74 protein-coding genes, 1 tRNA gene and 9 pseudogenes are annotated in these 93,710 nt (G+C 71.5%); 37 read left to right on the top strand and 47 right to left on the bottom strand.

Annotation, left to right across the window (positions count from 1 at the left end):
- Nucleotides 1–148 precede the first annotated feature (148 nt).
- Nucleotides 149–1,027, bottom strand: coding sequence for a hypothetical protein (locus ACZ5WC_RS18365; protein ID WP_468541757.1), 879 nt, complete (start codon nucleotides 1,025–1,027; stop codon nucleotides 149–151).
- Between the two features lie 245 nt (nucleotides 1,028–1,272).
- On the opposite strand from ACZ5WC_RS18365, the gene ACZ5WC_RS18360 reads away from it, so the two are divergent.
- On the top strand, nucleotides 1,273–2,181 hold the full coding sequence (locus ACZ5WC_RS18360) for an oxygenase MpaB family protein (RefSeq protein ID WP_468541756.1): 909 nt from the start codon (nucleotides 1,273–1,275) through the stop codon (nucleotides 2,179–2,181).
- Nucleotides 2,182–2,203: 22 nt separating this feature from the next.
- Here the strand turns inward: ACZ5WC_RS18360 and ACZ5WC_RS18355 are convergent, their stop codons facing one another.
- The 5 genes from ACZ5WC_RS18355 to ACZ5WC_RS18335 all read right to left on the bottom strand — a co-directional run bounded on the left by ACZ5WC_RS18355 (nucleotide 2,204) and on the right by ACZ5WC_RS18335 (nucleotide 6,975).
- The gene (locus tag ACZ5WC_RS18355) at nucleotides 2,204–2,806 is read right to left on the bottom strand and encodes a class I SAM-dependent methyltransferase (protein WP_468541755.1); all 603 of its coding nucleotides are present in this window, start codon (nucleotides 2,804–2,806) and stop codon (nucleotides 2,204–2,206) included.
- Between the two features lie 75 nt (nucleotides 2,807–2,881).
- Complete coding sequence (locus tag ACZ5WC_RS18350) at nucleotides 2,882–3,457, bottom strand: TerD family protein (protein WP_096624092.1); 576 nt, start codon at nucleotides 3,455–3,457, stop codon at nucleotides 2,882–2,884.
- Between the two features lie 170 nt (nucleotides 3,458–3,627).
- Nucleotides 3,628–3,792, bottom strand: a complete 165-nt coding sequence (gene tatA, locus ACZ5WC_RS18345; RefSeq protein WP_031186767.1) for a Sec-independent protein translocase subunit TatA — start codon at nucleotides 3,790–3,792, stop codon at nucleotides 3,628–3,630.
- A 92-nt stretch (nucleotides 3,793–3,884) separates the two neighbouring features.
- A complete protein-coding gene (gene mgtA / locus ACZ5WC_RS18340) occupies nucleotides 3,885–6,626 on the bottom strand; it encodes a magnesium-translocating P-type ATPase (RefSeq protein WP_468541754.1) in 2,742 nt (913 codons plus the stop codon).
- Nucleotides 6,610–6,975, bottom strand: a complete 366-nt coding sequence (locus tag ACZ5WC_RS18335) for an ArsR/SmtB family transcription factor (RefSeq protein WP_468541753.1) — start codon at nucleotides 6,973–6,975, stop codon at nucleotides 6,610–6,612. Before ACZ5WC_RS18335 ends, mgtA begins: the two co-directional genes overlap by 17 nt.
- Before the next feature lie 253 nt (nucleotides 6,976–7,228).
- On the opposite strand from ACZ5WC_RS18335, the gene ACZ5WC_RS18330 reads away from it, so the two are divergent.
- The gene (locus ACZ5WC_RS18330; RefSeq protein ID WP_468541752.1) at nucleotides 7,229–7,867 is read left to right on the top strand and encodes a GTP-binding protein; all 639 of its coding nucleotides are present in this window, start codon (nucleotides 7,229–7,231) and stop codon (nucleotides 7,865–7,867) included.
- Nucleotides 7,868–7,892: 25 nt separating this feature from the next.
- Here the strand turns inward: ACZ5WC_RS18330 and ACZ5WC_RS18325 are convergent, their stop codons facing one another.
- Nucleotides 7,893–8,321: a PPOX class F420-dependent oxidoreductase gene (locus tag ACZ5WC_RS18325; RefSeq protein ID WP_468541751.1), complete on the bottom strand. Its 429-nt coding sequence runs from the start codon at nucleotides 8,319–8,321 to the stop codon at nucleotides 7,893–7,895.
- Between the two features lie 139 nt (nucleotides 8,322–8,460).
- On the opposite strand from ACZ5WC_RS18325, the gene ACZ5WC_RS18320 reads away from it, so the two are divergent.
- The 3 genes from ACZ5WC_RS18320 to ACZ5WC_RS18310 all read left to right on the top strand — a co-directional run bounded on the left by ACZ5WC_RS18320 (nucleotide 8,461) and on the right by ACZ5WC_RS18310 (nucleotide 10,640).
- Nucleotides 8,461–8,874: a roadblock/LC7 domain-containing protein gene (locus ACZ5WC_RS18320; RefSeq protein ID WP_096624104.1), complete on the top strand. Its 414-nt coding sequence runs from the start codon at nucleotides 8,461–8,463 to the stop codon at nucleotides 8,872–8,874.
- A gap of 110 nt (nucleotides 8,875–8,984) precedes the next feature.
- The gene (locus ACZ5WC_RS18315) at nucleotides 8,985–10,112 is read left to right on the top strand and encodes a DUF6397 family protein (RefSeq protein WP_468541750.1); all 1,128 of its coding nucleotides are present in this window, start codon (nucleotides 8,985–8,987) and stop codon (nucleotides 10,110–10,112) included.
- Nucleotides 10,113–10,151: 39 nt separating this feature from the next.
- Entirely contained in the window at nucleotides 10,152–10,640 is a 489-nt protein-coding gene (locus tag ACZ5WC_RS18310) for a GNAT family N-acetyltransferase (protein WP_468541749.1), read from the top strand.
- A 3-nt stretch (nucleotides 10,641–10,643) separates the two neighbouring features.
- Here ACZ5WC_RS18310 and ACZ5WC_RS18305 read toward each other — a convergent pair whose 3' ends face one another.
- Entirely contained in the window at nucleotides 10,644–11,336 is a 693-nt protein-coding gene (locus tag ACZ5WC_RS18305; protein ID WP_468541748.1) for a histidine phosphatase family protein, read from the bottom strand.
- Nucleotides 11,337–11,583: 247 nt separating this feature from the next.
- On the opposite strand from ACZ5WC_RS18305, the gene ACZ5WC_RS18300 reads away from it, so the two are divergent.
- Nucleotides 11,584–12,207, top strand: a complete 624-nt coding sequence (locus ACZ5WC_RS18300) for an LAETG motif-containing sortase-dependent surface protein (protein ID WP_468541747.1) — start codon at nucleotides 11,584–11,586, stop codon at nucleotides 12,205–12,207.
- A gap of 69 nt (nucleotides 12,208–12,276) precedes the next feature.
- Here the strand turns inward: ACZ5WC_RS18300 and ACZ5WC_RS18295 are convergent, their stop codons facing one another.
- The gene (locus ACZ5WC_RS18295) at nucleotides 12,277–14,412 is read right to left on the bottom strand and encodes a SpoIIE family protein phosphatase (protein ID WP_468541746.1); all 2,136 of its coding nucleotides are present in this window, start codon (nucleotides 14,410–14,412) and stop codon (nucleotides 12,277–12,279) included.
- A 293-nt stretch (nucleotides 14,413–14,705) separates the two neighbouring features.
- Between ACZ5WC_RS18295 and ACZ5WC_RS18290 the strand changes: the two genes are divergently transcribed.
- The gene (locus ACZ5WC_RS18290) at nucleotides 14,706–15,788 is read left to right on the top strand and encodes an enoyl-CoA hydratase/isomerase family protein (protein WP_468541745.1); all 1,083 of its coding nucleotides are present in this window, start codon (nucleotides 14,706–14,708) and stop codon (nucleotides 15,786–15,788) included.
- Nucleotides 15,789–15,791: 3 nt separating this feature from the next.
- On the opposite strand, the gene ACZ5WC_RS18285 is transcribed toward ACZ5WC_RS18290, so the two are convergent.
- Both ACZ5WC_RS18285 and ACZ5WC_RS18280 read right to left on the bottom strand, forming a co-directional pair.
- Complete coding sequence (locus ACZ5WC_RS18285; protein WP_468541744.1) at nucleotides 15,792–16,019, bottom strand: hypothetical protein; 228 nt, start codon at nucleotides 16,017–16,019, stop codon at nucleotides 15,792–15,794.
- Between the two features lie 65 nt (nucleotides 16,020–16,084).
- Nucleotides 16,085–16,579, bottom strand: a complete 495-nt coding sequence (locus tag ACZ5WC_RS18280) for a hypothetical protein (RefSeq protein ID WP_468541743.1) — start codon at nucleotides 16,577–16,579, stop codon at nucleotides 16,085–16,087.
- Between the two features lie 225 nt (nucleotides 16,580–16,804).
- On the opposite strand from ACZ5WC_RS18280, the gene ACZ5WC_RS18275 reads away from it, so the two are divergent.
- A complete protein-coding gene (locus ACZ5WC_RS18275) occupies nucleotides 16,805–17,668 on the top strand; it encodes a pentapeptide repeat-containing protein (RefSeq protein WP_468541742.1) in 864 nt (287 codons plus the stop codon).
- A gap of 21 nt (nucleotides 17,669–17,689) precedes the next feature.
- On the opposite strand, the gene ACZ5WC_RS18270 is transcribed toward ACZ5WC_RS18275, so the two are convergent.
- Complete coding sequence (locus ACZ5WC_RS18270; protein ID WP_468541741.1) at nucleotides 17,690–18,211, bottom strand: SRPBCC family protein; 522 nt, start codon at nucleotides 18,209–18,211, stop codon at nucleotides 17,690–17,692.
- A 979-nt stretch (nucleotides 18,212–19,190) separates the two neighbouring features.
- On the bottom strand, nucleotides 19,191–19,475 hold the full coding sequence (locus ACZ5WC_RS18265; protein ID WP_468541740.1) for a DUF6286 domain-containing protein: 285 nt from the start codon (nucleotides 19,473–19,475) through the stop codon (nucleotides 19,191–19,193).
- A gap of 323 nt (nucleotides 19,476–19,798) precedes the next feature.
- Here ACZ5WC_RS18265 and ACZ5WC_RS18260 point away from each other — a divergent pair, with 323 nt between their 5' ends.
- The 3 genes from ACZ5WC_RS18260 (at nucleotide 19,799) to ACZ5WC_RS18250 (ending at nucleotide 21,395) form a co-directional block, all read left to right on the top strand.
- Entirely contained in the window at nucleotides 19,799–20,386 is a 588-nt protein-coding gene (locus ACZ5WC_RS18260; protein ID WP_468541739.1) for an RNA polymerase sigma factor, read from the top strand.
- Nucleotides 20,383–21,057, top strand: coding sequence for a hypothetical protein (locus ACZ5WC_RS18255; RefSeq protein ID WP_468541738.1), 675 nt, complete (start codon nucleotides 20,383–20,385; stop codon nucleotides 21,055–21,057). The genes ACZ5WC_RS18260 and ACZ5WC_RS18255 overlap by 4 nt, the downstream gene beginning before the upstream one ends.
- A 65-nt stretch (nucleotides 21,058–21,122) precedes the next feature.
- Nucleotides 21,123–21,395, top strand: coding sequence for an Asp23/Gls24 family envelope stress response protein (locus ACZ5WC_RS18250; protein ID WP_468541737.1), 273 nt, complete (start codon nucleotides 21,123–21,125; stop codon nucleotides 21,393–21,395).
- 252 nt (nucleotides 21,396–21,647) lie between these two features.
- Here ACZ5WC_RS18250 and ACZ5WC_RS18245 read toward each other — a convergent pair whose 3' ends face one another.
- Nucleotides 21,648–22,436, bottom strand: a complete 789-nt coding sequence (locus ACZ5WC_RS18245) for an NADPH-dependent F420 reductase (protein ID WP_468542022.1) — start codon at nucleotides 22,434–22,436, stop codon at nucleotides 21,648–21,650.
- Nucleotides 22,437–22,599: 163 nt separating this feature from the next.
- Between ACZ5WC_RS18245 and ctaD the strand changes: the two genes are divergently transcribed.
- Complete coding sequence (gene ctaD / locus ACZ5WC_RS18240; protein ID WP_468541736.1) at nucleotides 22,600–24,330, top strand: aa3-type cytochrome oxidase subunit I; 1,731 nt, start codon at nucleotides 22,600–22,602, stop codon at nucleotides 24,328–24,330.
- A gap of 43 nt (nucleotides 24,331–24,373) precedes the next feature.
- Nucleotides 24,374–24,715: a hypothetical protein gene (locus tag ACZ5WC_RS18235; protein WP_468541735.1), complete on the top strand. Its 342-nt coding sequence runs from the start codon at nucleotides 24,374–24,376 to the stop codon at nucleotides 24,713–24,715.
- Between the two features lie 101 nt (nucleotides 24,716–24,816).
- Here ACZ5WC_RS18235 and ACZ5WC_RS18230 read toward each other — a convergent pair whose 3' ends face one another.
- The 7 genes from ACZ5WC_RS18230 to ACZ5WC_RS18200 all read right to left on the bottom strand — a co-directional run bounded on the left by ACZ5WC_RS18230 (nucleotide 24,817) and on the right by ACZ5WC_RS18200 (nucleotide 31,825).
- On the bottom strand, nucleotides 24,817–25,194 hold the full coding sequence (locus ACZ5WC_RS18230) for a VOC family protein (protein WP_468541734.1): 378 nt from the start codon (nucleotides 25,192–25,194) through the stop codon (nucleotides 24,817–24,819).
- Between the two features lie 280 nt (nucleotides 25,195–25,474).
- Nucleotides 25,475–25,678 (bottom strand): hypothetical protein, encoded by a 204-nt coding sequence (locus ACZ5WC_RS18225; protein WP_468542021.1) that lies wholly within the window; start codon nucleotides 25,676–25,678, stop codon nucleotides 25,475–25,477.
- Between the two features lie 1,036 nt (nucleotides 25,679–26,714).
- Nucleotides 26,715–28,433 carry a sigma-70 family RNA polymerase sigma factor gene (locus tag ACZ5WC_RS18220; protein WP_468541733.1) on the bottom strand — a complete coding sequence of 573 codons (1,719 nt, stop codon included), beginning with the start codon at nucleotides 28,431–28,433 and terminating at the stop codon, nucleotides 26,715–26,717.
- Nucleotides 28,434–28,688: 255 nt separating this feature from the next.
- Nucleotides 28,689–28,883, bottom strand: coding sequence for an antitoxin (locus ACZ5WC_RS18215; RefSeq protein WP_468541732.1), 195 nt, complete (start codon nucleotides 28,881–28,883; stop codon nucleotides 28,689–28,691).
- A 295-nt stretch (nucleotides 28,884–29,178) separates the two neighbouring features.
- The gene (locus ACZ5WC_RS18210) at nucleotides 29,179–30,198 is read right to left on the bottom strand and encodes an MASE1 domain-containing protein (RefSeq protein ID WP_468542020.1); all 1,020 of its coding nucleotides are present in this window, start codon (nucleotides 30,196–30,198) and stop codon (nucleotides 29,179–29,181) included.
- A gap of 63 nt (nucleotides 30,199–30,261) precedes the next feature.
- Nucleotides 30,262–31,095, bottom strand: a complete 834-nt coding sequence (locus ACZ5WC_RS18205) for a PP2C family protein-serine/threonine phosphatase (protein WP_468541731.1) — start codon at nucleotides 31,093–31,095, stop codon at nucleotides 30,262–30,264.
- Nucleotides 31,096–31,204: 109 nt separating this feature from the next.
- A complete protein-coding gene (locus tag ACZ5WC_RS18200) occupies nucleotides 31,205–31,825 on the bottom strand; it encodes a DinB family protein (protein WP_468541730.1) in 621 nt (206 codons plus the stop codon).
- Between the two features lie 129 nt (nucleotides 31,826–31,954).
- On the opposite strand from ACZ5WC_RS18200, the gene ACZ5WC_RS18195 reads away from it, so the two are divergent.
- Nucleotides 31,955–32,224 (top strand): hypothetical protein, encoded by a 270-nt coding sequence (locus tag ACZ5WC_RS18195; RefSeq protein ID WP_096624138.1) that lies wholly within the window; start codon nucleotides 31,955–31,957, stop codon nucleotides 32,222–32,224.
- An 18-nt stretch (nucleotides 32,225–32,242) separates the two neighbouring features.
- Here ACZ5WC_RS18195 and ACZ5WC_RS18190 read toward each other — a convergent pair.
- Nucleotides 32,243–32,315 (bottom strand) — tRNA-Trp (locus ACZ5WC_RS18190).
- Nucleotides 32,316–32,631: 316 nt separating this feature from the next.
- Here ACZ5WC_RS18190 and mptB point away from each other — a divergent pair.
- Both mptB and ACZ5WC_RS18180 read left to right on the top strand, forming a co-directional pair.
- Nucleotides 32,632–34,110, top strand: coding sequence for a polyprenol phosphomannose-dependent alpha 1,6 mannosyltransferase MptB (mptB, locus tag ACZ5WC_RS18185; protein ID WP_468542019.1), 1,479 nt, complete (start codon nucleotides 32,632–32,634; stop codon nucleotides 34,108–34,110).
- A 310-nt stretch (nucleotides 34,111–34,420) separates the two neighbouring features.
- A pseudogene (locus tag ACZ5WC_RS18180) lies at nucleotides 34,421–36,093 on the top strand (ATP-binding cassette domain-containing protein).
- Here ACZ5WC_RS18180 and ACZ5WC_RS18175 read toward each other — a convergent pair.
- From ACZ5WC_RS18175 to ACZ5WC_RS18160, 4 genes are all read right to left on the bottom strand, one after another.
- Nucleotides 36,078–36,302 (bottom strand): hypothetical protein, encoded by a 225-nt coding sequence (locus ACZ5WC_RS18175; protein ID WP_468541729.1) that lies wholly within the window; start codon nucleotides 36,300–36,302, stop codon nucleotides 36,078–36,080. The pseudogene ACZ5WC_RS18180 and the gene ACZ5WC_RS18175 sit on opposite strands and share 16 nt — an antisense overlap.
- A 208-nt stretch (nucleotides 36,303–36,510) precedes the next feature.
- Nucleotides 36,511–37,131 (bottom strand): L-threonylcarbamoyladenylate synthase, encoded by a 621-nt coding sequence (locus tag ACZ5WC_RS18170; RefSeq protein ID WP_096624146.1) that lies wholly within the window; start codon nucleotides 37,129–37,131, stop codon nucleotides 36,511–36,513.
- 216 nt (nucleotides 37,132–37,347) lie between these two features.
- Nucleotides 37,348–38,364, bottom strand: coding sequence for a hemolysin family protein (locus ACZ5WC_RS18165; RefSeq protein WP_311122655.1), 1,017 nt, complete (start codon nucleotides 38,362–38,364; stop codon nucleotides 37,348–37,350).
- Nucleotides 38,361–39,698 (bottom strand): hemolysin family protein, encoded by a 1,338-nt coding sequence (locus ACZ5WC_RS18160; protein WP_468541728.1) that lies wholly within the window; start codon nucleotides 39,696–39,698, stop codon nucleotides 38,361–38,363. The genes ACZ5WC_RS18165 and ACZ5WC_RS18160 overlap by 4 nt, the downstream gene beginning before the upstream one ends.
- A gap of 439 nt (nucleotides 39,699–40,137) precedes the next feature.
- On the opposite strand from ACZ5WC_RS18160, the gene ACZ5WC_RS18155 reads away from it, so the two are divergent.
- Entirely contained in the window at nucleotides 40,138–41,130 is a 993-nt protein-coding gene (locus tag ACZ5WC_RS18155; RefSeq protein WP_468541727.1) for a sporulation protein, read from the top strand.
- A gap of 39 nt (nucleotides 41,131–41,169) precedes the next feature.
- On the opposite strand, the gene ACZ5WC_RS18150 is transcribed toward ACZ5WC_RS18155, so the two are convergent.
- Nucleotides 41,170–41,532: a DUF4180 domain-containing protein gene (locus ACZ5WC_RS18150; protein ID WP_468541726.1), complete on the bottom strand. Its 363-nt coding sequence runs from the start codon at nucleotides 41,530–41,532 to the stop codon at nucleotides 41,170–41,172.
- Complete coding sequence (locus ACZ5WC_RS18145) at nucleotides 41,525–42,019, bottom strand: helix-turn-helix domain-containing protein (protein WP_468541725.1); 495 nt, start codon at nucleotides 42,017–42,019, stop codon at nucleotides 41,525–41,527. Before ACZ5WC_RS18145 ends, ACZ5WC_RS18150 begins: the two co-directional genes overlap by 8 nt.
- A 183-nt stretch (nucleotides 42,020–42,202) precedes the next feature.
- Between ACZ5WC_RS18145 and ACZ5WC_RS18140 the strand changes: the two genes are divergently transcribed.
- The 3 genes and pseudogenes from ACZ5WC_RS18140 to ACZ5WC_RS18130 all read left to right on the top strand — a co-directional run bounded on the left by ACZ5WC_RS18140 (nucleotide 42,203) and on the right by ACZ5WC_RS18130 (nucleotide 43,595).
- On the top strand, nucleotides 42,203–42,637 hold the full coding sequence (locus ACZ5WC_RS18140; RefSeq protein ID WP_468541724.1) for a hypothetical protein: 435 nt from the start codon (nucleotides 42,203–42,205) through the stop codon (nucleotides 42,635–42,637).
- Nucleotides 42,638–42,846: 209 nt separating this feature from the next.
- Nucleotides 42,847–43,005: pseudogene (locus ACZ5WC_RS18135) on the top strand (DUF6381 family protein); the annotation flags it as partial.
- Nucleotides 43,006–43,088: 83 nt separating this feature from the next.
- The gene (locus tag ACZ5WC_RS18130) at nucleotides 43,089–43,595 is read left to right on the top strand and encodes a GNAT family N-acetyltransferase (protein WP_468541723.1); all 507 of its coding nucleotides are present in this window, start codon (nucleotides 43,089–43,091) and stop codon (nucleotides 43,593–43,595) included.
- A 585-nt stretch (nucleotides 43,596–44,180) separates the two neighbouring features.
- Here the strand turns inward: ACZ5WC_RS18130 and ACZ5WC_RS18125 are convergent.
- Both ACZ5WC_RS18125 and ACZ5WC_RS18120 read right to left on the bottom strand, forming a co-directional pair.
- A complete protein-coding gene (locus tag ACZ5WC_RS18125) occupies nucleotides 44,181–44,924 on the bottom strand; it encodes an ABC transporter substrate-binding protein (protein WP_468541722.1) in 744 nt (247 codons plus the stop codon).
- A gap of 100 nt (nucleotides 44,925–45,024) precedes the next feature.
- The gene (locus ACZ5WC_RS18120) at nucleotides 45,025–45,537 is read right to left on the bottom strand and encodes a DinB family protein (RefSeq protein ID WP_468541721.1); all 513 of its coding nucleotides are present in this window, start codon (nucleotides 45,535–45,537) and stop codon (nucleotides 45,025–45,027) included.
- Nucleotides 45,538–45,637: 100 nt separating this feature from the next.
- Between ACZ5WC_RS18120 and aac(3) the strand changes: the two genes are divergently transcribed.
- Nucleotides 45,638–46,492 (top strand): aminoglycoside 3-N-acetyltransferase, encoded by an 855-nt coding sequence (gene aac(3) / locus ACZ5WC_RS18115; RefSeq protein ID WP_468541720.1) that lies wholly within the window; start codon nucleotides 45,638–45,640, stop codon nucleotides 46,490–46,492.
- Nucleotides 46,493–46,500: 8 nt separating this feature from the next.
- On the opposite strand, the gene ACZ5WC_RS18110 is transcribed toward aac(3), so the two are convergent.
- Nucleotides 46,501–48,906: a polysaccharide lyase 8 family protein gene (locus ACZ5WC_RS18110; RefSeq protein WP_468541719.1), complete on the bottom strand. Its 2,406-nt coding sequence runs from the start codon at nucleotides 48,904–48,906 to the stop codon at nucleotides 46,501–46,503.
- Between the two features lie 316 nt (nucleotides 48,907–49,222).
- Between ACZ5WC_RS18110 and ACZ5WC_RS18105 the strand changes: the two genes are divergently transcribed.
- The 6 genes from ACZ5WC_RS18105 (at nucleotide 49,223) to ACZ5WC_RS18080 (ending at nucleotide 56,495) form a co-directional block, all read left to right on the top strand.
- The gene (locus tag ACZ5WC_RS18105; RefSeq protein WP_468541718.1) at nucleotides 49,223–50,338 is read left to right on the top strand and encodes a substrate-binding domain-containing protein; all 1,116 of its coding nucleotides are present in this window, start codon (nucleotides 49,223–49,225) and stop codon (nucleotides 50,336–50,338) included.
- A 216-nt stretch (nucleotides 50,339–50,554) separates the two neighbouring features.
- Nucleotides 50,555–51,859 (top strand): ABC transporter substrate-binding protein, encoded by a 1,305-nt coding sequence (locus ACZ5WC_RS18100; protein WP_468541717.1) that lies wholly within the window; start codon nucleotides 50,555–50,557, stop codon nucleotides 51,857–51,859.
- A gap of 120 nt (nucleotides 51,860–51,979) precedes the next feature.
- Nucleotides 51,980–52,972 (top strand): carbohydrate ABC transporter permease, encoded by a 993-nt coding sequence (locus ACZ5WC_RS18095; RefSeq protein WP_468541716.1) that lies wholly within the window; start codon nucleotides 51,980–51,982, stop codon nucleotides 52,970–52,972.
- Nucleotides 52,969–53,916, top strand: a complete 948-nt coding sequence (locus ACZ5WC_RS18090) for a carbohydrate ABC transporter permease (protein ID WP_468541715.1) — start codon at nucleotides 52,969–52,971, stop codon at nucleotides 53,914–53,916. Before ACZ5WC_RS18095 ends, ACZ5WC_RS18090 begins: the two co-directional genes overlap by 4 nt.
- Nucleotides 53,917–53,963: 47 nt before the next feature.
- Nucleotides 53,964–54,950: a hydroxyacid dehydrogenase gene (locus ACZ5WC_RS18085; protein ID WP_468542018.1), complete on the top strand. Its 987-nt coding sequence runs from the start codon at nucleotides 53,964–53,966 to the stop codon at nucleotides 54,948–54,950.
- 36 nt (nucleotides 54,951–54,986) lie between these two features.
- Entirely contained in the window at nucleotides 54,987–56,495 is a 1,509-nt protein-coding gene (locus ACZ5WC_RS18080; RefSeq protein WP_468541714.1) for an HAD-IA family hydrolase, read from the top strand.
- 248 nt (nucleotides 56,496–56,743) lie between these two features.
- Here ACZ5WC_RS18080 and ACZ5WC_RS18075 read toward each other — a convergent pair.
- Nucleotides 56,744–57,254 (bottom strand): annotated as a pseudogene (locus tag ACZ5WC_RS18075) (transposase); the annotation flags it as partial.
- A gap of 145 nt (nucleotides 57,255–57,399) precedes the next feature.
- Between ACZ5WC_RS18075 and ACZ5WC_RS18070 the strand changes: the two are divergent.
- Entirely contained in the window at nucleotides 57,400–57,837 is a 438-nt protein-coding gene (locus ACZ5WC_RS18070) for a glutaredoxin domain-containing protein (RefSeq protein ID WP_468541713.1), read from the top strand.
- 103 nt (nucleotides 57,838–57,940) lie between these two features.
- Here the strand turns inward: ACZ5WC_RS18070 and ACZ5WC_RS18065 are convergent, their stop codons facing one another.
- From ACZ5WC_RS18065 to ACZ5WC_RS18055, 3 genes are all read right to left on the bottom strand, one after another.
- Nucleotides 57,941–58,666: a dienelactone hydrolase family protein gene (locus ACZ5WC_RS18065; RefSeq protein WP_468541712.1), complete on the bottom strand. Its 726-nt coding sequence runs from the start codon at nucleotides 58,664–58,666 to the stop codon at nucleotides 57,941–57,943.
- A 179-nt stretch (nucleotides 58,667–58,845) separates the two neighbouring features.
- Nucleotides 58,846–59,703 carry a class II fructose-bisphosphate aldolase gene (locus tag ACZ5WC_RS18060; protein WP_468541711.1) on the bottom strand — a complete coding sequence of 286 codons (858 nt, stop codon included), beginning with the start codon at nucleotides 59,701–59,703 and terminating at the stop codon, nucleotides 58,846–58,848.
- A 46-nt stretch (nucleotides 59,704–59,749) separates the two neighbouring features.
- Nucleotides 59,750–60,637, bottom strand: a complete 888-nt coding sequence (locus ACZ5WC_RS18055; protein WP_468541710.1) for an SIS domain-containing protein — start codon at nucleotides 60,635–60,637, stop codon at nucleotides 59,750–59,752.
- 295 nt (nucleotides 60,638–60,932) lie between these two features.
- On the opposite strand from ACZ5WC_RS18055, the gene ACZ5WC_RS18050 reads away from it, so the two are divergent.
- Complete coding sequence (locus ACZ5WC_RS18050; protein ID WP_468541709.1) at nucleotides 60,933–61,697, top strand: SDR family oxidoreductase; 765 nt, start codon at nucleotides 60,933–60,935, stop codon at nucleotides 61,695–61,697.
- A gap of 168 nt (nucleotides 61,698–61,865) precedes the next feature.
- Here ACZ5WC_RS18050 and ACZ5WC_RS18045 read toward each other — a convergent pair whose 3' ends face one another.
- Entirely contained in the window at nucleotides 61,866–74,642 is a 12,777-nt protein-coding gene (locus ACZ5WC_RS18045; protein WP_468541708.1) for an amino acid adenylation domain-containing protein, read from the bottom strand.
- A gap of 303 nt (nucleotides 74,643–74,945) precedes the next feature.
- Nucleotides 74,946–75,275 (bottom strand): antibiotic biosynthesis monooxygenase family protein, encoded by a 330-nt coding sequence (locus tag ACZ5WC_RS18040; protein WP_096624240.1) that lies wholly within the window; start codon nucleotides 75,273–75,275, stop codon nucleotides 74,946–74,948.
- 125 nt (nucleotides 75,276–75,400) lie between these two features.
- Here ACZ5WC_RS18040 and ACZ5WC_RS18035 point away from each other — a divergent pair.
- Nucleotides 75,401–76,427 (top strand): annotated as a pseudogene (locus ACZ5WC_RS18035) (hypothetical protein); the annotation flags it as partial.
- Between the two features lie 453 nt (nucleotides 76,428–76,880).
- Here ACZ5WC_RS18035 and ACZ5WC_RS18030 read toward each other — a convergent pair.
- Entirely contained in the window at nucleotides 76,881–77,405 is a 525-nt protein-coding gene (locus tag ACZ5WC_RS18030) for a hypothetical protein (RefSeq protein WP_468541707.1), read from the bottom strand.
- A 466-nt stretch (nucleotides 77,406–77,871) separates the two neighbouring features.
- On the opposite strand from ACZ5WC_RS18030, the gene ACZ5WC_RS18025 reads away from it, so the two are divergent.
- Nucleotides 77,872–78,381: a transposase family protein gene (locus tag ACZ5WC_RS18025; RefSeq protein ID WP_468541706.1), complete on the top strand. Its 510-nt coding sequence runs from the start codon at nucleotides 77,872–77,874 to the stop codon at nucleotides 78,379–78,381.
- A 248-nt stretch (nucleotides 78,382–78,629) separates the two neighbouring features.
- Here the strand turns inward: ACZ5WC_RS18025 and ACZ5WC_RS18020 are convergent, their stop codons facing one another.
- Nucleotides 78,630–78,812, bottom strand: coding sequence for a hypothetical protein (locus ACZ5WC_RS18020; protein WP_468541705.1), 183 nt, complete (start codon nucleotides 78,810–78,812; stop codon nucleotides 78,630–78,632).
- A gap of 18 nt (nucleotides 78,813–78,830) precedes the next feature.
- Complete coding sequence (locus tag ACZ5WC_RS18015) at nucleotides 78,831–80,438, bottom strand: alpha/beta hydrolase (RefSeq protein WP_468541704.1); 1,608 nt, start codon at nucleotides 80,436–80,438, stop codon at nucleotides 78,831–78,833.
- Between the two features lie 606 nt (nucleotides 80,439–81,044).
- Between ACZ5WC_RS18015 and ACZ5WC_RS18010 the strand changes: the two genes are divergently transcribed.
- The gene (locus ACZ5WC_RS18010; protein ID WP_468541703.1) at nucleotides 81,045–81,362 is read left to right on the top strand and encodes a hypothetical protein; all 318 of its coding nucleotides are present in this window, start codon (nucleotides 81,045–81,047) and stop codon (nucleotides 81,360–81,362) included.
- A gap of 112 nt (nucleotides 81,363–81,474) precedes the next feature.
- Here the strand turns inward: ACZ5WC_RS18010 and ACZ5WC_RS18005 are convergent, their stop codons facing one another.
- The 4 genes and pseudogenes from ACZ5WC_RS18005 to ACZ5WC_RS17990 form a co-directional block, all read right to left on the bottom strand.
- Entirely contained in the window at nucleotides 81,475–82,029 is a 555-nt protein-coding gene (locus tag ACZ5WC_RS18005; RefSeq protein WP_468542017.1) for an IS5 family transposase, read from the bottom strand.
- Between the two features lie 170 nt (nucleotides 82,030–82,199).
- The gene (locus tag ACZ5WC_RS18000; RefSeq protein ID WP_468542016.1) at nucleotides 82,200–83,378 is read right to left on the bottom strand and encodes an RNA polymerase sigma factor; all 1,179 of its coding nucleotides are present in this window, start codon (nucleotides 83,376–83,378) and stop codon (nucleotides 82,200–82,202) included.
- Nucleotides 83,379–83,386: 8 nt separating this feature from the next.
- Nucleotides 83,387–83,794: a YciI family protein gene (locus tag ACZ5WC_RS17995; protein WP_096624190.1), complete on the bottom strand. Its 408-nt coding sequence runs from the start codon at nucleotides 83,792–83,794 to the stop codon at nucleotides 83,387–83,389.
- Nucleotides 83,795–83,923: 129 nt separating this feature from the next.
- Nucleotides 83,924–85,133 (bottom strand): annotated as a pseudogene (locus ACZ5WC_RS17990) (saccharopine dehydrogenase family protein).
- Nucleotides 85,134–85,364: 231 nt separating this feature from the next.
- On the opposite strand from ACZ5WC_RS17990, the pseudogene ACZ5WC_RS17985 reads away from it, so the two are divergent.
- A pseudogene (locus ACZ5WC_RS17985) lies at nucleotides 85,365–85,943 on the top strand (alpha/beta fold hydrolase); the annotation flags it as partial.
- A gap of 94 nt (nucleotides 85,944–86,037) precedes the next feature.
- Nucleotides 86,038–86,625, top strand: coding sequence for a DUF998 domain-containing protein (locus ACZ5WC_RS17980; RefSeq protein WP_468541702.1), 588 nt, complete (start codon nucleotides 86,038–86,040; stop codon nucleotides 86,623–86,625).
- A gap of 111 nt (nucleotides 86,626–86,736) precedes the next feature.
- On the opposite strand, the pseudogene ACZ5WC_RS17975 reads toward ACZ5WC_RS17980, so the two are convergent.
- A pseudogene (locus ACZ5WC_RS17975) lies at nucleotides 86,737–87,309 on the bottom strand (family 16 glycoside hydrolase); the annotation flags it as partial.
- Between the two features lie 130 nt (nucleotides 87,310–87,439).
- Between ACZ5WC_RS17975 and ACZ5WC_RS17970 the strand changes: the two are divergent.
- Nucleotides 87,440–88,279 carry an aminoglycoside phosphotransferase family protein gene (locus ACZ5WC_RS17970; RefSeq protein ID WP_468542015.1) on the top strand — a complete coding sequence of 280 codons (840 nt, stop codon included), beginning with the start codon at nucleotides 87,440–87,442 and terminating at the stop codon, nucleotides 88,277–88,279.
- A gap of 71 nt (nucleotides 88,280–88,350) precedes the next feature.
- Here ACZ5WC_RS17970 and ACZ5WC_RS17965 read toward each other — a convergent pair.
- Nucleotides 88,351–88,957, bottom strand: a pseudogene (locus tag ACZ5WC_RS17965) (helix-turn-helix transcriptional regulator).
- Between the two features lie 54 nt (nucleotides 88,958–89,011).
- Between ACZ5WC_RS17965 and ACZ5WC_RS17960 the strand changes: the two are divergent.
- Nucleotides 89,012–90,245: pseudogene (locus tag ACZ5WC_RS17960) on the top strand (MFS transporter).
- Here ACZ5WC_RS17960 and ACZ5WC_RS17955 read toward each other — a convergent pair.
- Entirely contained in the window at nucleotides 90,205–91,773 is a 1,569-nt protein-coding gene (locus ACZ5WC_RS17955) for a hypothetical protein (protein WP_468541701.1), read from the bottom strand. The pseudogene ACZ5WC_RS17960 and the gene ACZ5WC_RS17955 overlap by 41 nt on opposite strands.
- Before the next feature lie 592 nt (nucleotides 91,774–92,365).
- On the opposite strand from ACZ5WC_RS17955, the gene ACZ5WC_RS17950 reads away from it, so the two are divergent.
- A complete protein-coding gene (locus ACZ5WC_RS17950) occupies nucleotides 92,366–92,638 on the top strand; it encodes a hypothetical protein (protein ID WP_468541700.1) in 273 nt (90 codons plus the stop codon).
- Nucleotides 92,639–93,710 lie beyond the last annotated feature (1,072 nt).

The raw sequence follows: 93,710 nt of genomic DNA, 5'->3' as shown, positions 1-93,710 counted from the left end.
AAAAAACACACAGACGTGCTACTTCTCTTTTTTCTCCTCCCCTCTTCCTCCCCCTCCCCCCCCCCCCCCCCCCCCCCCCCCCCCCCCCCCCCCCCCCGCGACCGGTCCTCATCGTGGCGTCCGGGTGCCACGATGAGGCACTGCGGCGTCACGCCGGGTGCAGGGCCAGTTCCTCCAGGGCTTTGAGCAGACCGGGCAGCGCGGGCCCACGCCGGACGGTGAGGACCGTGCCGGGCTCCTCGTCCAGCAGGATCAACGCGATGTCGTCGGTCCTTGCCACCATCGACCACCCCGGGCCGTCGACGCGCAGGGTGCGTGCGTCCGCCGAGGCGAACGACGAGCGGATACGTCCGGGCGGCGGCGGAGCCTTCGTATAGGCGAGGGCCTCTGACAGCGCCCTGCGTACCCCTGGGTGCTGAACGGACCGTGAGGGGCTGCCACCGGACTCCCCTGCGTCGGCCGCATCCACCGCAACCGCATCCACTGCCGTCGCATTCACTGGCGCCGCATGAGGGCGCCCTTGATCGGCCGCCGCGTTCTCGTCGATCTGCTCGCGCCAGAGGGGCCACTGGGCGGCCACTTCGTCCGCGCCGAGTCGCCGGTGCGCGGGGCCCCAGGCGTCCGCTGCGGGAGGGGTGAGCGGTGCGGGGCCCTCCCCGTCCGTCTCCGGGTCGTGCGGTTCGGGGACGCCGGGTGCGGCGACGGCCAGGTCCAGCGGCCAGCCCGGCAGCGCGCACACCACGGAGCGGCCGTCGGGGGAGAGGTCGTGCTCCATCCCGCAGTCCCACGCGGCGACGGCGACCGCCACCTGCGAGACGTCCTCCACGACCACCGTCCACTGGGCCCCGGCGCTGTCCTGCCCGAGGACCAGGCCGTAGCCCTCCTCGTACGGTTCGAGGGCGAGCGCGTCGCACGCGGCCACGTAGTCGTCCCCGAGCACACTCGGGAAGCGCGCGGGCGTCAGCAGCAGCGCGGTCAGCACCAGCAGCGCGTCGTCGTCGGCGGCAGCATCGTCCGTACCCGCCACGGTGTCCTCCCCGTCCTCATCGATCGGCCGCCCATCACGCGGTCCTGCGTTGCCTCGGGTGCTCCTGGTGTCCCTCGGTCCGTCGGCGCACCCTAACCAGTCGGTAACCCCCTCGTCGAGGCCTCGGCGAGAAGGGGGGATCCGGACGCGCCCGACTCGTCCGGGTGCCTCGGCACCGGCAGAGAGGGAGCGTGCGGGACGTTCCGCGTAAGGTTGGACCCATCCGGCCGAACGAGGGGGACAGCGTGGCGAAGCGGTACGACCGGCTGAAGGAGATTCAGCGACTCGACCCGGAGCGGGACTTCCTGGAGATCTACCGCCTCACCGTCACCTACGAGTTCCCCTGGGACGTCACCCGCGCCCTCGAACTGGCCCTGTACCGCACGTATGCCGTGCCCAGCATCGGCCGACTCCTGGATGAGACAGCGGAGTTGACGGAGCGTACGCAGAAGCGGTACGACGACACCGCCCTGCTCCTCGACGCGGTGGTGGAGCACGGATTCGACACCGAGGAGGGCCGCACCGCGGTCCGCCGGATCAACCAGATGCACCGCAGCTACGACATCAGCAACGACGACATGCGCTACGTCCTGTGCACCTTCGTCGTCACCCCGAAGCGCTGGCTGGACAGCTTCGGCTGGCGTCGCCTCTGCGACCACGAGTTGCGGGCCTTCGCCGCCTACTACCGCACACTCGGCGCCCGGATGGGAATCAAGGACGTCCCGCAGACCTACGAGGACTTCGAGCGCGTGCTCGACGCCTACGAACACGAGCACTTCGGCTGGGACGAGGGGGGCCGACGGGTCTCGGACGCCACGCTGGCGCTGATGGGGTCCTGGTACCCGGCGCCGCTCGCCCCGCTGGTCCGGGGCGCCAGCCTGGCACTGCTGGACGACTCGTTGCTCAGGGCGTTCCGCTACCGCCGCCCCGGGCCGGTGGCCCGGGGGCTGACCCGGGGGGCGCTGCGAATCCGGTCCAGGGCCGTCCGGCTCCTGCCGCCCCGCCGCAAGCCGCACTACGCCCGCCAGAACCCGGAGATCAAGGGATATCCGGACGGGTACAAGATCGCCGCACTCGGTACGTTCCCCACTCCGGGCGTCCGCGGCTGCCCGATCCCCGGCCATCGGGGGCCGTCGCAGGCGCCCGTGGAATGATCCCCGCCTCGCACCGCCGGGCTCAGACCCGGCGGACGGCGAGAGCCAGGAAGCGGTCGTCCTCGTCGGTGTACGAGTCCAGCCACCAGCCGGCGTCGGCCAGCACGACCCGCAGTCGGGGCTCGGCCCGCAGATCGTCATCGGTGACGGGGCGCCCGTGCCGCGCGGCGAGGGCGGCCCGGCCGATCGGGTGGAACAGGGCCAGCACCCCGCCCGGGCGTACCACCCGGGCCAGCTCCGCGAGATCGGCCTCCGGGCGGGCCAGATGCGAGATCAGCCCGGCCCCGAACACCGCGTCCAGCACCCCGCCGCGCAGCGGCAGCCGGGCGACGTCGGCACGGAGCAGCGTCCCGCTGTCCGCCCGGCCCGCCCTGACCGCCGCATCCAGCATGGCGGGGGTGAGGTCGGCGCCCAGCACCGTGCCGCCGGGCCCGACCGCGGCCCGCAGCGCGGGCAGTGCGCGCCCCGTGCCGCAGCCCGCGTCGAGCACGGCGTCACCGCGACGCAGCCCGAGCATGCCGGCCGCCGCGGCATAGGCGGGCCCGTCGTCGGGGAACCGGCTGTCCCAGTCGGCCGCACGCGGCGTGAAGAAGTCCAGGACATGGGCGGTGTGTTCGTCGGTCATACGAACATGATCGCGCAGTGGAGGCGGAACCGGCGGATGCCGGTTCCGTGAGAGCCCTCCATCCGCTCGGACGTCTCAGACGTTGACGCCGTAGTCCGTGGCGATGCCCGCCAGCCCCGATGCGTAGCCCTGGCCCACGGCCCGGAACTTCCACTCCGCGCCGTGCCGGTACAGCTCGCCGAAGACCATCGCGGTCTCGGTCGAGGCGTCCTCACTCAGGTCGTAGCGCGCCAGCTCGACGCCGTTGGCGCGATTCACCACGCGGATGAACGCGTTGCGCACCTGACCGAAGCTCTGGCCCCGGCTCTGGGCGTCATGGATCGAGACAGGGAAGACGATCTTCGCGACCTGGGCGGGGACCGATGCCAGATCGACCTCGACCGACTCGTCGTCACCCTCGCCCTCCCCCGTCAGGTTGTCGCCGGTGTGACGGACGGAACCGTCAGGGCTGTTGAGATTGTTGTAGAAGACGAAGTGGGCGTCGGAGAGGACCTTGCCCGCCTCGGAGCACAGCAGCGCACTGGCATCCAGGTCGTGATCGGCGCCGGTCGTGGTCCGTACGTCCCAGCCGAGACCGACCGTCACGGCGGTCAGACCGGGAGCCTCCTTCGACAGGGAGACGTTGCCGCCCTTTGCCAGGGTCACACCCATGAACTTCCTCCAGTGCTTCGGTGCTGTTCTGCTGTCACTCAGCCGCTATGTGCCAGAACGCCCGGCGCGGCCCCCGGGGTTCCCGGATTGCGCAACCCATGAAATGAACGGCTGCGGGGAGGCTCCGGAACGGCCCTCCCCGCCGCGTCAGTGGTCGTCAGTGGGCGTTCTCAGTGAGCGCTCTCGTCCCTCATCGCCTTGGCTTCGCTCTTGAGGATGCGCAGGGACTTCCCCACGGAGCGGGCGGTGTCGGGCAGCTTCTTCGAGCCGAAGAGGACGACCACGACGACAGCCAGGATCAACAGGTGCCAGGGCTCCAGGCCATTGCGCAACATTGTGGTCCCGCCCTTCTTCTCCGTCGACACGGCGACACTTGCCGCATTGCGCAACTGTACAACCGTCGCCGTCCTGGGAAGCGGGTGACCCCTCAGCGCCCGCCGACCGCCTTGTCGTAGCGCCTGCGCGCGGCTGTGAGCCCGATCGCGTACAGCCCCAGGACGGAACCGAGCAGCAGGTAGTAGAGCGGCGGCAGCGCGCTCATGCCCAGCAAAGGACCCAGCGCGGTGAGCGGGAGGAGCACCCCGACCGTCGCGAGACCCGCGGCGGCAGCCCGCAGCGGGCCGCCCGCCCGCCGTTCCGCGGCGCTGCGACCGGTACGCAGCAGGACCATGACCAGAGCCTGGGTCAGCAGGTTCTCCGTGAACCAACCGGCGTGGAACGCCGCCTCCCCGCCGTCCCCGGACGCCTGGTGGAGGGCGAGCGCGAGCACGCCGAAGGTGGCGAGGTCGGCGGCCGCGTTGAGCAGACCGAACCCCGTGATGAAGCGCAGGAAGTCTCGCGGCCGCAACACGGTGGGACGCTCCAGCACCGACGCCGCCGGGCGGTCGAAGGCGAAGGCCAGCTGAGCGGCGTCGAAGCACAGGTTCTGCACCAGCACCTGCGCCGGAAGCATGGGAAGGAAGGGCAGCAGCAGCCCGGCCGTCAGCATGGCGATGACATTGCCGAGGTTCGACGAGAGCGTGATCCGCAGATACGTGGCGATGTTCCCGCTGCTGCCCCGGCCCGCCAGTACCGCCCGGTCGATCGCGGTGAGGTCCTTGTCCGCCAGCACGACGTCGGCGGCCTCCCGGGCCACATCGACGGCGTTGCGGGGACAGATGCCGACATCGGCGGCGTGCAGGGCGGGAAGGTCGTTGACGCCGTCGCCGAGGAACCCGGTCGTCCGGCCGCCGTCGCGCAGGGCGGAGACGATCCGCGCCTTGTGCTGGGGTGTGCAACGGGCGAACACGGTTGCCCGGTCGGCGACCCGGGCCAGCTCGGCGTCCGACAGTGTGTCCACGACGTCGGCCGTCACCACATCGCAACCGTCGGCCGAGCCCGCCCGGCCCAGTCCGAGGTCCGCACACACCCGGGCGGCCGTGCCCGGGTGGTCGCCGGTCAGCACCTTGACGGCCACGCCCCGCCGGGCCAGCACCGCGAGCGCGTCGGCGGCGCTCGGAGCCGGGACGTCCCGCAGCGCGATCAGACCCAGAAACGTCAGACCCCGTTCGTCCGCAGGGGTGTACGCACCCGGCCGGGACGCCCGGTCGGTGCGGGCCACGGCCAGCAGGCGCAGCCCGGACTCGGCCTTGCGGTTCGCCAGCCCGAGCAGCCGGTCCCGTTCCTCCTCGTCCATCGCGCACCGCTGGAGCACGGCCTCGACGGCCCCCTTGGTGACCAGGGTGTGCACGCCGAGCCGGCCGGGCCGCCGGACCACGGCGGTCGCGACGCGGCGCACCGGATCGAAGGGCACCACCGCCACGCCCTCGTACGCCTCGGCCACCACACCCCCCGCGGACGGCGGACCGCACTCCTCGGCCGCGTCCAGGACCGCCTCGTCGAGTGCGTCGGGCGCGGGCAGCTCGGCCAGCTGAAGCGTCCACAGGGCACCGATCGCCGCCCACCGCAGCACGTCGGGGTCGGGCCGGTCCGCACCGTTCGTCGCCCCCGCGACGACGGGCCGGTCCTCGGTCAGCGTGCCCGTCTTGTCCAGGCACAGCACATCGACCGCCCCGAGGTCGTGCAGTGCGGGGAGCCGCTTGACGATGACCCCGCTGGTGCGCGCCAGCCGGGCCGCGCCGCGCGCGAGCGTGGTAGTGACGATGACGGGGAGCATCTCCGGGGTCAGCCCCACGGCGACGGCCACGGCGAACGGCAGCGTTTCCAGGCCGCGGCCGCGCAGCGCCGCGTTGGCCATCAGCACCAGGGGCGGGGTCAGCAGCATGAACCGGATCAGGGTCCAGGAGATCCCCTGCACCGAACGGTCGAAGGCGCTCGCGCGCCGTTGCCGGGCCCGGCCGTCATGCGCGGCCGCGAACCGGGTTTCCACGCCGGTGGCCACGATCACCGCCGTACCGCTGCCGGACGTGACGCTGCTGCCCTGGAAGCACCACTGCGGCTGCGCGAACGGCCCGGCCACCGACAGCGCCGGGTCCGGGATGTCGACGGCGTGCTTGGGCACCGGAGCCGATTCCCCGGTGAGGGCCGACTGGTGCACGGTGAGGCCGTCGGCGCGCAGCAACCGCACATCGGCGGGGACGAGGTCGCCCGGCCCCAGGCGGATCACATCCCCCGGTACGAGGTCGGCCACCGGAACCTCCCGCTCCAGGGGCGGTGAGTCGGGGGAGGCGCGGCGCACCACGGTCGCGGTCGTCGCCACCAGTTCCCGCAGCGCCGCGCTGGACCGGTCGGCGCGGTGCTCCTCGGCCGAGCGCAGCAGACAGCTGACGCCGACGAGCGCCAGGGTGACACAGGCGGTGCCCCAGGCGGAGACGAGAGCGGAGACGAGGCCGAGGCAGAGCAGTACGGCGGTGAAGGGATCGCGGACGCTGTGCACAAAACGCCGGGGCCAGGGGACGGGTCGCCAGGCGGGCAGTATGTTCTCCCCGGTCCGGCCGAGCCGGTCCTCGGCCTCGGTCTCCAGGAGCCCGCGCGGCCCGCTGTCCAGCGCACGCAGTATCTGCAGGGAGGTCGGACCGGTGCCGGAGACAGAGGCCGGTCCGTCGGGGTGGCCGCCTGACTCCGTTCCGGCGCCCGCGACGGGGCGCGGAAACGGCGTGACGGAGGCCGGTGTGCCAGGGGTGGGGTGCCCGGGGCCCGCGGCTGCGCTGCCCTCAGGCACCGAGTTCACGCAGGCGGACGGGTTCCCGTGCAGGGTGCCCGGCGCGTTCGGCGAGCTGGCCGACCATCAGCCGGACGACCGTCACCACATCGGGATCGTCGACCAGATAGACCTGCCGCCGGCCCTCGCGGCGCGAGCGCACGAGTCCGGCGAGCTTCAGCTTGGTCAGGTGCTGGCTGACCGAGGGAAGCGTGCCGCCCACCCGCTCGGCGAGCCCCGTCACATCGCTCTCTCCCTGGGCCAGCGCCCACACGATGTGCAGCCGTGCCGGTGTCGCCAGGAGCCCGAACGCCGCTGCGGCCTCCGCCAGCACCTCCGCGGGCGGATCCTGGAAGCCGCCGCCGGAACCTGTCGACACGCTTGTCTCTCCTGTCACCGGCGGCCGAAAAGGTCAGTCTAGGGGCCACGCTGGACTGACCTGGGGCCGGTGAGGAGCACAGGGCCTGCCCATAGGCGGCAGGAAGGGGACGGAAAGAGGGTGGAACAAGGCAAGGGGTGACCATGATCAAGCCGCATCGGTCAAGAGCGATCAACCCGCTCAGGCGGGGGCGGCCGGTTGTCATGCTGTCGCACCGTAGCGATTTCCGAACGACTCGTGAGAGAAGTGACGTATGCCCTCCGAGCAATTCGACAGCGCCGAGAGCCCCCACACCGACCGAACCGGTACCGGGAGCAGCCGGGACATCGCACTGACCCTGAAGATCGTGGTGGCGGGCGGCTTCGGAGCCGGGAAGACGACGCTGGTCGGGGCGCTCAGCGAAATCCGCCCGCTGCGCACGGAGGAACTGCTCAGCGAGAGCGGGCGCGACCAGGACGACACCGACGGCGTGGAGCGGAAGGCCGCCACGACGGTGGCGATGGATTTCGGCCGTATCACCATCCACTCGGGCCTGTCCCTCTACCTGTTCGGCACGCCGGGCCAGGACCGCTTCTGGTTTCTCTGGGACGAGCTGTGCGAGGGAGCCCTCGCCGCCGTCGTACTCGCCGACACCCGTCGGCTTGCTGACTGCTTCGCGGCCGTCGACTACTTCGAGCACCGGCGCATACCGTTCGTCGTCGCCGTCAACCGCTTCGCGGATGCCCCCGCCCACACGGAACACGACGTCGCACACGCCCTGGACCTGGACCGGGGCACCCCCGTCGTGCTGTGCGACGCCCGCGACCGGGACTCCGGCAAAGACGTCCTGGTCCGCACGGTCGAGTACGCCGGACGGATGCACACCGCCCGGCTCCTCGACTCCGTCGGCTGACGGGCCCCGGGCAGGCTCGCGCCGCTCAGTCGGCCATGTCGGCCATCGCGACGACCTTGTCGATGCGCACCCGCACGACCAGTTCACCGGGCACCCCGTTGCGCCTGCCGAACTCCTCGGCGGCGTCGGCCCCCACGTAGCGGCCTGCGATCAGCGTCGCCCACCGCAGCAGTTCCGCCGGATCCTCGCTCAGCTCGGCGCGGCCCTGTACCACGGCGAACGCGTACGGAGGCCGATCGTCGTCGACGCACAGGGCCACCCGTCCGTCGCGCGCGAGATTGCGGCCCTTCACGCTCCCCTTGCCGGTGTTGAAGACTACTGTGTCGCCGTCGAGGAGAAACCAGACGGGCGCGATATGCGGACTGCCGTCGGCCCGCACCGTCGAGATCTTCGCGGTGCGGGTGCCCTCCGAGAGGAAGGCCCGCCATTCTTCATCGGTCATGTGGTGTGCCATGCGCCCATCCTGAGCCCGCTGTCCGCTTGGCGCGAAGCGGCACCCCGGGCGATGGGGGGCGCTTGCCCCTGCGGGACCCGTGCGCAAGGCTTACGCGCGTAGCGGGGCACGGGGAACGAAGGTACGGGGAGGACGAGCAGTGGCGCTTGACCGAGGACTTGACTGGCTCCTTGACGATCTGACCGGCAGGGTGCAACACATACGGCACGCCTTGGTGCTGTCGAACGACGGACTGGTCACCGGCGCCAGTACCGGGCTCGCCCGCGAGGACGCGGAACACCTGGCGGCGGTCTCCTCCGGCCTCCACAGTCTGGCGCGCGGATCGGGACGCCACTTCCGGGCGGGCAGGGCCCGCCAGACGATGATCGAGTTCGACGAGGCACTGCTCTTCGTGACGGCCGCGGGGGACGGCAGCTGCCTGAGCGTGCTGACCGCGGCCGAGGCCGATGTCGGCCAGGTCGCCTACGAGATGACCCTCCTCGTCAACCGGGTCGGCGAACACCTCGGCGTCTCCGTGCGCCAGGGCGGACCGGAGGGCATCAGCCCCTTCTGAGCTGCGCGCATCGCCGTCGGCGAGAAGTTATCCACAGGGTCGACGCGAGATGACTCCCTCGGGCTACCGTGATCACGGAGAGTATTCGAGCCGCACGGGGGAGGACAGTCATGACGATCAAGGAAGCGACCCGCGGGTATGGCGGGGTCGGCGGTGAGCTGAGCGAGGACGCGATCCGGCAGGACACCGAGCAGACCACCGAACGGGCGGTGGAAGCAGGCGCGTTGCCGCCGTGCGACATCCCGGCGGCGACGGTCGCCGCCGGGCGCGCGGCCCAGGAGTTGGGCCTCCGGCGGGCCGAGTTCGAGCTGGCGGTGCACCTGGGGCTGGTCACTGTCGGCAGTGGGCCGGGAGGCGGGCGGCCCCGGGTGCACGAGAAGGAGATCGCGCGCCTGCGCGAGCACCCGGGGTTCCCCGACGACCTGGCCGAACGGGTCCGGACGGTCGGCACCGCCGAAGGAGCCGACCTGCTCGGCATCGCTCCGGCCCGGTTCACCCGGCTGGCACGCGCGGGCTGCGTCTCGCCGGTCACGTTCTATCTGAACCGGTATCGCGCGGTGGTCTGGCTCTACCTCGCCGACGAACTCGCCGCCCTGGCGGTCCGGGAGCCCGAGCTGCTCGCCGGGCGGACGCCGCTGGGGATGCGCACGATGCTGGAGTCGGGTGCCGACTGGCGGGCGCGCAACTGGCGCTCGCAGCGCATCGACCGGCTGCTGTGCCGTACGGATGACGCGTGGGCGCGAGCGGCGGTCCAGGCATCGGCGCTTGACGCCGTGCAACTGGCGGAGGTGGTGGAGGACCCCTATGAACGGGCCTATCTCGTACGGGTTCGACCGGAGCCGGTCTTCGGGCGCCCGGCGTCCGCGGCGGCCAGGGAGGCCATGGGGGAGCTGCTGCTGGCGGACGACCCCGACGAGCTCCTCTGGCGGCGGGTCAACCTGACCCTGGAGCTGGACCGCGCCCGCGAGGACCGGCCCGCACCACGTCCCGGAGACGGCGCAAGGCCTCGGACGACACCAGTACCGGCGCGGACGCGGGCAGAGGCAGAGGCGCAGACGAAGACGCAGGCACCGGTACGGGTGGTGGCACCGTCTCCCGCCCCGGCACGAGCAGTGGCACAGACACCCACGCCCACGCCCGCATCACCACCCGCACCCGCACGGGCGGTGGTAAGGCGAAGGCCATGCGGGAGGGGGCTGCTGGCCAGGCTGGGGTGGCGCGGCCGGGGTGCCGGATAAGTCCTCGCGAACGGCCCTCGGATCGGCCATGCTGTGCCGATGCTGATCAGGGAAGCAACCCGCGAGGACTGGCCCGCCATCTGGCCGTTCTTTCATTCGATCATTGCCGCGGGCGAGACACTCACCTACCCGCTCGATCTCAGCAGGGAGGACGCCGAAGGCTGGTGGTATGTCGCGGCGCCGAGCCGCGTGGTCGTCGCCGTCGACGAGGCCGGGACAGTGCTCGGCACGGCGAAGATGAACCGGAATCACCTGGGCAACGGTTCGCACATCGCCAGTGGCACCTATCTCGTCGATCCCGCGCACTCCGGCCGGGGCGTGGGGCGGGCTCTGTGTGAATACTCGGTGGCATGGGCTCGCGCCGAGGGCTACCGCGCGATGCAGTTCAACGCGGTGGTCGAGACCAACACCCACGCGGTCAAGCTGTACCGATCCATCGGCTTCGATGTGATCGGCACCCTTCCGGAGGGCTTCAACCATCCGACCGTGGGCTATGTGGGACTGCACATCATGCACAAGGCCCTGTGACAGTCAGCTGCCGGAAGTCGGGAACGCCCGGCCCGCCGGACCGGCGCCCTCCGGGCCGCTCGCGGTGATCGGAGGGACGACCGTCCCGGCCCACGACAGGGCCGTCCAGCCGGTGCCGGGCGACCCTTCGACGACGACCACGCCCGTGTTGTCCAGGCGGTGTTCGGCGGCGAACGCGGCCGTCACGTTCCGGGTGCGGGCGGCGGTCCATACGCGGATCGCGGCGCCGTGACTGACGAGAGCCACGGTCCGGGGAGCGCCGGGTGCGCCGACGGCCAGGGAGCTTGCTGCCTCGGCCACCACCGCGTCGAAGCGCGACAGGGCCTCGACGCCGTTCTCACCGCCGGGCATCCGGCGTGCGGTGTCCCCGGCGGACCAGGCGAAGGCGGTCGTCAGGTATTCCCGGGCCGCCGCCTCGTCGGCCCGCATCTCCAGATCACCGGCCGAAAGTTCGCGGATGCCGTCCCGGATCAGTACGTCGAGGCCCCGCTCGTCGGCCAGGGGAGCGGCGGTGAGCTGCGTACGCGTCAAGGTGGAGGCGTACAGGGCGGCGATGTCCTCCCCGGCGAGAGCCCCAGGCAGGGCCGCGGCCTGACGCAGACCCAGATCGGTGAGACCGGGCCCGGGCCGCGCAGTGTCCAGAAAGTGGCCGAGGTTCGACGGTGTCTGGCCGTGGCGGATCAGCAGCAAGCGCATAGAAAGGGTCAGACTCCAGGTCAGGGCGCGCAGGCGGAACAGAGGGCGTGTGTGAGCCACCCTCTCATTCGGCCACCGCCTGAGGGCAGCACGACGGGACGGCCGTCCGCCTTGTCAGAAGTAGCGGGCCTATGGCTGGAGTTGGTCCGGCGGGGAGATGCGCGGGGTGGCCGCGGTCACCCGGGGCGGGGGCAGTACTGTGCGCCCCACCGCCATTCGGGCGGAGATTCATCTGGAGGAAGAACCCATGACCATACCCAGGAGATCGTGGCGTGGCGCGGGAGCTCTCGTGGCCGCTGCGGTCGTCGGTCTGACCGGAGGCGTCCTCTCCGCCGGTCCGGCCACGGCTCATACCCCCGCCTGGGCCGTGACCTGCTCCGAGGTGAGCGTCGACCTCACCAACTACACGAGCGACGTCCCCAACACGGTGACGGTTTCGGTGGACGGCAAGGACCTGCTCCCCACGGAGACGTTCGGCAGTGAGTTCCACCGGAAGCTGACGCTTCCCGAGCACGACAAGCCGGTGACGGTCCGACTCGTCGTCAAGGACGCCGACGGCGACGGCAAGCACTCGATCGACAGGACGAAGACGGCCGGGGTGTGCGAGGAGAGTCCCGTGCCCACGCCGAGCGAGTCGACCCCGAGCGAGCCGGTGCCATCGGAGACGGCGGTCACCAAGCCGCCCGCGCCCAGCGCGGAGCCTTCGGAGTCCGCGCCCGCCGTGCCCGCCCCGAGCCCCAGCTCGCCGGACCTGGCCGAGACCGGTTCGTCGTCGGCGACGCCGGTCATCGGCGGCGCCGCTGTCGCGGTGCTGCTGGCCGGTGGCGGCATCCTCTGGGCCGTCCGCAAGCGGCGCAGCGACCAGAACTGACGCTCCGGCGTCCGAGGGGTGTGCCGCACAGCGGAAGCGATACGGCACACCCCTCGTCCCGGCACGCTTTCATCCCTGGCCGTTGGCCGTCGACGGGGGTGTGGTGGCCGCCGGAGGCGCGGGACCGATCTCGCACCAGACGGCCTTGCCCTCCCCGCGCGGCTCGATCCCCCAGCGGGTGGCGACCGCGTCGAGCAGGAGCAGCCCCCGGCCCGAGGTCGAGGTCTCACCCGGTGTCCGCCGCCGGGGCCAGGCACTCGACCGGTCCTGGACCGACAACCGGATCCGCCGCACCGGTTCGGGCAGCACCTCCAGCGTCAGGACGGCCCCGCCCTCGGTGTGCAGCAGCACGTTCACCAGCAGCTCACCCGTGACCAGCTCCGCGTCGTCGGCGAACTCGGCCAGATGCCAGTCGGCGAGGGCCTGCCGCACGATCGCCCGGGCGTCCGAGAGGCCTTCGGGGTCCGCCTGATGGATGTACTGGTGGAGCCGGGGTGCGTGGGTCGATCCCACATCAGGACTCCGGCGCAGGACCAGGAGCGCCACGTCGTCCCCCGAGCCCCACCGTTCCCACAACCGCTCCGACAGATGATCGGCCAGGGCCTCCGCCCCCGCAGGCCCCGCGCTCACCTCGTTGCGCAGGGCGTCCACCCCGGTGTCGAGGTCGGCGCCGGGCTCCTCGACCAGACCGTCGGTGTACAGCACGAAGGTCTCACCGGGCACCAGATCGAGCCGGGTCTCCGGATACTCCTCGTCGTGGAGGTCCGTCGAGATGCCCAGCGGCAGACCGCCGCGGACCTGCGGGCTGCCGACCCGGCCGTCCGTGTGCCGGATCAACGGGCCGAGGTGTCCGGCCCGGACCACCCGCACCGCCCCGGAAGCCAGGTCGACCTGGGCGTAGGTGCAGGTCGCGAAGCGGTCGGTGTCCAGCTCGGCGAGAAATCGGGAGGCCCGCGCCAGGACCGTGGCCGGCGGGTGCCCCTCGGCGGCGTACGCGCGCAGGGCGATGCGCAACTGGCCCATGATCGCGGCGGCGTGGGTGTCGTGCCCCTGCACGTCCCCCACGACCAGGCCGTAGCGGTTCTTGGGGAGGGTGATCACGTCGTACCAGTCCCCGCCGACCTGCCGACCGCTCCAAGCGGCGTGATAGCGCACCGCGATCTCGCCGCCCTCGACGTCCTGTATCCGGGGCGGGAGCATCGCGGACTGAAGCTGGGTGGCGAACTCCCGCTCCTCGTCGAAGAGCATCGCCCGTTGCAGTGACTGGGCCACGATGGCGGCCAGGCCCAGGCACAGTATGCGCTCGTCCGCGTTGAAGACCGTGCGCTCCCGATAGAAGAGGGCCAGTCCCCCCAGCGACCGGGCCTGTGCCACCAGCGGAAGATACGCGGCAGCCCGGAACCTGAGCTTCCCCAGATGCGGCTCCAGTTCCGGATACCGGCGGGCCAGTGCGGAGAGGGAGGTGATGAACCGGGGGCGGCCGCTGCGGATCGTGTCCGCGAGGGGCAGGTCGCGGTCCAGATCGCCGGAGCCCAACCCGTCCAGCACCTCCAGCGACTCGCCGCTCAGCGCCACGATGTTCAGCGCGGAGTTCTCCACGAGCCCGAGCGCGAGTCCGTCCGCGCCGAGCCTGGCCAGCCCACCGGGGCCGGTGAGCGCGGCCGTCACGTCGTCCACGGTCACGGCACGTGACATCGCGCTCGTTGTGCGTTCAACGATGTTGGTCTGGCGCTGCCGCCGCTTTTCCAGATCGAGCACGAAGGCCGAATGGGTGACTTCCGCCGTCGCGTCCCGGACGACCCCCACGATCCGATGGGCTCTGCCGTCCTTCGAACGCAGGATTCGGGCCTGGACATGAGTCCACTGGACGGTCCCGTCGTCCAGCGGCACGCGGAAGTGGACGCTGTAGGAATTGCTGCCGCCGGTGATGGCCTCGTCGATCGTGACGTCGAGCCGGGCCCGTTCCGCAGGCTCCAAGTGCTCCAGCAGGGTGCCTGGACGCGTGTCGAACGTTGCTGGATCCACACCGAACACCATCAGCCCGGCCTCGTCGATGTCCAGGGTCCGGGCGTCCAGATCCCAGTCGAAGCTGCCGGTCCGATTCATGGCGAGGCGTTCCGTCGGCCGGATCTCACCGTTGGTCTTCCGGTCGATCCGGCGGAGCGGAGAGGCTTCGGCGTCCTGCCGCCGTTCGTCGTCGGTCATTCCTGCTCCGGAGGTCGTCCGGCGGGGCCGTGCGTCGGTCCGCCCCGTAGGCCTCAATTGTCGAGCCGCTTCCACCGGAGTGCCACAGCGGCTCACGTATTTGTTGCGCACTGCGCATCTACGAGGTTCCCAGGGCGGCCCCCGGGTCCCCCGGCCCGGCGGGGCGTCGCAGAATGGCGGGCGAGGCCGTCCGGAACCGGACACAGGACGGCCGCCCCAGTCCGTGTGACCGGCGAGATGCCCAGATGACCAGGCGACCAGCTGGCCTGGCGACCAGTGAGCGGAGCGCATGCATGAACGATGAACGGCCCGTCCTGCTGGAGATGCACGGCCACTGCCTGCGCATCACCCTCAACCGCCCCCGCGCCCTCAACGCACTCAGCCACACCATGGTGGGGCTGCTCGACGATGCCCTGGACCGCGCTGAGCGGGACGACTCGGTCGTCTCGGTGGTACTGGCCGGGGCGGGGGACCGGGGCCTGTGCGCGGGCGGCGACATCCGCGCTCTCCACGACGACGCCCGGGCCTCGGGCCGCGCGTCCCTGGCGTTCTGGCGTGACGAGTACCGCCTCAACGCCCGCATCGCCCGGTTTCCCAAGCCGTACGTTGCCCTGATGGACGGCATCGTGATGGGCGGCGGAGTCGGCGTGTCGGCCCATGGCGGAATCCGCGTCGTCACCGAACGCTCACGCGTCGCCATGCCCGAGACCGCCATCGGCTTCGTCCCTGATGTCGGCGGCACCCGGCTGCTGGCCGCCGCACCCGGTGAACTCGGCACCCACCTCGCCCTCACCGGCCGGTCCGTCGGAGCGGACGACGCCCTCCTGTGCGGCCTCGCCGACCACCACGTCCCGACCCGGAACCTGCCGGCGCTGACCGAAGCCCTCGCCGCGAAGGACACCGCCGCCGAGGTCGCCCGGGCCGTGGGCCAGTTCGCCACGGAGGCGCCCGCCGGTGAACTCGCCGCGCAGCGCGCCTGGATCGACGCCTGCTATGCCGCGGACACCGTCGAGGAGATCATCCGGCGGCTGCGGGACAGCGGTGTCCCTGAGGCGGCGGACACGGCGGCCGAACTCCTGACCAAGTCGCCCCTCGCGCTCAAGGTCACCATCGAGGCCGTCCGCCGGGCGGCCCGGCTGGACAGCCTGGAGGCCGTCCTCGACCAGGAGTTCCGCGTGTCCAGCCGGGTCTTCGAACAGCCCGACTTCGTCGAGGGCATCCGGGCCCGGATCATCGACAAGGACAGCAGCCCGCAGTGGAAGCCCGCGACCCTGGCCGAGGTCGGCGAACAGCAGGTCGCCCGCTTCTTCACCCCCCTCGGCCCCGGCGAACAGGAACTCGGCCTGGCTTCCGGATCCGCTGCCCCCACCCCGTAGTGCCTATCTGCCGCTGCCGGACAGGCTCGGCTGCAACGCCCGCACGAGGGCGAACAGCTTGTCCTCATTCCCCGTCAGCCCCGCGCTGCGCAGCGCCTGGTCGGCCTCCCGCATCGGTGAGGTGAGCAAGGGCAGATACACCGGCGCCGCGTCCGGGTCCGCGAGCGCTGCCCGGGTGGCCTCCAGCAGGCGTACGTACGCCTGCGCCGCGGCAAGCTCGTCTTTGTCCATCTCAGCATCCCCTCGTCAGAGCTGTCGGACCGTCAAGCATCTCCTATGGGTCTGACAACGCCCCCTCAAGCCTCGCCGTGCCCACCGGACAACCCGCCCGGGGGCTCGACCTCCAGGTACCGCCGCCTGCGGGGCCCTCGATACAGCAGCACCGTCCAGCCGAGCCGCCGCAACGCGGCCGCGCAGCCGCCCAGTGCCTCCTCCTCGTCGTGCACGGCACCGCTTCCCGGCGGACCGGCCCACTCGACCCGTACCGACCCCGCCGACTCGCCCTCCAGCACCCGGTACCCGGCTGCCACCCGGCGCCCTGACGCGTCGACCCCCGACGGAGCGGCCCCCGAACTCTCCAGGGCCAGGGCGACGGCCCGCACCGGACGTTTCCGTTCCCACAGCGCCGGAACGGCCTCAGGGTCGGCCTCTCCGGTACCGGTGAGGCGACGGATCTGCAGCAGCCCCTGGAGCGCGGTCCGCACTGAAGCAGCCCGCCGCTCGGCGGACTCGCCCGACGGCGGGCCATCACCGGTCGCGGGCTCAAAACCGGTGCTGTCCTCGCTGTCCATGCGTCCCTCCAGGCGCGTGATGTGTACGCGCCAAGTGTGCCCGGGGTCGGGCAGGTGGCCCGAGCCGATCGGTCTCCGGGAGGGCGTATGACCATGCACCGGGTTCGCCCCGGCCCCACCCCCTCATTAGAATCCTGTGTCCGACCACCACAGCAACCGCAACAACCACTGACCCAGTCTCACTGCCGCACCTCCCGCAGTACCACCCAGCGAGGACCCGCAACCGTGCCCGACTACGTCCCCGACAACGATCCGACCGCTCTGCCCGAGACCGGACGGCAGGCGCAGGAGGATCTGCGCGCGGACTGCACGAACTGTTTCGCCCTCTGCTGTGTCGCTCTGACGCTGACGGCCTCCTCTGACTTCGCCATCGACAAGCCCGCCGGCCGGCCCTGCCCCAACCTCCAGGACGATTTCCGCTGCGGGATCCACACCCGGCTACGGCCCAAGGGTTTCTCCGGCTGCACCGTGTACGACTGCTTCGGCGCCGGGCAGAAGGTCTCCCAGGTGACCTACGGCGGCCGCGACTGGCGTTCGTCCCCCGACATCGCCGCGCAGATGTTCCAGGTGTTCCCGGTGATGCGTCAGCTCCACGAACTCCTCTGGTATCTCACCGAGGCGCTCTCCCTGCCCGCCGCCCGCCCGCTGCACGGCGAGATCCGCCGAGCTCTGGAGGCGACGGAACGGCACACCGCGCGCCCCGCCGTCGACTTCGCGGAACTCGACGTCGCCACCCACCGGGACCGGGTCGCCGGCCTTCTCCTGCGCACCAGCGAACTGGTCCGGGCCACCGCGCCGCGCCGCAGAAAGCGCAACCACCGGGGCGCCGACCTCATCGGAGCCCGGCTGCGCGGCGCGGACCTGCGCGGAGCGGACCTCCGCGGGGCCTACCTCATCGCCGCCGACCTCGCCGGTGCTGACCTGCGCCTGGCCGACCTCATCGGGGCGGACTTCCGCGACGCGGACCTCTCCGGCGCCGATCTCACCGGGAGCCTGTTCCTCACCCAGTCCCAGGTCAACGCGGCCAAGGGCAATGCGAAAACAGCCCTCCCCGCAGCCCTGAGCCGCCCGACGCACTGGGCCGGTTAGACTCCGCCGCCACCCGTCACATCACGGGGCGATGGTCCCCCTGGCATCTTCCTCCAGAGCCGCCTTGAGGCGCTTGAGTGTCGTTCGGATGTTGCCGCGCTGGAACTGGGCGAACGTCTTCCCGCCCGTGGCCACGCGGTCGAAGGCATGGGCCAGGAAGTCCGGCCAGGAGCGCCGGTCATCGGTCCAGATCTCGGTGACCCGGGTCGCCCCGCCCACTACCTCGAAGCGGTACTCCCAGGTGGCGATCGGCCCCCGGAGCCGCGGCCGCCGCAGACCGATCGCGTGGACCCGGAAGGCGAAGCGCTCGCCCGGATCTGCCGCCGTCACCGTGCAGCGTGTGGTCCAGCGCGCCACCCCCCGCTTGTTGCGGCCTTCGAAGACCATGCCGACGTACGCACTTCGCCGCTCTCCCCGCACGGTCGCCCCTCGGTTCTCCGGGCTCCAGCGGCCCATCGCCGTGGGGTCGCTGAGTTGTTCGTACACCTGGGCGGGGCTGGCGTGGATGACGATGCTGTCCGCTACGGACGTGGTGCGAGGCATGAGGCGACTCCATTTGTCCACGGCCGTAATCAGACCAGCGCCGGGACCCGGACGGGCCGTGGAGCCGACATCCGATGTCCCGAGCCCACACCTTACTCGCGAGTAGTCACCGTGGAGGAGGGGTGGCAGGGGGACGGGCGGCGGTGCCAGGAGCCGGGGGCCGGGCTCCGGTACCGGGCGCCGGCCAACGCGTCCGCTGCTCTCGTCGCCTTGCGATCCGTACCCGTACGTCGGCCGACAGGCCGGGTATGCCACCGCAGGCCCGGGGACTCGCGACGACCCGGCCACGTCCCGCAGCAGCTCTGCTGGTAGAGCCTCCGGTTCGACGACTACGGTCACCACCGCCCGCAGCTGTCGGCCCACCAGGCGTACCAGGGCCCGCGCCACCGCATCGAGCCCTGGCACCTGCGTCGCCATCGCCCGCTCCCATCTACGCCTGCGCAGCGCCGGCCTGGTCTGCCGCAGCGCCACCCACCGGGGCCCGCCCGTCACCAACTGGCGGGCTGACCACCACATCAGCAGCGCCAGCCTGAGGGTGAGCGCCCTGATCACCGCTGCGTTCCACCAGCCGTTCTCCCGCAGCTGTGCCAATAGCTGGCGGTCCAGCAGCACCCCGTCGGTTGCGGGCCGCGGCCACCAGTCCGGCACGGCGCCGCGCCCCGGGCCCCATGCCGAACCGATACTCGCAGCCAGCCAGGCGCTACCGGGGAGCAGTACCAGCCCCGCCGTGCCGGGCAGCGTCCGGTTGATCACGCCACGGCTGCTTACCGGCACCCGCACCACACTCCTCTCCACGCCGCTGTAATCCTCACGTCGTTCGTCACGTCCGCATCGCGACATCCTGTGGCAGCCAGTGCGGTTCCCCGCGGCCCCGGCCCCGGCCCTGAGCGCGGGCGCCCACGTCAGCCCCCAGTTCCGGCAGGCTCGCGCCCACGACCCGGACGACCTTCAGCGCTTACCTCCTCCGGGACACCGAACCTCACACGGCCAGCACCCTCACACGCTGCCGCTGCACTCGCACCCGGGCCCGCGCCACCTCGGGCACCGCAACGACCCGGCCCTGGACGGACTGCGTGCCGGCCTCACGGTCGAGCGTGGCTCGGAGCCGAGGCGCCGGGGACGTCATCCGCAGCCTCCGCCGCAGCCCCGGGAACAGCGCGCACTCCATCAGCCCGACGCCGACCGCAGCGGCGTACACCCCGCCGACCCGCACCGCCGTGTGCGCCGGGGTGTGCGTCGCCCGCCCAGTCGACCAGCGTCGCACGCCAGGGCGCGGGCCCACCGTTGAGCCGGACCGCGATCACGTCCACCAGGAGGAGTGTCAGGTGGTGGTCATGGAAGCCCCTCGCATCTCGCTCGGCTCGTTCCGCCTGACATCTCGTTGGACACGCTGTCCGCCGAATCGTCACGCGGGTTCCCGGGAATTTCCTGGGAAGCGTGACCGGGTGCGTGAGGGGGGAGGCGAGGTGGGGCGTGGATGGCTGCGTGACGTTTCGTCCTTCGCGGTGTCCAACCTGTGTCGGACGACGAGAAGCGGCCGTGAGAGCGCAACGAGCGAGGGAATCGAGCGAGGGAGGGGGCTGGTACGTGCCGGGCGACGGGAATCAGAAGACGGATCGCGTGCCGGAGGACGCACGGTACGACGAGGCGCTGCTCGCCGTGCGGGCGGGTGAGGGAGACGAGGAGGCCTTCGAGGTGCTGGTGCGGCGGCACGGCCCGGCCATGCTGCAATTGGCCACGCGGCTCCTCGGGGACCGGACGGATGCGGAGGACGCAGTGCAGGACGCTTTCGTGAACGCCTGGCGCAAGCTTCCGGAGTTCCGTCGGGATGCTTCGTTCCCCACATGGCTCTACCGCATCGTCACCAACCGCTGTCTCAACCGGCTCAGAGCCCGCAGACCGGCGGCGGACCTCGACTCGGTGCCCGAACAGGCCGCCCCCGACCACCAGGCGTCTCCGTCCCGCGCGGTCGAGTCGCGTGCCGCGGCCGACGCGCTGGCCGAGGCGATGGCGGGCCTGTCACCCGAACAACGAGTCTGCTGGGTGTTGCGGGAGATGCAGGGGCTGTCGTACGAGAGCATCGCGGCGACGGTTGGAATCAGTCCGCAAGCGGTCCGCGGCAGGGTCTTCCGGGCCCGCCGCTACCTGACGGAGGCGATGAGCGCATGGCGATGAGCGCCAATCCGGGCCGGCCGGAGGACCGCCGGTACGAGGAGGAGGACGAGCGGGTTGCCTGCGGGCGGCTGCTCACCGACGTCTGGGACGCCTGGGACACCGGCCGAGTCGAGGACGACCCGCATTTCGCCGACTGCCCCCCCTGCTCGGCCGCTCTGGCCGACCTCACCGGTCTCGGCGAGGCCGTACGCCGTACCTGCGCCGAGGAGCCCGGCCCACCGGACGCCACAGTCGTGACGGCCAGAGTGATGGACCTCGTCCGGCTCGAACTGCGTCCGGGGCGACCACTGCCGCTCGGCGATCCGGGGGAGGACGACTGGATCGTCGAGGCGGCAGCCGCACGGTTGCTGAGGGCGGCCGTCGACGCACTGCCCGGGATACGGGCCGGAAGCTGCCGCATCATTCCCCTCGACCCGGCGGACCCGGCCGGACCGGTGCACACACGGATAGAGGTGGTGGTGAGCATGCTCCTGCCCATAAAGGACCTCGCTGACGCCGTACGCGAACGGATCGTCGAGGTCGCCGACCGGGACATCGGCATCCGGATCGCATACACCGACGTGCTCGTTGTCGACATCCTCGAAGAGGAGATCAGCGACCTCACCGAGGCCGACGGGGCCGGTGACCCGAGCGGCAGCGCCGACGGCTACGGAACGGGAGCAGCACGATGACGGCGGATACACCCCGGAAACGGATCGCCAGAGCGGCGGCCGATGCAGCACGCGAGGTGCCCGGCGTGGCCTTCCTGCGCCCCGGCGTCGCGGATCTGCTGCGGACACGGACCACCCACGGCGCCCCGCTCCGCACTGCGGAGACCGGGGCCGGGGCGTCGGGAGTGAGAGTGAGCAGGGACGAGGCCACGGGCGGCTGGCACATCGACGTCCGGCTCGTCCTGCACCGAGGCCACCGGGCGCTGGACGTGACCCGAGCCGTCCGGGCGGCGCTCCTGACCGCGGCACCGGAGGGCCCGCAGGCCTCGGTGCGGGTCACCGTGACGGGGGTGGTCTGAGTCCGATGAGGGAGGGCAGAGCGACGCGGGCGGCCGGAGGGAGGGGCACTCCGGGACCCCTCTCCGCAGGGCCCCGGCCACAGGGGACCCTCGCCACCCACAGGGGGCCTGCCCGCCCCGCAGCGGACCCCCGGCCCACAGCCGCCCCCCGGCGACGAGAGCGGCCGGGGGATTCTCCGGGAGCCCCGACCACCGGGAACCTCCCGTCCCACAGCGGCCCCCCGCCCTCGCCCCCGGCCCGTGCCGTCTTTCTCAGGCGCGCCACTCCGCCGTACGCTCCGGCGACGCCTCCGCGAGGGCCTTCGTGATCGCGTCTGCATCGCCCCGGTTCCCGTACACCGGCGTGCCGGGCTGCTGGCGCCACGAGTCGTCCAGGCCTCCGGCATCCACGGTGTCAAAGCCGAGCTCGTCGACCAGGTCACGCACAGTCTGTTTGGCCGCCGCGTCGTCACCGGCCACCGGGAGCGCCTGCCGGCCCGGGGTGCCCTTCGGCTTGCCCTGGTCCAGGATGTCCTGGGCGTACGTTCCGTTGAACGCCTTGATCACCGGGTGGCTGATCCGCTGCTCGGTCCACCGGCTCTCGGGCAGCCCGTCCTCGATGGCGGCGATGCGGCCGTCGCGCTGCTGCGGGTAGTAGTTGCCGGTGTCGATGACCGCGACGTCCTCCGATGCGCCGGCCAGGAAGCCGTCGGGCAGATCGGGAACGGCCTTCAGGGGGACCGTCACGACGACGATGCGGGCGCCTTTCGCCGCCTCCGATGCGGCCACCGGCGTTGCACCGGTCTCCTCGGCGAGGGCTGTCAGTGTATGGGGGCCACGGGAATTGGCGACCGAAACCTCGTGGCCGAGGGCGGTCAGACGCCGAGTCAGGTTTCCGCCGATGTTGCCCGCGCCGATAATACCGATCTTCATGGGTCCGACCTTCCGAAGCTTGCCGAGTGGTGAAGAGGTGGTCTGTCGTTTCACCAACTCCGCGACCAGGGGAGCTATTCCGGCACCGGGGAAGGAATATCCGGTCGCATCCCGGACGTTGACATGCATTTGGCCCGGCTGCGCAGCGCGAGGCGATGCGCGGGTGTAGGCCATTTGAGTGTCCTTGTCGGCCGCTCGCGCCGGGCGGGGAGGGATGTCCCACCGCACCGATCACCGCGGGTCCATTCTGGTCGCCGAGTCCGCACGGGCCGTCGATCGAAGGAGCGTCGTAGTGACGACGAGGGGCATCTCGCAACCGGTGGAGACCGATGCTGCCGACCAGGAAGAATTGCTGGTACGGCGCAAGGAGCCGGGCAATGTCGTCATCAAGTGGATGACCACCACGGACCACAAGACGATCGGCACGCTCTACCTCGTCACCTCCTTCGTGTTCTTCTGCGTCGGAGGGCTGCTGGCCCTGGTGATGCGCGCTGAACTGGCTCGTCCCGGAACCCAGTTGATTTCGAACGAACAATTCAACCAAGCGTTCACGATGCACGGCACAATCATGCTGCTGATGTTCGCGACGCCGCTGTTCGCCGGGTTCGCGAACTGGATCATGCCGCTGCAGATCGGGGCGCCGGATGTGGCATTCCCGCGGCTGAATATGTTCGCATACTGGCTTTACCTCTTCGGCTCGCTCATCGTGGTCGCGGGTTTCCTGACTCCGCAGGGTGCGGCCGACTTCGGCTGGTTCGCCTACGCGCCGCTGAACGACGCGGTCCGCTCGCCGGGCATCGGCGCCGATATGTGGATCATGGGCCTGGCCTTTTCCGGTTTCGGTACGATCCTCGGCTCGGTCAACTTCATCACCACGATCATCTGCATGCGCGCACCCGGTATGACGATGTTCCGCATGCCGATCTTCGTCTGGAACGTTCTGCTGACCGGTGTGCTGGTTCTGCTGGCGTTCCCGGTTCTGGCCGCAGCCTTGTTGGCGCTGGAGGCGGACCGTAAGTTCGGTGCCCACATCTTCGACCCGGCCAACGGGGGCGCACTGCTGTGGCAGCACCTCTTCTGGTTCTTCGGCCACCCCGAGGTGTACATCATCGCCCTGCCGTTCTTCGGCATCGTCACCGAGATCTTCCCGGTCTTCAGCCGCAAGCCGGTCTTCGGCTACATCGGCCTGGTCGCGGCCACGATCGCCATCGCGGGCCTGTCCGCGACCGTATGGGCGCACCACATGTTCGTCAGCGGTGCCGTACTCCTGCCGTTCTTCTCCTTCATGACGTTCCTGATCGCCGTACCAACCGGTGTGAAGTTCTTCAACTGGATCGGCACGATGTGGAAGGGGTCCATTTCGATGGAGACCCCGATGCTGTGGTCGGTCGGTTTTCTCGTCACCTTCCTCTTCGGCGGACTGACCGGCATCATCCTCGCCTCGCCGCCGATGGACTTCCATGTCTCCGACTCGTACTTCGTGGTTGCCCACTTCCACTACGTGGTCTTCGGCACCGTGGTCTTCGCGATGTTCGCCGGATTCCATTTCTGGTGGCCGAAATTCACTGGGAAGATGCTCGATGAGCGGCTCGGAAAGGTGACTTTCTGGACGCTCTTCGTTGGATTTCATGGAACGTTTCTCGTTCAGCACTGGCTTGGTGCCGAGGGAATGCCTCGGCGTTACGCCGACTATCTCGCGGCGGACGGGTTCACCGCGCTGAACACGATCTCCAGCATTTCGTCCTTCGTGCTCGGGCTGTCGCTCCTGCCGTTCTTCTACAACATCTGGAAGACCGCCAAGTACGGTAAGAAGATCGAGGTCGACGACCCCTGGGGATACGGTCGTTCGCTTGAATGGGCGACCTCCTGCCCACCGCCGCGCCACAACTTCGTCACCCTGCCGCGAATTCGGTCCGAATCCCCGGCGTTCGACCTGCACCACCCCGCGTTCCGTGCCCTGGACGAGGCGTCCAACCGTCCTCACAGCTCCACGGTCATCGCACCGGGCGACAAGCAGAATTGAGGGCGGCCACCGGGAAGGACGGGCCGACGGACAAGGAGGACGGGTGAAACCCGACAAGGAGAGTGCCCGGGGCCTGGCGCAGCTCGAAGGCTTTCTGCTGTGGAACGCCGAGGTCGAAGGGGCACGGCGGGAGGCACGCCGCTTCACCGATCAACTGCCCTGGCTGACCACGGCACAGCGCGAGGACGTGGAGCGCGTGTACGCCACCGAACGGGTGGACGCTTCCCGGGAGTCGCTCATTCGCATCCGCGACCGAGCTGACGAACTGCGCGAGGAGTACTCCGAACGCTACGCACGGCTGCGGACCCGCTGCGTCGCATTGGCTACCGTGACGGTGGGTGCGGCCACCAGCCTCTGCACGGTGCTGACGCTGCTCCTGAGGTGACGCTGTTCGTGGGGCGATGCCGTTCCTCGGGTGACGCAGTACCGGTACTGACCCTGTTTCTGCGATGACCCGGGCCCGGGCGGGCTCCACGGGTCCGCCCCTCAGTGGCGTACCAGACAGAAGGGGTGACCGGCGGGATCGGCGTACACGCGCCAGCCTCGCCGGTCGTCCCCCGCGTCGAGCAACGACGCCCCGGAGGCCAATACCTGTTCGTGGGCCTCGTCCAGGTCGGCGACGCCGAAGTCCAGATGGAGCTGCTGGGGTGGATCCTGATCGGGCCAGCGGGGCGGCCGGTGGTCCGCCACCCGTTGAAAGGCCAGGACGAGCCCACCGGGCGTGTGCAGCGTGGACCAGTCCGCATCGCAGTCCCACCGCCGGTCGGGCCGGTCGACTTCCCCTCCGAGCAACGAGGTGTAGAAGTCGGCCAGTTCCCTCGGGGCGCGGCAGTCGAGGACCACGCACTGCAGTTCAGTGATCATCGCCGCATCCTAGGGGGCACAGGGAGTCGCAGCGCGCGGACGACCGGTGTGCCGGTCGAGCGCCGCGAGCCGTCGGCGTGGGGACGGGGGGTGTCGCCGTCCGGTCGTCGAGCTGCACCGCACAGGCTGTCGTCGTGTCCACGAGCTGCTCCAGCGCACCAGTCACCCCTCCGGAGCGGCCGTACGGCGGGCGAGCGGTGGATGTCACGCCGCGGCGCACCCCGCTGCACACCGTCACCGGGTCGGGCCGGCACATGCCGCAGATTGCGGTGCGCTGGGGTCACGGCCGTATCAGCGGCAACCGCCCTATCACGCGCGCGCCGCACGGGGCGACGGCAGCGACCGCGGCCCACGGACCGCCCACTGCCGTGGAGTACCCGGTGAACGCAGCCGCTCCCAGCAGGGTCCCCGCGGCCAGGCACAGTCCCCGGGGTACGAGCGGCCCGAAATCCGGCCTCACCAGGAGCACCGCGGTGGCGGGCATCCCGTACCAGTGCCCGTGGTCCAGGCCGAGGGCCACCACCGTACTCACCGCGCAGCAGAGCGAGACCCGGGCCCCGTACTCGTGCGTGGCCGGGCCGTAGGCCCTCCGCAGTGCCGGGACGAGGCCGGGCGCCCCCGCTGGTACGCAACGGCTGACCGTTCCGGCTGACGAAGGCGCCCGGCGCCGCTAGCAGGGCGTCGTCCAAGGCGCGGAGCTCCGCCCCCGAGCGTTCCGGCCCTGGCAGCGGGACGCAGGGCACCCCTCCGTACGGAAACGCCGCCGCGTAGACAGCCACCGCCTCGCTCTCCCGTCGTAGGGGAGCTCCCGTCGTAGAGGTACGGATCGGAGCGGGGCAGTCCGGACCCGCCGAGGCGCGATGAGGGCAGGCCAGACACGGGAGCAGGGACCAGACCGATGCGGGCGGAGCAGACCGACGGCGCCGGGCCCGTACCGATGCGGGCAGGGCAAGGCGCAGGAACAGGTCCCAGCACGCCCCCGCCAGGAACCGCAGGCAACGTCGCCATCCCGGTTCCGGCAACGGCATCCCCGCCCCCCCCACCCCGGCTCCGCAACGGCATCCCGGCCCCCCACCACTACGCCCCCGACCGCGACCAGCAGCCCCGACGCCCCCGTCAGCGCGGGGCTGCCGATCCGTGAGACAGACGACCTGCGGCCGCCCGGCCGGTCGTTGATCCCGGCGAACATCGCGCCCAGCGCGGCAGACGACGGTCGGCGACGCAAAGGGCGGGTGGCGCAGGCTCCAGTCCACGGGGGCGGGAGGGGAATCTGCCGGGGGAGTTCGTCGGGCTGCGCGTGGAGTCCGGTTCGGCACCGAGGTGGAGCAGGTGATTCCAACGCATCTCCACCGGATGGCACCTTGATCAGCCAGCTCGGCCAGCTCAGCCAGCTCAGCCAGCTCACCCGGATCACCCGGATCAGCCAGCTCACCCGGATCAGCGGGTGAGTCCCGCGCGATCGCGGGGCCAGGGCCAGGGCCAGGGCCAGGCCCAGGTGCAGGGCGGCCCGGCCCCGGGGCTCAGCGCGCTCCGAACTTCTGGGTCCACACCGGACCGTCGCCCGATTCCTGCTTGCCCACACCGATCTCCTTGAAGGAGCAGTTGAGGATGTTCGCCCGGTGTCCCGGACTGTTCATCCACGCCTTCATCACATCGGCCGGCGTCCGCTGCCCCTTGGCGATGTTCTCGCCGTAGGTGGACCAGCGGTATCCGACGGCGGTGATCCGGTCGCCCGGGTCCGTGCCGTCCGGCGACGTGTGCGAGAAGTAGGCGCGGGCCGCCATGTCCGCGGAGTGCCGTTGGGCCGCGGTGTTGAGCAGGTCGTTGACGCTCACCGGCCCGCAGCCCGCCTTCGCCCGTTCCGCGTTGACCAGCTCGGTGACCTGCGCGGCGGTTCCAGCGGGGGCGGGCGGCGCGGGCGCGGGCTGTGTGGGCTTGGGCGCCCGGGGAGCGGAGCTGGGCGCGGGCGGCGGCGGGGTGCTCTTCTTCGGCTTCGCCTTGGGCGTAGGCGAAGGGCTCGGCGACGCGGAGGCGCTGGGGGACGCGGACGCCGACGGGGAGGCCGGCACGGACGGGGACGCCGCGGCCGGCGTGGGGTCCTCCGTACGGGGGGCCGGAGCGTCGGCGGTGACGGTCGTCGCGTCCCGGTCCTCGCCGTCGGTGTACAGGTGCACCGCCGCACCGCCGGTGCCCAGGGCCGCCACCGCGACCACCGCCGCGATGGCGGAGTTCCGGCGGCGGCGCCGGGCCTGCACCCGTCTGCGCTCGGCGCGCCCCGTCCCCAGCGCATCGGCGCGAGCATCGGCGCCCGCGCCACCCGGAACCCGCAGATGCGCGGTCGTCGTGACCAGCTCGGGTGCCGTGGCACCGGTTGTGACGTACTGGTCCAGCGGTGGGACACCATCCGCGGGGAGCTGTCCCAGCGGCGCGAGACCGGCCGCGGCGAGCAGTTCCGGCGCCGCGCCCGCCCCGGCGGCCGCCGCCACCGGGACCAGAGCCAGCCCCACGAGCAGCCCCTCGGCGGGCACCAGCCCCGAACCGTGCCCCGAGCACACCGTGCACTCACGGGCGTGCCGGGCCAGCCGCTTGCGCCACAGAGCGGACGGGACCCCGTCCCATCCGGCGACCAGGTCCTCCAGGAGAACGCACGGCGGATCGGCCGCCAGCGCGCCCACTACGACCCTCGCCGCCTCCAGCTGGGCCTTCATCCGCTGCACCCGTACGGCGGTGTGCTGCGGGGTGAGCTCCAGGGCGGCGGCGACCTCGGCGCGGGACAGATGCCCGGCGGTCTCCAGCCACCACAGGGACAACAGAGCGCGGTCGTCCTCGTCCAGCCACCGTGTCGCCTCCGCCACCTGGCGTCGCTGGCCCGTCAGCCCCAGCTCCAGGATGGTCAGCTCCACGAAGTCCGCACGCGGGTCCGGGAGGTCGTACGCGTCGTCAAGCCGGTCGGCGGGCATCGCCCCCGACTGCCGCTCGCGCCAGTTCTGGCGTATCTCGTTCATGGCTATCGCCACCAGCCAGGAACGGAACCGCTCCGGTTCACGGAGTTCGGGCAGGCCCCGGAGCATCCGCAGCACTGTCTCCTGCACCACGTCGTCGACATCCGCATGACCGTCCAGCGCACGTCCGACGACGTTGTACAGCAAGGGCAGGTACGCCGCGACGAGCCGGTCCTTGGCCTGCTGATCGCCGCTCCGCGCCGCGGAGATCAAAGCCGTCGGGAGATCCTTGCCCATGCTGTGCTCACTCTTCCGGGGTCCGGTGCTGTCACTTCCCACACTCGGGAGATGCGGTGCGGGCGGGACGATAACAAGAATCCGGCGGACGGCCCCGAAAACCTTCGCCACACGCACCGGTCCGTGCCACAGATCACTCTCCGTGGCACGGACCGGTGCGCGGGGCAGGTACGAGAGACAGGTGTATGGAACGGGTGTACGGGACAGGAGCCGGTCTACGGTGCGGTGCGGCCGACCGGTGAACCGCGGAGCGGCTCAGGTGCGCGGCGGTCCGTCCTCGTCGCGGTCCGCCCCGAACTGCTGCTTCAGCTTGTCCTGGGCGGTGTCGACCTGGCTCCTGTACTTGCCCTGGGTCCGGTCGTCCACCATGTCTCCGGCCTTGTCGACACCCTTGCCGACCTGGTCCTCGTGGCCCTTGAACATCTTCTTGATCTTGTCCAGTGCGGACATGCGTCCTCCTCCTCGGCTCACCCCCACTCATCAAGGGTCACCGCACCGGGCTCGCCCCGCATCCGCGCGCCACCGGCGGCAGGAGCGCCCCTGAGCCGTCGGGGACGACAGGAAGTGTGAAGCCGCGCCGACTGGGCACATACCGGTTGACCAGGAGGAGGTGGTGGCTATGGGCCGCATCCGAGTCGTCGTCCGTCGTCCCCCGCCCCCCTCGGGGCCGCCCCCGCTCGATCTGCGCACCCCGTCCGGCCGCCCCCTGCCGTACTGACCGGGGACGCGCGTCCCCGGTGGGCTCTCAGCGCCCCGGGTGCGAACCACCGCCGAGCGGGCGCTCCCGACCGTCCCCGTACGGCCGCCCCGCGCCCGGTCCGGACAGCGGGGCGAGCTGATCGACCAGGGCCTCCAGCTCCTCGACCGCGTGCTCCGTCTCCCGGCGGATGTTCTTGTGCTCCGCGACGGTCGCCCCGAGCAGCAGCGCGGTCAGCGCCACGCATGCGTTGAGCACCGTCAGATTGGCCATGATCTCCATCAGGGTGTGGCCCGCGAACGGCCCCAGCGAGTCCGTACCGGCGATGATCGCGAACACCGACACGACCAGGGCGCACGGGGCGCTGCCGGGCAGCTGGAAGCGGAGCGCCGCCCAGATGATCACCGGGAACACCAGGTAGATCATGGACAGCGAGCTGCGAGTCGAGATCAGTGCGGCCACCACCACGACCACCGCCAGAACGGCGGCCTCCAGCCACCGGTCGTCCAGCCGGGGCCGCCGCACCCGGCGCAGGACCAGCAGAACGGGGGTGACCACCAGGACCCCCATCGCGTCCCCCGCCCACCAGGACGACCAGACCAGCCAGAACCGGCCCGGCGGAACCTTGCCGTCGGCCAGCAGCGTGATGCTGCCGACGGTGGCGCTGATCAGCATCCCGGCGAACGCCCCCAGGAAGACCAGACAGATACCGTCCCGCAGCCGGACCAGCTCACTGCGGAACCCCACCTTCCGGAGCAGGGCGTAGGCGGCCAGGGGAGCCAGGGTGTTGCCGAGCATGATCGCCAGACGGCTCATGGTGAAGGCGTCCCCGATGTCGGCGACGGTGATCAGCGTGCCGAGCGCGATGCCCGGCCAGACCCGCACCCCCAGGCACAGCAGCGCGGCCAGGGCGATACCGGTGGGCGGCCAGAGGGGCGTGACCACCGCGCCGTCGATCACCACCTGGCGCATCAGCCCGAGCCGCCCCGACAGGTAGTAGGCCCCGGTCACACCCAGGACCTGCGCGACGTACACGGCCCGACGTCTGGCTTTCTTGCTGCGGATCACAGCACTCATCAGACACCGACCTCGGCGGGAGGCGGCAGCTGACACGCGCGGCACGCTCCGGCGTCACCGCGGTCCGCGGCGGGCGGCGGCGTGCCGCAGGACCAGTACGGCGGCGTCGTCCTCGTGGCCCGTCAGCTCCGCCGCGCCCAGAACCTCGTCGGCCAGCAGCTCCGCGCTGGCCCCCGCGTGCGCCGCGACCAGCCGGCGCACCCGGTCCAGACCGTCCTCGATCAGCAGCGACGGGCCTTCGACGACCCCGTCGGTGAGCAGTACGATCGCACCGTCCGAGTCGAGGGTTCGGCGGGTGACGGGGTACTCCTCCCGGGGCTGGATGCCCAGCGGTATACCGCCCGGGTCCTCCGTGACGCCGGACCGCCCGTCCACGGTGGCCCACACGCAGGCCACGTGCCCGGCCCGGGCGCTGTGCAACTCCCAGGTCGCGGGGTCCAGCCGCAGGAACGTGCAGGTCGCGAAGAGCCCGGAGCCCACGGACAGCAGCAGATCGTTGGTCCGGCCCATGACCTCGCCGGGATCGGACGCCGTGCCCGCGATGGCACGCATCGCGATCCGGACCTGCCCCATGAAGGCGGCCGCTTCGACGTCATGGCCCTGGACGTCGCCGACGGCGAACCCGAGGGCACCGTCCGCGAGGGCGAATCCGTCGTACCAGTCGCCGCCGATGTCCAGGCCGTGCCGGGCGGGCGCGTAGCGGGCCGCCGACTGGAGGCCGGGGAGCGCGGGCAGCGTCGCCGGAAGCATGTCTCGCTGAAGGGCCTGTGCGAGTTCCACTCTGGCCTGGTGGAATTCCACCTCCCGCCGAGCGCGGGCAGTGAGGTTCTGCAAGGTGTTGAGCAGGTCCTCGGCGCTGACTGAGCGGGGAGTCCGACGCCGGTTCATGGGCTGCTCCGCGGTGCGTTGGTCCCTGAATCATATGGCGGGGGTCCGGGGGCGGCGACTGCGGCGACCGACGGACCTCGACGGGAACCGGGGCCGCCCGGCCCGCCGCTCAGGAGTGCTGCGCGCGGTACAGGTCGCGGATCAGGGCGATCTCCGCGCCGTGGTGCAGCACTTCCTGGTTGACCCACCAGACGATGTCGAGGAACGGATCCTCGGCGTCGCTGCCGTTGGGGTAGGTGCTGTGTCCGACGGTGTCGAGCGCCGTGTCGTCGGCGGCGAGCAGGGCTTCGCGCCAGGCGGCGGCCCCGGCCTCGAAGACGGCCAGGCCCCCGGCGGCGTCCCCCGGGGTGCGGTAGCCCGCACGCGTCAGGGAACGGCTGCCGTTCGTGTGGTCGGCCCGCAGTGTCAGCATCTCGCTGAGATGACTCAGCCGCCAGGCGATGGTCGTGAACGGCGGCGGGAAGGGATGCGGCGAGTCCGCCGAGTCCCGGCCCCAGTCCCCGGCTCCCGTCAGGCTGGTCGCCCGGGCCCCGGGCCCGTCGCGGCGGCGACGGACAGACCAGCAGTCGGGCACGGGTTCCCAGAGATACTCGTCGTCGCCGAGCGCGGTGACGCCGATCTCGACACCGTTGCCGCTGTCCATGAAAGGGCCGGCCAGCCGGCCGAGGAGCCGCTCGCAGGCGAAGTCGAACTGTTCCAGCAGAGGGTACAGACGCGGTGGAAGGCTCATTCGACGGAGCGTGCCACACCGCGCGGGCGCGTGCTCACCCAATTTCCCGGGGCCGTGCGGGGGCCCGGGAAAGGGCCGGATGGACGCTGGTGCCGAGCCGTTGTCAGTGCCCGGTGGGATGCTGCCCGCATGGACGAGCTGATGAGGCAGCGACGGGTGTACGGCACCGATCACGACGATCCCCATCCCGGGCCGAGGCCGGGCCACGACTACCGCGAGCTGGTCGGCGGCCCGCTCGACGGGCTGCTGCTGGACGTCACCGACTGGAGCGAGGCCGACCTGCGCGAGGGCGTCGGCCTGGTCACCGAGATCGGTGCGTACGGACCGGGCGGGCGCGCCGAGTACGGCCCGCGCGCACCGGACAGCCACCAGTGGGACTGGCGCGGCGACGTGCGGTGACGGACGGCACGCGATGGGCAGGGGCGACAGGGATCGAACCTGCGACGCGCGGTTTTGGAGACCGGTGCTCTGGCCACTGAGCTACGCCCCTTCGTTACGGGTGCAGCTTGGCACGCCCGGTTTCGCGCGCCAACAGGTTTACGCGGGCGCCGCGTTGGCCACCGTGGCGCGGAGCGCCCGGACGGCCGGCCGAAGACCGGTGCGGTGGCAGGCCGCCCGCGGCCGTGCGGACCCGCACTGTCAGACCGGTCGCGCACGTCCTGGTCGAGCCGTTCGAGAAGAGCGAGCCGCTCGGACCCGTCCTGGACCCCGCCCTGGACCCCGACCCCGACCTCGACGAGCCCCGCCCCGGCGCGTTCCCGACCTCCCCCGGGTGCCCGGCGAGTCGTCCGATAGGTTGGCCGGTCATGTGGGCTATGAGTGCGGTCGGACACCGGCGGCTGGGTGCGGCAGGATCTCTGGCGGTCGCCGTCGGTGGCTGGTTCTCCGGAAAGCTGCCGGCCCACGACCCCTGGGGCCTGTGGACCGACCACGGCTCCGCCACGAAGGCGGCCGCGGCCGTCCTCGCCTACCTCGGACTGACCGCGCTCGTCGTCGCCTGGTGGCAGTACGGCAGGACCGCCTCCACCGTCCGCGACACCCTCGTCACCCTCGCCTGGTGGACGGCCCCGTTCCTGCTCGCGCCCCCGCTCTACAGCGCCGACGTCTACAGCTACATCGCCCAGGGCGCGATGGTCGTCGAAGGGCACGACGTCTACACGGTGGGCCCCTCGGCCCTGGACCCCGGAGGCATCGGCGGCGACGCGGCCGCGAGCGTCGGCAACCACTGGCGCGACACCCCCGCCCCCTACGGCCCCCTCTTCCTGCTGCTGTCCGCCGCCGTCGCCTGGACCACCGGCGGAACGATCGTCCCCGCCGTCCTGGCCATGCGCCTCATCGCGCTCGCCTCGCTGATCCTGATCGTCTGGGCGCTGCGCCGCCTGGCGCGCGAGCACGGCCACAGCGAGAGCCGCGCCCTGTGGCTTGGCGCCCTCAACCCGCTCCTGCTGATGCATGTGATCGGCGGCCTGCACAACGACGGGCTGATGATCGGCCTCATGCTCGCCGGACTGGTGCCGGCCCTGCGCGGCCGGTGGATCACCGGCAGCGCACTCGTCGGACTCGCCATGATGGTGAAGTCCCCAGCGGCCGTGGCGCTCCTGTTCATCGGCGTCCTCGTGCACGCCTCCGCCACCGGACCCCAGCCGCGCCGCTGGGCCAAGGGGCTCCTCGCGCCCGGCCTGGTCGCGTGCGCGGTCGCGGGAGCGGCGACGCTCATCGGCGGCACCGGCTTCGGCTGGCTCCACACCCAGGGCGTCGCCGCGAACATCCACACCGCGCTCTCCGTCCCCAGCGACCTCGGCCTCGGCCTCGGAGAGCTGCTGCACATGCTCGCGGGCACCGACCCGGCACCGGTCAAGTCCGCCGTGCAGACCCTGGGCCTGGCCGCCGCGCTCGTCGTGATCGTCCTGCTGGCCCGGCGCGCGATGCGGGGCAGCATGACGCCCGCCCACGCCCTGGGCCTCTCGCTGCTCGTCCTGGTCGCTCTCTCGCCCATGGTCCAGCCCTGGTACCTGCTGTGGGGCATGGCGGTGATCGCCGCCGCCGCACCCTACGGCAGGGTCTCCGCGATCCTGATCGTGCTGTCGGCCGCCCTGGTGTACGAGACCCACCCCATGGGCGCCACCCCGCCCTACGGGTTCGCCCTGGCGGGCCTCGCCGCCGTCCTCGGCACCCTCGCCATCCGCAGGACCCCCGTCGTACCGCCCGGCGCCCACCTGCCCGCACCGCGCACACCCGCCGCCGCGGAGCCGGCCCCCGCACCGGCCCCGCAGAGCACCCCGTAGGAAACGTCCTCGACGCCCGGGCAGAGCCTCCGCTACCCTGACCGGGTCCTGTTGTCTCCGATAGAGGTGGACATTGCGCATCTGAGGTCCGCGATCATCGCGCGGTACGGCCCAGGCCCGTACCTGGTCACGACGTTGTCGGCAGATCTGCCGCCCGTGACTTCCGCGTGGATGCGACCTCGGTGCCGAGCCGTTCCTTGCCTCCGCAGGACTGCTCCTCCCACCTTTTCCTCCGGTCTCCGGCCCGGTCGCCGCGTGCTGTTCGCATACGAAGCCCTGTTTCTTCCGCTTCTGCGACTGCGAGAACCCCATGAGCCATCCCACCGCACCCGGCGCCTCCGTGGCCGCCTCCCAGCTCACCTTCCGGTGGCCCGACGGCACGAACGCCTTCGACGGTCTCTCCCTCACCGTCCCCCGCGGCCGCACCGGCCTGGTCGGTGCCAACGGCACCGGCAAGTCGACCCTGCTGCGCCTGCTCGCCGGACGGCTGCGGCCCACCGCGGGGTCCGTCGCCGCCGGCGGCCGCCTCGCCCATCTGCCCCAGAACATCACCCTGGACACCGACCTGCGCGTCGACGGGGCGCTCGGCATCGCGGCGCGGCGAGCAGCCCTGCGCGCCATCGAGTCCGGAGACGTACGGGAGGAGCACTTCGAGACGGTCGGCGACGACTGGGACGTCGAGGAACGCGCCCTGGCCACTCTCGGCTCCCTCGGGCTCGGCGGTGTCGGACTGGACCGCACCGTCGGACAGCTCTCCGGCGGGGAGACCGTCCTGCTGCGCCTGGCCGCGCTGCTGCTGGAACGCCCGGACGTCCTCCTCCTCGACGAACCCACCAACAACCTGGACCTGTTCGCCCGTCGCCGCCTGTACGACGCCGTCGACTCCTGGCACACCGGCATCCTGATCGTCGTCAGCCACGACCGGGACCTTCTGGAGCGCGTGGACCGCATCGCCGAACTGCGCTCCGGTTCGGTGAGCTGGTACGGGGGCGGCTGGTCCGCCTACCAGGAGGCCCTCGCCACCCAGCAGGAGGCCGCCGGGCGCACGCTGCGCGCCGCGGAGGCCGACGTACGGCGTCAGCGGCGCGAACTGGAGGAGACCCGAGTCAAGGTGGCCCGCCGTCGACGCCACGACAAGAAGCTGGACGCCCAGAGGCGCGCCCCGCGCATCGTCGCCGGTGAGCGCAAGCGCTCCGCCCAGGAGTCCGCGGGCCGGCTGCGCGGGCTGCACGAGGACCGCCTCGACGAGGCCCGGGAGCGACGGGAGGAAGCCGCCGAGGACGTCCGCTAGGACGCCGAGATCCGGATCAGCCTGCCGCACACCGCGGTACCCGCGGGCCGTACGGTCCTGACCGTACGGGACCTGAGCCTCCCCTACGGCCGGCTGCGTGAGGCCGGCCTCCAGGTGACGGGACCCGAACGCATCGCCCTCGTCGGCCGCAACGGAGCGGGCAAGACGACCCTGCTGCGCACGCTCTCCGGGGAGCTCGCACCGAGCTCCGGCGAGGCGACGGCGTTCGTGCCGCTGAAGTTCCTGCCGCAGCGGCTGGACGTCCTCGACGACACGTCGAGCGTGGCCGCGAACGTCGCCCGCACGGCTCCCGGCACCACCGACAACCAGATCCGCTCCCAGCTGGCCCGGTTCCTCTTCAAGGGTGCCCGCGCGGAGCAGCTCGCGGGCACCCTCTCGGGCGGCGAACGCTTCCGGCCGCACTCGCGGCGACGATGCGCGCTGCCCCCGCCCCGCAGCTGCTTCTGCTGGACGAGCCGACGAACAACCTCGACCTGGCCAGTGTGCGGCAGCTGACGAGCGCTCTGGAGTCCTACGAGGGCGCCCTCGTCATCGCCGGGCACGACCTGGCGTTCCTCCAATGCGTGGGTATCACCCGCTGGATTCTGCTCGCGGAGGAGTTCCGGGAGATCAGCGCCGAGGAGGTCCACGACCTGCTCGGCGGCGCTGCGGCGGCTCAGGCCGCCTCGTAGCGGTGGGCCCTGCCGCCCCGCCACTCCACCCAGACCGGGTTGTCGAGGATCCGGTCCGGTTCCTCCAGGCCTGCCTCGGTCAGGAACACGGTGACGTCGTGGTCGCTGTGGGCCAGCCCGAGTATCTCGTCCCGGCCTTCGTAGTGCACGGTCACCCGGCGGCCGCCCGAAGGGGTCGGCCGGTGGATGACGATCGGGGGATTTGCCATGGGTCCACCCTGCGACGCGCCTCGCGGCCGCGCATCCCCGGCCCGGACGGTCCGGCGGCGAACGGGCTCGCGTCCCGCTCGGCGCGGGCGCTCGGCCGCCCGCCGGTGCGAGTTCCACCGTTGTGGTGACACGCACGGGGGAGGAGGTGCGCGGGGGCGGTCCGCAGCAGCGCACCCGCCGCACCCACCGCCGGGCCGTTCACTCGAATCACTCGAAGCGGGACGGGTCCCCGGCGCCCCGGCGTACGATCTCGGGCTCGTCGCCGGAGAAGTCGATGACCGTGGTCGGCTCGGTGCCGCAGTCGCCGGAGTCGACCACGGCGTCCACCTCGTGGTCGAGCCGCTCCTTGATCTCCCAGCCCTGCGTCAGCGGCTCCTCCTCGTCCGGCAGAAGCAGCGTGCTGGAGAGCAGCGGCTCGCCGAGCTCGGCGAGCAGGGCCTGCGTCACGACGTGGTCGGGGATGCGCACGCCGACCGTCTTCTTCTTCGGGTGCATCAGCTGGCGGGGCACCTCCTTCGTCGCCGGGAGGATGAAGGTGTAACTGCCGGGCGTCGCCGCCTTGATGGCACGGAACACGTCGTTGTCCACACGGACGAACTGCGCCAGCTGCGCGAAGTCGTGGCACACCAGCGTGAAGTGGTGGCGGTCGTCGAGATTCCGGATCGACCGGATCCGGCCGATGCCGTCGCGGTTGCCCAACTGGCAGCCCAGCGCGTAGCACGAGTCGGTCGGGTACGCGACGAGCGCACCGGAGCGGATGCTGTCGACCACCGTGGCGATGGTGCGCGGCTGGGGATTTTCGGGGTGTACGTCAAGGTACTTGGCCATTCGCCGAGCTTACGCGTTCGGGGCGGGCCCGTACGGCGGTCGGGCCCGACGGCCGGAAAGCGGCCCGCCGGGCATGCACGGACGAAGGCGGCCCGTCGCGCACGTGAGGACGAAGGCGGCCCGCCGCGCGGAGGCACACGGAAAGCGGCCCGCCGCGCAGGTGCGCGCGACGGGCCGCCTCGGCTTCCGCTTCGTTGCCGGGTGGTCCCGGGGCCGTCAGACCGCGGCGGCTCCCACCAGCTCCTCCAGCACGTCCTCCATCGCCACGAAGCCGATGACCGTGCCCTTGTCCCCGGCGACCGCCGCGAGATGCGTACCGGCGGCGCGCATCGCTGTGAGGGCGTCGTCCAGCGGGGTGTCGATCTCGACCCGGATGACGGGGTGGATCGCGCTCGTGGGCAGCGGCTTGGTGCGCTCCGCGACACCGAGGGCGTCCTTGATATGGAGGTAGCCGAGGATCCCGTCGTCCGGTCCGGTGACCGGCAGCCGGGAGAAGCCGGACGCGACGGCGGCCCGCTCCAGACCCTGCGGGGTGATGCCGAGGTCGACGGTGACCGTCCGGCCGAGCGGGACCATCACCTCTCCGACCGGCCGGGTGCCCAGCTCCAGGGCGTCGCGCAGGCGTTCGCCGTCGGCCGGGGCGAGCAGACCCGCGTCGCTGGAGTCCTTCACCAGCCGGACGAGCTCGTCGTCGGTGAACACCGAGGCGACCTCGTCCTTGGGCTCGACCTTGAGGAGCCGCAGCAGCGTGTTGGCGAAGGCGTTGATGCCGAAGATCACCGGGCGCAGCGCCCGGGTCAGGGCCACCAGCGAGGGCCCGAGCGCCAGGGCCGTGGCGACGGGGGCGGCCAGCGCGATGTTCTTCGGGATCATCTCGCCGATGAGCATGTGCAGGTACGTCGCCAGGGTCAGCGCGATCACGAACGCGATCGGGTGGACCAGCGCGTCCGGCACGCCGACCGCGTCGAACGGCGGCTCCAGCAGATGGGCGATGGCCGGTTCGGCGACGGCGCCCAGCACCAGCGAGGAGATGGTGATGCCGAGCTGCGCGGTCGCCATGGCGGCCGACAGGTGTTCGAGGCCCCACAGGGCGCTCTTGGCGCGTCGGCTGCCGCGTATGGCCTGGGGCTCGATCTGGCTGCGGCGCACCGAGATCAGCGCGAACTCCGCACCGACGAAGAACGCGTTGGTCAGGAGGGTGAGCGCGCCTATGGCGAGCTGGATGGCGGTCATCGGGCGTCCTCCTCCACGAGGGCCAGCGCCGGGGCGGGCGCGGTGATCCGGACCCGGTCGGCCCGGTGGTGCTCGATGTCGAGGACGTCGAACTGCCAGCCGTTGAGCTCCAGCCGGTCCGTGCGGACGGGGATGCGGGCGAGCTGCGTCGCGACGAGACCGGCGAGCGTCTCGTAGGGGCCCTCCGGCGCACTGAAACCGATCCGGTCGAGCTGGTCGAGGCGGATGCTGCCCTCGGCCTCCCAGACGGGGCGGCCGTCGCCGAGGGGTTCGGCGGGCGCCAGGTCGGGGCGCTCGTGGGGGTCGTGCTCGTCGCGGACCTCGCCGACGACCTCCTCCACGATGTCCTCGACGGTGGCGACACCCGCGGTGCCGCCGTACTCGTCGATCACCACGGCCATGGTGCGGTGCTTGCGCAGCTGGGCGAGCAGCCGGTCCACGGGCAGCGAATCGGGGACGAGCAGGGGTTCGGTGGCCAGCGCGGTGACCGGGGTCCGGGCCCGCTCGGACTCGTCCAGGGCGAGGACGTCGCGGATGTGGACCGTACCGATGACCTCGTCCAGGCTGTGGCGGTAGACGGGGAACCGGGACAGGCCGGTGGCCAGCGTGAGGTTTGCGGCGTCGGCGGCGGTGGCGTGGGCCTCCAGCGCCCGCACGTCGACGCGCGGCGTCATCACGTTCTCGGCGGACAGCTCCGCCAGGTTCAGGGTGCGGACGAAGAGTTCGGCCGAGTCCTCCTCGATGGCGCCCTCGCGGGCGGAGTGCTCGGCGAGCGCGATCAGCTCCTGGGGCGTACGGGCGGAGGCCAGCTCCTCGGCGGGCTCCAGGCCCATCCGCCGTACGGCACGGTTCGCGGTGTTGTTGAGGTGCCGGATCAGCGGGGCGAAGGCGGCCGTGAAGGCCCGCTGCGGGGTCGAGACGACCTTGGCGACCGCCAGCGGGCTGGAGATCGCCCAGTTCTTCGGGACCAGTTCACCGATCACCATGAGGACGACGGTGGACAGGGCCACACCGAGGAGGGTGGCGACTGTGGACACGGCGCCGGTGGGAAGCCCGACAGCCTCCAGCGGGCCGCGGAGCAGCACGGCGATGGACGGCTCGGCCAGCATGCCGATGACCAGAGAGGTCACGGTGATGCCGAGCTGTGCGCCGGAGAGCTGGAAAGTGAGCCGCTTGGCGGCCTTGAGCGCACTTTCGGCACCGCGCTCACCGGCTTGCGTGGCTCGTTCGAGTTCGCCGCGCTCGACGGTGGTCAGCGAGAACTCAGCCGCTACGAACACCGCGCAGGCCAGGGTCAGCCCGAGGGCGAGGAGGAGCAATATCACTTCGCTCACCGTGTCACCTCCATCCCCTGGTGTGCCGGGGCGGTGATGACACGGTTCGTACTGGGAGGTTCACCCATTGCGGTACCGCAGCTCCTTCTCTGTTCGGGTCGTCCGGTCGACGACGGGGTGGGCTCTGAAACCCACCCCGTCGATATTAAAGGGACCGCAAAGCAAACGGGAGTGGCAGGTATCACACGGGGTGTCACCTGGGGAAGAGCCGCGGCGGAGGGGGAGGTGGCGTGAGTGCTCGACGGGTGGGCGGCGCCCGGTGATCTTGATGGCCGGAACTGCGCGTAACGGTCGTGCGGTTGGGAAACCCCAATACCTTCGCGGGCGGTTTCGCCCGGCGGGGTGGCACAGGCCTCCTCGGTCACAGCCGTCACCGGCCACACGGTCACGGACCACACCGTCACTGATCACATCGTCACAGAAGGAGCGGGCGCCGCCCATGGTGCTCAAGAAGTTGCTCGGAGCCCTCGGCGTCGGCGGCCCCTCGGTCGACACCGTCCTGGAACCCGGCCCGGCCCTGCCCGGCGGGCCGCTGTCCGGAGAGGTCCGCCTGCGCGGCGGCGGGAGCGACGCGACCATCGACCGGATCACTCTGCTCCTCCTCGCCCGGGTGGAAATGGAGGGCCAGGAGGAGGAGCAGGAGGGCACGGTCGTCCTCGACAGCTTCACCGTCGGCGGCGGCTTCCGGCTCGCCGCGGAGGCCGAGCACACCGTGCCGTTCACCGTCACCCTGCCCTGGGAGACGCCGATCACCGAACTCCACGGCCAGCACCTCGGCCCCGTCCTCGGCATCCGGACGGAGCTGGAGATCGCGGGGGCACGGGACAAGGGCGACCTCGACGCGCTCGCCGTGGGCCCGCTGCCCGCCCAGGAAGCGATCCTGGAGGCCTTCGGGCAGCTCGGCTACGGGTTCGGATCGGCCGATCTGGAGCTCGGCCACATCCGGGGGACCGGCCGGCAGCTCCCCTGCTACCAGGAGATCGAGATCCTTCCGCCCGCCGGTCACGCCCACGCCGTGAACGAGATCGAGGTGACCTTCCTCGCCGCCCAGGGCGGCCTGGAGGTGGTGATCGAGGCGGACAAGCGCGCCGGACTCCTCTCCGGGGGACACGACACGGTCCACCGCTTCGCCGCCTCCCACCACACCGCCCCGCAGACCGACTGGAACGACCGGGTCGAGGGCTGGCTGAAGCAGGTCATCGCCGGACACGAGGCGTACGCCGCCCCGCCCCCGTACGGAGAACACCACGGCAGTCACCGCGGCGGTCACTACGACCACGACGCCCACCGCCGCTCGGGCCCCGGCACCGGTGCGGTGGTGGCCGGAGTCGCGGCGGGTGTGGCCGTCGGCGTGGTCGGGGGCATGGTCGCTGCCGAAGTGGTCGACGAGATCGGTGACGCGTTCGAGGGCGATGGGGACGAGGAGGGCTGAGCCGGGGGCTGCGGCCGGGGGTGCGCCGCCGGACAAGTCCTAGGCCAGCCGGGCGGCGAGGGCGTCCAGGTCCGGTAGGAACCAGACGTCCCCGCCCCGGTTGGCCTCGCGCACGAGGTCGGGCAGGGCGGCGCTGGCCGAGAGGTGGCGGCCGATGTCCCCGAGGACGACCAGGCGCAGCCGGTAGGCCGAGAACTTCTGGAGCACGTCCCCGGCGAAACCGGTGCTGAGGTCGAAGAAGCGGTCGTCCAGGCGCGCGGCCGGCACGGCCACCACCTCCGCGCCCTGGAAGGCCATGCCGATCAGCTGGTCGAGGGCGTCCTGGACGGTGGCGATCTGCACACCGTCGGCGTCGCACACCAGGACCGGTACGCCGTGGTGCTCCTCGATGGCGTCAGCCATGGTCTGCCCCCTGTCCGTTCTCCGTGGAGGGGAACAGGCCGCTGTCCGGGCCCGTCACGCTGTCGATCAGGTGCAGCAGCTCCGCAGTGGTGGCGGCGCCACCGAGGACGACGATCTTCATTCGGGCTCGTTCCTGGTCGTAGACGGTCTGGATGCGCAGGGAGTCCGACGGGCTCCGGGCGGACTGGGCGCTCGCCGTGACCAAGGTGCCCAAGCGGCGTGCTGCGTCCGGGGCGAGCCCGTCGATCTGGACGATGCTGGACACCTCCAGGTGGCCGCGTGCCGGCGCGGAGGCCGGACCCGGGGCGGCGTCGGCGGTCCGGCCGGTCAGGGCTTCGAAGTCCTCCCGGCTGATCCGGTACTGCTTGCCGATCCGGACGGCCTTGAGCTTTCCGTCGCGGACGTAGTTCCGGACGGTCCGCACATGCAGGCCCAGCCGTTCGGCCACCTCGCCGATCGAGTACAGCTCGCGTTCATCGCTCTCCATGCTGCTGAATCATAACGTAAAAGACTCTATGGATGGTTTCTTAGGGAGTGATAGAGAACATTAGGGATGTGGGCGGTTGCCGTCGGCCTCCTCCGTCCGGGCGGCCCACCGGCGGGAGTGACGCCGCTCGGGGTAGGAAGGTGGGCAGGTGATCCAACGCCTCCATGCCGAGAAGGAGCCCCGATGAACGCCCAAGCGCGGCCGCCCGCCCCGCGGCACCGGCGCCCGGAAGGCGTCAGCGACACCACCGTCGAAGCCCTCGGGGCCCTCTCGAAAGCGCTGGAGACCGCCGAGCGGGCCCGAGGTGCCCTCTACGATTTTCATCAGCTCACCGGGAGTGCCGACCTCTGCCTCGACGATGCGGTGCGCCTGCTGCGCGAGGCCGGGCACGGGCCGCAGGCCGAGCAGGTCGAACGGGAGATCCTCGGCCGCAACGTCATTCCCGGGCACTGGACGTTCCAGATCGTCGAGGAGTACAACGCGACCTACTACGACGTGTTCCGGGCGATCGAACGGCAGATCAGACAGGAACTCGCCGAAGGCCGCGACCACCTCTACGAGGCCGAGATGAAGGGGGCCCGCCGGACCGAGGGCCACCCCGCCCACACCGTCGACTGACCGTCCGGTCCACGCACGGTCGTTCGCCCCTGAGTGTCGGTTCCCGCCAGGAGCCCCGTCGGCAGCCCCGCCAGGAGTCACTGAGCGTAGCCGCACGAGATGCGGACCGGACCGGCTCCGGTGACGCTGGTGCTCCGGTCGCGCACCCGACGCCGGTCGCACGCACCGCGCGGGCCGCCGACGGAGGACCCACGACGGAGGACACCCGTATGAACCTGCCCGACACCCCGGTGGAACGAGCCCGCCGCACCCGTGAACGCGCCGAGGAACTGGACCGCGCCGCCGACCGGGCCACCGACCCCGAACACCGCAGGCGGCTGCGGGAGAAGGCCCTGCGGCTGCTGAGGGAGGACTCGGCGGCAGGCCCCCGCCCCTCAGGGGAACCGGCCCCCCGACCCGCGGGCGAAAGGCGTTCGCCGAGGGGGGTACGGCCCCGGTAGCGTCACCGCCTGTGACCCCGACTCTGCGCACCCGCAGGCTCCTGCTGGAGCCGTACGCCCCTGAGGACGAACAGGCCTTCGTCGCCCTGTTCCAGGACACCAGCGTGTCGTGCTGGATGGGCGACGGCCCCGCCTCCGAGGCGGAGGACCGTGCCCTGTTCGGACGGGTTTTCAGCAAGGTCTACGCCCAGGACCTGTTCGCCGTCTGGGCCGTTCGACGTGAAGGTCTCCTGGTCGGGCACGCGGAGATCAAGCCGACCGAGGCCGTCGGCGGCGGCCACGAGATCATCTACGCCCTCGCGCCGACGGCCTGGGGGTACGGCCTGGGGACCGAGCTGGCACAGGCCCTCGTCGCCCACGGCTTCGAGACCCTCGGGCTCACCGAGGTGCACGCCACCGTCGCCGCGGCGAACCAGGCCTCGCTGACACTGCTGGCCCGCATCGGCTTCGAGCACGTACGGGACATTGAGGAGGACGACGGCAGCACCACTCGCGTGCTGACCCGCCGCCGCTCCTGAACGGGCGAGGCGATCCGTACCCCGCCCGTCACCCTTCGGCCCGTCCCCGCGGTGACCGGGTCCGCGAGGCGCGTGCCCGGTCCCGCTGCATCGACGAGGCCATCGTGCTGTACACGTACGAGGCCGATGCCGTCTTCACCTCGCGCCCCTGGCCGGTCCGGGGCGGGGACCGGACCGTCAACTTCCTTCCCCCGCAGCACGACATGTACGGCTGTCAGCGCGACCAGACGCTGCGCATGATGAAAACCGGCCTCACCGGCAATCGAGATCCCGCCCCGCTCTCGAAGCCGCACGGCACGTGCACGGCTGCTACGGCTCCGGCTCCTCCAACGTGCAGGCGGGCCACCGGCGCTGCACGGGCTCGTCCGACGGCAACCCCGCCCGCCTGCGGCAGCATCCGGCGCAGGCCCAGGACGCACGCTGAGTCCGGACCCCCGGCAGCGCCGACCGGGCCCTCGAACAGGTCCGGGCCTGCGCCGCCAGGGGCGACCCGCGCTGGGCCGCCGAACTCGCCTCCACGTCGCCTTCGCCGACGCCGAACGGCCCCCCCGTCTCGCCCTGGACCACCGGGCGCCGTGAGGAGATTCAGCCGACGGGCGCGACCGTCGCGCCCTCGACGCCATGACGCTTGAGAGCGCCGGCGACGAAGCCGCCCGCCTTCATCTCCTCCACGAACGCCGCCAGCAGCTCCTGCGCCGCCGCGCCCCGCCCCTCGGGGGTGCCCATGGCCTGCTGGATCACCATGAACCGCCCCGGCAGGACCCGTACGCCGGCAGCCCGCGCGGCCTCGCCCTCCAGCAGCTGCCGGATACCGGCCGCCACCTCCACCTCGCCCGCCCGCAGGGCGGCGAGCGCGGGACCGGCCCCCTGGAACCGGACGATCTCCGCGCGCCGGATCTCGCGCGTGAGGAAAAGGTCGTACGCGGACCCCGAACCGACCGAGATCCGGGTTCCCTCGCGGTCCACCTGGCCGTTCTCGGTGACCGGGGACGCGTTGGGCACCAGATAGCTGCCCTCGATGAGCACGTACGGCGCGGTGAACCGGAGCCCCTCGCCGCGCGCGGGGTCGACCGCGAAGAAGCCGAGGTCCGCCCGGCACGCCTTCACCGCGTCCACCGACAGCGCGGCCCGCTCGAAGACCACGAGCTCGACCGGCACCCCGAGCCGGCGCCCGAACTCCCGCGCCAGGTCGACGGAGACGCCGGCCGGCTCACCGGTCTCGGCGTCCCGGCCCGCCAGGATCGGGTTGCCCAGATTGATCGAGGCCCGCAGGGTGCCTCCGGGCGCGAACGTGGAGACGAGGTCGGGGGAGACCGGCTGCTGAGTCATACGGCCGAGTCTACGAGGCGGCCCGTCGGCGCTCCGCGGACTACGCCCGCACCACCGGCGCTCCGTGAAACCACGGCCTGCCCACGGGAGGTGCGCGCGTTCAGGCGCCCACCGTCCCGTCCACCCCTTCGCGCAGCAGGTCCGCGTGCCCGTTGTGGCGGCCGTACTCCAGCAGGACGTGAACCATGACCATCCGCAACGAGACGTCCTTGCCCCACCGGGGCTGACGGCCCGGCAGGTCCAGCGACGCCGCCTCCCGCTCGATGCGGCGCGAGGTCGCCACCTCGGCCTCCCAGGCCGCGAACGCCTCGGCGCGGTTCGAGGCGCTCGCGTCGTACGCGGCCTGGAAGTCGAAAGGCTCCTGCGACCACACCATCGGCGCATCGCCGTCCTCGAACACCCGCCGGAACCAGGCGCGTTCCACTTCGGTGAGGTGCCGCACCAGAGCCAGCAGCGACAGCGTGGACGGCGGCATCGACCGCTCGCGCAACTGCTCGTCGCTCAGCCCGGCGCACTTCATGGCCAGAGTCTCGCGGTGGTAGTCGAGAAAGGCCCGCAGAGTCTCGCGCTCGCTCCCGGACAGGGGAGGCCCGACCCGGTCGTCACTCGTCATGATCATGTTCCTCGGTCCGTGGTGCCGGCCGACAGTATGACCGTCCCGCGCCTGCGGGGCAGCCGGTTTCCCCGTACGTAGCGTCCTAGGCTGTGGGGGCATGGACGTACATGAGCTGCTGCGGCGCTCCGGGGGACCGGTGACGCGGGACCGGATCAGGGACGATCTGGCCGCGCTGGGCCTCGGCCGGGGTGACACCGTGATGTTCCATACGCGGCTGTCCGCGATCGGCTACGTCCCGGGCGGCCCCCAGACCGTCATCGACGCCCTCCTCGACGTGGTGGGCACGACCGGCACACTGATGGTCTCCTGCGGCTGGAACGACGCCCCGCCGTACGACTTCACCACCTGGCCCCGCGCCTGGCAGGACGCCCTGCGCGCCCACCACCCCGCGTACGACCCGGAGCTCAGCGAGGCCGAGCACGGCAACGGCCGTCTCCCGGAGGCCCTGCGCCGCAGGCCCGGGGCGGTGCGCAGCCGTCACCCCGACGCGAGCCTCGCGGCGCTCGGCCCGTCGGCGGCCGCGCTGATGGCCGACCACCCCTGGGACGACCCGCACGGCCCGGACAGCCCGCTGGCGCGCCTCGTCGCGCTCGGCGGACGGGTGCTGCTGCTCGGGGCGCCCTGGGAGACGATGACGCTGCTGCACCTCGCGGAGTCGCTGGCCCGGGCGCCCGGCAAACGGTTCGTGACGTACGAGCAGCCCGTCCAGGTGAACGGCGAGCGGGTCTGGCGCACCTTCCATGACATCGACTCGACGGACGGCGCGTTCGACTACTCCTCCGTCGTGCCCGCGGGACAGGACCCCTTCGCGGTCATCGTCCGGAGCATGCTCGATGCCGGCATCGGCCGGGACGGCACGGTCGGCGCCGCCAGGAGCTGTCTGTTCGAGGCCGGCCCCGCCGTCGGCTTCGGCGTCCGCTGGATCGAGGAACACCTGAACACCTCCGTGTGACAGGCCGCTCAGGAGAGCCGCACCTTCACCGTCTGCGTCGCCCCGCGCGTACCGGAGAGGTCGCCGAAGACCAGCCGCAGCGACGCCCCGGTGGCCGCCGATGTCACGGTCGACGGCTTCGAGACGACCGAGGCGACCACCCGGTCCCACGTGAGGGTCAGGCTCGTCCGCATGCGCATGGGGTCGCTGACGCACACGGTGGCCGTCCCGTCGGCGTGTTCGGTGACCATCACCGAACAGGGGGCGTCCGCCACCAGCGGACCGACGCTCCCGCCGAACCAGAAGTTGACGGCGGTCAGCCCGATCGAGGGGACCGCGACGCCCTGCTGGTCGTCGGTGTTGGCGAGCACCCGCAGCCAGTTGCTGTCCGCCGCCCGCGCCGCGGTCCGCTGTTCGGTCGCGCCCGGCAGCACCTGGTACGCGTAGGTGGCGTCCGTCGGGTTCTGGCCGTGGTCGAACCAGAGGGTGAGGTATTTGCGCGAGACCGGGTCCGTGGAACCCGCAGTGTTGATGTCGCTCCAGCGCCCGGTCCGCTTCTCCCGCAGAGCCTGCACGGTGGCCCCGCCGGGGAAGACGTAACCGCCGTGTCCGGCGAGATGCGCCCAGGAGGTGTCGGCCAGCGTCGCCGACCAGGGAAGGGTGATCGGTGTGGCCGAACCGCCCACGGTGAAGGGGGCGTTGCCCACCGGCCCCAGGTTGCGGTTGTCGACCGTGCTCTCCACGGCCGCGCCGTCCCGGCCGTGGATGCCCGCGCCCAGGCACACCACGGTGTCGTCGAGGAAGAACCACGACTTCTTCGCCATCAGCGTGCTCGACAGCCCCTTCAGGTACTGCCCCACCGCCGCGCGCTTCTTGTCGGTGACCCCGCCGACCCAGTTCACATCGGGCAGGGACGCGCCCCAGTCACCGCCCGCCCCGTCGGCCAGCGGCTTGCGTGAGGCCGTGGTGCCGGGCAGCCGGTAGGGGTCCACAGTGGGCCAGAAGGCGTCGCTGTACTGGCCGTTGGCGAACGTGTCGCCCCACCAGTAGAGCATCCCCGCCCCGGTGTGCCAGCCGCGTAGATTCTCGCCGTTGCCGGTCTCGTAGTAGGTGATCCGCCTATCGGCCATGCTCAGCGCGGCGGCCCAGCCGGGGCGGCGGTGGGTGGCCCGGGCCATGTCGGGGAAGAGCCGGTGGCCGTCCGGCTCGGGCACCGCCGTGAGCGAGGCGTCGTCCAGGACGCTCTTGATCCGGGCCAGCGAGGTCAGCCCGAGGGAGGGGTTGCTCAGCGGCGGGCTGTAGTAGTCGCGTTGCGCCCAGCCCTTGACCAGCCCCCGCCAGCGGGCGTTCTCGGCGGCCGACGCGCCCCGGCCGAGCAGCACGATCGACGCGAGGACCGGATGTCCGCGCCGGTGGTCGTCGCCCTCGCCGCGGCTGATGGCCCGGCCCGCGACGGAGTCCATGACAAGACCGTTGTAGAGGAAGGGGGCCCAGGCGTTCTCCACCGCGTCGAACACCACCTGCCGCTGCGGGTCCGTGACCTCCCACGCAGTCCCCTTGAGCAGCGCGAACAGCAGCCCGAGCCCGCCCAGCATCACCGATCCGTAGCTGCCGGTGTAGGGCACGGTGGTGTGCTGGATGAACGAGCCGTCGGCGTAGAGCCCGTCGCCCTTGGTCACCAGCGGGAAGACGGGGGAGAGGGCGTCCCGGGCCAAGGCGATCTTCGCCGAGGTCCCGCCGACGACCCCCCGCAGGGCCAGCACCCGGCACAGATCGACCCGGTTGGCCCCGGTGCTCGTCCCGGTGTACGAGGCGACGGCGGAGTCCGGTACGAAGTGGTCGACCGCGGCGCAGTAGCGCGCGAGCCGCTCCGGGGTGAGGGCGTCGTACAGCAGCACACACACGTCCAGCAGGGCCTGGGGCGCGCCGATCTGCCAGCTGTACCAGTTCCCGTACCGGGTCTGCTGGTCGTTGTACACCTGGCTGTGGAGGTGGTCGAGGCCCCTGATCACGGCTTCGCGCAGTCCGGCGTCCCCGGTCAGCCCGGTGCCCTGCTGGCGGTAGGCCTGCGCCATGGTGCTGAGGCGACGGAAGCTGTCGGCCATCCGCCCGGAGAGGACGTACGACTCGGGGTCGGTGTCCGGGTCCGGGTCGGCGAACACGGCGTCGGGCCACAGCGATCCGTCCGCCGGGGCCATGGTCTCCAGCAACTGCCGGGCCTGCGTGCCGAGGTCGGCCAGCCGGCTCCTGAACGGTTCGGCGGTCGGGCTGAATCCCTCGCCGAGGATCAGCGCGCTCCACGTGGTGCGCAGGGCGGTGTACGGATCGTCGGCGGCGGCGGCGTGGGGCGCGGGGAGCACCAGCGCGCCGCCGCCCGCGGCCGTGAGTGCCGCGGAGGTGGCCAGAAAGGTACGGCGGGACCAGGCAGAAGTCATGGGAGGGCTCCGGGTCGGTGACGTGTGTCCGGGGGGAACCGGTGCGCCGAGTGCGGACCTGATCCCGGTATCCGACTGTTCTGAGCGGGCGGCCACTTTCTAGCAGTCGCCGGACGACTCGCTCAATGACTTTGGCTGAATTGATCGTATCGATCGCTTGCGGGGGCGTGTAAAAGCGCGCGGAGCGCGATCGGGTGGCCACCGGTCCCGAACTCGCCGCATCGAGGCAAATCCGTGCTCGGATCGTTTCGAGCGGATGTGATCGATATGGTTGTCACAGGTCAGAGCCCAGCCGTCTCCGAGCCCAGGGGGATCCATGCGACTGCACGTCGACCAGCGCCACGAACGAGTACTGGAGCTCGTCCGCGAGCGGGGCAGCCTGCGCGTCGCCGAACTCGCCGCGGAACTCGGCATGTCCGCGGTCACCCTGCGCCGGGACGTCGAGGCACTGGCGGCCCAGGGGCTGGTGGAGCGGCTGCACGGTGCCGTGGTGTGGCCCTCGGGACAGCCCCGGCCCGCACCCGCCGCGCCCTCCGCCGAAGGGCTGGTGGTGGGCATGGTGGTGCCGACCACCGAGTACTACTACGCGGATGTGGTGCGCGGCGCCCGGGAGGCCGTCGAGGCCGCGGGTGCCCGGTTGACCATCGGGCTCTCCCGCTACCTCCCGGACGAGGACGCGGCCCAGACCCGCCGCCTGCTGTCCACAGGAGCCGACGGGCTGCTGCTCACGCCGAGCTGGGAGCACGGCTGCCCGGAGCAGGGCGAAGGACTGTGGACGGTGGAGCAGGAGACACCGGTGGTGCTGGTCGAGCGCTGGGCCCCGCTCGGCCATCCGGCGGCGGGCCTGGACCGGGTGCGCTCGGACCACGCCCACGGGGCCGCCGAGGCGGTGGCGCACCTGGCCGGGCTCGGCCACCGGGCGATCGCGCTCGCCGTGCAGGACAGCCCCACCGCCCCCCGTCTCAAGGTCGGCTACCGGGCCGCGGTCGAAGCGCTGGGACTGAGCCCGGTCCCGGCCTCACCGCTGGAGAACACCCCCTCGCGAACGGAACAGGACCGGTTCGAACGGACGCTGGAGTACCTCTGTGAGGGCGTGGCGAACGGCCATGTGACCGCCGCGATCGTGCACAGCGACGCCGACGCGATCGTCCTCATCCCCCGGCTCCAGGCCCGGGGCGTACGGGTGCCCGAGGACCTCGCGGTGATCGCGTACGACGACGAGGTCGCCTCGCTCGCCGACCTGCCGCTCACCGCCGTGGCCCCGGACAAGCGCGCCGTGGGCGCCGCCGCCGCACGGCTCCTGCTGTCCCGCCTCGGCGCGTCGGACCCGGATGCGCCGGCCGCCCGCACAGCGGGCCCCGGAGCCCGCCGCCACCTCGACATCCTGCCGGCCCTGCGCATCCGGGTCTCGTGCGGAGCCGCCGCTTCCTGACCGGGCGTCAGTCCAGGATGCCGAGAGGGATGCCGGTGCGGGACGCGGGGCCCTGCGGTGAGGTGATGTCGACGGGCAGCGGGGCCGCACCCCACTGCCTTCGTGATCGATTCGATTGAATTGGTCATTTGCTCTTGACGGTGATCGGTTCTGCGCAAAATGATGTGTGGCGTTCGCCTCATCTCCCGCAGTCCGAGGTCTCGTAGGAGTCGGCCCATGCCCCGTAACGCCCGTACGTCCCGCATCGCCCTCGCGGCGTCCGCCGCTTCCCTGACCCTGCTCGTCACCGCCTGCGGCGGCTCGGGATCGGACTCCTCGGCCCCCGGCGACGGCGAACCCGTCACCCTCACCTTCTGGTCGGCCACCGCGGGCGCCAAGGAGACGGCCGACGCGTTCAACAAGGCGCACACCGGCATCAAGGTGACGTTCTCACTGGTCCCGGCGGGACCTGAGGGCGTCACCAAGCTGTCCAACGCGGTCAAGGGCGGCAACGCCCCCGACGTGGCCACCATGGACTACTCCGCCCTGCCCGAGTACGCCAGCGAGGGCAACCTGGAAGACCTCACCTCCGGCTCCGGCGACCTGGTGAGGGAGGAGTTCCCCGAGGCGGTCCAGTCCCTGGTCAACCTCGGCGGCTCCACCTGGGCAGTGCCCTTCGACGTCACGCCCATTCAGCTCTTCTACCGCAAGGACCTGTTCAAGAAGCACGGGGTCGACGTGCCGAAGACCTGGGCGGAATACCGTACGGCCGCCGAGAAGATCCACCGAGGCGACCCGGACATCACCATCACCAACTTCGGCGGCGGCGACCCCGCCCTGCTCTCCGGCCTGGCCTGGCAGGCGGGTGCCCAGTGGTACGGCACCGAGGGCGACGCCTGGAAGGTCAACATCGACGACCCGGCCTCCCGGAAGGTCGCCGCCTACTGGGACGGCCTCCTCGCGGACGGCCTGGCGTCCAGGACCCCGCTGTGGGGCGAAGGTGAGACCAAGGAGCGTGCCACCGGGAGGGTCGCCACCATCATCGGCGCCGCCTGGAGCGCGGGGAACTTCCCCGTCAGCTACCCCGACGCCAAGGGCAAGTGGGGCATAGCCCCGCTGCCGACCTGGGACGGAAAGCCGAGCACCGGCATGTACGGCGGAACCTCCTACGTCGTGCCCAAGGGCAGCAAGCACACCGAAGCCGCCGCCGAGTTCATCAAGTGGGTCACGACCGAACCCGAGGCGATGACGGCCCGCCTCAGCTCGCTGAAGACCCCCAGCAGCGCCCTGCCCGCCAACGAGGGCATGCGAGCCGCGGCGGCGAAGGAGTTCGACAACTCCTACTTCGGCGACCAGGACGTCTACGCCCTGGCGGGTGAGGCCGCCGACACCATCGTGCCCGGCTGGACCTGGGGCCCGGTGCAGCAGCAGGTCACCTCGGCGCAGCTCGCCGCGGGCGGCGACCACACCAAGATGCTGAACACCGGACAGGCGAAGGGCGAGAAGGCGGTCACCGACCGCGGCCTGAAGCTGGCCCGGTAGCCGCGCGCCCGGCCCGGGACGCACCGTCCCGGGCCCGCCGACGCCCGCAGGACGGCCACCGCACCGAGGCCCGACCTCCGGCCGTCCCCTCTCCCTCCCGACCAGCCGAAGGAGCATCAGGTGGCAGCCCCACTCGCCCGGCCGGCCAAGACCCCGCCGCCCCGGCCCGCACCGCCGGCGGCCGGCACTGCCGGACCGGGAAGGCCCGGCGCCCCGGGCGGCCCCGGCACCCGCAGCGGACAGCGCCGGGCCGTGGCGCTCTTCACCGTGCCGTTCTTCGCCCTCTTCATCGCCGTCACCGTCCTGCCGTTGCTCTACGCGGGGTGGATGAGCCTCTTCCGCGAGGAGTCCTCCGGCCTCGGATTCGGCGGAACCGAGCGCGTTTTCGCCGGGTTCGGCAACTTCACCGAAGCCCTCGGCGACGAGGCGTTCCTCCGCTCGTTCGGGAACATCGCGCTCTACTGCGCGCTGTACATCCCCGCCATGGTCGGCGGTGCGCTCATCCTCGCCCTGCTCGTCGACTCGACCATGGCCCGCGCCCGGCGCTTCTTCCAGATCGCCTACTTCCTGCCGCACGCCGTGCCCGGCCTGATCGCCTCGCTGATCTGGCTCTACCTCTACACCCCGGGCCTCAGCCCGGTCACCGACGCCCTCGATGCGTTCGGCGCGAGCTGGAACTTCTTCGGCGAGGACGAGGCGATCCTCTCGGTCGTCAACATCTCCGCCTGGCAGTGGACCGGCTACAACATGATCATCTTCTACGCGGGTCTCCAGGCCGTTCCCCGCGAAGTGCTGGAAGCCGCCACCGTCGACGGAGCCGGAGCCCTGCGCACCGCCCTCCAGGTCAAGATCCCGATGATCCGGCCGACCGTCGTCCTGACCCTGCTCTTCACCTGCGTCGGCGCCATCCAGCTCTTCGACGCCCCCAAACTCGTACAACTGCGGGCCAACACCATGGGCGAGGACTGGTCACCGACCATGTTCATCTACACCGCCGCCTTCAAGGGCCATGACTACGGCCTGGCCGCCGCGAGCTCGCTGCTGCTCGCCCTCGTCGCGGGCCTGCTGTCCTTCGTCGTCACCAAGCTCGGCAACCGGTGGAAGGCCTCATGAGCACCCAGACAGCCACCCCCGACGCCCCGTCCGACCCCACCCGGAGCACCCGGAGCACCCGGACCGCCCGCCGCACCGCGCCACGGCCCCCCGTCCGCGGAGGCCGCACCGGGAGCCTCACCTCACGGGTCGTGGTCAACACGGTGCTCGCCGTCGTCGCCGTCTACACCCTGATGCCGTTGACCTGGCTGCTCATCGCCTCCACCAAGAGCTACCGGGACCTGTTCGCGACCAACCCGTTCAGCCTGGGCGACTTCGCCCTGCTGTCCAACCTGGAGGCCCTCTTCGCCCACAACGACGGGGTGTTCGTCCGCTGGCTGCTCAACAGCCTCCTCTACACCGTCGTCGCCTCCGGACTCTCCACCCTGATCTCGGTCGCCTGCGGCTATGCCTTCGACAAGTACGCCTTCCGGGGCCGGGAGAAGCTCTTCGGGGTCGTCCTCGTCGGCGTTCTCATCCCCTCGACCGTCGTCCAGCTCCCGCTGTACCTGATGGCCTCCGAACTCGGCCTCGTCAACACCTACTGGGCCGTCCTGATCCCCAGCCTCGTCAACCCGTTCGGCGTCTACCTGGCCCGCGTCTTCTCCGAGGGGTACGTCCCCGACGAGGTCCTGGAAGCGGCCCGGGTCGACGGGGCGGGGGAGGTGCGGACCTTCGTGAAGGTCTCCCTGCCGATGCTGGCGCCCGGCTTCGTGACCATCTTCCTGTTCTCGTTCACCGCCGGCTGGAACAACTTCTACGGCGCGCTCATGATGCTCAACGACGACCGGCTCTACCCCGTCAACCTGGGCCTGTTCATGTGGAACCAGAACGTCTACCAGCAGCCCGAGCTGTACCCGCTGGTGATCATCGGGTCGCTCGTCGCCGTCGTCCCCCTGATCGTCGCCTTCCTCTGCCTCCAGCGCTTCTGGCGCTCGGGCCTCACCGCAGGAGCCGTCAAGTGAGCCACCCCGCCCCGTCCCGGCGACCCCGCCCGCGCACCGTCCTGGCGATGAGCGGCGAGACCCGTGCGGCGGTCCTGGGCCCCGGGGCGCTGGACCGGATCGCCCGGATCGCCGACCTCGACCCCGGACTCCTCGTCACCGACTTCGACGCCGACGACCCGGCCCAGCGCGCCGGACTGCGCGACGCGGAGGTCCTGTTCACCGGGTGGGGCTGCCCGCCCCTGGACCCCGCAGCCCTGAGCGCCATGCCCCGCCTGCGGGCCGTGATCCACGCCGCGGGCTCCGTCAAGCACCACATCACCCAGGACGTCTGGGACCGCGGCATCACCGTCAGCACCGCCGCCACCGCCAACGCCCTCCCCGTCGCCGAATACACCGTCGCGGCGATCCTCCTGTCCAACAAGCACGTCCTGCACAGCGCCCGCCTCTACCGCGAGGAACGCTCCCACGTGAACCCCCTCACCCGGTTCCCGGCCATCGGCAACTACCGTCGCACTGTCGGCATCGTCGGCGCCTCCCGCATCGGCCGCCGCGTCGTCGAACTGCTCCGCCCCCACGACCTGCGCGTCCTGGTCCACGACCCCTACCTCGACCAGGACGACGCCCGCGCCCTCGGCGTCGAACGGACCGGCCTGGACGCCCTGGTCTCCCGCAGTGACGTCGTCAGCATCCACGCCCCCGAACTCCCGGCGACCCGGCACCTGTTCGACGCCCCGCGCCTCGCGCTGATGCGGGACGGGGCGACGCTCGTCAACACCGCACGCGGCTCGCTGGTCGACACGGAAGCGCTGGTGAAGGAGCTGGCCGCCGGACGCCTCAACGCGGTGCTCGACCACACGGAACCGGAGGTCCTGCCCCCGGACTCGCCCCTCTACGACCTGCCGAACGTGCTGCTCACCCCGCACATCGCGGGCTCCCAGGGCGGCGAACTCCACCGGCTCGCCGACTCCGCGGTCGACGAGCTCGAACGGTACGCCCACGGCCTGCCGTTCGCCCACGGGGTGGACCCGAGCACCCTGCACCAGCAGGCCTGACCCGTATCCGTACACCTGGAGCCGTGGGAGACCGCCATGTCCCGTACCCGCCGGGTGCTCGTCGTCGGCATCGACGGGGTGCGCCTCGACACCCTGAACCGCGTGAGCACCCCGCACCTCGACACGGTGGCCGGCGCGGGCTTCCTGGCCCCCGTGACCGTGGCGGAGGGCACGCCCACCATGTCGGGGCCGTGCTGGGCGACGACCGTCACCGGTGTGAGCGTCACCAAGCACGCCGTGTGGAGCAACGACCTCAGCGGCCACCGCCTCGGCGTCTTCCCTGACTTCGCCACCCGCCTGTCCCGCCAGGACGGCCGCCGCACCTACGTCGCGGCCGCCTGGGAACCCCTGGTCACCGTCGCCGACGGCGGCCCGATGTTCCGGCACCCCACCCGGCTCACCCACCACGCTCCGGCCGCCGACACCCCCGAGGCCTGGGAGCGGGCCGACGAGTCCACTGTGCGCGACGCGGTGAACATCCTGGCCCACGAGGACCCCGAGGCGTCCTTCGTCTACCTCGGCGCCCCCGACGAGACGGCCCATCACCTGGGCTGCGGGGCGGCCTACGAGGCGTCGATCGCGTCGGCGGACCGCCGCCTGGGCGACCTCCTCGCCGCCCTGCGCGCCCGTCCCTCCTGCGAACGGGAGGCCTGGACCGTCCTCGTCGTCACCGACCACGGGCACCGGGACGAGGGCGGCCACGGCGGCGGTAGCGCGGCGGAGCGCACCGCGTGGCTGGCCTGCGCCGGCCCGGACATCACGGCCGGGGCCCGCCCCGCCCGCCCGGTCCGGCACGAGGACGTCGCCGCCCAGGTGTACGCGGCCCTGGACCGTACGCCGGACGCCCACTGGACGCTCGACGGCGGCGCGGTGCCCACCGTGCCGCGCGCGGTGCTCCTCGGAATGGACGGCACGCTCGTCGACACCGAACCCCTCTGGCTGGAGGCCGCCCGGGAGGTGGCATCGGCGCACGGCCACGCCCTCACGGACGAGGAGGGCGCGGGGGTGCTCGGCCGCAACCGCGCCGACACGGCGACCCTCCTCGTACAGCTGTGTCCGGAGCCCACCACCCTCGCCGGACTGGAATCGGAACTGGAGGACACCTTCCTCGCCGCTGTGGAAGCGGGCGTACGACTCCGGCCGGGAGCCCGCGCGCTGCTGGACCGGCTGGTGCGGGACGACGTGCCCGCCGCCCTGGTGTCGGCCTTCCCGCGCAGGGTCGTGGACACGGTCCTGCGGGCGCTGGGTGGTGAGGTGTTCCGTACGACGGTGGCGGACGGCGAGAGCGACCGTTCGAAGCCCTTCCCGGACCCCTACCTGAAGGCGGCCGCCCGCTTGGGCCTCCCGAGCGAGGCCTGCCTGGCGGTGGAGGACAGCCCCGACGCTGTGGCCGCGGCCGAGGCGGCGGGCTGCCGGGTGCTGGCGGTCCCTTCGGCCGCGCCGATCACACCGGCCCCGGGCCGACGGGTAGAGCGCGACCTCGGGGTACTGCCGCGGGAGTGGGGAACGGCCCGGAGGAGGCGGGAACCGGGCACGCCTGCCTGACCTGAGCACGGCAAACGACGGGGGTCGTCAAGCGGTGTGCACCCGCTGAGCTTGCTGGCGCCTGGTCTATCTGCCCACGTCGCAACGGTTGGCGGGTTGCTGGTCTTTCGAGCCAAGTGGGCTTCACGGGAGGGTAGTTGAGGGTTTGGGGGAATGGCCCGGACTGTGCAGGTGAGGGCGGATGTTCCTGAATCCCCGGCGGACGCGGGCCGGGGTGAGCAGGGCGGGCTCGGCCCGCTTCTCCCAGGGGCGGCGGAGATCTCGGCGACATCATCTTCGGGGCCCAGGCGGACCGCGTGCAGCAGCTGGCCACGAGGTGCGGCCCTTCTCCAGCGCGGCGAGGAACGAGTAGGGCCAGCCGGGAATGAACTGGTCACTGGACCGTCCTGAGCGTCCGTAGACGTGGCAGAACAGCCGGTCGGGGCTCGTCGGCGCGTCCGGACGCAGTCACGGCGAGACACCGGCGGCCAGGACCAGGCGCCCGTCGGCGGCCTTGGGCCGCGGCAGCACGGCCAGTGCCCTGCGCAGCCTGTCCGCGTCGATGCGGCCCTGGTTGAGCGCGTCGTGCAACGCGCCGCGCCCACGCCGGTGTTCAGCCAGCAGCGTCAGGTCGACCGGCGAGGTCACCGGCCCGTTCCCGCAGAGCATCGCGTCCGTGACTTCGAACAACGTGTCACCGCGCCGGGTCAGGCATCCGGAGAAGTCCTCCCGAAGGTGGGACGTGAAGTCGAATGCCTCGTGCCGGGCATCGTGGTGCAGCGGACTCACCCCTGCGGCCTTCGCATGAGTACGGTTCTGTGACGGAACGCATGCTTATGCGGGGGCCGTCCCGCCTGTCCGGCGAATGCCCAGGTGAGCGGCCTGGTTCGAGGAGCATTTCGACTCATCGGTAGCCTGTGTCACCATGATGCGCGCTTGGACCTTGCCGATGCTGCTCGTACTCAGCGGCTCAGCCGTCGCGGCTGCGCAGATCTTCAAGGGGAGCCCCGGCACAGCCGCAGCACTCCTGCTGGCGTTTCTGGTGCTCGCCAGCGTGAACTCACCCCTGATCTTCCCGAGGTCGATCGGTGCGCAGGAGGCACAACGCCGCAGCGCGGTCGACGGCCGACCGGTCGTCTTCTGGCGGCCGGGCTGCAAGTACTGCATACGGCTGCGCATCCGACTGGGCCGCAGCGCCCGCCAGTTGCACTGGGTCAATATCTGGCGCGACCCGGCAGGAGCCGCAGCGGTGAGAGCAGCCAACGACGGCGACGAGACCGTGCCGACCGTCGTCGTGACGGGCCAGCCACACACCAACCCCGATCCCAGATGGGTGCGCGAACAGCTCTCCCCTCCCGAGTGATCAGAAACCCCGCCCTGCGGAGAGGCACCCGCAGACCCAACTGAAGCGCACAGAGGTCGAACGACGAGCTGAGAGCCTGTGAATAGACCGCAGTCTGCCCAGATCACTCGGTGATGGGCAGGCACTCGGCGAGCAGGTCGACGACGTCCCGCCAAGCTCGCTGCGCGTGCTGAGGGTGATGACCGACCCCCGGAAGCACGATGTGGTCGACCGGTGGGTGATGGAAGGCGTGCAAGGCGCCGCCGTAGACCACGAGGCGCCAGTCGACGCCCGCAGCCTGCATCTCGGCGGTGAAAGAGTCCCGTTGCGCGGGCGGCATGATCGGATCTTCCGACCCGACCCCGGCCCACACCGGGCAGCGAATGCGCGCCGTCTCGCCTGGTCGGCCCGTGGTCAGTCCGTTGACTGTCGCGATCGCGCGCAGGTCAACGCCGCCGCGCCCGAGTTCCAGCGCGATTGCGCCCCCGGTGCCGTAGCCGACGGCGGCGATCCGGTCCCGGTCGGTCCGCGGCTCGGCGCGGAGCACGTCGAGCGCCGCGTGGCCGATGCCTCGCATCCGGTCGGGGTCGGCGAGCAGCGGCATACAACGGGCCAACATCTCCTCAGGGTCGCCCAGATAGCGCCCGCCGTGGAGGTCGAAGGCCAGCGCCACGTATCCCAGCTCGGCGAGCGCATCGGCCCGGCGGCGCTCGACGTCGCTGAGCCCCACCCCCTCGGGCCCGAGCAGGACCGCGGGCCGTCGGTCGACACCGGCCGGGAGCGCGAGGTGCCCGATCATCGTCAGTCCGTCGGCCGCGTAGTCGATCGTGCGCGTTGTCACTGTCGTCATGAGCCTGGACTGTAGTGATCGTCGAGCCCGGGCGGGCCGGTGTTCTGCCGTGGGCAGAAGGCAGATCTCCGGCGTATTGCGGAACTCCCGTCAGCGGTTCGGATCAGAGCCTGTGAACAAACCGCCGTCCGCCCGAAGGGCGGGCGCACCGGACGCCGCTGCGCGCAGACGGGGTCTGTTCACAGGCTCTGAGGCAGCACGGCCATCAGCCGGGCCACCGTCCGGGCCATCGCGTCCCGGCCCTCCGCCAGATAGCGGCGCGGGTCCACGCCCTGATCATCCCGGGCGAGCCGGTCCCGTATCGCGCCGGTCATCGCGATGTTCAGCGCGGTACCGATGTTGACCTTGGCGATTCCGCCCGCCACGGCGCGGGCCAGCTCCTCGTCGGAGGCCCCGGACGACCCGTGCAGCACCAGTGGAACAGGCACGGCCGTACGCAGCCGGGCCAGCAGGCCGTGGTCGATGCGGGCGTCCCGCGAGGTCATGGCGTGCGAGGTACCGACCGCCACGGCCAGCGCGTCGACCCCGGTGGCCTCGACGAAGGCCCGCGCCTCCTCGGGGGCCGTACGGGCCCCGGGCGCATGGGCGTCGAGCGGAGCCTGCCCGTTCTTCCCGCCGACCTCCCCGAGCTCGGCCTCCAGCCAGAGACCCCGCTCGTGGGCCCAGACGACGGCGGCGCGGGTGGCCGTCAGGTTCTCCGCGTACGGCAGCCGGGCGGCATCGAACATCGCCGAGCTGAAACCGCAGTCCGCCGCCTGGTGCAGCAGCTCGACGGACTGCACATGGTCCAGGTGGAGGGAGACGGGGACGGCGGCCTGGTCCGCCACCTCCGCCGCGGCGAGGGCCAGCGGGCGCGCCCGCCCCCGGTGGTAGGCGACCGCGTTCTCGCTGATCTGGAGGATCACCGGCGCCCCCGCGGCCTCCGCGCCCTCGGCGATCGCTTCGGCGTGCTCCAGCGTGATGACGTTGAACGCGGCGACCGCACGCTGCTGTGCGGCGGCCTCGGCGACCAGTTCGCCGGTGGCGGCGGTGGGCATGGCAACTCCGGGTGAGGGTCCGTCAGAGGGTCCGTCAGGGGGGCGGTCAGGCCGTACTGCTGAGAATGACGGAACGGGTCAGATGGCGCGGCCGGTCCGGGTCGAGACCGCGAGCCTGTGCGATGGCGAGGGCGAGGCGCTGGACCCGGACGAGCTCGGCCAGCGGGTCGAGGCCGCCGGCCACCCATCGGGCACCGGTCGCGTGCACCTCGTCCATCAGCCCGGCCGGGGCCTCGCCGAGCATCCAGGTCGCGGTGGAGCGGGTGGAGATGCTGATGGGGCCGTGCCGGTACTCCATCGCCGGGTACGCCTCGGTCCAGGCCAAGGCGGCCTCACGCATCTTCAGCGCGGCCTCGTTGGCGAGGCCCACGCTCCAGCCCTGTCCGAGGAAGGTGAACTGACTGCACTCCACCAGCCCGACGGGCAGCGGCTCGGCGAGCGCCACCTGGGCGTCCTCGACGACGGCGTCGGTGTGCAGGCCGAGATGGGCGCGGAGCAGGGTCAGCGCCGAGGTCGCGAAGCGGGTCTGCACGACAGACTTCTCATCGGCGAACTCCAGTACGACCGTGTCATCGGCCATCGCGGCCATCGGGGTGTCGGGATCGCCGATCACCACCGTCCTGCGGGTCGTTCCGCCGAGCCGCCCGAGCAGACCGAGCACCTCGGTCGTGGTCCCGGAACGGCTCAGTGCCACGACCCGGTCGTAGGGCCGCCCGGCAGGGAACTCCGACGCCGCGAAGGCGTCGGTCTCGCCCTGGCCGCTGCCCTCGCGGAGGGCCGCGTAGGCCTGGGCCATGAAGTACGACGTACCGCACCCCACGACGGCGATGCGCTCGCCGGCCGCCGGAAGCCGGTGGGCGAGCCCGTCCGCCATGCCTGCGGCCACCTGCCAGCAGTCGGGCTGACTGGCCAGCTCCTGAGCCACGTACGTCATCTCGTCTCCCTGTCCCCGCGCTCCACCGACAGCATCGATGCTCGAAGCTGCATATTAGGCCAGTGTTTCAATCAGTATCAAGCAGCTGTGTGCAAGGGGCCGCACGGTCGGCGCGCACCGTCCGGCCCCGCACCCGCCCGGCCGACGCGCCCCGGGCCCAGGGGTGTTCGCACCCGCGTGCGCTCGCCCCGCTTCCGGCCGGCGCATCGCGGGAGCACATTTCGCCCCGGGGTGATGGGTAGGGTGGCTGCGCTTCGCGAAAACGGCGGAATGTTCGACGTAGGGGGATGGATTCATGGGTGCGTTGGCGGGAAAGGTCGCGTTGGTCACGGGTGCGAGCCGCGGAATCGGCCGGGCGATCGCCCGGCGGCTCGCACGTGACGGGGCCTTGGTCGCCGTCCATTACGGCGCGCGGAAGGAAGCCGCGCAGGAGGTCGTCGAGGAGATCGGGAAAGCCGGTGGTCAGGCTTTCGCGGTGGGCTCCCTGCTGGGAGTGGCGGGCGACGCCGAGGCGCTGTACGAGGCGTTCGGCGAGGGAATGGCGGACCGGGGCGAGGAACCGGTACTGGACATTCTGGTCAACAATGCCGGTGTCAGCGGATCCGGACGAATAGGAGACGCCTCACCGGAGAATTTCGACCGGCTCTTCGCGGTGAACGTGAAAGCACCGATGTTCCTTATCCAGCACGGTTTGACGCTGATGCGCGATGAGGGACGGATCGTCAACATCTCGTCGGCCGCAGCCCACCGGTCCTTTCCCGAGTCGGTGACCTACGCCATGACCAAGGGAGCGGTGGAGACCTTGACGCTTGCTGTGGCAAAGGAAGTGGCAGGGCGGGGCATCACGGCGAACGCGGTGGTGCCGGGCTTCGTGGAGACTGACATGAACGCCAGACGACGCGAGACCCCCGAGGCCACGGCGGCCCTGGCGGCGCACTCCGTGTTCGGACGCATGGGCCAGCCGGCGGACATCGCCGACGTCGTGGCCTTCCTCGCCTCCCAGGACGCACGCTGGGTCACCGGCCAGTGCATCGACGCCACAGGAGGCACCGCACTCTGAACCGCTGCCCGGCAGCCGGAGGGACTTCGTACTCAGCGTTCCACCATCTCCCTGGTCTGGTCGAACTGTTCGAGCAGCAAGCCCGATCGGTCGGTCCGTACGCCGCGGATCTCCATGCCTGGCTCCCATCCCCGCCGTGTCCCGCGCCCCGCGGCGCTCCCGCGGAAGCTAACGGCTCCCTCCACCGGGCGCGACCGCTTTACCCGCCCACGGAACCAGGGAGTCCATGTCGATCGCGTGGGTGAGCAGGTGAAGGGGTGCCGCACGTGTCCCGGTCGCCTCCGCCGCCTCCCAGTAGGCCAGGGCGGTGGTGCTGTCGACCGGGCCGCGGACGAGTGGAACGCCCGCCCCGGAGGCGTGGAGCAGGGACTCCAGGCGGCACGACGCGATCGTGCCGGGCAGCCACGGCTGTGCCGCGTACCCGTTCGCCGCGGCGGCGGGCAGCCCGTCGGCCACCTGCCGTTCGGTGGCGCCGACGGTCAACAGTCCGCCGCCCGCGATCAGGACATCCCTCGACCGCCCCATCCGGCCGATGGCGCGATGCGTGTCGAAGCAGTGCGGGAAGGAGTCGTCGATCACCGTCGTACCGGGTTCGAGGCGGTCGACGTCGAGGAGCGTGCCGCCCCCGCTGACCGCCGCCACGATCAGGCGCGCCCCGTACACCTTCCCCGGAAGCCCCCGATCCGATTCGATCACGTCCACCGCGCCGGCGAGCCCGCGCTCGCGGAGGCCCCCGGCGAGTTCCTTCAGGCGCGGTCCGGTGCCCCGTACGTCGCAGAGCAGCAGCCGGGCGGGCGGGCGGCCCGCCAGGCCGAGCAGGAGCTCCAGCGAGGACGAGCCGATCGAACCGAGGCCCACGAACGCCACGGTCAGGCCGGACAGTTCCTGCTGTCGCGCATCGAGTGCGGCGTGCACGGTCTTCACGACGGAGACGACGGTCGCCGCGTGCCCGGTGGTGACGGCGGCACCGGTCGTACCGGTGGCGCGCAGGACGTCGAACCCGTAACCGGTGAGCGACGGGATCATCCCGGCGAGAGACACGGACCGCGCGCCGAGCGACGAGGCGAGGTCCACACCGCGGGCGGTGTGCCCGAGCAGCGAGTCGCCGGGAGCGAGTTCGTCCGCGAACAGCGGGACGCACACGAAGCCCGACCGGCCCAACGGCGTACTCAGCGTTTCCAGGAGCCGCGGGCGGCCACCGGGGAAGAGCAGCGTCCGCAACTCCTCACGCGGCAGCGCCTCTTCCGGCAGCCCAGCCAGCCGCGCCAGCTGGACCGGGGACGGGAGGTAGCCGACGAGCGCGGCATCCATGCGCTGTTGGCCCGGGCCGGTGCCGGTGCCGGGGCGCGGGCCTGGGACCGGGCCGGGGCCGGGGCCGCTCGGGCGTCCGAGGGCACGGCCCTGGACACCTGCCGATGCATGAACCGACGCGGAGGAAGCCGCCGCGCGTGTCAGGTTCTCGCGCACCCTCTCCGCGAACGCCGCCAGCCCCTCCGGGGTGAACGCCGTTGCGGCCGCGCGGACGGTCAACCGCAGTCGCCCGGCGTCGAGGCGGGCCGACAGGAACACGTCCGTACCGACCGGAGGCGGTGTGTACGCGCTGTCCCCGTCCTCCTGGGCGACGCGCAACGTCCGTCCGCTCTCCGGCCCCAGGGCGGAGAAGTCCAGATAGGTGAAGAAGAACTGCGAGGCCAGGGGCAGCCCGTTGGGCAGGGACGGCACAGGCCCCTCGTGGGTCCGTGCCGCCGTGGCCTCGGCGGCGATCCGCCGCAGATCGTCCTCGAACGCCGCCTCGGCGGGCCGCCCGGACTCCGCCTCCGTACCGGCGGCCGGCCGCAGCGGCACAGCCGTGGCGTAGGGCCCGAACACCCGGTGGACATCGGGCAGAGCGGAATGATCCCTGCCGCTCACGGCCAGACCGAGCACCAGGTCCGCCCGGCCGGTCGCCGCCACGAGGGCACGGTAGTAGGCGGTCAGGACCGGGGCGTGGAGGGTGGTGCCGAAGCGGGAGGCGAGTCCGCGCAACTCCGTCACGTGACCGGCATCGACCACGAAGCTGTGGGCGTGGAACACCGGACGAAGGCCGCCCGGCACGACGCCTTCGGCCTCCCCCTCCTCTCCTGTCGCCCCGTTCCCGGAGCCGAGGACGGAGCCGAGGGCGGGGCGGGGGTAGGGAGCGCTGAGCCGCGCCCACCGGCCCCCGCCATCGCCCGCACGGTCGCTGGTGGCATCGGCCGCGTCCGTCCCGCCCGGCGTACCGGTCGTGTCCGCCGGTACGGCGGCACGCACGGCGTAGTCACGGAAGGTGCCGCGCAGCGGAGCCAGCACCGGCTGTCCGCCCTCGGCCGGCGCGTCGTACACGGCCATCAGCTCCCGTACGAGCAGGGCGGCGCTGTAACCGTCACCGATGATGTGGTGGGCGTGCACCGCGAGGACGTGCTCGTCGGGGGCGAGGGTGAACACCCGTAGACGCAGCAGGGGCCACGCCCAGAGTTCGAAGCGGCGTGCCCGCTCGGAGTCGATCCTCTCGTCCAGGTGGTGTGGTTCGGTGAGCGTCTCGAATTCGACCGGCAGGCGTAGTGAGGGCGGGAGTTCCTGCTGGACGACCGGGCGCGCCCCGGCGGGGAAGACGGTGCGCAGCATCGGATGACGGGCGACGAGGACGTCCACCGCGCTCTGGAAACGAGCGGTGTCCAGGGGGCCGAGCAGCCGCAGCCGGGTGAGCCAGGACGAGGTCGATCCGGGGGCGATGGCTTCGGCCAGCAGGAACCCCCGCTGGGTGGGCGTCAGAGGGAAGGGGCTGGGGCCGGGCCCGGGGCCTGGCCCTGCGTAGGAGAGCTCCCCAACGGCCGCCATGCCCGTATCGGCATCCGTTTCCGTGCCGGGCGTCGCGGAGGCCCCGTTGTCCACGGCGGTGGCGAGGGCCGAGAGGGTGCGGTGGCGGTAGATGACAGTCGGCCGGGGGAGCGGCCCGCCCGCCGCCCCCTCCAGCCGGGCGAACACCTCCAGGACGAGCAGGGAGTCGCCGCCCAGGGCGAAGAAGTCGTCCTCGCGGCACACGTCGTCGGTCCCGAGCAGCTCGGACCAGATACGTGCCAGCCGGATCTCCGTCGGCGTCCGTGGTGGCGTCCGCCGGGGCGTCTCCGCAGGCCCGGCCGACCCCGACGCCGCCGCGGGCCGGAGTGCGAGGAGCTGTCGGCGGTCGATCTTGCCCGTGCCCGTGAGCGGCAGGCTGTCGACCGAGGTGATCCGGGACGGAACCATGTACGGCGGCAGGGTCTTCCCGAGATGCAGCCGCAGCTCGACCGCGTCCGCGCCGGACGTCCCGGGCCTGGGCGTCACGAACGCGGTGAGGCGGCCGTCCTGGAGCAGGACGACGGCGTGCGTGACGTCCTCGTGCGTCTGGAGCACCGCCTCGATCTCACCCGGCTCGATGCGGTGACCGCGCACCTTCACCTGGTCGTCGAGCCGCCCGAGGAATTCCAGGTCGCCGTCCGCCGACCACCGCACACGGTCCCCGCTGCGGTACCAGCGCCGCCCCCGCCGCGTCGTGAACGCGGCCTCGGTCAGGTCCGGTTCGCCGAGGTAACCGGAGGTCAGGCCGATCCCGGCGATGAGCAGCTCACCGGCCTCACCGGCCTCACCGGGCCCGAGGGGCCGACCGTCGGGGCCGACGACCTCCACCTCCGTACCGGCCACCGGGCGGCCGATGGGCAGCCGCCGTACGTCGTCGCCGGGCCGGGCGCTGATGATGTGGCAGGTCGTGTTGATGGTCGCTTCGGTCGGCCCGTACAGGTTGGCGATGCGCTGACCGTCGCCCAGGAGGTCGAACCAGCGGCGCACATGAGCGGGCGGCAGAGCCTCGCCGCCGACATGAACCCACCGGAGCGCGCCCAGGTCCGGCCGCGGGCCGCCGCTGTGTATCCGCTCCTCGGCGGCGGTCAGCAACTGTTCCCACAGCGTCGGCACCGAGCTCCACACAGTGATCCGGGTGCGTTCGACGTGCCTCAGCAGAAGGCCGGGGTCGCGCAGCAGATTCCACGGCACCGCCACCACGGTCGCTCCGACGAGGAGGGGGGCCAGGAGCTGGCGGACGGAGGCGTCGAAGCAGATCGACGCCGTCTGGGCGAGCCGGTCGCGGGCGTCGTATCCGAAGGTGCCGATCGCCCAGTCGAGGTAGTTCTCCATCGACCGGTACGTGATGGGTACGGCCTTGGGGCGGCCCGTGGAGCCGGAGGTGAAGATGACGTACGCGATCGACTCCGCGTCGACGGCCCCCTCGGGCAGCTCCCGTACGTGGTCCTGCCCCTGTTCGGACCCTTGTGCGCACTCGGGGGCCGGTACGTCCACGGGCACCTGGGTGACGTCGGGCAGTGCGTCATTCGCCGCCCGGGTGGGGGCGTGGCAGAGCACCGTGCGCACACCCGTGCGGGCGATCTGGTCCGCGAGGCGCGCGGTCGGGTGCCCGGCGTCCAGCGGCACCCAGCCCGCCCCGGCCCGCAGGATCGCGACGACCGAGACGACGGTGTCCGCGCCGGGTTCGGTGAGCAGCCCGACGAGGCTTCCCGGGGTGACGCCGTGGGCTACGAGCCGGGCGGCGACCGAGCGGGAGGCCTGGTCGAGTTCCGCGTACGTCAGGGTGCCGGTCCCGGTCCCGGTCCCGGTGCCGGTCCCGGTCCCGGTGTCGACGGCGACCGCGTCCGGGGTGGCCCGGAACCGGTCGAGCAGCCGCCGCACGAGGGTCGCCGAGGAGCCGGAGCCGGAATCGGACGGTGTCCCGGCGGCAGCCGTCAGCTCGTCGTGGAAGTCACGGTCGAGCCGCGCCACCGTCGCCGGATCGAAGAGGCGGACGGGGAAGTTCCACGAGAAGCGCAGGATCGGCCCGTCCTGCCAGCACAGCAGGCTCAGCCGGGTCGCGGGGGTGCCGGTTCCGGCCGCGGTCGGCCGTACGGTCACGGGGCACCGCTCGTCGAGGGCGGCCGGAAAGCGCGCGAAGCTGAAACCCGCAGGGCTCACGGTCCGGAGCCCGTCTCCGGTGAGTCCGGCCGGCACCAGCCGGGCCAGATCGAGGCTGGTCGGCGCGGCGTGCTGTTCGCTCTCCAGCCATACCCGCCCGAGCCGCTCGGCCAGCGCCCACACCGACTCGTCCGGGTCCGTTTCGCACAGCAGCGGGAGGGTGTCGGCCAGTGGCCCGACCAGCCGGTCCACACCGGCCAGTCGGACGTCCCGCCGCGCGCGGGCGACGTTCACCGCGATCTCTCGCTGCCCGCTCCACCGGGCCAGACACCGCACATGGACGGCGAGCAGCAGGTGGAACAGGCTCACACCGTGCGCGGCGGCCCGCTCCTCCAATGCGCCGGTCAGCACCGCGTCGAGGGCGCTCTGGTGGGTGGTCAGGGGAGGTGCCGGAAGAGCGGACGGATCACCGTCGTACGGCAACGGCAGCCGCGGTGCTTCACTCCGGGAGGCCAGCCGGTGCGCCCAGTAACGCCGATCGGCGTCGAGGGCCGCCGCACCGGCCGAGGAGGCACGCTCCTCGGCGGCAGCGAAGGCGTACCCGGCGAAATCCGTTCCGGGAGCGGGCAACGCGGGCTCGTCCCCGTGGGCGAGGGAGGTGTAGAGCGACCAGAGCTCCTCGCCGAGGATGTTGAGGCTGTAACCGTCCCCGACAGCGTGATGGATGACCAGCAGCAGATGGGCCAGCTCGGAGTTCTCCCGTACGAGGACGGCACGTACGGGAGGCTCGGAGGAAAGGTCGAACGGCCGGTTGCACAGGGCGGTCTCCAGCTCCTCGACGCGGCCGCCGCCCCCGTCACGTACCGCGTACCAGGCAGTGACGTCGACGGCGGGCGCGACGTACTGCTGCGGCCGCGTCGTACCGCTTCCTTCCGTACCGCTCCCGTCCGTACCGCTCTCGTCCGTACCGCTCTCGATGCGGATGCGCAGCATGGAGTGCCGGTCGGCGAGCAGGGCGAGGGCCCGGCCGAGGAGCCCGGTGTCCAGAGGGCCGCAGACGGTCTGGCGGACGTAACCGTGGGCGGGGACGTCCGGATGGAGCCGACTGCTGGTGTGGAGGGCCAGTTGGACGGGGGTGAGCGGGAACGGTACGCCCTCGGGGGCGGGTTCCCGGCCGGGAGGCAGCCCGCGCCCCGATGCGCAGGGGGATTCCGGTGACGGGGCGTCGAGGTGCGCGGCCAGCTCGCGCACGGTCCGGTACTCGAAGAAGAGGGTGGCGGGCAGCGCGGTGCCCCGCTCCCGTTCGAGCTGCCTGACCAGGTCGACGGCGGCGAGTGAGTCGAGGCCGAGGGTGAGGAACGGTTCGTCGTCCGGAATCTCGGCGGGAGAGAGCCGCAGCGCCGCGGCCAGGAGCCTGCGCAGCAGGGCAGCGGTGTCCGTGCCGGAGCCGGTCGTTCCCTCCCCGGCCATGGGCGACGGCCGGGGCTGTGCGTCCGGTACGAACCCGGGTGTCGTGCCGCGCACCGGAACCGTCCCGGCCGGTCGCTCCGGGCGCCCGGCGGGCGGGGGAGAGTACGCGGAGGAGGACGCGAGGTCGGCGAGGACGAGCTGCGCCGCATCGACTCCCCATGCCGTACGGAGAGCGGCCAGCGCGGGCGCGGTGGCCACGGGCCGCCCGCCGGGCCGCGACACGACGGAGGCGCGCGCCCCCGGACTCGTACCGGGCACAGCCCCCGCCCCTGCCCCTGCCCCCGTACTGAGGCCTGCGGCCATGCCGGTCTCGGCGAACGCGGCGAGGTTCACGGACTGCCAAGGGCGGCCGGACGCCCGCTCCGCGGCGGCGAACGCGTCGAGGAAGGCGTTGGCCCCGGCGTAGTCCCCCAGAGCGCCCGCCAGACCGGGCAGGACGGCGGAGACGGAGGAGAACGCCACACAGACCGCAGGGCGCAGCCCGTGCCGCCGCAGAGCCAGTGAGAGCAGCAGACTGCCACGCGTCTTGGCGGCCAGAGCCGCCGCCGCCTCCTCGCGGGTCCTGCTGCGCAGGGTGCCGGGCCGCATGACTCCCGCCGCGTGGAAGACGGCGTCCAGGCGGGGCAGTGCGGCGATCAGGGCGTCGACGTCCGGCTCCCGCGACACGTCGGCCATGTGGTAGCGGACGGTGGCCCCGAGTGCGCGGAGTTCCTCGGCCAGACCGGTGGGCAGACCGGGGGAGCGCCCGGCGAGCACGAGTGTCGGCCGCCCCTTCGAGGCCAGGTCGCGGGCGAGTGCGGCTCCGATTCCGCCGCCGCCCCCGGTGATGAGGAAGGTGCCGTCCGGCGGGAGCGTGGCGCTCCCCGGCGTGAGTGAGGACGGTGGGGAACCTGTCGATGTCGAGGAGCCGCCGGGAGGAGGTACGTCGGCACGGGCCAGCGGCGGGACGGCGCGGGTGAGCCTGCGCCCCGCACGCCACGCGATGGTCCCGGCCTCCCCGGGAGTGCCGTCCGCCCTCAGCTCGGCGAGCACGGCCTCCAGCCGCAGGGCCGGGGTGTCCAGCGAGCAGAGGTCGACGCCGATGGCCGAACTGCCCGGCGTCTCCTGGGGAACAGCCAGCAGAAGCCCGGTGAGGAGGGCATGGGCGGGTCGCGGCCTCTCGGGTGTGGCCCCCGTGGTGTGAACGTCCTCGGTGAGGACGAGCAGCCGGCTCGCGCCGGTCTCGTCGAGGTGAGCGAGCGCCGTGTCGAAGGCCGCCAGCGCGGCGTCCTGGGCGCGGTTGAGGGTCTCGCCGTCGTGCTGCTCCGGAGCGGGACCGGCCACCAGGACCACGGCGTCCGGTTGCCCGTCCGCGCTGCCGTACACCTGGATGTCCTCGGCGGCGAGCTGCGCGGAGAGGGCGTTGACAGACGCGGTGTCAGGACCCGTCAGGAGCACCGATCGTACGGCTGCCGGGGGCCCGGTCAGCGGAGCGTCCTGCCACTGGACCCGGTGCAGCAGCGGGCTGGTGGGCGGGTCCGCCCAGTACCGGGTGCGCTGGAAGGGGTAGGTGGGCAGGGGGACCATGCGGCGGTCGGCGTCGAGCGCGGTACGGTCCAGGGGCACACCGCTCGACCACAGTCGTCCGACGGTCTCCAGAAGCGCCCCGCGCCCGAGATGCCCGTCACCGGGAGCCGAAGCGGAGGACGAGCGGCTGTCGGAATCCGCAGACAGGGCGGACATCACGACGACTCGGCCACTGCGGCCAGAGCCATCACTAACATCACCGCTGGCGGCTCTGGCGGCTCTGGCGGCTCTGGCGGCTCTGGCGGCTCCGGAGTCACCGGTAGCACCGGCGGCTCCGGAGCGCCCACCGTCACCACCACGGCTCGCGGCACGGACCGCACCCAAGAGCGTCCCGCCCCGCCCCAGCTCCACGAACGTGTCGTAACCCTCGCTGGCCATGCGCTGCACGGCGTCCCCGAGCCGCACCGGCCGCAGGGCGTGGTCGCGCAGGTAGTCCGGGTCGAGGACCGGCTGCCAGGCGCCGGTGACCGTGCTCATCAGCGGGGTGGACGGGGTATGAGGGGTGAGCTTCCGCGCCGCGTCGGCGAGCCGTTCCGCGATGGGCCGCATAAGCGGTGAGTGGAAGGCCCGGGAGACGCTCAGGCGGCGTACGGGAACGCCCTGAGCGTCGAGGTCGCGGGCGGCGCGTTCCACAGCCGGAACGCCGCCGGAGAGGACCAGCAGCCCAGGACCGTTGTACGCGGCCACGACGAGGGCCCCGCCGGACTCAGCGACCACCGAGGCAACAGCCTCCTCGCCCCCACGGACGGCGAGCATCGCACCGTGCTCGGTGAACTCGTCCATGAGGCGGCCGCGTTCGGCCGCGAACCGTACGGCGTCCGCCAGACTCAGCGCCCCGCTCACACAGGCCGCGGCGATCTCCCCGACGCTGTGCCCGGCGACCGCGTCGGGCTCCACGCCCCAGCTCCGCAGCTGACGGGCGAGCGCCACCCCGGAAGCGACCAGCAACGGCTGCGCCACATCGGTCATGGCGGCGAGGGCCTCCGCCTCCCCGTCCGGATCCAGGCCCCAGGCCAGCAGAGGCCGCCCCCGCACCGGACCGAGGAGCGCGGACGCCTCGTCGAGCGTGTCCCGGAACACCGGTGCCGTCCGGTACAGGGCGCCGCCCCGGTCGGGGAAGTGCGCCCCCTGCCCGGGAAAGAGGAAGACCACGCGCGGCTGGGACAGGGCGGGACGCCCCGCAACAGACGCAGCAGACGCAGCGGGTGAAACAGGTGAAGCAGATGTAATGGACGAAGTGGGCACAACGGGTGCAGTAGGTGCAACAGACGCAGCAGACGCGTCGGCGAGCCGGCCCCGCAGGTCTCCGTCCGCGACGAGAGCGAGGCGATACGGACCGTCGTCCCGGGAGGTGCTCGCCGTCCGGCAGACGTCCCCTTCGCCCAACTGCGGGTGACGGTCCAGGTGGTCGGCGAGCTGCGAAGCCGCCGCCCGCAGCCCGGCCGCGCTGCGGGCCGAGAGGGTCAGCAGGTGGGGCCCGTCGTTCGTACGGTCGAGCCCGGTGCGGGTCGGTGGGGGCGGGGCCTGTTCGAGGACGGCATGGGCGTTGGTGCCGCCGAAGCCGAAGGCATTGATCCCCGCGACGAGCGGCCCGGCCGACGTCCAGTCGTGGGCCTCGGTCACCACGGAGAAACCGGCGGCCGCGAGGCCGGGGGAGGGCGGCGTGTGATGGAGCGAAGGGGGCAGCTTGCGATGGCCCAGAGCCAGCACCACCTTCACCAGGGCGGGCAGAGCGGACGCGTTCAGCAGATGACCGATGTTCGTCTTCACCGAACCGAGCAGCCGCGGTTCGCCGCCGGGTCGTACCGGAAACGCGTGGGCGAGCGACCGCAGCTCGATCGGATCGCCCACGGCTGTGCCCGTTCCGTGAGCCTCCACGTAGGTCACCGATGCCGGGTCGACGCCTGCCTCCTCGTACGCCCGGGTGATGACCTCGCGCTGGCGCAGGGGGTTGGGGGCCATGAGGCTCAAGGACCGGCCGTCGTTGTTGACGGCCGTCGCGCCGACGACCGCGAGCACGGGGTCGTCGCCGAGCAGGGCCGCGTCCAGGCGGGTCAGGACGAGGGCTGCGCCGCCCTCACCGGGCACGAAGCCGTCGGCATCGGCACTGAAGGCCCGGCAGCGCCCGGTGGGGGAGAGGGACTGCGCCTCCTCCAGCAGGTGGTGACCGGTGGACGTGAGGTGCAGGTTGACCCCGCCGACGACGGCGAGGTCGCACTCCCCGTCCAGCAGGCTGCGCCGGGCCAGATGCAGGGCCACCAGCCCCGAGGAACAGGCGGTGTCCACGGCGAGCGCGGGACCGTCGAGGTCGAGGCTCTGGGAGACGCGGGCGGCGATGAGGTTGGGCAGGTTGCCCGTGAGCGAGGCGGGCAGCGGAGACCCGTCGGCCGAGGCGCGGTCCAGGACCGCCCGGTAGCCGCTGTCGCCGACGGCCGCGAAGACCCCGATCCTGCGGCCGCGCCGACGGGGCCCCGCGTAACCGGCACGTTCGAGGGCCTCATGGGCGAGTTCGAGGAAGAGCCGGGCCTGCGGGTCGAGCGCGCGGGCCTCGTCGTCACCGATGCCGAAGTACGCGGCGTCGAAACCGGCGGTGTCGTCGAGGAACGCGCCCCAGCGTTGTCGCTGTCGCTGTCCGTCAGGGCCGTCCGGAGTCGCCTCGCTCTGCCCGGCAGCGCCCCAGCGCCCTTCCGGTACGGGGGTTACGGCGTCGTGCCCGTCGGTGAGCAGGTCCCAGAAGGCGTCGAGGGTGTCGGCGCCGGGGAAACGGCAGGCCATTCCGATGACGGCGGTCGCAGGGGCGGGGGAGCCATGCGGACCGGCCCCGTCGTTGTCACCTTCCATGGCACGCGGCGGTACGGCGTTTCCCTCGGCCCGGGACTCACGCTCCCCGGCCCGGGACCTCGGTGCGACCGTCAGGAGGTGGGCGGCGAGTTCCGCGACCGTTCCGTGGTCGCGGATCACCGCGGGTGGGAGCGTCACGCCGAACGCCTCCTCCAGCGCGACCAGGACCTCCATCGCCTTGAGGGACGTCCCGCCGAGGCTCCCGAACCGCTCGTCGCGGCCGACCGCCGGTGCAGGCAGCCCCAGCACCCGCGCCCACACGTCCCGCACGACGGCTTCGGCCTGGGCCCGAGGGAGAGGTGCCTCGGCCCTCGAAGTGGGCGTTTCCGTACGTGCTCGGGGGGACGCAGTCGCCCGCGAAGAGCCCGCTTCCACGCAAACGGAAGCCACGGAAGCCGCAGAAGATACGGAAGCCGCAGAAGAAGTGGAAGCTACAGAAGGTACGGAAGCCGCAGAAGGTATGGAAGAGACTGCCGCCGCTCCCAGACCCCCCGCCCCCCAGGCCCCCGCCTCGAACCGCTCACGCAACCGCTGCCGTTGCAGCTTCCCGCTCGTCGTCCGGGGGAACGCCCCCGGGGGCAGCGTCAGCACCCGCACATCGTCGTGCAGCAGCGCCTCACGCACACGGGCGGCGACCCGTTCCAGAACGTCCGGCGCGTCGTGCGGCGGCCGGGCCCAGGGAACGAACACCACGACCCGTTCCCCGCCGCTCACCGGATCGGTCGAACCGATCACCGCGGGAGCACCGGCAGGCAGCCCGGGTGTCGCCGCCGCGATCTCTTCCATGTCCGGGGCATGGAAGGTACGGCCGTTGAGGAACAGTACGTCCTTGTGGCGTCCCGTCACGCACAGCCGCCCGCCCCGCAGGAACCCGAGATCACCGGTGCGCAGCCACCCGTCGGCGAAGGCCCCGGCGCTGACCTCGGGGAGGCCGTGGTAGCCACGGGCCAGCTGCGGACCGCTCACCATGATGTGCCCGACCCGCCGGTCCCCCAGAACGGAGTCCGCGTCGTCGACGATCCGCACGGTGCACCCCGCCACCGGCACGCCGACGTCCATCAACTCGACGGCTCCTGGGCCGGGTTCGGCGTCGACGGCCTCCCCGACGCTCAGCGCCTCACGGTCCAGGACCAGCGGCTCGGCGACCTCCCCCGGCGGCGGGAACGTCACCGCCAATGTGGCCTCCGCGAGCCCGTAGACCGGCTGGGCAGCCGCCGGGGCCAGCCCCGTCGGACGCATCTTGCGGGCGAAGTCGCGCCACACCGCGGGCGCGATCGGCTCCGCCCCCACCAGGATCAGCCGGACGCCCGACAGGTCCAGCCCTTCGACGACCTCGTCGGGAACGCGTCGTACGGCCAGAGCCAAGGCGAAGTTGGCCGCGGAGAGCACGGTGGCCCGGTGCCGGTCGGCCACCTCGAACCACATCCGGGGCCGCTTGGCGAACGACAGCGGCCCGATCTTCACCTGCTTGGCGCGGGCGGCCAGGGGCGCGAGGTGCGTACCGATGAGCCCCATGTCATGGAAGTACGGCATCCAGCTGACCACCACGTCCTCGGCGCCGAGTGCGGAGGCGCCGCGTATCTGCTCCAGGTTGGCCAGCACCGCGCCGTGCGTCACCTCCACCCCCTTGGGCCTACCGGTGCTCCCCGAGGAGAACTGCACGAACGCGACCTCGTCCTGCCCGGCGTTCCCGGTCGCAGGCTCAGGTAGCTCCGGCCCTTCCCGCAGCGCATCGAGGCTCAAAGCACTTACACCGCCGGGTAGTTCACCGGCAAGCGGCGCGTTGGCCGCATCCACGACGACGGGAGGCCGGCCCAGGTGCTCCCAGACCGGCAGGACTCGCCGGGCATCCGGGGCCAGCGGTACCGGAACGAGACCGGCCGCTAGCGCACCCCAGAACATCGGCTGGAAGTCCTCGCTGCGATCGGCGAGCAACGGCACACAGGTACCCGGCGCGACCCCCGCTTCCCGCAACCCGCCCGCCACCCGCAACGCATCGTCCAGAAGCTCGCGCAGAGTGACGGTCAGCTCGCTGCCGTCACCGCGGACATGGACGACGACCTGCCCGGGAGCCTCACGGACCGCGCCCAGCAGTACATCCAGCAGTGTCATGTCGTGGTCCACCGGTCCGTCGGTCCGTTCTTCACGCACGCGCGGCAACGCACGCACTGATCGAATTCCCCGGAATGATCATAAAAACGTGCTGATCGCGAGGAGTCCACCGACGGGAGGAGAGGACCTGCTCCTTGAGACTGACGTCCGCACAAGGGTGCGGCGAGGAGTGGAGAGGGGTGGTGAGGAGCGGCAAGAGGAGTGGCGATGGGCGAAAGAGGCGGCAGCAGGGGCCCGCCCTTACCGGGCGAGCCCCGTACTCACAACTCACACCACCGGACCGACTACGCGCCGGTCGACCGACTACGCGCCGGTCGGCGCGGCCTGCTGCACGACCTCGAAGGACCATACGGTGGAGCCGCTCGCCGCGGGCTTCGGCCGTTCGCCGCTCCCGGCGTCGCCGCCCTGATGGGCCGCCTTCATGGGGCCCTCCATCCATGCCTGGAAGGATGCCTCGTCGCGCCAGCGCGTGTAGACGAGGTAGTCGTCCGTTCCTTCGACGGGCCGGAGAAGCTCGAACCACTCGAACCCGTCGGAGTTCTCCACCGCGTGGGCCCGCGAAGCGAAGCGCTTCTCCAGCGTCTCGCGTTGTTCCTGGGGGACGGTCAGCACATTGATCTTGACTACGCTCATGGCCTCATCCTGCCGTACGAGGCCCGGCGGGCGGAGCAGCGGCCCCCGGCCGACGCGGCGGACGAAATCCCGTTGGCCCGCCGTGGACGAGCTGCGACGATACGCCCTTCCCCAACGGAGGACATTTGTTCGTTTTCGTGTGTGCGGGGTGCGGTGCCGATCTCACCGCCCCACTGTCCCAAGTCGTCCTGCCGGTCCACGCTCATCAGACGTACGGGAACGGGATTCAGCTTCAGGCACTCATGGAGCCGGGCACGTCCGCCGTGGACCCGGAGCCCTGGGGGACCGGCCCGACAGCGCGCCCGGCGCGATCGTCATCGCTCCCGGAGACACCCGGGGCACCCTGCTGATCCCGGAGAAGGGCGGCGGCTGCTGTTGCGGCCTCGTCGGGACCGACGGCCCCAACGTGGTCTGCGAGGCGTGCGGCCTGCCTGTGGCGAGCAGGATCGACGACTGCTCGCTCTGGCAGTCGGCGCGGCTCGCCCCGCACGCCGTGCACCGCACCCGAGTGGACGACATCGACGACGTACCGCTCTCGTGGGCGGAGTCGAGGGCGGAAACGAAGGGCACACCTCCGTTCCAGCCGATCACCACCTGGGGGACGCGCCCGGAGTCCCGCTGGTGGTCATGGAGCCCGCAGTGGGAGGCAGCGGCAGACCGGGCTCTCGCCCACCTGCTGGCGGCCTCGCAAGGCCGACCGGTCACCGTCCCGGACGGCCTGACCGGGAAAGTGTTCCAACGGGCTCTCGACGCCCTGCTGCCCGCAGGCCCGCCGCCGATCCAAGCCGCCCTGGCCGGACCCGGACCGCCCGCCCCCGACGCGGGCACCGACATCCTCCTGGCCCCGGTCCAACCGCAGACGGGGGAGCCCGGACAGCGTCCGGCCCGCAGGCGTCGGGATACCCGGTGCCGCTCCCGTACGGAGTGTGGCGGTGGCTGGCGTTCCCCGAGCCGGACCTCTCCCTCCCCGCATCCGGCAGCATGCCCGACGGCGTCCTCCGCGACGACCCACCCCTTCTACGCCCTCCTTCCCTCTTCCGGACCGATGCCGAGACGTTCCGCCACACCATGGCGCGGCTACCGGCCATCCACAGCCCGTGGCTGCGCGAGATCCTCGATGACGTCCCCCGTCACCTGGGCGCCCGCATCTTCCAGTTCTCCGAGTCAGGAATTCTGTCCAGATGTGAGGCGAGGCGTTCGAGCATCTCGTCTGCGGTCTTGGTCCAGATGCAGGGCAGGCCTGGGGCCGGTGTTCCAGGCCGTGATCCAGGTGCGGATGTCCAGCACGAGGTGGACGTCGAGACCGGCCCGGACCTCCCGGTAGAGCTTGATGAGGAACTTGTTGAACTCCGCAGCCCTGTGGCGGCGGTGCAGGGAACGGGTGACCCTTGCCGGTGGCGACCTCCAAGGCGGCGGAGAGCGTCCTGGTCACCAGCGCGGCCACCTGCTCGTCGGTCATTGCCCGGGGACCGCCCGAGCGGGGCATGTCTCCCAGGCCGGCGATCCGATGCCCGACGAAACGCGCCCGCCAACGGCCCACCGCCTGCGGCGTCGAGCCGAGCCGGGCAGCGACGTCCTGAACAGAATCCTGACTGACTCAGATGACTAGCCGACCTGCTGCAATTCCCAGTAGTGCGGTTCGATGGGTACCCGCCTCACCTCGACACGACCGGTTACCTCAGGAATGTCGACCACCTTCCCCCACGATTCGGATCGATCGCCGGGGGTGTGCTCGATGTCGGCCCACACCACGCTGCCGGGCCCGGCGGAGCCGAAGGACACGGTCCACTCGGCGTACTTGTCGGCGCAGGAGCCGGTGACCCTCACCTTGTAGGCCGTGTTCACGCCCAGGCAGGTGAGCGGGTTCGAGCCCGGCGTCGAGACTTCCATCGTCCCGTTGGGGCGCTTGCGCACCTGCCAGTTCGCCGAGGTCGACGCGGTCTCCGTGCAGGCGCCCAACTCGACCGAGCCGATGCTCGCGTGCGATTTGGGCCAGACCAGGCACTTGCCGTCCTGCAGAGCAGCGAACCGGTAGACCCCGTCGACAACCGGGGCGGCGTAGGCTGGTTGAACAAGGGTCGCCGTGGCTGCAGCCACGGCGGCCAGGACTGCGATGACGCGTGAACGCATGGGAAAGGGGCTCCTCTGAACAGCGGTGGTCGCGCCGATCACCGGCGCGGACGCGGTCGATGCACGCTCCGCCGGGGTGGCGGCGGCACCAAATCCTGGACCACCGGCCCGCCCGGCAGCAGTCCGTGCCGGGAGCTGTCACCCGCCTGGTTGAGCCGCGACACCCGATGGTGTGGCGGCCTGTCGTCGTCGGCTTCGGCCCGACCGCGCAGCCGGGGGGCGTCTTTCAGCAGCCTGAGCTGCGGTGCCACTCCAGCCGCTGGCCCAGGCCCACTTGACGCCTGCGAAGGTCCGGTGCGTGGTGCGATCCCGGTAGGAGTACTGGTTGCCGGTCTCGTGGGCAACGAGCTTGGAGCTTGTGCACGGTAGGCAGCGAGGCGTCGAGCCTGGATGGTTGATCACGGTCAGGTGACGGGGAATCCCCACGTGCGGTGTCATCAGCAATCGGCGGGTCAAAGGCCTGACCGTGCTGGCCTGCTGGTTCGGCGTCGACCGCTCCACGGTCCCCCGCGCCGTCGGCGAGGTGCCGCCCCTACTCGCCGAGCGAGGCTGCACCGTCAGCCCCGACGTGCGGCTGCGTACTCTGGCCGACCTCGTCGACCACTTCGGCGTCGGCGGGGCGACCGGAATCGTCGACGGCACCGAGATCCGGGTCCATCGGCCCGCCGCCGGACGCAAGGACCGCGACAAGTGCATCTCCGGCAAGAACAAGCAGAACGCTGTCAAGTCCATGTTGGTCACGGACGGCGAAGGCCGCATGCTGTGGTGCAGCCCGACAGGTCACGCAAGCTGCGTGGACATCATCCATGCCCGCCAATCGGGGCTGGCCAAGCTCTTGGCCGACGGGCCTGCAATGGAGATTTCTCGCCGATGCCGGCTACCAGGACCTGGGCGTGCAGACCGCCGACCGGGTGGTGACACCACCGCTCCGCAAGTTCAAGAAGAATGCCCTGGACTGGTACGAGGAGATGCATAAACGCCAGCGCATGGAACACTCCTCACGTCGTATCCGGGACGTCGTATCCGGGTCGGGCACGGCATCGCCCATTTGAAGAGTCGGCGGGCTCTGGCCCGCCACCTCAGCCGCCGCGAGCAGTGAGCGACACCGTCCAAGCCGTCGCCGGCCTGCTGTCCCATCCGCGGACCGCGGACCTGACGTCGACACGTCAGAGGTGAACACTCAGTCCCGCCGCCGTCCTCGACGCCTCGCTGCCTACCGTGTACCTACTCGCCAGTCGGCCGCCTTCCTTGGAGCTGGGTGCTGCGGGTGTCGGGCATCGCCACATGACCGACGCAACAGCCCTGGCCCCATTCCACCTGGACGAAGGCGGCGACTTCGACCCGCTCCACCGCCATTGTCTCTTCGATGGCGACATCGACCGAGTCGCCGACGCCTTCGAGGAACACAACGCCGACGAGCCACGCTCACGGCTGGGAAAGGCTGGCCGAGTCACTGGTCCGCTCCCGCCTGCCGTCCTGTTGGGAGCAGGTCTTGTCGGTGGCAGGCAGCTTGCCGGTGGCCAGGTACCGGTTGACCTGGTTGTCGACGCAGGCGTTCTCGTAGAGGCCGTAGACCGCGTGCCGGTTGGCGCCCTTGAGGGTGAGCAGCTTGGAGCTGGGCAGCAGGCCGTGCAGGGCGACGGCCCCGGTGTGCGTGGTGCGCGGGTCTCCGGTGGCGGACACGATCAGCACCTTGGCGTCGCGCTTCACCGTGGTGGGCTTCTCGCGGGGCCGGTCCCAGAAGGCGCACGGACTGATGTTGTTCACCAGAGGACCGAGGCGTGGGTGCGCGGCTCGGCTCCTCTCGATGTCGCGCCAGTAGACCTCGGGGTCGCGCGGGGCAGCTACGTCCCCGCAGATGACCGCGGACTGCACGCTGCCGTGGTGCGACTGCTCGCCGGTCGTCACGAGGCGGAGGATCCCCGCGAACTGCGGCGACAGTCGGGTCGGCTGCCCTGCCGCCGCCCGGTTCAGTACGGACACCTGCTCACCGAGGGTCGCCCGGGATGCGTCGGTGTCGCTGTCGATCCCGGCGACGAGCACGAACGGGACCAGGGTGTCGTCGAGGTGGAAGGTGTCCGGGCCCGTGCCAACGGTGATCGGGCGGCTCGCGGACTGCTCGATGAGGCGGTCGATCGTGGCAAGGACCTGGCCGCGGGTACGGCCGAGGCCATAGGTGTCATGGCGGACAGCGGCCCATGCGGCCCAGTCGGCAAGCGCCTGCTCGTTCTCGTCGACGGCCTCCCGCAACAGCCGGGGGCCGAACTTGCGCGGATCGATGGCGCCGTCCAGGACCATGCGGTCGGTGCGGCCCGGGAACATCTGGGTGTAGACGGTGCCCAGGTAGGTGCCGTACGAGTAGCCGAAGTATGAGATCTTCCGCTCGCCGAGCGCCCCGCGGATGACGTCCATGTCGCGGGCCGTGTTGCGGGTGCTGACGTGCGGCAGCACAGCGGCGTCGGTGGCACGGCACTTGGCGGCCAGGTCCTTCTGGAGGACGACCTGGCGCTCGAAGGCCGCCCGGTCGAGGCCGGCCGAGGAGAGAGTGGTGCCGACGGGCCAGCCGCAGTCCAGCTTGGTGCTGCGGCCGACGAAGCGCGGGTCGAAGCCGACGATGTCGTACCGCCGTCCCGTCTTCTTCATCCAGGTGTGGAACTCCGGCGGGGATTCGAAGGCGGTGCCGCCGGGACCGCCGTTGTTGAGCAGGATCGAACCGATGCGGTGGCGGGTGTCGGTGGCTTTGAGCCGGGATATCGCGACGGTGATCGTACGTCCCCGGGGGGTGGTGTAGTCGAGCGGCACGGTGACGTCCGTGCACTGCACACCGGCCGCGTCCAGACCACGGCCCACGGTGTCGTCCGGGCCATCGGCGCAGCTGCCCCAGCTCAGTGGCTGGTTGTAGTAGCGGTGGAGGCCGAAGGCGTACTTCGGCGTGCTGGGGACAGCAGTGGCCGTGGCGGGGGCGGCCCCGAGGCAGGCGGCGAGGGCGAGGCCCACCGCCGAGGCGCGGCGCAGGGCCGAGGCGGCGGTCATCACGAAGTCTCCTCGGGGCGGTGGGCGTGGGGTGTTGCGGTCGGGGGTACCAGCCGTGTTTCTCTCACCCCTCAGACGCTAGGCGGAACGGCCGCACCTCTCACTACAGTTGACCCCCCAACTCCGAGGGGGTAACCCCCACCAGTGCGGCTCCAGGAAGTCGGGCAGTTCGAGCCACTCGGGCGGCCGGAAGGCGGGCTCTCGCCAGCCGGGTATGAGCCTGCCGTTCTGGACGCGCTCGCCCTGTGCACGGACGCCGCAGCTACCTGCCCGGCGATCAAGATCTGGCTACTGGGCTCACCTGCGGTTCCATCCGCGCTTCACCCCGACTGGATCGTCCTGGCTCACCTGGTGGAGCGAGGGTTCGCCGAGCTGACGAACAAACAGATACCACGAGGCGCCCACAGGACCGCCCAGGCCCTGGCAAGGACATCCGCACCTGGATCACGGCCTGGAACACCGGCCCCAGGCCTGCCCTGCATCTGGACCAAGACGGCAGACGAGATGCTCGAACGCCTCGCCTCACATCTGGACAGAATTCCTGACTCAGTAAACTAATAGGGCCTGTTGTGAAAGTGCTGGTGGGCGGGTTGTTAGGGTCTGGTCATGGCGCGTCTGAAGATTGAGATATCCGTTCCGGAGAGTCATGCAGATGTAGTGATCGATGCTCTCCATGCGGCTGGGGCGGGCCGGGTCGGTGAGTACGCGCGGTGTTCCAGCGTGTGGAGGGTGACCGGCAACTGGCTGCCGTTGCCCGGCTCGCAGCCGTATGACGGCGAGGAGGGCGTCGTGCAGCACGGTGAGGAATGCAGGATCGAATCCGTCTGTGATGTGGAGCAGGCCCGCGCCGTCCAGCAAGCGGTCCGCGACGCTCACCCGTACGAGGAAGCGGTCATCCACTTCCTTCCCCTGTACGAGCCGTGACGCAACCGACAGACGTACGCACCACAGCCACTCGTTGATGGCTGCGACGGGGGCGGTGGCCCGTAGCGGGCGGCGAGTCCGGGATCGTGCAGCGGATCCCTCGCCTGCGCAGCTAGACGCGGTCCTTCCAGGAACCGTACGCCGTGTCAGCACGTACCTCGTCGGGCCGTTCGCGTGGCCGCCCCAGCCCTTGTCGGGGCACCCGGACGTGTTCCAGGACGGGTTCGAACTGCGGAGAATTCCCGCGCTGTCCGGCCGTGATCACGATCGGGATGGGCTCCTGGCCCTGCTCGACCGCGAGATGGAGCCTGGTGGTCACTCCGCCCCGTGAACGCCCGAGGCCGTGGCCCGTCCGGCTCGGTCTCAGCGCCGCCGGGCGGCTCCTTCTGGAGATTCCCCTCTTGGCCGCTCCGGCGGCGTGCTGACGGGCTCGGCACACCGTCGTGTCGACCCTCACATCCCAGCTGATCAGGCCGTCCGCGTCTGCCCGTGACCGGAGCCGGGTGAAGGCCCGCTTCCATGTGCCGTTGCGCTGCCAGCGCCGGAACATGTCGTAGACCCGGTTCCACAGCCCGTGCCGCTCGGGCACATACCTCCACAGTGTCCCGGCGCGGGGCCGCCACCGTATGCCGTTGATCAGCTGCCGCCTGGCCGCCCCCGAGGTCATCGTCATCACCGGCTACGGGGACACCAGCCCCGGGCAGAAGCGGAAGTCCTGAAGACCTACAAGCTGCTCGCCGACGTATCGACGATCGGGGACGACCGGATCGCCGTCCTCGACTACGCCGACCTCGTCGAGAGCCCGCGCAGTCCGAGCCCCGCGCATTCCGGCGGCGATCAGCTCGCCGGCGGAGGACCTGGGGAGGGCCGCTTCGTAGGACGACCGGAGTTGAGGCGGGCGGCCTGGCGGGTCAGGTGGTCGCGCTCGGCGAGGTTGGAGGCCTTGCGGGCCGCCTCGGCGTAGAGCCGGGCTGCCGTCGCGGGGTCGCCGTCGCGTTCGTGGAGATACGCCGCCACCGCCGTGTGGCGCGGCAACGAGCCGTCCAGATCGGCGAGTTCCGCCAGCCCGGCCCGCGGACCGTCGGCCTCACCCACGGCCACCGCCCGGTTCAGCCGGACGACCGGGCTGTCGGTGAGCTCCACGAGTTCGTCGTACCACTCGACGATCTGCACCCAGTCGGTCTCCGCCGCGGTGGGTGCGTCGGCGTGCAGCGCCGCGACGGCGGCCTGCGCCTGGTACTCACCCAGCCGGTCACGGGCGAGGGCACCCTGGAGGATCGCGACGCCCTCGGCGATCGCCCCGGTGTCCCACCGGCTCCGGTCCTGCTCGGCGAGCGGCACCAGACCCTCGTCGGGCGCGGTCCGGGCGGCGCGCCGGGCGTGGTGCAGCAGCATGAGGGCGAGCAGCCCCGCCACCTCGGGGTGGTCGATCGCCGCCGCGAGGTGGCGGGTGAGCCGGATGGCCTCCGCGGCGAGGTCGACGTCGCCGGAGTAGCCCTCGTTGAAGACCAGATAGAGGACGCGCAGCACGGTGGCGACATCCCCGGGACGGTCGAACCGTATGTCGGAGACGGCGCGCTTGGCCCGGCTGATCCGCTGCGCCATGGTCGCCTCGGGCACCAGGTAAGCCTGGGCGATCTGGCGGGTGGTCAGTCCGCCGACGGCCCGCAGCGTGAGCGCGACCGCCGAGGAAGGGGTCAGCGACGGGTGGGCGCACAAGAAGTAGAGGTGAAGCGTGTCGTCCACGGAGGGCGCCGGGCCGGGCGCTGGCTCCTCGTCGACGCGTTCCTCACGCCGGCGGCGGGCCGCATCCGCCCGCGTCGCGTCGAGGAACCGTCGCCAGGCCACGGTGACCAGCCACCCCTTCGGGTCCCTCGGCGGGTCGGCGGGCCAGACACGGACCGCCTCGACCAGCGCCTCCTGGACGGCGTCCTCGGCCGCCGCGAAGTCGGCTCCGCGGCGGACGAGGATTCCGAGCACGCCCGGGGTGAGGCTCCGGAGCATCAGCTCGTCCATCGAGGACGTCACTCCGTGATGGTGGGCGGCGCGGTCAGGAACGGGCGCACCTCCAGCCATTCGTGGATCGGCTTCCCGCCCGCGCCCGGGGCCGCCGACAGCTCCCCGGCCAGCTCGACGGCCCGCTCGTAGCGGTCGACGTCGATGATCATCCACCCGGCGATCAGGTCCTTCGTCTCGGCGAACGGCCCGTCCGTGACCGGCGGCCGCCCCTCACCGTCGTACCGGACCCACGCGCCCTCGGGGGCGAGCGCCTGGCCGTCGACGTACTCCCCGGTCTTCTCCAGCCGGGCCGCGAAGTCGTTCATGTACTGCACATGAGCGGAGATCTCCTGCGGCGTCCACTGATCCATGGGTACGTCATTGACCGCGGCGGGAGCGCCTCGGTAGTGCTTGAGCAGCAGGTACTTTGCCATGGTTGTTCTCCTCGGTGCGGGCGACCACGTTGGTCGCGTTCACTACGGGGACGGAGCCGGACACGGGTTCTCGACATGGCGGCCCCATCTTTTTCCGCTTTTCTTTCGCCCCTCTTCAGCCAGGCGCGATCACTGCTCGCGCAGAGCCCAGGGTGCCCCGTACGCGACGAGCAGGTCGAGGAAGGGGCGCGGGGGCAGGGCCTCGGCGCCCAGGACGCCCGTACCGCTCCAGGCCCCGTCCGCCATCAGCTCCAGCGCGACGACGGGATTGACGGCCGTCTGCCAGACCACCGCCTGGGAGCCGTACTCGCGCATCGACCACTGGTTCGTCGACGACGCGGTAGAGGTACACGCCCCGGGGCGCACCGTTCCTCGTCCCCCTGACCCAGGTTCCGGCGCGGGTCCTGCCGTGTATACGGTCGCCGAGTGTGGCCGGGTCGGGGAGACACGCCGCGACCACATCGCGTGGCGACACTTCACCACCGGTGACCGACACCTTGTCCGTGCGGTCGAGGCCGAGCTTGTGGAGGGTCTTGAGCGCATTGATGAACTCGTTGCCGAGCCCGCACGTGAAGGTGACGCGCCGGGCGTTCACCCAGCGCGGGATCAGCAGCACCTCCTCATGCTCGACGTTGACGCATTCGCCCGGCTCGAACCCTTCGGGGAAGTCGAAGACCTCCGGCTCGCTGAAGGGCGCTGTGGTGAACCAGCCCCGGTCCTTCTCCCAGATCATCGGTGGTTTCAGACACTCCTCGATGGTCGTCCATATCGAGAACGAAGGGGCGAAGTCGTAATCATCCACCGTGAGTTCGGCGCCGTCACGGACGCTGGTCTCCTCGATCTCGTCGAACAGTTCGTCCGCGGCGTAACGGGCGAAGGCATGGGAGAGACCCGGCTCGACGCCTTCGCCGACGAGCGCGAGACGGCCCGCCTCCTCCCAGGCGGCGGCCCGTTCGAACTGCCGGTCACCGAGCTTGATCCCGCACTCCTCGTACGGCCGCTCCGCATGTGGGGCAGACCGGGACATGGCCATGTCCAGATAGTGCACACCGGCGGCAGGCGCCGCCTCGAACAGCGGTATCACGAACCAGGGGTCGGTGGCGTTCACGAGGATGTCGCACCGGTGCTCGGTGAGGAGCGCGGCCACCGCCGCCCGGTCCGAGGCCTCGACGCGCAGCGCGCTGAACCGGGTCTCCTCCCGGCCGAGGGCGTCCACCGCGGCCTCGGCGCGGGAGAGGTCGTAGTCCGTGACGATCATGTGGTCGAAGAACGAGCGGCGGGCGGCGATCCTGGTGATCGCGGTGCCCACGCCGCCCGCACCGACAAGCAGCACGCCCATGGCAGGTACACCTTTCATCGGTTTCTGTCAGATCTCGTCGAAGAGCGCTGCCCTGGGATTCGTCCAGGAACGGCGTGAACTTGAGCGACGCCAACGCCGTTGGCCTAAGGCGTCCTCCCTCGCAGGCGCGTTCCAGTGCGAGGCGACACACCATGTGCCCGCGTGGCGGACGCCGGGAACACGGGGCGGACTGGCTGGGACGACCGTGATCCATAGAGGCCGGGGACAACGGGCGAGTACGCGGACCTTCCTGGGGCCGGCACCTGGTACGAGACCGAGGGGACCGGCGCCCCTCTCTGGTTCTCCTGCCCGGCGGCTTCTGCACCAACGAGACCTACCAACGAGACCTGGGGAGCGCAGCGCGCCGACCTCGCCGCCGCCCACCGCGTGTACCCGCCCGAGCGGCGTCCGCACGGGCGTACCCCGGACGTCCCGGGCCGTCCGCCCACCAGGACATGGCCGACGACACCGTGGCTTTGCTGGAGGCCGTCGTGGGGCCCGCGCATCTGGCTGGCGGGAGCGGCGCCGGCCTGGTCGCCCGACTCGTCGCCATCGCCTGGCCTGGCATGGTCCGCAAGGTCGCGGCACCGCCTCTTGGCATGGCCGGGGACGAGACCTGATGACGCCGGGGCACAACCCCGGGCTGTACCGGGCGATCCGGGCCGCGCAATCGGCCGTCGTCCCGGGCACCTCCCACCTGGTCCCGCTGGGTAAGCCCGCCCTCGTCAACCGGCTGATCCTCGACCACCTCGCACAGGGCCGGTGGGGACGATGCTGCCCGTCCGGCGCGCCGATTCCCAGGGCGACTGAGTCACTTGCGAGGCCCGAGGCCCGAGGCCCGAGGCCTGAGGGCGGGGAGTCGAGAGTCGCGACCACGCCAGGCTTACCCATTTATGCTGTTTCAATGCGACTTGCTCCCTGGTGGGCCCTCCTCTCCTCCGGGTGTGCTCCTGTGCTCCTGGTCGGTTCCTGGGCGATCGCGCAAGTGCGCCAAGGCCCGGAGTACGACCCGGCGCGAGAGACCCTCAGCGTGCTGGCAGCGTATGGCGCCAGCAGCTACTGGCTGATGACAGGAATGCTGGTGGTGCTGGGCTCCTGTTACGTGCTCACGGCGCACGCGCTCCGCCCGGCGGCGCTCGCCGGGCGTGTGGCCCTGGCCGGCGGCGGGCTGTCCGCGCTGGCCCTGACCCTGGTGCCCGCACCGAGCAGCGGCGGAGCCCTTGAGCACGGGGCCGTGGCGACGGTCGGCCTCGTCCTGCTGGCGGTATGGCCTCCCCTGGCCGCCGTCCGGGGCACACCATCGGCTCCATGGGGTCTGAGGTGGGATGTGTCGCTCGCCGCCAGCGCCTTCATGGGGGCAACCGCGCTGTGGTTCCTGGCGGAACTGCAGAGCGGACGGACGCCCGGTGTCGCCGAGCGGGTGGTGACGTTCGTCCAGGCGTTGTGGCCCTTCCTGGTCGTCGTCTCCTGCCGACGGCAGCGCATCGGCTGACCCTGTCGCGAACGCGAACGCGAACGCGGGCGGGGTGGTTACGCGAGAACGACAACGGCGCGAGGGACGGCGGCAGAACGCTGCCACCCCTGAGGGACGGCAGGCGGCTCGGGTCAGCGGCTCGACCCACACATTCCGGCAGCGGATCTCGCTGCCGTGGTCACGGAGGATGTCGAAGCCTTTGCCGCCGCTGGGGGCGAGCTTCTGGAGCCCGTAGGTCAGCTTGCCCGCCTGGTCCCAGTTGCCGCCCGCACCGAGCCCCGCCGGCGTGGATCGCCCCGTCCGGCCCCATGCTGATGCGGTTGACACCCACCTCCAGACCTCACGGGTGAGACGGAAGACCGCACCCTCGTAACCGCCGTCGACCTTCTCCAGGCAGGCACGCTGGATGCCGCCGTAGGAGACGTCCCAGAACAGCATCTGTTCGGCGAACCGAGCCCTCGCTCAACTAGAATCGAGTGCTGGGGGAGTTGGCTATCTCGTTCTGCGGCAGTCACAGCATCGGCTTGGTTGCCGGCTTGGTCACCGGCTCGGCGTCGAAGGGGCCCGAGGGGTTGGTGCAGTGGTTGAAGAAGAGGTCCTGTTCGATGTGGAGCAGCTTCGAGGAGGGCAGCCAGCCGACTTGGTTGTCCAGTCCAGGACGAACATGCCGCCCTCGGGGCGCCGGCCAATGCCGTTGGGGGAGAGCCCAGAAGTGAACGAGCAAGCCGTGCCGCCCGTAGCGCCCGTACTGCCCGGACCGCCCGGGCTTGACGGCGATGCCAGGCTCAGGGCCGACGCCCCGGTTTTCCTCGACGCCCCACTCGTCGGGCGCCTGATCGCCACGCAGTTTCCGCAGTGGAGCGAACTGCCCCTGACACTGCTGGACCCGGCCGGTTCGGACCACGTGATCTACCGTCTGGGCGAGGAACTGTCCGTACGGCTGCCCCGCCACGCCGACGCCATCGGGCAGGCGAGGAAGGAGGCCGAGTGGCTGCCCCGGCTTGCCCCGCATCTGCCGCTCGCCGTCCCCGTTCCGGTGAAGGTCGGCGTGCCCGCCCTCGGCTACCCCTGGCCGTGGGCGGTGACCCGCTGGCTGGACGGCGAAGTGGCGAGCGTGGACACACTGGCCGAATCCACCCCGGCCGCCGTCCGGCTGGCCGAATTCCTCACCGCCCTCCAGCACTTCGAGCCTGACACAGCCCGGGTCGTGGGCGCCCGCGACGACCCGACTGCGGAACCGTTGGCCGCCCGCGACCGCGCGACCCGTGCCGCCATCGCCAGGACGGCGGACACGTTCGACGCGGCGGCGATGACCGCTCTGTGGAACGCGGCACGGAACGCCCCGCCTTGGGACCGCGCGGCGGTCTGGTACCACGGAGACTTCCACACCGGGAACCTGCTGACCGCCCACGGCCGCCTCAGCGCGGTCATCGACTTCGGCGAACTCGGCGTCGGCGACCCGTCCCGCGACCTGATGATCGCCTTCACCTTGCTGTCTGCCGACAGCCGCGCGGTCTTCCGTACGGCACTGGGCGTGGACGACGCGACCTGGCTACGAGGCCGGGGCTGGGCCCTGGCCACGGGCCTGAACGCGTACACGACGTACGCCGCTTCCGACCGCCGCGTAGCCGAGCAGACGACCCGCCAGATCACGGCCGCACTCGACGGCTGAAGCGTGCTGTGATCGGCCTCGAAGGCGCCGACACACGTTGACCGTCCCGTCCCGCGCCGAGGATTCCCGGCTCATCGGGGCCGGTAGGTGCCCGGAGTGCGACCGTAAACACGACGGAAGACATCGATGAACGCGCTGGCGGAAGACCAGCCGCACCGGTGCGCCACCGCGGTCACCGGAGTGTCCTCGGCCAGCAGGGCCAGGGCCTTGTACAGGCGCAGTTGAGTGCGCCACTGGGGGAACGTCATGCCCAGGTCCGAGGTGAAGAGCCGCGACAGCGTGCGGGCACTCGCACCCGTCTCCCTGCCCAGGGCATCCAGGGTGCGCTGGTCCGCGGGATCGGCGCACAGGACGTCGCAGACCAGGCGGAGGCCGGCATCGGTCGGGGCCGGGAACATGGACCGGCTGTTGCGGTGAGGCCACCAGCTGGTCGAGCAGTACGGCCCGTAGCAGTTCGAGCGACCCGTGGGCACGGTGTGCGTGGACGGTACCGGCCGGTATCCAGATGGCCCGGTTCGCCGGTGCCACCCAGGTGCCGAGATCGGTGGTGACGGCCACCACGCCACGTGCGGCGTAGACGATCTGGTGGTCGTCGTGGCGGTGGGCGCCGATCTCCGCTCCCGGGAGCAACCACTGCGTGCGGGTCGGCGCTACCGGCTCATGGCGGATCTCAGTCATGCCCTGTCCCTATATCGGAAGCTCGCCACCCCGTGAACCGTGACGATGGCCCCCATGGCGAAGAACAGACCAATCAGCCTGCTGTCCGTCGGACATGCCTGTGTCGACGTCTACCAGGGGGCGGCGGACGTGCTCGTCCCCCACTTCGTCGCCGAACGCGCCTACACCCATGCCGCGGCCCTTCGGGATCGTGCTCGCCACGTCGTGCTGTCCTCCGTGGCCCAGCCCCTGTTCGGAGCGGTGACGGACCGTAGGGCGATGCCCTGGCTCCTCCCGGTGAGCACCGTCGTCGGAGGTCTGGGGATCGCCCTGAGCGGCTCCTACACGCTGACCCTGCTGTTCGTCGCCGTCGGAGGGGTGGGCGTCGCCGCCTATCATCCGGAGTCCGCCCGGGTCGCCCGCCTCGCGGCCGGAGGCAGCCACACGGCGATGGGCTGGTTCTCGCGGGGCGGCAACCTCGGCTTCGCCTTCGCCCCGGTCCTCGTAGCCGTGGTCGTCGGTACGGGCGGTCTCCAGCTCCCCCCCCCCACTGCTGGTGATACTGGCCCTGGTCGGCAGCGTGCTCACCCTGCCCGTACTGCGCGCCCTGGAACGCAGAAGCTCCCCTTCCTCCACGACGCCCACGGAGGCACCCGCAGTCTCCGACGACCTGCCCTCCATCGTGAAGCTGGCCCTAGCGGTGGTCTGCCGGTCCGTCATCTCCATCGGCCTGAGCACCTTCATCTCGTTCTACGTACGCGAGCGCACAGGCGGAGGAACGGCGGCAGGCGCCGCGGCCCTGGTCGTGCTCTACTTCGGTGGCGCTGTCGGCACCGTCCTGGGCGGCAACCTCGCCGAGCGCTGGGACCGCGTCACCTGGTGCGCAGGTCCTCGATGCTGGCCGTGGCCGCCGTGGCCGGCCTCGTCCTCACCCCGGGCCGCGCTCTACGCGTTCGTCGCCTTGACCTCAGCAGCCCTCTACACCCCCTTCTCGCTCCAAGTGACCCTGGCTCAGGACTACCTGCCCAGCCGCGTCGGCACGGCAAGCGGCATCACTCTCGGGCTGACCATCAGCATCGGCGGCCTGTTCAGCCCCCTGATCGGACGCCTGGCCGACGCGACCTCGCTGCAAACCGCCCTGACCCTCTTGATCGCCGTGCCCGCCCTGAGCTGGCTGCTGCTCCGCACCCTCGCGGAACCACCCGTACGGGAAGCACGAAGGCCACCGCTACCGGAGCGGGTTGATCAAGCACGGGCGGCCGGGCGGGCTACTCCGCCGGGTTCTGGGGCAGGGCCAGTGGGCAGCTGAGAGGAAGCACCCGCTCGGCCAGCTGCCCAGTGAGACGGGTGTCGGTGACTTCGGCGTCGGTCAGCCATTGCGCATTGGTCAACTGCTCTACCAAGGCGTCCAGTTCATCGGGGGCAACAGCACACCAGGAAGCCAGGTCCTCCAGGACGAGACCTTGCCCGCCGGGCCCGAGTTGCCCGTCGGTGGTGGTCCGGGTGGCCAGGGCCAACGCGAGCAGACGGGTCTCGGCACTGGTCTTGCGCTTACGGAGTTTCTTGTCGCCGACGACTTTCTGGGCCCATCCGCTGATCTTGGGGCGGGTCTTCCTGCCGAACGTGAAGAGGCCCTCGCCGTCGTCGCCGGGCATCAGGGAGGGGATGGTGATCTGAGTGGGGCACTCCGGCCGTGAGGCGAGTACATCTTCCGGTGTGCCGGGGATCCGCAGCCAACCGCAGTCGATGAGCTGCGCGATCAGGTCCTCCGGCTTCTCCAGGGGCAGGGACGTGACGTCCTGGCCGACGAGGTTGCCGGTGCCGGTGAGTACCGTGCGCAGGGTCAGCATCACCACCATCAGGCGTGCTTGGGCTCCGGGGAGGGGCGAGTGCGCGGCCACGTGGTCGAGGATGCTTCGGGCATGCTGCTGCGCGGTCCCGGTCAGCAGCCGCTTCACCGCTGGCGCCTCACCGTCGCCGCCATGCCCGGTGCGGAACCGGTGCTGGAGGCGAGCGGCCTCGGCGGCCTGCTCGGCACGCTGGGCCTCCAGCCGCAGCCGAGTGTCGCCCGTGACGTCCGCCCAGATGGTGAACGCCTTCGACTTGCGGGAGTGGAGGTCGGCGAGGACCGCCAGATCGGGTTCGGTGCGCTGCTGATAGGCACGGAAGAGATCGCCCAGCTCGATGAGCTCGTCGCGCAGGGCGACGGGGTGCAGATCGTGCGGGACGATTCGCTGCGCGATCTTCCCGTACCGGGGGCGACGCCGCGGCGGTGCGGAGCGGGGAGCGGGAACACCGTGCGGCACGTCGGCGGGGGGCGGGGAATGGTCGGAGAACCGCGGTGCCGTCACAGCCGAGTTGGCCGTGCGACCGGGACCCGTCCGGGTGCCGGTGGTGCGTCCGGGGCCAGCGGTGGTCGTGGCGGTGGCGACGACCTTCGCGGCGGGATGGGCGGCCGCGCACCGCGCACAGCACTCCAGGATCTGCCACCAGCGGCTCTGCCGGTCGGTGATGACGGCGAGAACGACCGGCCCTCCGCACCGCCAGGGTGCGGCACGGCGGGGCCCGGCAGGCGGGGTGTGCAGACGGCAGTCCTCGGCTTTGCAGGCGCAGTGGGCTTCCGGCCGAGGCCCCGGTGCGGCTTGCAGGTGGGCCTTGAGATGCGCGACGGCGGCCGCACGGCCCGCGGCGGCGGAGGGAAGCTGCTGGGTGGCGCAGACCGGTCGGCTGCACGAGACGCGCACGGCGGGACTGCCCCCGCCGGCCGGGTCCAGTCGCACGGTCCACTTGCGGCCCGGCAGCCGCTCGTCCAACTCACTCGTTACGGTGTTTTCCACGCCGTGACGCCTTTCTGGCTGTTCCTGATACGCGCCTTGACTGTGCAGGGGACAGGCCCGCCGGGCGCGCAGCGGCCCGGGGACCGGTCGGCTGCTGCTCCTGGGGCCCAGGGCCCCAGGGTGGGTGTCCGTGCCCCCCGCCCCCAACCCATGACGCTATGTCATGATCCGTTTCCGCACAGCAAAATGCTGGTGGACGTCACCGGGTCAGGTGGGAGGACCCGGACGGCAGGGGTACCCGAGCCGGACTGGGGGTACATACCGATTCCAACGACCTGGAGCAGGAGAAGTACCGGAGGAGCGGCGGTCTCAGCAGCCAGTGTGCCGCGCGTCAACTCCGTTGCGAGCGCGCAGCTCCACCCCGGATGTCCATCCCATGCCATTCCTGGGAGCCCGCATGACCGTCGAGCACACCCCGGACTTCCCTCCGAGGTCCCCGCCTCCTCCCAAACGCCCGGTGCAGCCCCCGCGCCCGGAGACGCCGCTCACGGATTCTGCGCGGATGCATGTACGGAACCGCAGGTCGGCGAACTGGTCTCTGGAGGCGGCCCCATGGGCACCGAGGAAGGCCTCCAGGGATGTACTGGCCCGGTTGAACGAGTGGGGCTACGGCGAATCCGACCGGGCCGTCACCGACCTGACGGAGCTCCTGGTGCGCACTGCGGTCGCGGACGGCGGCCGCCGCATCTCGGTACACCTGGCCGACCAGGACCGCCGGGCGCTGATCGTCGCCCTGTCGCACCGTCCGTGCGCCGCGGCCACGGATACTGAGCTCCTGCCGCAACTGACCAGCTTGGGCGCCGTGTCGTGCGGGTCGGACGTGGCGGTGGGCGGTCGCCGGGTGTGGGCGGTCCTGGACCTGTGACCACGTGAGGGTGGGCCTGGGATCCGGCTTGGGACTGGGGCTGTTTCCTGCCCTGCCCTGTCCCCTGGCCTGCCCTGCCCTGCCCTGCCCTGCCCTGTCCTGCCAGGGTTTCGCGCTGACGATGCTGGTCGTGACCCCAGCCCGGCCTGATGTCATCGGTTCTCCGGACGGCCTCCTGCAAGAGCCTTTCGAGGATCACTGGGCCATGATCGCCAGCGCCCTCAACAACGCGCGCACGTTCTCGTGGCCCGACGGGGAAGGGGACTGAACCGAGGCGTCGAAGGTGCGCGGAGCGAATGAGGCGAACCGCCGGGAGACGGTCGGCCCCCTACTGGCGGCTGTCGGCTTCCCGTCGCCCATGACTGTGCGGGACCTGTCCGAGCTCCACCTGATGCGAGGCCGGGCACGCCGCGAGGAGTCACCGGGGCGGCACCCGATGGTCCATGCCCGCCGTACGGCCGCTGCCCGGTGACCTACTGCCTCTGGACACTTACCTGACCCACATCGGCTCGACGGGATCCGGACGGGGAACGGCTGGAGGCGCATCAGCGCATCAGCGCTTCCTCCCGGTCATGGATCGGGATCACTTCCACGAGACCCGGGTGCGGCTGAGCGCAGGGCCGACGGCGAGGGACTGAGACGGGCCCTGTGCATTGCGCAGCCCAGTGCGGGCAGGTCATGTCAGCGGCCGCAGCTGTCGTGGCCGGGCGTGGTGGGAACCGAAGACACACCCGTCATCGTGGTCCGCGGCAACGGCTCCTCAGGGACGTGGTCCGTCGCGGCAGGGCGGCGCGCAAAGCCCGGCCGCAGCCACGCGATCCAGTCAGCACGATCATGTCCATCGCTTCCCGTTCGCCCTGGTTGTCGACCTTGTCGCGGAGTGCGAGGTTACGGACGTGCGCCTTCTCTTCAACACCAAGATGAGGCGCGAGGCGGCCGTGCCCATCGATGAGGAACTCGAAGCCGCCATCCGCAAGTACTGAGGTTGAACTCGTGATGTCACATGGTTGCTCAGGTGGGTCTGATGGTCAGGCCGGTCTCGGCGAGGCAGCCGTCTATGAGGTGGCTGCGG

It is taken from the genome of Streptomyces sp. NPDC033165 (genome assembly GCF_055577965.1).
Note: the sequence above shows the minus strand (reverse complement) of the source record. Positions and strands in the feature narration are given on the sequence as shown.

Bases quoted from the DNA above. Each gene is read 5' to 3' on its own strand.
- ACZ5WC_RS18355 (WP_468541755.1), bottom strand. From the start codon at position 2,806: ATGACCGACGAACACACCGCCCATGTCCTGGACTTCTTCACGCCGCGT.
- ACZ5WC_RS18350 (WP_096624092.1), bottom strand. From the start codon at position 3,457: ATGGGTGTGACCCTGGCAAAGGGCGGCAACGTCTCCCTGTCGAAGGAG.
- tatA (WP_031186767.1), bottom strand. From the start codon at position 3,792: ATGTTGCGCAATGGCCTGGAGCCCTGGCACCTGTTGATCCTGGCTGTC.
- ACZ5WC_RS18330 (WP_468541752.1), top strand. From the start codon at position 7,229: ATGCCCTCCGAGCAATTCGACAGCGCCGAGAGCCCCCACACCGACCGA.
- ACZ5WC_RS18325 (WP_468541751.1), bottom strand. From the start codon at position 8,321: ATGGCACACCACATGACCGATGAAGAATGGCGGGCCTTCCTCTCGGAG.
- ACZ5WC_RS18315 (WP_468541750.1), top strand. From the start codon at position 8,985: ATGACGATCAAGGAAGCGACCCGCGGGTATGGCGGGGTCGGCGGTGAG.
- ACZ5WC_RS18310 (WP_468541749.1), top strand. From the start codon at position 10,152: ATGCTGATCAGGGAAGCAACCCGCGAGGACTGGCCCGCCATCTGGCCG.
- ACZ5WC_RS18305 (WP_468541748.1), bottom strand. From the start codon at position 11,336: ATGCGCTTGCTGCTGATCCGCCACGGCCAGACACCGTCGAACCTCGGC.
- ACZ5WC_RS18300 (WP_468541747.1), top strand. From the start codon at position 11,584: ATGACCATACCCAGGAGATCGTGGCGTGGCGCGGGAGCTCTCGTGGCC.
- ACZ5WC_RS18295 (WP_468541746.1), bottom strand. From the start codon at position 14,412: ATGACCGACGACGAACGGCGGCAGGACGCCGAAGCCTCTCCGCTCCGC.
- ACZ5WC_RS18290 (WP_468541745.1), top strand. From the start codon at position 14,706: ATGAACGATGAACGGCCCGTCCTGCTGGAGATGCACGGCCACTGCCTG.
- ACZ5WC_RS18285 (WP_468541744.1), bottom strand. From the start codon at position 16,019: ATGGACAAAGACGAGCTTGCCGCGGCGCAGGCGTACGTACGCCTGCTG.
- ACZ5WC_RS18280 (WP_468541743.1), bottom strand. From the start codon at position 16,579: ATGGACAGCGAGGACAGCACCGGTTTTGAGCCCGCGACCGGTGATGGC.
- ACZ5WC_RS18270 (WP_468541741.1), bottom strand. From the start codon at position 18,211: ATGCCTCGCACCACGTCCGTAGCGGACAGCATCGTCATCCACGCCAGC.
- ACZ5WC_RS18255 (WP_468541738.1), top strand. From the start codon at position 20,383: ATGAGCGCCAATCCGGGCCGGCCGGAGGACCGCCGGTACGAGGAGGAG.
- ACZ5WC_RS18245 (WP_468542022.1), bottom strand. From the start codon at position 22,436: ATGCATGTCAACGTCCGGGATGCGACCGGATATTCCTTCCCCGGTGCC.
- ACZ5WC_RS18230 (WP_468541734.1), bottom strand. From the start codon at position 25,194: ATGATCACTGAACTGCAGTGCGTGGTCCTCGACTGCCGCGCCCCGAGG.
- ACZ5WC_RS18225 (WP_468542021.1), bottom strand. From the start codon at position 25,678: ATGCCCGCCACCGCGGTGCTCCTGGTGAGGCCGGATTTCGGGCCGCTC.
- ACZ5WC_RS18220 (WP_468541733.1), bottom strand. From the start codon at position 28,433: ATGGGCAAGGATCTCCCGACGGCTTTGATCTCCGCGGCGCGGAGCGGC.
- ACZ5WC_RS18215 (WP_468541732.1), bottom strand. From the start codon at position 28,883: ATGTCCGCACTGGACAAGATCAAGAAGATGTTCAAGGGCCACGAGGAC.
- ACZ5WC_RS18205 (WP_468541731.1), bottom strand. From the start codon at position 31,095: ATGAACCGGCGTCGGACTCCCCGCTCAGTCAGCGCCGAGGACCTGCTC.
- ACZ5WC_RS18200 (WP_468541730.1), bottom strand. From the start codon at position 31,825: ATGAGCCTTCCACCGCGTCTGTACCCTCTGCTGGAACAGTTCGACTTC.
- ACZ5WC_RS18195 (WP_096624138.1), top strand. From the start codon at position 31,955: ATGGACGAGCTGATGAGGCAGCGACGGGTGTACGGCACCGATCACGAC.
- mptB (WP_468542019.1), top strand. From the start codon at position 32,632: ATGTGGGCTATGAGTGCGGTCGGACACCGGCGGCTGGGTGCGGCAGGA.
- ACZ5WC_RS18175 (WP_468541729.1), bottom strand. From the start codon at position 36,302: ATGGCAAATCCCCCGATCGTCATCCACCGGCCGACCCCTTCGGGCGGC.
- ACZ5WC_RS18170 (WP_096624146.1), bottom strand. From the start codon at position 37,131: ATGGCCAAGTACCTTGACGTACACCCCGAAAATCCCCAGCCGCGCACC.
- ACZ5WC_RS18165 (WP_311122655.1), bottom strand. From the start codon at position 38,364: ATGACCGCCATCCAGCTCGCCATAGGCGCGCTCACCCTCCTGACCAAC.
- ACZ5WC_RS18155 (WP_468541727.1), top strand. From the start codon at position 40,138: ATGGTGCTCAAGAAGTTGCTCGGAGCCCTCGGCGTCGGCGGCCCCTCG.
- ACZ5WC_RS18150 (WP_468541726.1), bottom strand. From the start codon at position 41,532: ATGGCTGACGCCATCGAGGAGCACCACGGCGTACCGGTCCTGGTGTGC.
- ACZ5WC_RS18145 (WP_468541725.1), bottom strand. From the start codon at position 42,019: ATGGAGAGCGATGAACGCGAGCTGTACTCGATCGGCGAGGTGGCCGAA.
- ACZ5WC_RS18140 (WP_468541724.1), top strand. From the start codon at position 42,203: ATGAACGCCCAAGCGCGGCCGCCCGCCCCGCGGCACCGGCGCCCGGAA.
- ACZ5WC_RS18125 (WP_468541722.1), bottom strand. From the start codon at position 44,924: ATGACTCAGCAGCCGGTCTCCCCCGACCTCGTCTCCACGTTCGCGCCC.
- ACZ5WC_RS18120 (WP_468541721.1), bottom strand. From the start codon at position 45,537: ATGACGAGTGACGACCGGGTCGGGCCTCCCCTGTCCGGGAGCGAGCGC.
- ACZ5WC_RS18110 (WP_468541719.1), bottom strand. From the start codon at position 48,906: ATGACTTCTGCCTGGTCCCGCCGTACCTTTCTGGCCACCTCCGCGGCA.
- ACZ5WC_RS18105 (WP_468541718.1), top strand. From the start codon at position 49,223: ATGCGACTGCACGTCGACCAGCGCCACGAACGAGTACTGGAGCTCGTC.
- ACZ5WC_RS18100 (WP_468541717.1), top strand. From the start codon at position 50,555: ATGCCCCGTAACGCCCGTACGTCCCGCATCGCCCTCGCGGCGTCCGCC.
- ACZ5WC_RS18090 (WP_468541715.1), top strand. From the start codon at position 52,969: ATGAGCACCCAGACAGCCACCCCCGACGCCCCGTCCGACCCCACCCGG.
- ACZ5WC_RS18085 (WP_468542018.1), top strand. From the start codon at position 53,964: ATGAGCGGCGAGACCCGTGCGGCGGTCCTGGGCCCCGGGGCGCTGGAC.
- ACZ5WC_RS18080 (WP_468541714.1), top strand. From the start codon at position 54,987: ATGTCCCGTACCCGCCGGGTGCTCGTCGTCGGCATCGACGGGGTGCGC.
- ACZ5WC_RS18070 (WP_468541713.1), top strand. From the start codon at position 57,400: ATGATGCGCGCTTGGACCTTGCCGATGCTGCTCGTACTCAGCGGCTCA.
- ACZ5WC_RS18065 (WP_468541712.1), bottom strand. From the start codon at position 58,666: ATGACGACAGTGACAACGCGCACGATCGACTACGCGGCCGACGGACTG.
- ACZ5WC_RS18060 (WP_468541711.1), bottom strand. From the start codon at position 59,703: ATGCCCACCGCCGCCACCGGCGAACTGGTCGCCGAGGCCGCCGCACAG.
- ACZ5WC_RS18055 (WP_468541710.1), bottom strand. From the start codon at position 60,637: ATGACGTACGTGGCTCAGGAGCTGGCCAGTCAGCCCGACTGCTGGCAG.
- ACZ5WC_RS18050 (WP_468541709.1), top strand. From the start codon at position 60,933: ATGGGTGCGTTGGCGGGAAAGGTCGCGTTGGTCACGGGTGCGAGCCGC.
- ACZ5WC_RS18045 (WP_468541708.1), bottom strand. From the start codon at position 74,642: ATGACACTGCTGGATGTACTGCTGGGCGCGGTCCGTGAGGCTCCCGGG.
- ACZ5WC_RS18040 (WP_096624240.1), bottom strand. From the start codon at position 75,275: ATGAGCGTAGTCAAGATCAATGTGCTGACCGTCCCCCAGGAACAACGC.
- ACZ5WC_RS18030 (WP_468541707.1), bottom strand. From the start codon at position 77,405: ATGCGTTCACGCGTCATCGCAGTCCTGGCCGCCGTGGCTGCAGCCACG.
- ACZ5WC_RS18015 (WP_468541704.1), bottom strand. From the start codon at position 80,438: ATGACCGCCGCCTCGGCCCTGCGCCGCGCCTCGGCGGTGGGCCTCGCC.
- ACZ5WC_RS18010 (WP_468541703.1), top strand. From the start codon at position 81,045: ATGGCGCGTCTGAAGATTGAGATATCCGTTCCGGAGAGTCATGCAGAT.
- ACZ5WC_RS18005 (WP_468542017.1), bottom strand. From the start codon at position 82,029: ATGACCTCGGGGGCGGCCAGGCGGCAGCTGATCAACGGCATACGGTGG.
- ACZ5WC_RS18000 (WP_468542016.1), bottom strand. From the start codon at position 83,378: ATGGACGAGCTGATGCTCCGGAGCCTCACCCCGGGCGTGCTCGGAATC.
- ACZ5WC_RS17995 (WP_096624190.1), bottom strand. From the start codon at position 83,794: ATGGCAAAGTACCTGCTGCTCAAGCACTACCGAGGCGCTCCCGCCGCG.
- ACZ5WC_RS17980 (WP_468541702.1), top strand. From the start codon at position 86,038: ATGCGACTTGCTCCCTGGTGGGCCCTCCTCTCCTCCGGGTGTGCTCCT.